The organism is Cupriavidus sp. GW822-FHT02D05 (assembly GCF_058802485.1).
The window spans coordinates 1-111,431 of sequence record NZ_JBXAOE010000032.1 but is presented as its reverse complement, the minus strand read 5'-3'; the positions used below and the strand labels follow the sequence as shown (position 1 = coordinate 111,431).

The window sequence follows — 111,431 nt, the reverse complement described above, 5'->3', positions numbered from 1 at the left end:
GCCTTCTTTGCCTACTTTCTTGGCAAGACAAGAAAGTAGGTCGCCGCCCCGCAGGGGTGGTGAAACTGCCTTTGACTCTAAGTCTTTGACTCAAAGCCTTTGACCTTAGGCCTTTGAAGTTGACTCCAACCCACCCCATTCAAGGAGACCCCCATGACCCTGCAACAAACCCTCGTCATCCACGAAGCCCTGGACAGCCCCAACGCCAACGGCGCAGTTGTCCGCGAACTGTTCGATGCCTACACCCCCGCCGGCGTAACGGTAGACGTCGTCACCATCAACAACGCCCCGCCGGAACCCACCACAAACACCACCGACTTCATCACCATCGTCATCCCCGGCACTCAAGGCAAGCGCGGCGGCGGCAAAGCCCCCACGCTAGGCGTGATCGGCCGCAATGGCGCCATCGGCGCGCGCCCGGCGCTGGTAGGCCTGGTGTCCGACGCGGACGGCCCGATCGGCAGCCTGGCCGTGGCGCTCAAGCTGGCGCAGATGAAGCACAAGGGCGACCACCTGGCCGGCGACGTCATCGTGACCACGCACTTGTCCACCAACGTGTCGATGCAGCCGCACGATCCGGTGCCCTTCATGGGCATGCCGGTGTCGTCCGACACCATGAACGAGTACCAGGTGCTGCCCGAAATGGATGCGATCCTGTCGCTCGATGCCTCCAAGGGCAACAGCATCATCAAGCACCGCGGCTTTGCGATCTCGCCCACCGCCATGCAAGGCTATATCCTGCGCGTGAGCCCGGACCTGGTGGCGGCGATGGAATCCACCACCGGTTGCCCGGCAGTGACCTTCCCGATCTCGCAGCAGGACATCACGCCCTATCACAACGGCCTGTACCACTTCAACAGCATCATGCAGCCGCATGTGGCCACCGCCGCTCCGGTGGTAGGCGTGGCGCTGACGGCGCAGTCGGTGGTCTCGGGCAGCGCCACCAGCGCCAACCACGAGATCGACATTGCCGAAGCCGTGCGCTTCTGCGTGGAAGTGGCCAAGCGCTTCGGCGCGGGCAAGTGCCAGTTCTTCAACGTGGTGGAATGGGGCAAGATCCGCGCGATCTATCCCGACATGACAGGTTTCCAGCGCGCCGGCACGGCGCACTGAAACGAGGCGCCGCGGTGCCCGGACGTGCGGCAAGCCACACGCGGGCATTTTCAGCGGGCGCGCTTCGGTGTATGGTTGCGCTCCTGACGCAGTCGCCGCTTGAGCGGCTATTCTTGCAACATGCTCCGCCTGAACGACACCGACGGCCCCACGCTGTCCCGCTGCCTGTCCACCCTCGCCGCCTGCGCCGCGCTTGCAGCGCTGCCTGGCTGCGAACGCAATGAACCGGCTCCGGCCACCTCCGCCACATCCGCATCCGGCGCTGCCGCATCGGATGCGCAGGCGGCGCGCGCCGACGACGCCGCCCCGCCGGACGACGCGCCCAGCTTTGCGCCCGCGCCGCTGGCCCGCCCACTGGTCGCGCTGCGCGGGCTGACCAGCATGGCGGACGTGCAGGCGGCGTGGGGCAAGCCGCCGGACATCACGCCCAACCAGGATGAATGCGGCACGGCGCTCGACGAAGAGCACCTGATGCACTACCACTACCCCGATGCGCTGATCGAAGTGGGCCGCAGCGGCGACGCCGTGATCCGCGCGCTGCACGGCATCCCGGCCGGGCTGACGCTCAAGCTGGAAAGCCAGGACATTACCGCGGCCTCCACGCTGACGCAGCTCAACACGGCCCTGCGCAAGAACCCGCGCTGGAAGATGGCGGAGGGGCCAGGCAAGGTACGCAGCCCGTCCGACCGCGACGAGGGCGACCCGCTTGAGCAGCTCGCCTACACCACGCTCTACACGCTGGACGGCGACGGCGACCAGTACCGCCTGTATTTCCTCGGCGACCGGCTGGTGGGCTACGCCTACTGGGTCGGCTGCTGACCCCCGCGGCGCTAGCGCAGCGCGCCGGGACCACCCGTGTGTGGCGCAAGCGCCGCTGCGGCATCGCCCTCGGTGGCAGCGGCCTGCGATGCCTCGCCATGCAGGCGCTTCCATTCGTCAAAGCCGCCGGCCAGCGCCCAGGTATTGGCGTAGCCGGCCGCCTTCAGGCGTTCCGCCAGCACCGCTGCCGACACCTCATGCGGGCAGGCGCAGTAGACCACGATGTCGATGCTGGTCGGATGCTCGGAGAGTAATTCCAGCGGCGCATTCAGGTCGATGATCATCGCGCCGGGGATCCGCTCCACCGCGTCGCTGCGCACGTCAAGCACCAGCGGGAAGCGATCGCCCAGCCGGCGCGCTTCGAGCTCCCCCACCGACATGCGGGGCACGCGCCGGGTGCGGCGCAACAGGCGCACGCGCCGCCAGAACTTCCACGCGACGAAGGCGGCGAAGGCGCCCAACACCACCATGACGGCCACCGGGCCATAGGTGCTGAAGGCGTCCAGGATGACTTCGACAAAATCGGTAAACACCACGCCAACCAGCAGCGCGCCGCCGGCCCACACCAGCGCCCCGATGGCGTCGTAGAACAGGAACACCGCGAACGGCGTGGAGGTCATGCCGGCCATGGCGGTGGACAATGCGCCGGCGCCCGGCAGCAGCTTGGCGAACACCAGCGAGCGCGGGCCCACGCGCAGGTATAGCGACTGGGTCTGGCGGATGCAGCTGTCGGGCGAGATGGAAACGCGGCAGATGGTGCGCAGCATGGGTTGCCCGAGCCGCTTGCCGGCGAAGTACCAGGCCGTGTCGGCAATCAGGCAGGCCAGGATAACGGCCGCCAGCACGGCTCCCAGCGCGGGGCCGCCCTCGCGCATGCCGAGCGCGCCGGCAACGAACAGCATGGGAACGGCCGGCACCGGCAGCCCGGCCTGCTCGGCCAGCACATTGAGAAACACGAGCATCACGCCGTGGCTCTCCAGCAAGGACTGCAATTCACCCACACCGATCTCCCGCGCTATGGCCGTTTTCGCCCCTTCAGGGTAATCGGCGCGAGCGAGGATGCTCGCGCCGACGGGCATAGGCAGTAGTGTGCCACCAAGGTGGCGCGGTGCAGTGCATTGACTTGCATGCGAACTTCAAAAACCCTGAACGAGGCGCCTGCAAAGCCGCGGGCCAGCGCTTCGGCTATCGCCCCGATGATCAGGCATGCGCGCCATCCTGATAGGTGTCGAACTTACGCGCGGGATCCGCGGAAGGGCCGCTGCGGTCCATGCCGGCCAGCTTCTGCGCGCCGTCCTGGAACGGATCGACCGTGCGCGCCGGGTCCGCGGAAACACCGCCGCGGTCCATGCCAGCCAGCTTCTGCGCGCCGTCCGAGAACGGATCCGGCTTGCGCAGGCGGCTGGCATCCGCGCCCGTCGCCGGCGCGGCGGCCGGGTCCAGGCGAGCGCCATCGCTAAAGACATCGAAACGCGACGCATGGAAGACGTAGCCGTAGCGGTCCCCGGACACGGCACTGTCCTGGGGGCCAGCGGCTTGCGCCGGAACCGCCGTGGCGGCAATGCCGGCAAGTGCGGCCGAAGTCATCAACAACTTGAAGAAATGGCGGGGCATGGCAATCTCCTTCTGGGCGATCGGCGGATCGCGGCTGGCTTGCAGGGGAGCAGCGCCTTGCGCTGGTCCGGCCACACGTGAATCGCGCGGTTAAACCAGATACGCTGCAAAGCGCGGCGTGGATGCACAAGGACGCTGGATGCGTGCGAGCCACGCGCAAAGACCGCACTGGGCTCAGGGCTGCAGGGCAGCGGCCTCGCAGGTCATTCGCCGCATCGCCGTGGCGACTGCGGCATCCACCTGCACCTCGGCCTGCGCAATCGAGGTAGCCAGCCGCTCGCCACCGAACTCGTCATACTCGATAGCGACCTCCAGCGTGTCATCGATGCCGATGTAGTCGAACGCTGCACGCAGCGCCGGGGTGACATGGTCGAGCCGGGCCAGGCGGCCACCGTAGCCGTAGTCGCCGCGCGCGGTCAGCAGCACCAGTTGCTTGCCGCGTCCCGCCAACATCGGCCAGTAAGGCTCTCCCACGCGTTCTCGATCAAAACCGAAGGTCTTGCCCACGCGCACGATATTGTCGATATATGCCTTGAGTTGTGCAGGCACGCCAAAGTTGTACATCGGCACGCCGATCACCAGCACATCGGCGCGCTCGACTTCCGCGACCAGGCGATCGCTTTCGGCCAGCAACGCATCCATCCACCGCTCGCGCCGCGCGGGTGGCGTGAAGGCGCTGCGAATCCAGTCAGCGTTGACGGGCGCGGGCGGTTGCTGTCCCACGTCGCGATAGGTCAGCGTGTCCGCGGGACGCGCCGCTTGCCAGAGGCTGACGAAGCGGTGCGAGAGACGGCGCGTGTGCGAGCCGTGGGCGTCGGTGCCGGAACGTCCCGGGCGGGCGCTGGCGTCGATATGCAGGAGGTGAGCCATGTTGTTCTCATTGCGGTTGGTCATGCCTGAGCCGTTCTCATGGCTCAGCACATGCGATTAGGGGTGATGGCAATGTAGACTCGCCACAATCCCCTCACAACCGATCCTTTCTCTGCCTCATGGCTGAAGATTTCTCATCTGAAACCACGCCCCGCCGCCTGCCGCCGCTCGCCGCGCTGCGCGCTTTCGAAGCCACCGCGCGGCACCTGAGCGTCAAGCACGCCGCACAAGAGCTGTCGGTCACGCCGACGGCGGTGAGCCATCAGCTGCGGCTGCTGGAGCAGGTGCTTGGCGTGACACTGTTCGAGCGCCTGCCGCGCCGGCTAGTGCTGAGCGCGCACGGCGCCGCACTGTACCCGGGCACGCGGGAGGGCTTTGATGCGCTGGAGCGGGCCGTGGGCAGGCTGCGCGCGCCGCCATCGCGCAAGACGCTCACGGTGTCGGCAACGCCGGCCTTCGCCGCACGCTGGCTGCTGCCGCGCGCACCGAGGCTGCGGGCCGTGGCGCCGGAGTTCGACCTGCATGTGCATGCCTCGCTGGATGCCGTGGACCTGCATGCGGGCCACGCCGACGCCGCCATCCGCTACGGCAGCGGCAAATGGCGCCGGCTGGACGCCGAGCTGCTATGGCGTGAGCGCTTTGCCCCGGTCTGCAGCCCGCTGCTAGGCGTGAAGAGCGCCGCAGGGCTGCGCCGCCAGACCTTGCTGCACCACCAATGGCGCAGCCACGCGCGCCGCCCCATAACTTGGGCCCTGTGGCAGCAGGAGGCCGGGCTGGACCGGCTGGATGCGGCCAGCGGCCCCGTTTTCTCCGACGAGACCCACGCCATCCTCGCGGCGCTTGGCGGCCAGGGCGTCGCCTTGCTGAGCCTGACACTGGTGGAGGAGGAATTGCGCAGCGGCGCGCTGGTGCAGCCCTGCGGCCCGGCCATCGAGGGCGACGGCTATTACCTGGTCTACCCGGCACACCGGCGCGACGACGACGCGGTGCGCGCCGTGCGCGCATGGATCGGCCCGCAGGCGGATAACGCGATGCGCTGAGGCTGCGGAGTCGCTCATCCTGCGGAGTTGTTTTCGCGTGGTTGCTGGTTGCTTACCGCGCCGGCAAGCGGGCATGATGGCGGCTACCGATCCCGGAGCCCCGCGCATGCCTGCCCAACCTGACTCGCAACACCAAGACAAAGACCAGCTGATCCAGCGCTTCGGCCTGCAGCCGCATCCGGAAGGCGGCTACTACCGCGAGACCCATCGCGACGCCGTGCGTGTTTCGCGTGTTTCGCGTGTTTCGCGTGTTTCGCGTGTGTCGCATCTGTCGCGTGAAGGGGCAGGCAATCCCGCCACACATGCCGCCTCCACTGCGATCTACTACCTGCTGTGCGACAGCGCATACTCCGCCTGGCATCGCATCCGCTCCGACGAGGTGTGGCACTTCTACGCGGGTTGCCCGCTCAACGTGCATGTGCTGGAGCAAGACGGCAGCCTCACCACGCACCGGCTGGGCAATGCGCTCAGCGATGACAACGCGGTGTTCCAGGCCGTGGTCCGGGCTGGCTGCTGGTTCGCCGCCGAGCGCAGCGATCCGGATGGCTTCTCGCTGGTAGGCTGCACCGTGGCGCCGGGCTTTGAGTTCAGCGAGTTCGAGCTGGCCGATGCCGACAGCCTGCTGGCATCGCACCCGCGCCATGCCGCACTGATCGCGCGGCTCGCCCCTGCGCCACAACGCTGATGCGCTGATGCGCTGATGCGCTAAAACGGCAGACCGCCCAAACCCCTTCCCGTTTTTTCTCTTTTCGAGATCCCCGCCATGAAATGGTTTTCTCTTGCAGCTGTGGCGCTGGTAGCGCTGGAACATGTCTACATCATGGTGCTGGAGATGTTCCTGTGGGATAAGCCCAAGGGCATGCGGGCCTTCGGGCTGACGCACGAGTTCGCCGTTGCCACCAAGGCGCTGGCGGCCAACCAGGGGCTGTACAACGGCTTTCTCGCGGCTGGCCTGCTGTGGGGCCTGGCCACCGCCGCGGTGCCGGTGCAGTTGTTCTTCCTGTGCTGCGTGCTGGTGGCCGGCATCTTCGGCGCCTGCACGGCCAGCCGCAAGATCCTGTGGGTGCAGGGCTTGCCGGCGGCGATCGCCATCGCACTGGTGCTGCTGGCCTGAGGCGGCCGGCAGGCTTGGCGTCGTACTAGCTGCGCAGGGCCTCGGCCATGGCGCGCAGCGCCAGCGTGTAGCCGGCAACGCCAAGCCCGCAGATCACGCCGGTGGCCGCGCGCGAGATCAGCGAATGGCGATGGGTCTCCTCGCGCGCATGGATATTGGTGATGTGCAGCTCAATCACCGGACGCTGGATCAGCTTGACGGCATCCAGCACGGGGATGGAGGCGAAGGAGAATCCGGCCGGATTGATGATCACGCCCGCGTTCTTCTCAAACGCTTCCTGCAACCAGTCCACCATCGTGGCTTCGCTGTTGGTCTGGCGAAAATCGCACGCGATCCGCAGTTCATCCGCCAGCGCCGCAACCCGCTGCTGGACCTCGGCAAGCGTGGTCGTGCCATACAGGTGCGGCTCGCGCTTGCCCAGCATGTTGAGGTTGGAGCCATTCAGGACATAGACGAGTTCGGTCATGATTTGTGGCGCGCGGCAATGCGCCGCGCGCTGAATGAGTTAGTGGGATTTGCAGGGTTAGTGAGATTTGCGCGTGCCGATCGGCATGAACCGAGCGCCTTCGGCGATGACGCCGGGTGCATCGGAACGGTTCATGTCGATGCCACGCGTCTCGGGCGCCGTCAGGATCATGGCCAGCGAGATCAGGTTGAACACGACGCAGACGGCGACCACGCCCCACGGCGAGCCGTTGCAAACCTGCAGCAGCCACACCGCGACCACCGGCATCGGCCCGCCGGCAATCAGGTTTGCGCCGGTGTATGCAAGCGCCGATCCCGAATAGCGGACATTGGTCGGAAACGCTTCGGCGAAGGCGACCGGCTGGATGCCGCTCTGGAACTGGGTGAAGCCCAGGAACAGGCCCATGATGGCGAGCATCGGCAGGAAGCTCTTGGTGTCGAGGATCTGGAAGTAGACGAACAGGATCAGCAGCGTTGCGACGGAACCAATGGCCAGCGCCTTCTTGCGGCCGATCTTGTCGCTGAGCATGCCACCCGCCAGCGCGCCGACGATGGCGCAGACATTGGCGCCCATCAACAGCAGGAAGCCGGTCTGCTTCGGCACTTCAAGCGTCTTGGTGATGTAGCTCAGCGAGAATACGACAATGAGGTAGAAGATCGCCGCCGGGCCGCAAAAGAACAGCATCCAGCGCAACACCGTTTTGCCGTGCAGGCGCAATGCATCGCGCAGCGGGTTGCCCACCTCGGCCACCTGGCTCTTGCGCAGCTCGACGAATGCCGGCGTTTCACTGACCTTCAGGCGGATATACACGCCGACGATCACCAGGATGAAGCTCAGCAGGAACGGCACGCGCCATCCGTAGGCGTCGAACGATTCCGCCGACATCGTGGAGGCAAGCAGCAACAGCACGCCATTGGCAAGTATCTGGCTCAGCGGAGAGCAAAGGCCCAGCAGGCCGGAGTACTTGCCGCGCCGGTCCGGGCTGGCGTGCTCGATAGCCATGAGTTGCGCGCCGGTCGATTCGCCCCCGAGCGCGAAGCCCTGCAGGATGCGCAACAGCACCAGCAACACCGGCGCCCAGACGCCGATCTGCGAGTAAGTGGGAAGCAAGCCCATCAGCACGGAGGACAGCCCCATGATCGTGACCGTGCCCAGCAGCAGGTTGCGGCGCCCGAGCTTGTCGCCAAGGTGGCCGCAAATGATGGCACCGAGGGGCCGTGCCGCCAGGCCAACGCCGAAGGTGGCCAGCGATGCCAGCAGCGCGGATGTTGGCTCCATGGCCGGGAAAAACAGCCTGGGCAGGATGGTGGCCGCCAATGCCCCGTAAAGCGTAAAGTCGAACCACTCCAGTGCGGTGCCGATGGTGGCGGCCGCCACGGCGCGCGTGCGCATCGCTGCATTGGCCGGGCGTAGTGTCTCTGCAGTCATTTTGTCTCCTGGCATTCTCTTCCTGGGAAGGGTAGGCGTCGCTGCCCTTCCGATGTCGTTGAAGCCGTCCAACGCTCTCGCGCTTCTGCCTTCGTGCCGGTTGGATCGGTAAAAGCATGCTAGCAAGGGTTTGTGAATATCATTCCAATCTTGACGAATTGAAATTCGTATTAGATAGTCACGAACTATATTGACGTCAGCAGGGAGTTCGCCATGTCAGGCGTACTACGCACACTAGGCATCCTCGAATATCTTTGTACCCAGGTCGAGGCCGTGCCGCTCGCCGCCATCGCCGACGATCTCGACATCCCGCGCAGCGCGTGCCACCGCCTGCTGGTCGACCTCAAGAATGCAGGCTATGTACGCCAGTTGCGGGACCACGGCGACTACATCCTGACAACCAAACTGGTGGGAATGGGGCTGGGCTTTCTAGCAACGTCCGGCATCGTGGACATCGCGCAGGCCAGGCTGGACCGGCTGGCGGATACGTCGGGCGAGCTGGTGCGCCTGGCCATTGTCGACGGGGATCGCCTGACCTGGGTGGCCAAGGCGCAAGGCGCGCTGCGGGGACTGCGCTATGACCCCGACATGGGCATGGACACGATTCTTTCGTGCAGCGCGACGGGACACGCCTGGATGCAGACCATGACGGACGAACGCGCCCTGGAGCTGGTGTCGCGGCAAGGGTTCGGGCAACCGAATCAGTACGGCCCTAATGCGCCCGCCACCATCAAGGCCCTGCTGGGCTTCATCCACCGGGCGCGCGAGCGCGGCTATGCCACGATCAATGAAGTCTTTGCGCCGGCTATGACGGCCATGGCGGCCCCCGTGCAGCGCCGTGGGGGCTATCCGGCAATCGGCGTGATCAGCATTGCGGGCCCGCTGAGCCGGCTGACCGAGCAGCGCATGAAGGCGCTGGGCCCGGCGCTGCTTGCCGCCGCCGCGGAACTGGCGCTGGCAAGCTCGGCCTCGGCGCTGTTCAACCGCGCTGTGTGAGCATTCTCCTGGCCGCTCAGGGCCGCTCAGCGCGGCTTGCGGTATTCGTTCTCGATCCAGTCCGCGGCGCTGGCCTTGCTCAGCTTGAAGCCCGGCGACACGCGCACCTGGGCCAGTTCGTCGCCGAGCTCGTCGGTGGCGCGCAGCACCGCGAAGGGATTGTCTTCGTCGGGCACGATGTCGAGCGTCACGCTGATGCGCGCCGTGTCCGTGTCGACGATCACGCTCTTGTGCAGCATGGCGTGCAGTTGCTGCTCGTGCCGGCGCAGCACTTCGGAGGCCGTCTTGACCAGCGTCGAGAAGGCGTTGGTGTCCAGCGGCTTGGGGTTCTTCTTGTCGCGGCCCATGGTCCAGGGGCCAACCAGGGCGGGCTCGGGCTCGCCGTCCTTGATCATGGCAACGGCCCAGCCGTCGTCGTCCTCGTTCTTGATCACGCGGGCGGTCCAGCCGTCGGCACGCCACAGGCGCGGCTCCTGGATCTTTTCTGCGTTGTCCCCTGCGGCGTCCTGGTCGTCGGCTTCGGTGGAGAGTTCGGGCTGATGGGTCATGGCTGGCTTCAATTCGGGGCTGCGCGGTGGGCTGCGGGCGCTGGCCGGGGCGCCACGCAATACTTGGCGGGGGCGGACCGGGACGGCGGCGGCATCAAGGGCGCGATTTTACCCCCCTCGCCACGGCGGGGGCGCCAGGCGTCACGCGCGCCCGGCGGCTGAGACATCGCGAGGCATGAATCCCCTCGGAAGTTGTATTTAATGTCTAACCGCCGCGTCCTATGCTGGACATGTCGCTGAGACCCCCGTCTTGATGACACACCCTTCCAGTCGCCGTGCCCTTGAGACGGCGACGTTTTTTTACCAGCCAACCCGATCCCCGCACCAAAACGGGGATCGGCCGCAACAAAAGCGCTGGCCCGAGGCGCCCAGCCGGTTTAAGATGCGCGATTATCGAACAACCCGCGCGCACTCGCCCACATGGACGCCCCCATTCCCAGCAGCCCTGGCCAGGCAACGGCCGCCACTGTCCGCGTCGCCCGCCCCCAGGCCGACCTTCTCAACAGTTTTGCCGGCGACCCGAATTTCATGCTGTCGCTGGCGCGCGGATTGAGCGTGCTCGAAGCTTTCTCGGAGCGTAAGCGCCCGCTCACCATTTCCCAGGTGGCGCAGCGCACCCAGCTCTCGCGCGCATCGGTACGGCGCTGCCTGTACACGCTGGAGCAGCTTGGCTACGTCAGCCAGCAAGGCGGCCAGTTCGCGCTGCGCCCGCGCGTGCTGCACCTGGGCCATGCCTATTTCTCGTCGACGTCGCTGGTGTCGCTGGCCCAGCCGATCCTCGACGCGCTGAGCACGCGCATCCAGCAGACCTCGGCACTGGCCATCCTGGACGACACCGACATCCTTTACCTGGTGCGCTCGGAGGTGCAGCGGGTGCTCACTTATTCGCTCGGCATGGGCAGCCGGCTACCGGCGTACTGCACATCGATCGGCCGCATGCTGCTGGCCCACCTGGCCGAGCCGGCGCTGGAAGACTTCTTCGATCATGTCGACCTGCGCCCGCGCACGCTGCAGACCAAGATCTCGCGGCCCGAGCTGGAGGCCAGCTTTGCGCATGCGCGCGAACTGGACTATGTGCTGATCGACGAAGAGCTGGAGCCGGGCCTGCGCGCCATCGCGGTGCCGGTGCGCGGCATCTCGGGCAGCGTCATGGCGGGCATCAGCGTCAGCGTGCGCGCGGCGCAGGTATCGGAAGCAGAGATGATCTCGCGCCTGCTGCCGCCGATGCGCGAAGCGGCAGTGGCGATCGGCAAGCTGATCGCCGCCTGAGCTACCTGAGCCGCCTGAAACCAAAACCGACAAGGAACCGCAGACTCATGGCGCAAAGCACCCTTAATCCGCTGGCAGGCAAGGGCATGCGTTTTGTCCGGCGGGTCTACGCCATGCGCGCCATCGGGCTGGCGATCGGGTTCTTTGCGGTGGCGGCGGCCATGCTGGAAGCGGGCGCGCCGCACTGGCTGCTGGCGCTGGTCTTCCTGCACGGCTTTGTCTGGCCGCACGTCGCTGCCTGGCGCTCAAGGCGCAGCGAGGTGCCGTTCCGGGCGGAAATCCACAACATGATGATCGATGCCGTGCTCGGTGGCATCTGGGCCGCGGCCATGAAATTCAACCTGCTGCCGAGCGTGCTGATCCTGTCGATGATGAGCATGAACAATGTGGCGGCAGGCGGCACGCGCCTGCTGCTGCATGGCCTGGGGTGGCACCTGGCGGGGGTGCTAGCGGGCATCGTGGCCTTCGGCGCAGCCTGGCATCCGGAGGCCAACCTCACCACCATCGTCGCCAGCCTGCCGATGCTGGTGCTCTACCCGCTGGCGCTGGGGCGCACCACCTACAGCATCTCCCGCCGGCTGGCCGCGCACGGCAAGGAGATCGAGGCCAACAGCCGCCTGGACGGCCTCACCGGCGTGCTCAACCGGGGCTATTGGGAGGCCATGCTGGCCGCGGAGTTCCAGGCCTGCAAGACCGGGCGGCGCAGCACCGCCAGCCTGGTGCTGCTCGACATCGACCATTTCAAGCAGCTCAACGACACCCACGGCCACCTGGCCGGAGACGAAGCGCTCAAGGCCTTTGCCGCGCTGGTGGTACAGCACGCCGCGCAGCACGGCCCGGCTGGCCGCGGTGAAGCGCGGCAATGCCTGGTGGGACGATACGGCGGCGAGGAGTTTGGCGTGCTGCTCAGTGGCGCGAGCCTGACGCAGGCGGTGGAAATGGCCGAGCGTCTGTCGCGCTCGCTGCAGCCGGGCGCCGCTTGCGGGGCGGGCATTGCCGCGCTGCGCGGCCACACCGCCAGCCTTGGCGTGGCCGCCTTTGATGCCGGCATGGCGGGCCACCACGAATGGTTGGCGCACACGGACCGCGCGCTTTACGAAGCCAAGCGGGCCGGCCGCAACCGGATTCGCATCAGCGCGGGTTGAGCGCAAGCAGCGGAAACCGCAGCCAGACGCGCTTAGCCGCGGCTGGCAAGCTCCAGTGCAAACACCAGGCGCTGCAGGAAATTCTCCATGCGGCCGTCAAGGTTGGAGAACGCACAGCCGAAATGGTGGATGGCGCTGTCATCGCGCCCGGCCAGCCAGTGGCCCACCACTTGCAGGCTCAGGTCCAGCTTGCCCAGCGCACCAAAATCCAGATGCACGCCGGAGATGGTGGTGCCCACCGGCAGCTGCGTGGCGTCCACGGTCTTGGAGCGCAACCCGACACCCGAGAGCGAGAGATCTGCAATATCGAGCTTGAGCACGGTGCCGTCGCTCATCTTGATGGTGCAGACGTAGCCCTTGGTGACCAGCGTGCGTGCGCGGAAATGACGGCGGCGCTGGAAGTGATAGAGCTTCTCCGGGAACGGCGCGGAAAATGCCGGGCCACCCTTGTACTGGGTGATCTCGGGCGTGCCGATCATGAAGTTCACGGGCACCCCGCGCAGCGATGCCGAGAAGGCATTCTCGTTGGAAGCCAGCAGCGCCTGCCGCTCGGGCTCGGTGGAGCACCAGTCGAAGACAAAGGTGCGGCTGGCCGGATCCACATGCAGCACGGACGTGACCATCTCGTGGGCGGTACGCGCGCGCACGTTCAGGATGCACTTCTGCCAGGCGAGGTCGCGCAGCACGGTGCCGATCTGCGAGGAATGGGTAAGGCGATAGCGGTCGTCTGGCAACGCGCCGGCGTCAAGCTCGGATTGCTCCGGGGAATCTTGGAGACTCATGAAAATCACGCAAACGTCTGAGAGAGGCCTGCGTCGCGCCAGACTGGCTTGCGACGGGGGAATTCGGGCTACCCGCATACCCGGATGCAAGCGGGGGCGAGCGGCTAGCGCCGCATGTTAAGCGCGACGCCTGCTGCTGCGCAAGCTCTTGTTTGAACAACGGCGAGGTGTGGCAAAACTTGAGCCAGACTTCCGTGGGGTATCGCCCGCCGGGGCGGGCTCGCGCCTCATTTGCCGTCTTTGCGCCCACCTCGTTTTGCCGCGCCCTTGGCTCCGCGCGCCGGATGTGGCGATGCGGCCACCTGGGCCGGATCCGCGCCGAGCGATGCTTGCGCCTCCTGGCACAGCCAGTCCCTGACCGCGCGACGCCGCGCATCGTGCTCGAACGCCACTGGCGAGAGCAACTGATAGCAAGATCCGTCGCGCACGAAGCCTCGCGGCGCGGCGATGCGGCCGTCGGCGAGCTCGTCGGCCACCATCAGGCGCGACGCGATCGCGCAGCCAAGCCCGGCCGCGGCAGCCTGGATGGTCAGGTAGAAATGCTCGTACCAGGCATCCGCGCCAAAGCGCTGCGCGCCGCCGGCGGCCTTGGCCCAGCGCTGCCAGGCATCCGGGCGCGAGCGTGTGTGCAGCCGGTGGGACAACGCCCCGGCGCTGGCCCCGGCGCGGCAGACCACGCCCACCCATTCCTCGGCGACCTCATGGGCATGCAGCTCCGGCCCCACATGAAAATCGTTGCGGCGCAGCGCCAGGTCCACGCCGCTGCGCGCGAAGTCCACCGGACCACCGGCGGCCATCAGGTGCAGCGTCACCTCCGGATGCGCCGCGGTAAAGCGCGGCAGGCGAGGAATCAGCCAGCGCATGGCAATGGTGGGCTCGCACGACAAGACCAGCGCCCTGGGCTGCCCATGCGCGCGGATGCGCTGCGCGGCCGCGCCCAGCACTTCCAGCGACTGCGTGGCGGCGGCATGCAGGATGTGCCCCGCCTCGGTCAGGAACACGGCGCGGTTGCGGCGCTCGAACAGCGCCACGCCAAGCGCTTCCTCCAGCTGGCGAATCTGGCGGCTGACCGCGCCGTGGGTCAGGTGCAGTTCGTCCGCAGCCCGCATGAAGCTCTGGTGCCGCGCCGCGGCCTCGAAGAAACGGATCCCGCCCAGCCAGTGCATGCTCGCCTTGATGTGTCAGTTTTTCTCACGGATTTGCACGAGTATAAATCGGTTGTGGCGCCACACATCAACGCAGAGAATGCCTGGAACCCGATTTCTATCCGGTCAAGGATCCTCATACAAAATGCACCCTCTCACCGAACTGCTGGCCGTCGCCACTATCACCGTGCTGGCCGTGATCAGCCCGGGCCCCGACTTCGCCATGGTGATGCGCAACAGCTTCGTGCATGGCCGCAAGGCCGGGCTGCTGTGCGCGCTCGGCATCGCCCTTGGCGTCCAGGTGCACGTTTTCTACACGATGTTTGGCGTGGCGTTGTTGATGGAGCACGCGCACAAGCTGTTGACGGTGGTGAAGCTGCTCGGCGCCGCCTACCTGATCTGGATCGGCATCCAGACTCTGCGCAAGCGCGCGCCGGACCCGAATGCGCCGCCGCTCGGTGCGGATGCGGGCACACCTGCGCTGACAGCGCTCGGCGCGCTCAAGATGGGCTTTCTCACCAATGCGCTCAATCCCAAGACCACGTTGTTCGTGGTCAGCACCTATACGCAGGTGGTGAATGCGCAAACGCCGCTGGCCGTGCAGTTCGGCTATGGCCTGTTCATGTCGCTGGCGCACCTGGCCTGGTTCGGCCTGATTGCGTGCTGCTTTTCCACGCCCGCGTTGCGCGCCGCCATGCTGCGGCGCCAGCGCTGGCTGGATCGGGTGATTGGTTCGGTGTTGCTGGCGCTGGGCGTGGCGCTTGGCCTGGGCAACCTCGCATGACGCGGGCCGTTGCCGGCGGCATCAGCCTGGCGCCGGATCCAGCCCATACGCACGCCGGCATACATGCTGCGCGCCGCCCGCGCGCAGGTGGCTTTGATACAGGATGAAGCGCGCCACAGGGAACGGCTCGCACACCAGCCCGGCCTGCGCGTCGCGCCATGCCTGCAGCGCGGTATCCGCCACGGCAGGCCCGCAGCGCGCCAGCGTGATGTGGGGATGGAAGCCCGCACGCTGCTGCAAGCCAGCATCGGGTAACGTTGTGCCCTCGCATCCGGCAAGCGCCTGCGCCATCTGCGCATGCAGGCTGTCCAGCGCCGCATGGGGCGCCACGCCCGCCCACAGCACACTCGCCCGCCGCCCGCGAAAATAGCCAGCCTCTTTCACCGTGAGCGCAAAGGCCGCGCCGCAGACGCCCCCAAGCACCTGCTCGATGCATGCCGCGGTGGCGTCGTCCTGCTCGCCGAGGAAGTGCAGCGTGAGATGGACCTGATGCAGCGCCGCCGCCCGGATGCCCGCCACGCGCGGCACGCGAGCCAGCAACGCGGACGCCAGCGCTGGCGGAACCTCAATCGCCACGAACAAACGTGCCATCAGTCTCACCTCCCGTGACGGCCTGGCGCGGGTGGTCAAGCGCAGCGGCGCGATGCCGCTCGCTCAAAACGCCAACGCCGACTGACGCAGGATGGGCAGTGCCATGGCCGCGGCCGTGCCTTCGAGCCGGAGCAGCGCGCGCTTGCGGTCGGTGCCACCGGCATAGCCGGTGAGGTCGCCGCTGGCACCCAGCACGCGATGGCAAGGCACGATCACCGACAAAGGGTTGCGCCCCACCGCCCCGCCGATCGCGCGCGCATGGGTGGGGGCGAGGCCCAGCCCAGCGCCCAGTTCGCCATATGACGTGGTCTCGCCGAACGGGATCTCGCACAGTGCCTGCCAGACCGCGTGCTGGAACGGGCTGCCGCCCAGCACCATGGGGACCGTGAAGACCTGCAAGCGCTCGGCGAAGTAATCGGCCAGTTCATCGGCGGCCTGCTCGAAGACGGGCTTCGCGGCGGCGGGCACGTTGGTGTCCGGCGTGGCCGCCGCCGGGTAGTACTTCTGCCCGGAGAAGAACAGCCCGCTCAAGCGCGCGCCGTCGACGCGCAGCAGCACTTCGCCCAACGGGCTGGCGACGATGCGGTAGGCAATCATGGTGTGTTCCTTGTTGTGTCTCTTGTCTTGTCGTTTCGTTCCGACTTGTCCGACTTGCCTTCTTCGTAGCGCCGCCACAGGTGGATGGCGGCGTAAGCGCGCCAAGGCGCCCACTGCGCGACGTGCTGGTTCATGCCTCGCACGGTAGCGATGCCGAGCACCTTGCGCAAGACATAGTCGGTGCCCGGAAAAGCATCCGGCCAGCCGAGCGCGCGCATCGCCACGTACTGCGCGGTCCAGTCGCCCACGCCTTCCACCTCGCGCAGGCGCGCCATGGTGTCTTCCGGCGCGGCGTTAGGCTCCAGCTTGAGCGCGCCCGCCGCCACGCGGGCAGCGATGGCATGAATGGCCCGGCCCTTGCCCAGCGGGATGCCGATCTCACGCAAGGCCTCGGGCGACATGCCAGCCAGCGCAGCCGCGCCGGGAAACGTCACGCGCAGTGCCGGCGTGGGCTGCGCCAGCGGCAAACCGTAGCGCTCGGCCAGCCGCGCCAGCAGCGTGCGCGCGTGCTTCACCGAGATCACCTGGCCCACCACCGCACGCACGGCGATCTCAAAGCCATCCACCGCGCCCGGCAAGCGCATGCCAGGCGCTTCGGCAGCCAGCGGGCCCAGATGCTGATCCACCACATCGGGCCGGCAGCCCAGGTCGCACAAGCGCCGCACGCGGCCCAGCGCTTGCGGAATCACATGCGCCAGCGAACCAGACAACGTCACCTTGATCACATGGCGGCGCGCGACATGCTCCAGCCGCAGCCAGCCCACATGCATGCGGCCGCCGCTGTCGATCGCCAGCGTGCGCGCGTAGCTGCCATCGCCAAGCTGCTCGATGCCATCCACCGCGCGCACGCCCAGGAATTGCAGGAACGCCGCCCACGCCATCGGCGGGCGGTAGCCCAGCTCGAACACCAGCTCGTCGGCCACGTTGTCGGCGGCGCGCTTGCGCATGGCCATGGGCGTCAGCCCGTAGCGCGTCTTGAGCACATCGTTGAAGCGCCGCACGCTGCCAAAGCCAGCAGCGTGCGCCACGTCGGTCACGGTCAGCCCCGTATCGGTCAGCAAACGCTTGGCCAGCAGCAACCTCTGCGTCTGCGCATACTCCAGCACCGAGACGCCGAACTGCGCATCGAACAGCCGGCGCAAGTGACGCTCGGTAATGCCGATGCGCGCGGCCAGCCCGGCCACGCCGGCATCCACCATGAAACCCTCGTCAATCAGCGTGGCCGCGGCCTGGGCCAGGCGCCCCGACAGGTCGGCCAGCCCGTGTCCCGGCGCCAGCTCGGGCCGGCAGCGCAGGCAGGGCCGGAAGCCCTGCTTCTCGGCCGCGGCGGCACTGTCGTAGAAGGTGCAGTTCTCGCGCTTGGGCGTGCGCACCGCGCAGATCGGCCGGCAGTAGACGCCGGTGGACGACACGCCCACAAAGAAGCGCCCGTCGAAGCGGCGGTCGTGCGAAGCCACGGCCTTGTAGCAGGTATCCGGATCGAGTTTCATAGCCAGCATGCTACTCCGTTGCGAAGGCGGAACTAGCTGGATTCGGACATTTGCCTCGGCGGCGTGTATTGATCGGCCGCGCCCCAAGCGATGTGGATTGGACGCGGCCAGATTGCCATCGAGTTGGCGGCGGAACGCGAACCATCCATCAGCCGATGGATGGTTTTGTTCACGAGGGGAAACGCGCGGCGATCCGCTGCGAGACGAAGTCCACGCCCCGCCGAATAGCGCGAGCCCGATGCAGTAGGCTCTGAGCATGCGCGAGCGGACAAGGGACCACCGGCACAGCGGCGCCAGCTCGATCGGCGTGTTGGCGGGCGACACATTTGCCGCCACCGTGGCGCCGGTCTGCGTTGTGCTGCCGGTGCCGGCAATTGGGTCGCCCTTACCAGCATCCTCGCTTACGGCTGCCTTGACCGGCCCAGGTCAACAGACCGGCAGCGCGCTGGTTTCACAACTCGCTTGACGCCGCGCCCGTGACCGAGAACTGCTGGTACTGGTTATCAGACCGCTTTGTGCGCAACATGGAGCATGCGGCGGCAGCCAGCCGTAATGCGCTTTCGGATTCAGGGCACGCGTTGTCAGGGCACTAGTTCGCGGCCACGATGCCTGTCGTTTCAGCCGTTACGGTGGCCACGCCCACCAGCGGCGCGCCGGAGAGCTTGACGATGCCGGCGCCCGGAGCCAGCCAGGCAGTCCCTTCCAGCACGGGCAGCGGGAACAGGGTGCCGGGATACTTGCGGTCGTAATGCAGCGCCAGCTTGCAAGCGCCCTTGTACGTCACACCCTTGGCCGTCACGTCTTCGCGGCCGATGTATTGCACGGCAACGCTGACGACCCGGCCGATCGGCTTGAGGGCGGGTTGCGGCTCGGTCGCCAGAGCCTCGGCGTTCGCTTCCGACATGGTGAAGCTGCGTGTCTCGTTTGGCTTCATGCCAACCAGGTTTGGTGTGCCTGTCTGTCCCGACACGTTGTCCTTGAAGGTGAAACGGCGATACTTGGTGTACTTGGTGTACTTGCTGTACGGGCCCTGATCGAGGTCGCCGTAATCGGTTGCGCCGATTGGAAAAATCGCGGAGGCCGGATCGATATAGAGCCGCGCGTTCGTCCCGTGGCCATTGAAGAGGCCATTGACCAGCTTGACCTCGAGCGTGTCGTAGCTGCCACCGTCGAAGACCGTGGTGCCAATGGCTGTGGCATCAAAGGTTGCCACCTCGCTCACAGGTCCGAAGTTCAGCGTCGCGGTGACCTTTTGTCCGGCGGCAGGCGCCGCCAGGCAGGCCGCATCGAGCGGGGCTGTGCTCACCGGCGCCGGTGTTGTTGCGCTATCGGTGGCGGCCGGCGCTTCATTGGGCTTGGCTCCGCTGCTGCCATCCGACCCGCCACCGCAGGCGACGAGCAGGAAGGTCGTCACGGCCATCGCGGCCATCGCGGGTTTCATCTTTTTTTGCATCCTTGTTCTCCTGGTATTGGAAAGACACCGAAAACCCACCTGTCGGCGAGCGTGTAGGGAAATTGGCGGGCTTGACGAGACCCCAGGCGAGGAAGGCGTCGTAGTACAGGCCTTTCACAGGGCTGCCGCGCAGGCGCGGCGCAGAAACGGAGCAAGACATAGACCCATGCAATCGGCTCAATCGTTGTCTTGGTTGGACGGAAATGCCGGCGAAGCCGGAATGCGCCCACCCTGCGCTGGGCATCAACGCGGAAGTCGCGGCGTATCACGATCCGTTGTGAGCGCGCCAATGCGAAAAGACGTTGCAAGGGATGGCGGCTTCGAGCAGCGATGCCGGATCTGGCCGTTTGCGATTTCGCCGTGGAGCGTTACGCTGCCGGCAACGGATATCAAGTTGCGCAGCGTAGCAACGGAGGGCGACGATTGAAATCGGACAAGTACGAATTTCGGCTAGGACCGGCGTTAAAAATTGTTACCGTCGAGTTGGCCTTTCGCGCAAATTCGCCTCATTTGCGCGTAATTCCTCGTCGGAATCAATGAGACAAATCCCAATCTGCGATGAGTATTTTTTGACTGGTGTAGCGGGTGTGACTTTTTGTTGCGGCTGGGTTAGGCTGCATTGCACGACGCCATACTTCGCTCGTCGCTGCAACCACAGCGGCCGGGTTTAGCAGCCCGGATGACAGAGGCGGACAGCCGCCACCAGGCGGCGTTTTTGCGTCCGTCGTGCCTCTGCACGTCCTTATGGGCGGGCCTAGGCGGGGGAGCCTTCGGGCTCGCCGGTTCTCTGTCCCGGTCTGCTAACCCCGCCTTGCGCCCGCCCACCCCGATTAGCAGCGGGGAGCGGTGTCAAAGTACGCCGACAGGGGAGGCACCGGCATGCCCCGGTCTTCATTCGCCCATTCCGGGCAAATCGCATCTTCCAAGCTCCCCGCCATCTGCCAACGCCTGCGCGCCTTCCAGTGGAGGCTGCTCGACGTATAACTACCCGCGCTACAACAGCACCGCCCAACGCACAGGCCGCGATACCTGCATGACCGCGCATGCCCCATCCGAAATCCCGCTAAGCCTTGCTGCCGAAAAAACGCGCAGCTCAATGCGTTGTTGTCGGTTGCCATCGAGAACGCGGCGGGCGGCGCCTTCTGCAACGTTTGTCCTCCTGCAGCTCCTTCAGGATGGGCCTTGTGCGCAAATTCGCCCCCATTTGCGCGTAATTCCTCATCGGAATCAATGAGACAAATCTCGATCTGCGATGAATATTTCTTGAGTGGTGTAGCGAATGTGACTTTTTGTTGCGGCTGGGTTAGGCTGCATTGCGCGACGCTATACTTCGCTCGTCGCTGCCACCACAGCGGCCGGGTTTAGCAGCCCGTTTAGGAGGGCGGACAACCGCCAGAAGGAGGCACCTCCATGCCCCAGTCTTCATTCGCCCATTCCGGGCAAATCGCATCCCCCAAGCTCCCCGTCATCCACCAGCGCCTGCGCGCCCCCCAATGGAGGGCGCTCGATGTATAACTACCCGCGCTACAACATCACCGCCCAACGCACAGGCCGCGATACCTTCCTGACCGCGCATGCTCCATCCGAAAGCCCGCTAAGCCTCGCTGCCGAAAAGACCGCGCAACTCAACGCGTTGTTGTCTGTCGCCGTCGAGAACGCGGCGGGCGGCACCTTCTGCAACCTTGGTGAAGAGACCCAGGCCCATCTGCTTTCGCTGGTGGCCGTGCTTGCGCACGAGACGCTGGTGTTGAGCGAACTGGCTGCCGCGATGGATGAGCCGAAAGGCGAGAGTGACGATGGATGATGCCAGCGCGCTGCCACAGCTTGAGGGGTGCGGAACATTCCCAAGTTCACTGCACACCGGTTGAGAAACGCAGCAACATGCCGCTGTGGGCGCGGCAACAGCTAGAATCGGCCATCGGGCCAGCCTTACCGCTGCCTTGCCGCGCCCCGCGGAATCGCACAGATCTCCGCAACAAGGGAGCCAATCCAGACTTCGAATTCCGCATGCGTCTCGTCATCAAGCGCCTTTCCTTGCTGCTAGCCCTGGCTTTCAGCGTATCCGCAAACGCCGCGCCGGGCGTGGCCCACGCGCCGGCGCCAGCTGCCGCGAAGCTGCCCAGCGCGGCGCCGGCGGAAGTCGTCAGCGTGGAAGGCATTACCGAGTACCGGCTGCCCAACGGCCTGCGCGTGCTGCTTGCGCCCGATGCTGCGCAGCCCGTCACCACGGTCAACATGACCTACCTGGTCGGCAGCCGCCATGAGAACTATGGCGAGACTGGCATGGCGCACTTGCTCGAACACCTGTTGTTCAAGGGCACGCCGGCGCTGCCGGGCAACACCATTGCGCAGGAGCTCACGCGCCGTGGCATGCAGTTCAACGGCACCACCGCGTTCGACCGCACCAACTACTACGAGAGCTTCACCGCCAGCGAGGAAAACCTCGACTGGGCGTTGAAGATGGAAGCGGACCGCATGGTCAACAGCTTTATCGCGCGCGAGGCGCTCGACAGCGAGATGACGGTGGTGCGCAACGAGATGGAGCGCGCCGAGAACAATCCCGGTGGCATGCTGATGCAGCAGATGCGCTCGGCCGCCTACCGCTGGCACAACTACGGCAAGGCGCCGATCGGCGCGCGCAGCGACGTGGAGCACGTCGCCATCGGCAACCTGCAGGACTTCTACCACCGCTATTACCAGCCTGACAACGCGGTGCTGGTGGTGGCGGGCAAGTTCGACGTGGCCGCCACGCTCGCGCGCATCGGCAAGTACTTCGGCGCGATCCCCCGGCCCACGCGCGCGCTGCCGGTCCAGTACACCGTGGAGCCGCCGCAGGAGGGCGCGCGCGAGGTCACGCTGCGCCGCGTGGGCGACTCGCAACTGGTCGCGGTGCAATATCACATCGCACCGGGCGCGCATCCGGATACGGTGGCCCTGCAGCTGCTCGCCGATATCCTGACCGATGGCTCGGGCGGCCGCCTGTACAAGGCGCTGGTCGAGAGCGGCAAGGCCAGCTGGCAGTCTGGCTCGGTATCGGGCATGAAGGATCCCGGCTCGGTGCTGTTCGCCGCCGGGCTGAGCAAGACGCAGGATCTCGAAGCCGCGCGGCAGGTGCTGGTGGCGCAGGTGGAGGGCTTTGCCGCCCGGCCGGTGACGCAGGTGGAGCTGGACCGCGCCCGCACCCGCCTGCTCAACAGCTACGAGCGCCTGCTGGAGAATCCTTCCGGCTACGCCGTCGCCTTGTCCGAGGCCATCGCCAAGGGTGACTGGCGCCTGCTGCTGGTGGCACGCCAGCAGGCCGAGCGCGTCACGCTGGCGGATTTGCAGCGGGTCGCGCAGAACTATCTGCGCGCCAGCAACCGCACGCTCGGCCGCTTCATCCCCATCGACATGCCCGGCGATGCGCCGGCCGAGACGCTGGCCCGGGCCACCATGCCCGCCGCGCCGGACGTCGCCGCGCTGGTGGCGGCCTACCAGGGCAAGCCGCCCAAGGCCGCGGTGGCCGCCTTTGATCCCAGCCCGGACAATATCGAGACGCACACGCTGCGCGGCAAGCTGGCCAACGGCATGCAGTTCGCGCTGCTGCCCAAGCCCAGCCGCGGCCAGACTGTTAACGGCACGCTGATCCTGCGCATGGGCGACGTCGCCAGCCTGCAAGGCCAGGATGCGGTCGGCAGCCTCACCGCCGCCATGCTGATGCGCGGCACCGTCCGCCTGGAGCGGCAGCAGATTGCCGACCGACTGTCCGCGCTCAAGGCGGTGGTGTCGGTCCAGGGCGATGCCGAGGCGGTCACTGTGCGTTTTGAAGCGCGCCGCGAAACGCTGGCCGACACGCTCGCGCTGCTGCGCGACATCCTGCGCGAGCCGAGCCTGCCCGCCGCGGAGTTCGAGACCCTGCGCGCCAACGCCATCGCCGGCATCGAGAGCGGCCTGGGCCAGCCCGAGGCGATCGCGTCGAACGTGCTTGGCCGTCACGGCAATCCCTACCCATTGGGGGATCCGCGCTATGTCGGCACCCCGCAGGAGGACATCGCGGCGCTGCGGCAAGTGCAACTGGCCGACCTGCGCGCCTTCCACACGCGCTTCTACGGCGCGAGCCACGGCCAGGTGGCGCTGGTCGGTGACTTCGACCGCGAGGCGGCGCAGGCGCAACTGGCCACGCTGTTCGGCGACTGGCAGGCCCAGGCGCCGTATGCGCGCATCGAACGCCCCTTTGTGCCGCTGGCACCGGCGCACCTGACCCGCGAGACGCCGGACAAGGCCAATGCCATCTACCTGGCCGCGCTGCCGGTCGCGCTGACCAGCGATGCACCGGAATATCCGGCCCTGGTGATCGCCAATCGTGTGTTCGGCGGGAGCGCGCTCAAGAGCCGGCTGGCGGATCGCCTGCGCCAACACGACGGCATCAGTTACAGTGTCGGCAGTTTCGTTCAGGTGGGTGCGCTCGACAACAACGGGCGCTTCGGCATGCAAGCGCTCTATGCGCCGCAGAACCTGGGCAAGCTCAAGCGTGGCGTGGAAGAAGAACTGTCGCGGCTGGCAGCCGCCGGCATCACGCCGCAGGAGCTGGCACAAGCCAGGAGTGGCCTGCTGCAGCAAGGCACGCTGGCCCGCACCAGCGATTCCGCGTTGGCCGGCACGCTCGCCAGCCAGCTATTTCTGGGGCGCACGATGCGCTTTGTCACGGAATACGAGCAAGGTATCGCCACGGCGACCGTCGAACAGGTCAACGCGGCCATCCGCAAGCACCTGGACCCGGCGCGGGCGGTGCATGTGTATGCGGGAGATTTTTCTGTCACGGCAGTGCAAGATGCCGGGGCGACGATAAAGACAATAAAGGCGATAGAGGCGAATGAGCCGGCAAACGAAGCCGTGGCCGTCCCCTAAAAGGCAATACTGGAGGAAAATAGTGGCAACGCAGGGCGGTGTGGGACACCGCTGGCGCAGTAGTCCAAACGGCTTGGGGGCAACCCCTTGCCGCAATGACGCGTTGACTGTATATTCGTACAGTATAAGACGATATAAGAGGTGTGGATGTCAATAGTGCGAGCTAGCAGCAAAGCAGAAGCGCTTCGGCTTCTCGCATCGAAAGATGTGCTGGCGCTTGAGCTGGACTATGAAACCGGATGGCAGGACGCCGTCGAACTTGGCCGGCTCGGAGAGAAACGCGGCATCAAAGTGCAATACCGCGGACAGGAAAGCATTGCCGTCCATTCGCGCGAGGCCCTGATCGAAGGGCTGGCTAAGACCAAGACCACCTTCAGGCAGCGCAATCTGTATTGCCAGTTCGATCTCGGCACGCTTGCCGACCATGAACTGCTCGATCTCGAAGCCAAGGCGACCCGACTGGGCGACTACATCCTGGCAGGCCATCTGCTAAGGGATGTGGACGGAGTCTGGCCGCAAGAAGCGCAGTAACGCAGACAAAGCGCGGCAAGACCAAGCAAGACACAGCAAGACCCACTAATAGGCGTCATTCACGTCAAACGCAGCGGACCTGGCCCATCGCCTCGCCCCGCTGCCGCGACCCACGGCGCCAGCCCTGCCGCGTGATGCGGCCAGTCGCGTTTTTCGGCCGGCACCCCGCCGGTGCGGGCATCGCGCCGCCTCGCCAGCCATTCCCTTCCGCCCCCCAAGTAGTGCAAGGCAGGTCACTCTGCGCCGCCATCGCGGCGCAATCGCACTACACTGGAATTCTGCGTGCCGATCTCGCACCACGGCCTTTTAGCGTGGGCGACATGCCGAAAGGAAGAGACAAACCATGACAGACCTGTCCGCCCCCCTGCTCGATGCACCACCGAGCGCCGAGGAAAAGCGCAAGCGCATCTACGCGATTGTGGCCGCGTCTTCCGGCAATCTGGTCGAGTGGTTCGACTTTTACGTCTACGCGTTCTGCGCCATTTACTTCGCGGGGTCCTTCTTCCCCAAATCCGATCCCACGGCGCAATTGCTGAACACCGCCGGCGTATTTGCCGCGGGCTTCCTGATGCGGCCGATTGGCGGGTGGCTGTTCGGGCGGATTGCCGACCGGCATGGCCGCAAGAACTCGCTGCTGATCTCGGTGACGATGATGTGCTGCGGCTCGCTGCTGATCGCCAGCCTGCCTACCTACAACAGCATTGGCGCCTGGGCGCCGGCGCTGCTGCTGGTCGCGCGGCTGCTGCAGGGACTGTCCGTCGGCGGCGAATACGGCACCACCGCCACCTATATGAGCGAGGTGGCGCTCAAGGGCCAGCGGGGATTTTTCTCCTCGTTCCAATATGTCACGCTGATCGGCGGGCAGTTGCTGGCGGTGCTTGTGGTGGTGGTGCTGCAGCAGTTCCTCGACGAGGCTGAGCTCAAGGCATGGGGCTGGCGCATCCCGTTCGTGATCGGCGCCGCCACGGCGGTGGTAGCACTGTTCCTGCGCCGCACCCTGCATGAAACGACCTCCGCCGCCACCCGGGCGAGCAAGGAGGCCGGCACGTTGACGGAGCTGTTCCGCAACCACAAGGCAGCCTTCTTCACCGTGCTTGGCTACACCGCGGGCGGCTCGCTGATCTTTTATACCTTCACCACGTATATGCAGAAGTACCTGGTCAACTCGGCCGGCATGTCGATCAAGACAGCCAGCTACGTGATGACCGGCTGCCTGTTCTTCTACATGTGCATGCAGCCGTTCTTCGGCGCGCTGTCGGACCGCATCGGGCGGCGCACCAATATGCTGCTGTTCGGCGCGCTCGGCACGCTGGCCACGGTTCCGATCCTGACGACGCTCGGGAGCGTGAAGAGTCCCTTTGTCGCCTTCGTGCTGATCTCGCTGGCGCTGGCCATTGTGAGCCTCTACACCTCCATCAGCGGCATTGTGAAGGCCGAGATGTTCCCGACCGAGATCCGGGCGCTGGGGGTGGGACTGGCCTATGCCGTGGCCAACGCGATCTTCGGCGGCTCGGCCGAGTATGTCGCGCTGGACCTGAAATCGCTAGGCCACGAATCCAGCTTCTACTGGTACGTGACGGCGATGATGGTGATCGTGTTCCTGGTCAGCTTCCGGCTGCCGCGACAGGCCAGGTACCTGCACCACGAGCACTGACGCGCCAGTGCGTCAGATGGGAAAGGCAGCGCGCTGGCGCGCGCCTGCCCGGCTTGCCACGTGCCTGGGGCCCACGGCCAGCTCGATGCCCACGCCATCGCCAAGCAACAATGCCTGCGACGCCGTGCGCACGCCCATGCCGCCACCGAGGTCATCGGCCCGCAGCCCGAAGGCCGTCTCGCTCGCCCACATGCCCAGCGCAGCGCCATCGCGCTTGAGCGTCAGCACGGCCTTGTGCGAGGTATAGGACAGCCAGCGCCGCGCCACGTGATGCACCGGCAGGCACAGGCGCTCGGCCAGCGCGTCCAGCACGTCGAGGTCCACCGCGCCGGGCAAGGCCAAGCGGCAGGCATTGAGCGGCATCAGCAGCCGGCTGGCAAAGGCATAGGCGAGCCCGCCGGCCGAGTCATCGTCCGGCATGGCCATCAGCTCGGCGTTGGTGCACTCCACGTAATCCAGCTCGCTGCCACCCAGAAGCTGCCGGCCTAGCAGGTACGCAATCATGAAGCGCACATCCGGCGCTGCCAGGCTATCGCTGTAGAGAATGGTCCAGGCGCCCGTGCCCGTGCGATACAGCGCGCCGTCGAAGCTTTGCAGGCGGGTTGGCTGGACCGAGGAAACCGGATCGTCGCGGCCCAGCGCGCCGGCGGCATCGAGCGCCAGGCGGATGCAGTCCAGCGGCGTGTAGGCGGGCCGCGCGGCGCGGGCCATCAGCGCTGCGATGATCGGGTAGCAAGGTGCGGTGCTATCCGGGCCCGCGTGGTAATTGCCGGGCGCCGTTTGCGAGGGCGGCGCATCGAGTTGGCAAGGGGCACGCATGGACGGAAAACCGGCGTAGCTGGCGGGAACCTTGAGAGCGGCAATAGCCATCGGGGCAGCCTCCGTTGAGACAACAGGACATTGCGTTGCGCGTGTCCATTGGCCGGGCCGATGCACGCTGCCCACAAGTGGCACTAGTGCGGCACGGGCCCTCTCGCGGAGCCCGCCGGTCATGCCGGCAGGCATCCGCGCCCTCCGATCAGTCGCGCAGCAGCTGCTTGGCGATGATCAGTTGCTGGATCTGCGTGGTGCCTTCATACAGGCGCAGCAGGCGCACATCGCGATAGAAACGCTCTGCCTTGTACTCGGCGATATAACCGGCGCCGCCATGGATCTGCACAGCGCGGTCGGCCACGCGGCCCACCATCTCGGTGCAGAACATCTTGGTGCAGGAGGCCAGCATGCTGACTTCCGGATCGCTCTTGCCCGGGGTCTTGGCGTCGTAGCGCTGGGCGCAATCGCGCACCATCGACAAGCCGGCGTACAGCTCGGCCTGGCTATCGGCCAGCATGGCCTGGATCAGCTGGAAATCGCCGATCGGCTGGCCGAACTGCTTGCGCTCCTTGGCATAGGCCACGGCATCGGTAATCAGGCGGTGCGCCATGCCGCAGGCCAGCGCCGAGATATGCAGGCGGCCGCGGTCGAGCACCTTCATGGCCGTCTTGAAGCCAACGCCGGGCACGCCGCCGATGATGTTGGCCGCCGGCACGCGCACGTTTTCCAGCACCACGTCGCAGGTCTTGGTGCCGCGCTGGCCCATCTTCTTGTCCGGCTTGCCAAGCGAAATGCCCGGGGTGTTGGCCGGCACGATGAACGAGGAGATGCCCGAAGCGCCGGCACCGCCGGTGCGCGCCATCAGGGTGAAAGCGCCCGCGCGCGGTGCGTTGGTGATGAAGCGCTTGGTGCCGTTGATGATGTAGTGGTCGCCGTCGAGCTCGGCCTTGGTCTGCAGCGAAGCCGCATCGGAGCCGGCATTGGGCTCGGTCAGCGCGAACGAGATCACCAGTTCGCCGCTGGCGATCTTCGGCAGGTATTCCTGCTTTTGCGCCTCGGTGCCGTCCATCAGGATGCCCTGCGAGCCGATGCCGACATTGGTGCCGAAGACCGAGCGGAAGGCAAAGGCTGTGTGGCCAAGGTCGTACACCACGTCGCATTCCTGCGACATCGACAGGCCGATGCCACCATAGTTCTCAGGGATGGAGATCCCGAACAGGCCCATCTCCTTCATGTCGGCAACGATGTCCGCCGGCACATCGTCGGTTTCCTCGAGCGTGTCTTCCGCCGGCTTCAGGCGTTCGTCGATGAAACGCTGCACCGACGCGCGCAGCAGCGAAAAGGATTCTGCATCCAGGCTCATGGGGATCTCCGGTCAAAGCAAGCAACGATGTGCCCAACATGGTACGCCGTCACCCGGTTTTGACAATCCCACAGGTCTTGAACAGAATGGATAATCCCTTTTGACAATAAGGATAAGAGCATAAAGAGGCATATTCTTGGTGCCGCTGGCCTCCTGCCGGCTAGCGCCCTGCCGCTTCGGCGGCGAAATCGCTAAGCTCCCGCGCCCGGTCCGCCGTCATCTGCATAAAACAGGCGGACGCGTTGACACCGGCGATCGTGCCGCCATCGGGATCGGCCTGGAAGCTGCAATTGGCGTCCCGGAACTTCAGCCAAGCGCGCTGGGCGTCGAGCAATGTTGCTTTCCTGGCAGGAGGCAGTGCCTGTTGAAGGCTTTTATAGGCGGCATTCAACGATTTATCCTGCCGCGCCGTCTCCGCCGCGATGCAGTCGTGCATGCCAGCGGTAGTGACATCCGGACGATCCATGCAGGCCCCGTATTGCTTTGACAACAATTTTTCATCCGCCTGCGCGGCAAAAGACGCGCAAAGCAGCAACGCGGAAAGCAGCGCTTTTTTCATATCGGGTCTGGGGTCTGGCAGGGGGGGAATTTGATGAGGAGCGCCATTGGCGTTGCGCAAGGCTTGCGCCAATGGCTTGCCGCAGTGCCCACAAAGGGGAAGCTAGCGCCGGCGGGGCCGGCGCCACTGCGTCATTGAGACAGCAATGCGATCAGGCTTCGGCGATCAGGAAGCGGGCACGGTTCTTACCCAGCCAACCCGGTGCGCGGCCACGGCCGGTCCAGGTGGCGCCAGTCTTGGGATCGCGATACTTCGCGGGCAGGGTGGACTTGGGCTTAGCCGCGGCGCCATTCGCGCTGGCTGCCGGGCGGCCCCGGCGGCGCTTCGGGGCGATGTCGTCTGCCGTCAGCTCATATTCCGCCATCAGGCCCTGGATCTGCGCAATAACGCCCGCCACTTCGCTGGCACGCATCTCGGCCAGCTTTGCTTCGAGCGCTTCCTTCTCTGCAATCAGCTGCTTGTAAGTTGCCATTTTGATTCTCCTGGAGCGGTGTTAATTCAATGATAGGGGAAAATTTGCTGGCATAGCCTACCACGTTTGATTAAAGAAAATCCAATCGCGTAAGAAGTTGATACAACCGACCAGATTTGCACAAGAATAGAAAACGCCGTGGACACGCCGAATGCGGGTGCGATTGGACGCCGGATCGCACGTGCGAAGCCTCCGCATTGCGGATCGCAATGCGGGTTCAGGTAATACCCTATATGCGGGATTTCTCTGCCATGCCATCGGCGCCATTGGATCCCCCCATTGCCCCCCCCCATTGGATCCCCCCATTGGCATGCGCCCTGACGGTGCATTCACCCGACAGCGCGATGACACAATATGACAACATTCCGAAAGGTTCCTGAAAGGCCATTGCCCCGCAGGCATGGAAGCCGCAATTCCCGTTCTGCCACAAAAAATGTACAGACAATGTGATAGAAAAGCCTGTCGGAGCGCGCCCGGCTTTGCCGTAATTGCCCCCAAACCGGATAATCGCATGGGCCTGAAGCTAAGCAATATCCACTTTTTAGCGCAAGCTCGCATGCATCCACGCCTGGACTCGATCCTGACTTGGATGCCTGGCATTCAAGCCCCATCCATCATTCAAAAACAGGAAATGGCAATCCGCTAGCGCGATGCAAGCCCCGGCGGACCGGCTCTCGCACGGCGTTTGATACGCTGCATTCGCGCTTGCGGAATCCAGTGTTCAATGTCATTCCAATAGGCGCTGGACCGCGCCGGACCGCATTGCACGCAAAGGCCGTGCGGATTTCTCCTTTCCTTACCGACCGGGCCGGTGATACCGTGCAAATCGCGCCATTCCAAAGTGAGCCGGCAACGCCAATTTTGGGGGAAACGCCGTGTCGCATAGTCCGGAGCAAATCCCTGAGACGCCGATAGCACCGCGCGAGTTCCGCCGCCGCGGTGCGCTGGCGCCGGGCCAGGCGCAACACCCCGGCGAATCCGTGTTCTACCCGCTCCTATCCGGCCTGGACGCTGTCGTGGCGCGCCTGGCGCTGGCTGGAATTCGCCACCAATTTCCGGCGCCTGGACCGGCGCATGCACAATCAATCGATGATCGCCGATCACCAGCGCACGGTGGTGAGCGAACGCAATATCGGCAACGGATATTTCTCCGCTGTAGTGGCAATCCGCTCCCCCGCACTGGAAGAAACCGTTGCTTGCGAAGATCATCGCTTCGACATCAGGGGACATCAGGGGGCATAAGGGAACATAAAGGGAATGCCTCGGCGCAATCCTTTGCGCATCGGCCTTTGACGCAATTGCGTTGTCTTGGCTTGCCCGTCTTTAGATGGCGTGCCGCCACCAGGAGCGGCCAGCATGGCTGGCTCACGCATTAGACGCGCGGCGGCTTGATAAACTGTTTGCCATGCCCGTCAACGCCAGCACGCTTTCACCCGAACAAGAGCAAGCCACCAAATGGACCTGAACGCCTTACGCCTTTTCGTGGACATCGTCGACGCCGGCAACCTCTCGGCTGCCGCGCGCAAGCTCAAGATGACCCGCGCCAACGTGAGCTACCACCTCAAGGCGCTGGAAGAAGCGCTGGGCGTGCAGCTGCTGCGCCGGACCACCCGGCACGTCGAGCCCACGCCCGTGGGCGCCGGCCTGTACGAGCACGGGCGCAACATCCTCGGTGAAGTGGCGGCGGCTAACGCGCTGATCAACAGCATGGGCAAGAGCCTGCATGGCCATGTGCGCTTGTCGGTGCCTACCGGGCTGGGGCACTCGATGCTTTCGCCGCTGCTGGTGAAGTTCAAGCACCGTTACCCCGACATCACCCTCGATGTGGTGTTCGACAACCGCATCCACAACCTGGTGTCCGAAGACGTGGAGGTGGCGCTGCGCATCATCTCCACGCCGCCGGACTCGGTGGTGGCGACCGAGATCGGCGCGGTCGAGTGGGTGGTATGCGGGTCTCCCGGCTACCTGGCCACGCAGCCGCCCCTGCGCGACCTGGCCGATCTCAAGGACCACGCCATCGTCTGCGCCTCGCCCATCGGCCAGAAGCTCAAGGCCTTTGGCACGCGCGGCACCGGCGGCGACGCCGTGCGCGAGCAAGTGGCGCTGGAGCCCACGTTGAGCTCGGAGAATTTCGCCTTCCTGAAGGACGGCGTGCTGGGCGACTTGGGCCTGGGCATCTTCCCGCTCTATGCCATCGGCGCGGAACTCGACGCGGGCACCCTGCTGCCCGTGCTGGCGGATTACCACATCAGCGTGTTCGGCAGCCGCCTCTACATGCTGACCATGCCCAACCGCTACCAGACCATGGCCACGCGCTACCTGCTGAACTTCCTCAAGACCGAACTGCAGGCCCTGTGGCCACAACCGCGCCGCTTGCCGCCCATGGATGCGCACGACGAAGCATGACACGCCGCGCATGGCACCCCGGCGCCAAAGGCACCGTCTATAGTAGGAAGCGCTAGGGTCCGTCGCGGCCCTGAGCGCAACGTACAGCGAAGGAGACGCATCATGGCCTTGGCTACCACCCTGGCAAATTGCCTCAACAGCAGGAACAGCCGTTTCGACACCATCCGCCATCCCTACACCCTCAGCAGCATGGCCACTGCGGAGGCAGCGCACGTTCCCGGAGATCGCCTGGCCAAGACCCTGTTGCTGGAGGATGACATCGGCTACGTAGCCGCGGTGATCCCGTCCAGCCATCACCTGAACCTGGCGGCCATCTGCGCGCAATCCGGGCGCACGCTGGTACTGGCCCACGAAGAGGAGATCCGCGAAGTCTTCAAGGATTGCGACCTGGGCGCCATCCCGCCGGTAGCCATGGCCTACGGCATGCACACCTACCTCGACGAAGCCCTGCTGGCCCAGCCCGAAGTGTTCTTCGAGGCCGGCGATCACCAACAACTCGTGCACATGAGCAGCGAACAGTTCGCCGACCTGATGGTCGGTGCCGAGCACGGGCGCTTCTCGCGCCACATGATGTAGCGGGCCGAAGCCGCCGAACGAGCCAAAACCGCGCGCCATGACGACGGCTGTCTCTCCCTCTCCCCTCATGGGGAGAGGGCCGGGGAGAGGGGTGGCTTAGCTAGGAGCCACTTGAAGCGAAGCCCGTGTTTTTGCCTCGCGCCGGCGGCCTTACTGCAGGCTGATCCCCGACTGCTTGACCAGCTTCTCCGTGCGCGGGATTTCCGCGCCTACCATGGCGTTGAAATCCGCCACCGAACCGCCGCGCGGCTCCGCGCCGGTTGCAGCGAGCCTCTCGCGAAAACCTTGATCCTTGAGCAGCTTGTTGATCGAGACATTCAACTTGGCAACCACCTCTGCTGGTGTGCCTTTCGGCGCGACAATCCCGTACCAGGGCGCGATATCGAAGCCCGGATAGCCCTGCTCGGCAATGGTGGGAATATCCGGCGCCATCGGCGAGCGCCTGGCATTGGAAACACCCAGCGCACGCAGCTTGCCCGCCTTCACATACGGCAACCCCGTCATGATGGTGTCGAAGTACATCGACACCTGTCCGGAAAGCAAGGCGGGAATCGCCTCGCCCGCGCCTTTGTACGGCACGTGGACGATATCGATGCCGGCCAGCGCCTTGAGCATCTCGCCTGCCATATGCGACGTGGTGCCCGCGCCAAACGACGCATAGGTCAGCTTGCCTGGATTGGCCTTGGCGTAAGCGATCATTTCCGGCAGCGTCTTGAAGGGCAGGCCGGGGCTGGCCAGCAGGATGTTCGGCGTGATGGCCACCACCGCGACCTTCTCGAAGGCGTCTGGATCGTAGCTGAGCTTCTTGTAGAGGAAGCGGTTGGTCACCATGGAAGCAGGCCCCGACATCAGCAAGGTGTAGCCGTCTCCAGGCGCGCGCGCGGCTGCCTCGCTTCCGATCATGGCCGCCGCGCCCGGCCGGTTTTCCACGACGAAGGTCTGGCCGTACTCGCGGCCCAGGCCGATGCCGAGCTGGCGCGTGATGAGATCGGTAGCGGAGCCGGCCTGGAACGGCACGACGATGCGCACGGGTTGGGTGGGCCAGTCGTGCGTGGATTGCGCCGATACAGGGGACGTGGCAAGTAAGCCGGTGGCCAGCATGGCCGCCAGCACGATGGCGCCGGTGCGGTGTTGGAGCAAACGGATGGACATGGGATTCCTTGCTTTTGCGGAAGTGAAGACGTGAACCGTCGTGGTGGCAGCGACGGGCGATGCGCTTGAATTGCAAGTGCTGTGCCATCCGGTTTGAGCCGGAAAGCCGGTCCGCGCGGACGCGGCTGGGCCACCCCCGCCGTTACCGTGGTGTTGGGTTGGCTAGCGCACCGCGATGGTCAGCGGGGCTTCGCGCCGCGGTGCATCCTGCTTGTGTGGCGCACTGGTTTGGACCGATCCGTGACGGCTCCGGGAACGTCGCGGATCAGCCGCTCACGCCACCAGCCTGTGCCACCATCGCGCCCAGCAGCACATTGGCGCCGGCTTCCAGGTGCTCGGGCTTGGCGTCTTCCACTTCGTTATGGCTGATGCCGTCCTTGCACGGGACAAAGATCATGGCGGTAGGCGCCACCGTGGCGATATACACCGCGTCGTGGCCAGCGCCGGTGACGATGTCCTGATGCGTGTAGCCCAGCGCCGCCGCCTGCTGGCGCACGTGGCCCACCAGTTCCGGCGCGAACGGCGTGGGCGGGAAATACTGCACGTCTTCGATCTGCACGCCGAGCGGGTTGCCCGTGGTCTTGCCTTGCGCGAGCGCGTCGCAGGCCGCGCGCAGGCGGGCGTCCATCTCGGCTAGCTTGCCGGCGTCCTGGTGGCGCAGGTCCACCGTGAACTTCACCGTGCCGGGAATCACATTGCGCGAGGCCGGATGGACATCGAGCACACCGACCGTGCCGCGCCCGTGCGGCGCGAAATCGTGCGCGATGCGCACCACCTCCTGCAGGATGAATGACGCGCCATACAGCGCATCCCGGCGCAGCGGCATCGGCGTGGGGCCGGCATGGGCTTCCATGCCGGTGACGGTCACGTCGTACCAGCGCAGGCCTAGCGAGCCGGTCACCACGCCGATCACGTTTTCGGCGTCCTCCAGCACCGGGCCCTGCTCGATATGCGCCTCAAAATACGCGCCAATCTCGCGGCCGCCCACTTCGGCGCTGCCGGCGTAGCCGATGGCATGCAGTTCATCGTCCACGCGCTTGCCGTCGTTGTCTGTCGCATCCAGCGCGGTCTGCAGCGGGAAGATGCCGGCGAACACGCCCGAGCCCATCATCACCGGCACAAAGCGCGTGCCTTCCTCGTTGGTCCAGATTGCCAGTTCCAGCGGCGCCTCGGTCTGCACGCCCTGGTCATTCAGGGTACGCATGACTTCCAGCCCGGCCAGCACACCAAAGCAGCCGTCGAACTTGCCGCCCGTGGGCTGCGTATCGATATGGCTGCCGGTCATCACGGGCGGCAGGCTGTCGTCGCGCCCGGCACGGCGGCCGAAGATATTGCCGACCTTGTCAACCGTGACGGTAAGCCCGACATCGCGCATCCAGCCAGTGACCAGGTCGCGCCCCTGGCCGTCGAGCGCGGTGAGCGCCAGGCGCGCATTGCCGCCGCGCGGCGTGGCGCCGATGCGCGCCAATGCCATCAAGGACTGCCAGAGGCGGTCGCCATCGATCTTCAGTGTCGTCATGTCGGCTCTCTTTGTTCAAGCGGAATCGGGTAGCGCATCGGGTAGCGCGAGGGTTGCGGCACGTGGCTCAGGCCGTGGCAGGCACGAGGCCCGACAGGAAGGAATCGAGCGCCGGACCGATGGCCTCGACCTCGTAGCCGCCTTCCTGCACCACCACCGTGGGCACGCCCAGCGCATTGATGCGCTCGCCGATGCCGCGATAGGCGTCCAGCCCCACGCGCAGCACGCTGATGGGATCGTGGATGTAGGTGTCGAAGCCCAGTGCCAGCACCAGTGCCTGCGGACGGTAGTCGCGCAGGGCATCGAGCGCGTTGTCGAGCGCGCCGAGAAAGCCGGCGTCCTCGGTGCCGTGCGGCAGCGGGAAGTTCAGGTTGTAGCCGTAGCCCGCGCCGTAGCCACGCTCGTTAGCGTAGCCGGTATAGAAGGGGTAGTACGCGCTCGGATCGGCGTGCAGGGAGATCGTCATCACGTCGGAGCGCTGGTAGAAGATCTGCTGCGTGCCATCGCCGTGGTGCGCGTCCACGTCGAGCACCGCCACCTTGTTGAAGCGCTTGAGCAAGGTCTCGGCGGCGATGGCTGCGTTGTTGACGTAGCAAAAGCCCACCGCGCGGTCGCTGTGCGCATGGTGGCCGGACGGGCGCGACAGCGAGTAGGCGATGCCTTGCCGGTCCTGCTGCTCGCACACGTACTCGGCGGCGGCCACGGCGCTGTGCGCGGAACGCAGGATGGAGCGCCAGCTCTGCGGCCCGAGCGGCGCGCTCAGGTCGCCGAGGTAATAGCCGGCCTGGGCAATGATGGAATCCGTCGGGCACGGCACGCGGCGCGGCTGGTCCACACGGCCGTTGTAGTAGGGCGAAAGATTGGGCAGCACTTCGATGCCCGGCTCGAACCCGGGCCGCGCCAGCGCCATCCAGCGCTCGTACGCATAACCAAGAAAATCGAGATACGCCGGGCTGTGCACGGCCTCCAGCGGCGCGCGGCCAAAGTCGGCCGGCTCAGCCAACGTGATGCCGCGCCCGGCCAGCGCGCGTTGCAGCGCGTGGGCCCGGGCGGGCACGTCGGTGGGTTCGCACAGGCGGCCCGCACGCATGAACTGGCGGGGCTGGTGCAGCAGTTGGTCATCCGAGAAGAAGGCGCGCATGATTGTTTTTTTGGTGAGACTCACGGTTTCCCGGCTGCGGGAGGCGGCGCAACTGGCTTGATCTCGATTTCCACGAACACGCATTCGCCTTCGTGCGCGTTGATCACGTTGTGCTCGACGCCCGCGCCACGGTAGTAGGCGTGGCCCGCCACGAGCTGGCTGACGACTTCGCCGGCCGGCGTCTCCAGCCGCAGCGCGCCGGTGGTCATCGGCACCACCACGTAGTCGTAGCCGTGGCGGTGATGCCCGGTCTGCGCGCCCGGCGCAAAGCGCCACTCGGTAACGACCACGCGATCATTGTCCACCTGCACGGTGGGTACGGCCTGGGGTCTGCTCATGGTGGGTTCTCCTGAAAACGCGTTGTGTTGTGCCGAGGGCTTAGCGGTCCACGCCGCCCATGCAGAGGTACTTGACCTCCAGGTATTCCTCGATGCCGTACGAGGAGCCTTCGCGGCCCACGCCGGATTGCTTGACGCCACCGAAAGGCGCCACCTCGTTGGAGATCAGGCCGGTGTTGATGCCCACCATGCCGTACTCCAGCGCCTCGGCCACGCGCCAGACGCGGCCAATGTCCCGGCTGAAGAAGTACGAGGCCAGGCCGAACTCGGTATCGTTGGCCATGTTGACCACTTCCTCGTCGCTGGTGAAGCGGAACAGCGGCGCGAGCGGGCCGAAGGTTTCCTGCTTCGCCACCACCATGTCCGGCGTGACGCCGGCCAGCACGGTGGGCTCGAAGAAGGTGCCGCCCAGGCTGTGGCGCTTGCCGCCCGTGAGTACGCGCGCGCCTTTGCCCAGGGCATCGGCAATGTGCTGCTCCACCTTGGCGACCGCGTCTTCATTGATCAGCGGGCCTTGCTGCACGCCGGACTCCAGGCCGTGGCCGACCTTGAGCGTCTTCACCGCGGCAACCAGCTTCTCGGCAAAGGCGTCGTACACCTTGTCATGCACGTAGAGGCGGTTGGCGCAGACGCAGGTCTGGCCGGCGTTGCGGTACTTGGACGCCATGGCGCCTTCCACGGCAGCGTCCAGGTCCGCGTCGTCGAACACGATGAAGGGTGCGTTGCCGCCGAGTTCCAGCGACAGCTTCTTGATGGTGGGCGCCGACTGGCGCATCAGGATGCGGCCGACTTCCGTGGAGCCGGTAAAGCTGAGCTTGCGCACCACCGGGCTGCCGGTCAGCTCGCCGCCGATCTCGATCGAGCTGGCGGCGTCGCCCGTCACCACGCTCAGCAGGCCGGCGGGCAGGCCAGCGCGTTCTGCCAGCAGCGCCAGCGCGAGCGCCGACAGCGGTGTGTCTTCCGCCGGCTTGAGCACCATGGCGCAACCCGCCGCCAGCGCCGGGCCGGCCTTGCGGGTGATCATGGCCAGCGGGAAATTCCACGGCGTGATGGCCGCGCACACGCCAACCGGTTCCTTGACCACCAGCAGGCGCTTGTCGGACGCGGGCGTGGCCAGCACGTCGCCGTGGACGCGCTTGGCTTGCTCGGCGAACCATTCCAGGAAGGAGGCGGCGTAGACGGCTTCCCCGCGCGCCTCGGCCAGTGGCTTGCCTTGCTCGGTGGTCATCAGCACGGCCAGGTCGTCGGCATTGGCCAGCATCAGGTCGTACCAGGCACGCAGCACCTGGGCACGCTCGCGGGCCGTCTTGCGGCGCCATGCGGCCTGCGCCACGCGGGCCGCCTCGATGGCGCGGGTGGTTTCCGCCGCGCCCATCAGCGGCACGGTGCCGATCAGCGAACCGTCGGCGGGGTTGGTCACGGGGAAGGTGGCGCCGCTGTCGGCGTTCTGCCACTGGCCGCCGATAAAGGCTTGCGAGCGCAGCAGGGTGGGGTCTTTGAGTTGCATGATCATTCTGACTCTCTATGTCTGTTCGTGGATGGCTTCGTGGATGGCTTCTTGGATGAATTTGCGGCTCAGCGCGTGAGCACATCGGCCAGGATATCCAGCCCTTCGTTCATCACCGCGTCGGAAATCGTCAGCGGGAACAGGAAGCGGATCACATTGCCGTACACGCCGCAGGACAGCAGCAGCAAGCCTTGCTCCAGCGCGCGGTTCTGCACCTCGCGCGTGAACTCCGCATCCGGCGCGCCGTCGGCGCGGCGGAATTCCACCGCCACCATCGCGCCCAGGCCACGGATCTCGGCGATCTGCGGCACGCGCGCCTTCAGGGTTTCCAGCCGCTCTACCAGGCGCTGGCCAAGTGCCGCGCCACGCGGGATCAACTGCTCGCCTTCCAGCACGTCCAGCACCGCCAGCGCCGAGGCCACGGCCAGCGGATTACCGGCATAGGTGCCGCCCAGGCCACCGGGCGCGGGGGCGTCCATCACCTCCGCGCGGCCACACACCGCCGACAGCGGCATGCCGCCGGCCAGGCTCTTGGCCATGGTGGTGAGATCAGGCGCCACGTCGTAGTGCTCCATGGCAAAGAGCTTGCCGGTACGGCCGAAGCCGGTCTGCACTTCATCGGCGACCAGCAGGATGCCGTGCTCGTCGCAGATCGCGCGCAGCGCCTTGACGAAGGCCGGCGGCGCCACGTTGAAGCCACCCTCGCCCTGCACCGGCTCGAAGATAATGGCGGCCACGCGCTTGGGATCCACGTCGGCCTTGAACAGGTGCTCCATCGCCTTGAGCGCGTCCTCCACCGACACGCCATGCAGCGCGCACGGGTACGGCGCGTGGAAGACCTCGCCGGGGAACGGGCCAAAGCCCACCTTGTACGGCACCACCTTGCCGGTCAGCGCCATGCCCATCATGGTGCGGCCGTGGAAGCCGCCGGAGAAGGCGATCACGCCCGGGCGGCCGGTCGCGGCGCGGGCGATCTTGATGGCGTTCTCCACCGCCTCGGCGCCGGTAGTGAAGAACGCCGTCTTCTTGGCGCTGCGGCCTGGCGCGCGCTGGTTGATCCGCTCGGCCAGCTCGATATAGCTGGCATACGGCACGATCTGGTAGGCGGTGTGCGTGAAGCGCTCAAGCTGGCGTTGTATGGCTTCGACCAGGCGCGGGTGGCGGTGGCCGGTGTTGAGCACGGCGATGCCGGCGGCGAAGTCGATATAGCGCTTGCCTTCCACATCCCAGATCTCCGAATTCTCGGCACGCTCGGCGTAGAAGTTGCACATCACGCCAACGCCACGGGGTGTGGCGGCATCCTTGCGGCGAACCAGTTCGGCATTCTTCATCTGTTGCTCCATCTTTGATATCGGTTGTGCTGTCGGGGTTGTGCTGTCGGGGTTGTGCGGTTGAGTTCAGGCCGCGGCGCGGATCAGGGCCGGGTCCCACTCCTTGCCGGGAATCGCGGCAATCAGCCGCTGCGTGTAGGCATGCTGCGGCGCGTCGAAGATCTGGTCGGGCGGGCCGGACTCCACCACGCGGCCTTTGTGCATCACGATCACGTGGTGGCAGATCTGCGCGGCCACGCGCAGGTCGTGGGTGATAAAGATCAGGCCGATGTTCAGGCGCTTCTGCAGGTCGGCCAGCAGTTGCAATACCTGCGCCTGCACCGAGACATCCAGCGCGGAGACGGACTCGTCCGCCACCAGCAACTTGGGATCCAGCGCTAGCGCGCGCGCAATGCCGATGCGCTGGCGCTGCCCCCCGGAGAACTGGTTGGGATAGCGGTCGAACGCGGAAGGCTCCAGGCCCACCAGCTGCAGCAGCTCGCGAGCGCGCGCCTGCGCCTGCGCCAGCGGCACGCCATTGGCGACAGGCCCATCGGTGATGATGCGGCCCACCGTATGGCGCGGGTTCAGCGAGGCGAACGGATCCTGGAAGATCATCTGCACATCGCTGCGCAGCGGGCGGAACTGGCGCTCCGTCAGCCGGGCGATGTCCTGGCCATCGAACAGCAGCTCGCCGCCGTCGATGTCGGTCAGCTTCAGCAGGCATTTGCCGATGGTGGACTTGCCCGAGCCGGATTCGCCAACGATGCCGAGCGTCTGCCCGCGCCGCACGCTGAAGCTCACGCCGTCCACGGCGTTGACCACACGCTTCTTGCTGAACAGGCCACCACCGGAGGAATACGTCTTGCGCAGGTCGCGCACTTCCAGCACCGTCTCGGCCGCCTGCTGGTCGCGCGCCTTGGCGCGGCCATGCGGCACGGCGCTGATCAGCCGCCGCGTATAGGGATGCTGCGGATGGTTGAGCACCTGCTGCACCGGGCCTACCTCCACCAGCACGCCCCGCTCCATCACCGCCACGCGGTCGGCGATTTCCGCCACCACGCCAAAATCGTGCGTGACGAACATCACGCCCATGCCCTTGTCCGCCTGGATGCGCTTGATCAGCGCCAGGATCTGGGCCTGCGTGGTCACGTCCAGGGCAGTGGTCGGCTCGTCGGCGATCAGCAGCGCCGGCTCCAGCGCGAGCGCCATGGCGATCACCACGCGCTGGCGCTGCCCGCCCGACAGGCGGAACGGATAGCTGTGGATCAGCGTGGCCGGATCGGGCAGGCCGACGAACTCCAGCAGTTCCAGCACGCGCTTTGTCCTCGCCTCGCCGGGGTAGGCGTCGTGCACGCGCATGACCTCGGCAATCTGGTCGCCCACCGTCATCACGGGGTTAAGCGCCGACAGCGGCTCCTGGAACACCATGGCCATGGCCTTGCCGCGCATGGACAGCAAGGTCTGCTCATCCTGCGTGAGCAAGTCCTTGCCCTGGAACAGGATCTGGCCGCCCTGCGGCTTCAGGTACGGCGGCAGCAGGCCCATGATGGCGTTGGCGCTCATCGACTTTCCCGAGCCGGATTCTCCGACGATGCAGAGAATCTCGCCGGCGTGCAGGTCATAGCTGACGTCCTTCACCGCGTGCGCACGGTCACCGCCCGTAGGCAGCGCAATGGTGAGGTCGCGCACGGATAGCAGCGGTAGCTTGTCTTGTGCTTGCATGGTGGCGTCTTCCTTGTCGTTACTCGCCACGGCGGCGCAGTTGCGGGTTCATGGCGTCGTTCAGGCCTTCGCCGATCAGATTGATGGACAGCACCGTCAGCAGGATGGCCACGCCGGGCCACACGCTCATCCACCAGGCCTCGCGGATCATGGTGCGGGCCGCGCCGATCATGAAGCCCCAGCTCATCATGTTGCGGTCGCCCAGGCCCAGGAAGGACAACGCGGACTCCGTCAGGATTGCCGTGGCCACCATGAAGGAGGCCGACACGATGATGGGCGACATGGCGTTGGGCAGGATCTGCGTGAGGATGATACGCAGCGGCTTCTGCCCGATCACCACCGCAGCCTGCACGAACTCGCGCTGCTTGAGCGTGAGGAACTCGCCGCGCACCAGGCGCGCCACCGGCGGCCAGGACACCACCGAGATGGCGGCGACGATGGAGTAGATGGTGGGATTGAAGATCGCCACGATCACCACCGCCATCGCCAGCTGCGGGATGGTCTGGAAGAACTCGGTAAAGCGCATCAGCGCGTCGTCGATGCGTCCGCCGCAATAGCCGGCCACCGACCCGATCAGGATGCCGAACACCAGCGCCACGCCGGTGGAGATCACGCCCACCAGCAGCGAGACGCGCGCGCCGTACAGCATGCCAGCGGTGATGTCGCGCCCGAGCATGTCGGTGCCAAAGGGAAACGCCGCGTCGGCAAACGGACGCACCAGCGGATCGCCCACCATCAGCCACGGCGACTCCTCGTACAGCACCGGCGCCAGCAGCGCCACGGCGACCACCAGCAGCAGCACGATCAGGCCGATCACGGCGCCGTAGTTGCGGCAATAACGTTGTGCGAAGGCTTTCATGCCGTGGCTCCCTTGCCGCCCACCGAGATGCGGGGGTCGATGAAGCGGTAGACGATGTCGGTCACCAGGTTGAAGAACACAACCAGCGCCGAGGTGACGAAGAAGATGCCAAGCAGCAGCTGGTAGTCACGTTGCAGCAGGGCGTCGAACATCAGCCGGCCAATGCCCGGCCAGGAGAACACGGTTTCGGTCAGCACCGCGCCGCCTGCCATCTGGCCGAGCTGGATGCCGGCAAAGGTAATGACCGGCAGCAGCGCGTTGCGCAGCACGTGCACGCGGATCACGCGTCCAGCAGGCACGCCCTTGGCGCGCGCGGTCTTGACGAAGTCCATGCCCATGACTTCCAGCATCGAGGCGCGGGTCAGGCGCACGTACACCGCCATGAAGAAGCAGCCGAGCGAGATGGTGGGCAAGATCATGTGCAGCGCCACATCCTGGATGCGCGCCAGGCCGGTATAGCCTGCGCCGATGGTTTCCATGCCAAACGCCGGCAGCCAGCCCAGCACCACCGAGAACAGGATGATGGCCATCAGCGAGAGCCAGAACAGCGGCGTGGCGTACAACAGCAGCGCCGCGGACATCACCGCGCTGTCGATCCAGCGCCGCTTGTTCTCATAGCGCGTGCGCGCCGAGATCACGCCGAGAAACACGCCAAGCACGAGGGAAAAGACAAAGGCACCGCTCATCAGCACGATGGTGGCGGGCAGCCGGTCCAGGATCAGGTCGAGCACCGGCAGGTGATTGCGATACGAGTAGCCAAGATCGAGCTTGGCCACGCCCTTGAGATAGATGCCAAGCTGCGTGAGCACCGGCTGGTCCAGCCCGAACTGCTGACGCAACTGGCCAACGAACGCGGCATCGCCCGCGCCGGCCTCGCCCGCCAGCACGGTGGCGGGGTCGCCAGGCGCCATGCGGATCAGGAAGAAATTGATGACGACCACGCCGAGGACGACCACGAGGGCCTTCCACAGTCGGGATAGCAGGAAAGAGAGGAAATTCACGGCATGCTCCACGCACGCGCCGGGCGGATGGCCCGGCGCGTGAACTGACTGGCGACTTGCTACCTGGGTAGCGGCGTACTCTGGCGTACTCTGGCGTACTCAGTTCTTCTCGATGGAAACGTTGTCGAACGACTCGTTCAGGCCGATGGCAGTGGTCACGAGGTTCTTGACGTTCTTGCGGTACAGCGTGGGGAACTCCAGCTCGAACAGGTTGCCCGCGGCCACTTCCGTCATCAGGATCTTCTGCACCTGGCTGTAGAGCTTCTGACGCTCGGCCGGGTCCATGGTGACGCTGGCCTTGGCCCAGAGTTCATCGGCCTGCGGATTGCTGTATCCCTGCACATTGGCGAACGGCGTGCCCTTGACGATGTTCTTGGTCACGTAGAGCCGCTCCACGCCCAGCGCCGGATCCCCGTACTGGTAGGTGTAGGTGGCGGTCAGGTCGAAGTCCCAGTTGCTGACGCGGGCGGACCAGGTACCGGCATCGGCGGACTCGATGCTGACCTTGAAGCCAAGCTGTTCCAGCATCTGCTTCATGTACTCGTCAAGCCGGTCCCAGTTGGCGCCATAGGATGACGACAGGATCTTGACCGGGTACTGGCCCACGTTGACGCCGGATTCCTTGATCAGCTCGCGCGCCTTCTTCAGGTTGAAGTCATAGACGGGTGTGGTCTTGTCGAAGAACAGCGTGGCGGAGGCGAACGGGCTGACCGCCGGCTTGCCCATGCCGAAGAAGATGTTGTCCACGATCATCTTGCGGTTGAGCGCGTGCATCACCGCCTCGCGTACCTTGACGTTGTTGAACGGCGGCTTGCGCATGTTCATCAACAGGTTCGACATCGGCGAGAACAGCTCCCAGCCCTTGGTGGTGTATTCCACATTGGGCAACGCGCGCAGGCGCTTCACGTCCACGTTGTCCACGTCGCCGCCGCGCAGCACCTGCACGTCGCCCTTCTCGAAGGCCACCGCGCGCGAGGCCGAGTCCGGGATCACGTAGAACACCAGTTCATCCAGGTAGGGCTTGCCCTTCTTCCAGTAGTTGGGGTTCTTGGCCAGCTTGATATAGGCGCCCTTCTTCCATTCCTTGAACATGAAGGGGCCGGTGCCGACAGGCTTCTGGTTGGCCGGGTTGTTGCGGTAGTCCGTGCCGTCGTAGATGTGCTTGGGCATCATCGGCATGGTGCCGGTCTCGAACATCGAGATAAACGGCGGGAACGCTTCCTTGAGTTTGATCTCGACCGTGCCGTCGTTCACGGCGCGGATCGATTCCATGTACTTGTTCAGCACGGCGCGCGTACGAACATGCACTTCGCGCAGCATCTTGTCGATCGAGAACACCACGTCGGCGGAAGTGAAGGGCTTGCCGTCATGCCACTTCACGCCACTCTGCAGCTCGAACGTGTAGGTCAGGCCATCAGGCGAGATCTTCCACGACTTGGCCAGCTCCGGGCGCGGCTTGAGGTCGGGGCCGTAGGTGAGCAGGCCCTGGTAGATCTTGCCGGCGACATATTGCGTGGGCGCCTGCGAGTTCATCGCGCTGATCAGGATCGGCGGCTCGGGTTGCACGATGCCGGACAAGGTGCCGCCAACGGTCTGCGCAACCGCGTTGCCCGCGGGCAACAGTGCCGGTGCCAGGGCCAGGCCGGCGGTTGCCAGCGCCATCGACACCAGGCTTTTACCAAAGCTCTTTTTCAGGTGTTGGGTGAGGTGTTTCATCGGTCAGTTTCCTGTGGTGGTGATCGTGATCTGCGAATACGCGAAGACGATTTGCTGCGTGGACTTCAAGCGCTGACCGGCTCTACGCCGCACCAGTCGTGCATGAACTGTGCAAGCGTGGTGGCAACGCGCACCATGCTCTGGATGGAAACCGACTCGTCGATGCCATGGATGTTGCGGGCCTGCGGGCCGTAGCAGGTCACCGGCGTTTCCAGCATCAGGCGGAAATGCCGCGCGTCGGTGGTAGCGGTGGTGGCTTCGCGCCGCACCTCTTCGCCATTGACCTTGCGGTGGGCTTCGCCAAGCGCCTGCATGCTGGGCACATCGAGATCGAACTCGCAGCCCGGGGCGTGGAAACCTTCGTAGCGCAGATCGAGCGTGAGGTTGCTGGCCAGGCGCTCCAGCGTGCCGCGCACGCAGGCTTCGACGCGCGCCTTGGCATCGGTCACGCTCATGGTCGGGTAGAAGCCGATGCGAATGCCGAGCGTGCAGGTGCAGGGCACCGACGAGTTCCATTCGCCGCCCTGGATCTGGCCGAGGTTGAAGTTGATCGGGTGCGCGTGGTCGCGGTACACGGCGGGGCGGTTTTCCGGCAGGTTCCATTCGGCCTCGAGCTTGCGCAGGTCGGCCATCACCTCGATGCCGGCCTCCACCGGGTTCACGCCGGTGGTCATGTAGGCGGCATGCGCCGGGCGGCCGGTGAGTTCGACGAACATCCAGAACACGCCCATCTGCGCGCTCATCAGGCTCTCGCCCAGCGGTTCGGGAATCACCACGGTGTCGAACGAGGCCAGCTTGCCGGCGCCCACCGCGCTGGCGAGCGCGGCCACGGTCGCCAGCGCGCCGTTGCCGGTGTTCTCTTCTTCGAGCACGGCATTGAAGCCGACCGCGCCGGCGGGCTGCACGCCGAGATCTTTCAGCGCCTTATAGGCGGCGAGCGTGCAGATGATGCCGGCCTTCATGTCGCCCGCGCCGCGGCCGAACAGCCAGCCGTCCTCGACAAACGGCGCATACGGCGACTGGCGCCACATCGACTCCGGGCCGGTGGGGACCACGTCCAGGTGGCCGTTGAACAGCACGGAGCGGCCGCCCTTCGTCGCCGGGCGATGCGTAGCCAGCAGGTTATAGCGTCCGCCGTCCGGACAGCATGGCGGTGAGAACAGCGGCAGATCCTTCAACGTCTCGCTGCGCAGGTAGATGCGCTCCGGCTCCAGGCCCAGCTCGCGCAGCGCGCCCTCCATGAACGCCACGGCCGGCTGTTCCTGCCCGGAGGGGCTGGGTGCCGCCACGAATTCCGACAACGTACGCACCATGTACGGCTCGAGCGCGCGCACGGCGGCGGCGATGGCATCGGTGGAAAGCGCGGGGGTGGCGGGGATAGAGGGCGTAGAGGACGTAGAGGACGTAGAGGGCATAGCGGTGGGACGTTGCATAAGTGGCTCCACTGGCTGTCCGGTGCGCGCGCTTGGAACGTGCCCGGAGAGGATCGAATCGGCCTGATTGGCAAAACGTCGTTGAGAAAAACGACGATCGAAACAAGATGTGTCGAAACTTAGCCGATCATTGGTACCATACATAGATCCATATTTTTCTTTTCGCGCGGGGCCACTTTGAAAGAGACGATTTTGTCGGAGCTGCTGCTGCAGCGTCTGGAGCGGCCCGCGGATGGTGCGGCGGACAAAAACGGCGCGCATATGAACCGCCAGCTCTACGAGATCATTCGGCAGGAAATCCTTGCTGGGTCTTTGGTTGCGGGTAGCAAGCTGCCTGCGTCGCGCCTGCTTGCGAAGGAGATAGGGGTTTCCCGCAATACCGTGCTTTACGCATTTGAGCAGCTGCTGGCAGAGGGCTATGTCACCGCGGCCAGCGGAAGTGGCACCTTCGTGTCGCAGAGTTTTCCCGACCATAGTGCATTGCACAACGTTAGGGCGCAAAGTGGCACCATGCCGGTGCTCGCGGCGCAGCAAAATCCGAATCGCTTCACGCTTTCGCGGCGGGGGCAACATCTGGTGTCGCATTCCGGTGCGTCGGATCGCCAATGGGGTGCGTTCGTCTCCGGCGTACCCGACGTTTCGTTGTTTCCGCACGCGGTCTGGGCACGGTTGCTGAACAAGCACTGGCGCGCCCCCAAGCCCGAGCTACTGACGTATGCGCACAACGGTGGCTACCTGCCGCTGCGCCGCGTGCTGGCCGAGCACCTGCGGCTGGTGCGCTCGGTGCGCTGCGAGCCGGAGCAGATCATCCTGACCACCGGCATCCACCAGGCCATCGACCTCATCGCGCGGCTGCTGGGCGATGTCGGCGACAAGGCCTGGATGGAAGACCCCGGCTACTGGGGCACGCGCAGCCTGCTCAACAGCGCCGGCATCGAAACCATCCCCGTGCCGGTGGATAGCGAAGGCCTTGCCCCGGATGCGGCCACGCTGCAGAACCCGCCGCGTTTTATCTTTGCCACGCCGTCACACCAATACCCGCTGGGCATGGTGATGAGCTTGTCGCGCCGGCGCATGCTGCTGGAATACGCGCGCCAGCGCGGCGCGTGGATCGTGGAGGACGACTACGACAGCGAATTCCGCTTCGAGGGCCGCCCGCTTGCCTCGCTGCAGGGGCTGGATGACCATGACCGCGTGATCTACATGGGCACGTTTTCCAAGACGCTGTTCCCCGGTCTGCGCATGGGCTTCATGGTGCTGCCCAAGCCGCTGGCGCCGCATTTCGCAACCGGGCTGTCGGAGCTGTTCCGCGAGGGGCAGCTGGTGCAGCAGGCGGTGCTGGCCGACTTTATCGAGGAGGGGCATTACGCCACGCATATCCGCCGCATGCGCCAGCGCTACGCGCAACGCCAGGGGCTGCTGCGCGAGGCCATTGCCACGCGCCTGGGCGCGGACTGGCCCACCTCCACGCATGAAGCCGGGCTGCATATGGTGATCCACCTGCCGCCGGGCGCCGACGACCTCGGCATCAGCATGGCGGCGCGTACCCAGGGCTTGTCGACGCGGCCGCTGTCGCGCTATTTCGCGGACCCCGCGCGGGCGACCAACCAGGGCTTGCTGCTGGGGTATGCCTGCGTGCCGGACGACGAGATCGCGCCGGCCTTCCACAAGCTCGCGGAAGTGATCGAACCCGCGCTGGAGCATCTGGCACGCACGCAGGCGCCGCGCCGCGCGCCGGTGGCGGGGATCAACCGGGAAGCCTGGAGCGGTGCTTGAGTGTGATGACGCGAGTGCGGGCACAATAGCCGCCATCCCTACCTGGAGCTGCTGACATGACCGTCGACAAAGACTACGCGCTGTTCGATGCCGGCACCGTGACGCTGCAATCCGGCCAGGCCTTCCCCGGCATGCAGCTGGCCTACAAGACCTTCGGCACGCTCAACGCCCGCAAGGACAACGTGATCGTCTACCCGACCTCGTTCAGCGCGCAGCACTACGACACCGAATGGCTGGTCGCACCTAGCGGGGTGCTGGATCCGGAACGCTACTTCGTCATCATCCCGAACCTGTTTGGCAACGGCCTGTCGGCGTCGCCGTCGAATGCCGCGGCACGGTTCGCCCCGGGCGCCTACCCCTGCGTGACCTACCACGACGCCGTGGCGGTGCAGCGCAGGCTGCTGCAGGAGGTGTTCGGCATCGAGAAGATCGCCCTGGTGTACGGCTGGTCGATGGGCGGCATGCAGGCCTACCACTGGGGCGCCTGCCATGCGGACATGGTCGAGCGGATCGCCGTGGTCTGCGGCAGCGCGCGATGCTCCCCGTTCAACCAGGTCTTCCTCGAAGGCGTCAGGGCCGCGCTCACTGCCGATCCGGCATTCAAGGACGGCCGCTTCACCGAGGCGCCGCGCGCGGGGTACCGCGCCATGGGCCGGGTGTACGCCGGCTGGGCGCTGTCGCATGCGTTCTACCGCGACGAATTGTGGCGGCAATCGGGCTTTGCCTCGCTGGAGGATTTCCTGGCGAAGACCTGGGACGTCAACTTTTCGCGCCGTGACGCCAACGATCTGCTGGCGCAACTGTGGACGTGGCAAAACGGCGATATCAGCCGCTGCGATGCCTTCGGCGGCGACCTTGACCGCGCGCTGGCGGCGATCCGGGCGCACGTGCTGCTGATGCCCGGCCAGACCGATGCTTACTTCCAGGCCCAGGACAACGCCGCGGAAATCGGCAAGCTCACCGGAGCCCGCACTGCCACGCTGCGGCCGATTCCCTCGGACTACGGGCACCGAGCCGGGAACCCGCACAGCATCCCGGCCGATCGCGCCTTCCTGGCCCAGGCGATCTCGGCGTTCATGGCGCAATGAGCCCCATTGCGGCGATGGTGCCATCGTCACCGGCCCGATTGGCCCTTAACGCTGTGCCCATCCTCCCATAGCATTAACACCCTTCTCCTTCACACACACCGCACATGGCAAGCCCCGCTCCCCAATCCGCTCCGTCCTCCGCCCTGCTCAGGGAACTCGCCACGCTGCTGGACGCGCCCGGGCTGCAAACCGGCGACGCCATCGAGACCCGCTTTCGCAAGGACTGGTACGCGCCGCTCGGCGCGGTGCCGCCGCTGGCGGTGGTGCGCCCGCGCAATACGGAAGACGTGGCCGCCGTGCTGGCGCTATGCCATCGGCTGCGCCAGCCCGTGGTGCCGCAAGGCGGGCTGACCGGCCTGGCCGGCGCCGCCACGCCCGAAGGCGGCGAGGTGGTGCTTTCGCTGGAGCGCATGCGCGGCGTGGAAGAGATCGATGCGCAGGCCGGCACCATGACCGTGATGGCCGGCACCACGCTGCAGGCGGCGCAGGAAGCGGCGCGCGCGGCCGGCTGGCTGCTGGCGGTGGACCTGGGCGCGCGCGGCAGCTGCCAGATTGGCGGCAATATCGCCACCAACGCGGGCGGCAACCGCGTGATCCGCTACGGCATGATGCGCGACCAGGTGCTGGGGCTGGAAGCCGTGCTGGCCGATGGCACGGTGGTGTCGTCGCTCAACAAGATGCAAAAGAACAATGCCGGCTACGACGTGCGCCAGCTGTTTATCGGCAGCGAAGGCACCCTGGGCGTGATCACCCGCGCCGTGCTGCGTCTGGCACCGCTGCCCAGCGCCACGCAAACGGCGCTGTGCGCGCTCGAAACCTACGATGACGTGGTGCGCCTGCTGCGCCATGCGCAGCGCAAGCTCTCGGGGCGGCTGTCAGCCTTTGAAGTCATGTGGGCGGATTTCTACGGGCTGGTGACCACGCGCGTGCCCGGCGTGCGCGCGCCGCTGCCCGCCGGCCATCCCTTCTACGTGCTGCTCGACCTGCAAGGCAACGACGCCGCGCAGGATGCGCCGGTCTTTGAAGGCATGCTGGAATCCGCGATGGAAGCCGGCCTGATCCAGGACGCGGCGGTCGCCTCCAGCCACAAGGAAGCGCAGAGCTTCTGGCAACTGCGCGATGCGGTGGCCGAATTCCCGGTGATGTGGTCGCCCAATGCCGCCTATGACATCAGCCTGCCGATCGGCCGCATCGGTGAATTCGCCGAGACGCTGCGCGCCCGCTTGCTGGCGGTGTGGCCGCATGCCGAGCCGGTCAATTTCGGCCACGTGGGCGACAGCAACCTGCACGTCAGCGTGTACCTGCCCGGCGCCACCGACCACGACTTCCCCGAGCATGAGATTTCCGATGTGATGTACGGCGTGGTGCAGGAGTTCAAGGGCAGCGTCTCCGCCGAGCACGGCATCGGCTTTCACAAGAAGCCCTACCTGCACTGCTCGCGCACGCCGGAGGAGCTGGGATTGATGCGCTTGCTCAAGCGCTCGCTGGACCCGCACAACATCCTCAGCCCAGGGCGGGTGTTTGATCTTGCGTGAGCGCAGCAAGAAGCCCGCCTGAAAGGCGGGAAAATGTCATCAAGCCGCTTCCAGGTCGCGTGGCGCGATCTGGGCCGCGATCTCCTTGCCGTGTTCGCGCTGAGCCACTTTCAGGTCATAAGACTGCTGCAGGTTGAGCCAGGACTCGGCGTCGCCGCCAAAGTAGCGAGCCAGCCGCATGGCGGTGTCCGGCGTAATGCCCCGGCGCTCGCGCACGATGTCGTTGATGCGAGCCGCGGTGACATGCAGCGCCACGGCGAGCGCATTGGCGCTCATGCCAAGCGGGACGAGAAACTCCTCGCGGAGGATTTCGCCGGGATGGACCGGTCGCATACCGTTATGGAAGCGGGCCATGGTGATCTCCTTTCAGTGATAGTCCACGATCTCGACGGCCTCCGGGCCATCGGGTGTCCAAACGAAGCACACTCGCCACCGATCGTTGATGCGAATGCTGTGCTGCCCTTTGCGGTCGCCTCCCAGCACTTCGAGCCTGTTGCCAGGTGGGGACCGCAGGAAGTCGAGCGAGGCAGCAACCGCAAGCATCTCCAGCTTGCGTTCAGCCGTTGCCCTGATGTTGGCGAATCGCCGAACGCGGAATGCGCCGGCCAGAGAACAACGCTGCAGTGTCCTCGCATTTGAACGACTGGATCATGGCGGAATTGTATATCGTTTACCGATAAACGAGTAGGACATCCGCGATGGCCAGTCAGTTCCCCAACGGTCCTTGCCGCGCCGATGGCTCCGGCAACACCCCATGCTCGCTGTCGTCCTTCAAATCCACCCCGCTGTGCCCGAGCGCCAGCGCGCCACGCAGCAGGAAGGCCAGCTTGGCCGCCGCCTGCGGATAGGGCAGCCCTTCGGGGCGCACGTTGGAGATGCAGTTGCGCTCGGCGTCGGTGCGGCCCGGGCGCGGGTCGTGCGTCAGGTAGACGCCGAGGCTATCGGGCGAGCTCAGCCCGGGGCGCTCGCCGATCAGCATCACCACCTGGCGCGCGCCGAGAAGCAGCGCGGCTTCATCACCGAGCGCCACGCGGGCTTGCTCGGCCACTACCACGGGGCCGATGCGCCAGCCCGGCAGGCGCTCGCGCACGGCCAGCAGCAATGGCACGCCGTGGCGCTGCGCCGCCAGCGCGGACAGGCCGTCGGCCATCACGAAGACGACGTCGGGCGGCTCGGCAGGGCGCGCCCGCGCCAGCAGCGCGCGGCTGGCGTCGTCAAGCTGGCGGCCAAGGTCCGGGCGGCGCAGGTAGTGCTGCCGATCCGGTGCGGCGCTGTGCGCGGCCACGGTGTCGAAGCCGGCATTGCGCAATGCCTGTTCAATGGCTGCGCGCGCCAGCGGCGCATGCACCGCGTCGCGCGCCTGCGCATGCGCCAGGCCGAACGCGAGCACGGTCTGCGTCGTCTGGCTGTTGCCGCAGCGGCCCAGTGCAATCCGTGCCACGGTGAACTGCCGCAGGCGCTGCCAGGGGTTGTCGTGGATCAGCTTCTGGCTCATGACGCGGGCCTCGTGCGGGCGGGAAAACGTTGGCTGGCCATGACGCGTTACAGGCCGTGCGCGAGTTGCAGCAGCGGCTGGCGCTCGGCCAGCTCCAGCAAGCGGCCATCCGCGCCGAGGATGCCCATGCGCTGCAGCCAGTCCTCGAACTCGGGCGCGGGGCGCAAGCCCAGCGTGTCGCGCAGGTAGAGCGCGTCGTGGAACGAGGTGCTCTGGTAGTTCAGCATGATGTCGTCGGCGCCGGGCACGCCCATGATGAAGTTGATGCCGGCCACGCCGAACAGCGTCAGCAGCGTGTCCATATCGTCCTGGTCGGCCTCGGCATGGTTGGTGTAGCAGACATCGCAGCCCATCGGCACGCCGAGCAGCTTGCCGCAAAAATGGTCTTCCAGCCCGGCGCGGATGATCTGCTTGCCATCGTACAGGTACTCGGGGCCGATAAAGCCCACCACGGTATTGACCAGCAGCGGCGAGAACGCGCGCGCCACCGCATAGGCGCGCGCCTCCATGGTCTGCTGGTCCACGCCGTGGTGCGCGTTGGCCGACAGCGCGCTGCCCTGCCCGGTCTCGAAATACATCACGTTGTTGCCCACCGTGCCGCGCGCCAGGCCTTGCGCGGCGTCATGCGCCTCGCGCAGCAGCGCCAGGCTGATGCCGAAGCCGGCGTTGGCGCGCTCGCTGCCGGCCACCGACTGGAACACCAGGTCCACCGGCGCGCCCTGCTCGATCGCGCGCAGCGTGTTGGTGACGTGGGTCAGCACGCAGGACTGGGTGGGCACATCGAAGCGGCAGCGCAGGTCGTCGACCAGCCGCAGCAGCGTGACGATGGCGCCGAGGCTGTCGGTGGCGGGGTTGATGCCGATGGTGGCATCGCCGCAGCCGTAGAGCAGGCCATCGATCATCGAGGCGGCAATGCCGCGGGCATCGTCGGTGGGATGGTTGGGTTGCAGCCGTACCGAGAGCCGGCCGGGCAGGCCGATGGTGTTGCGAAAGCGCGTGACGACGCGGCACTTGCGGGCCACCGCGATCAGGTCCTGGTTGCGCATCAGCTTGCTCACCGCCGCCGCCATCTCCGGCGTGATGCCCGGCGCCACGCGCGCCAGCGTCGCGGAGTCGGTCTCGTGCAGCAGCAGCCAGTTGCGCAAGTCGCCCACGGTGAAGGACGCGATCTCGTGAAAGGCCTGGGCGTCATGGCTGTCAATGATCAGGCGCGTGACCTCGTCGTCCTCGTAGGGCACCAGCGCCTCGGCCAGGAAGTGCGCCAGCGGCACCTCGGCCAGCGCCATGCGCGCGGCCATGCGCTCCTCCTCGCTGGCAGCCGCCAGCCCGGCCAGGTAGTCGCCCGAGCGCGCCGGGCTGGCCTTGGCCAGCAGGGTCTTGAGATCGGCGAAGAGATGCCGCCGCGAGGCTACGGTGTGGGCAAAGGTCATGGGATCTGTCTCGGTCAGCTGGCGGGCCCGCGAACAGCCCGATCATAGCAACCACGGGCGCACATTGTCGCCGCCCGGGCGCTTGCCTTCGCCGTCCGCCCATCGGACAATCGAGCGCCGTACAATGCACAGACGCCCGGCCGTCCACCAGACGGCGCGGCCCCTCAATGCAGGAGACTTGATGAATCAACCCGATCCGCCACGCATACCCCGCTTGCCGGATGCAAAGTGGTTCAATGTCACGACTGCCGCCTATATCCTGACCGCCCTGGCGCTCTGGATGGTGATGCAGGCCAACCTGGTGGCGGCGCTCATGGCGGGCCTGCTGCTGTACTCGCTGGTGGACGTGCTGGCGCCCAAGCTGGTGGGCCTGCACCAGCGCCACGACGCCCTGGCGGTGGCGATTCTCTCCGCTGTCACCTTGCTGGGGCTCACGCTTGGGGGCTGGGCGCTGGTGCGCTTTGTCAGCGGCGACGGCAATACGCTCGACACCCTGCTGATCCGCACCGCCGACATCATCGACAAGTCCCGCGCCCAGTTGCCGGTCTGGGTCAGCGACGCGCTGCCGCGCGGCGTGGATGAACTGGCCAACGCCCTCATTGCCTGGCTGCGCGAGCACGCGCAGATGGCGCAGAAGTTCGGCACCGAGGTGCTGCGCAGCCTCGCGCATATCCTGATCGGCCTGGTGATCGGCGCGATGGTCGCGCTGTACCGCGCCATCTCCAAGCCCAACCGCCGGCCGCTGGCCTCGGCGCTGGTGGAACGTGCCCGCAACCTGCAGCTGGCGTTCTCGCAGTTCATCTTCGCCCAGGTGCAGATCTCGCTGATCAACACCGCGCTCACCGCGGTCTACCTGCTGGTGGTGCTGCCGCTGTTTGGCGTGCACCTGCCGCTGGCCAAGACGCTGGTCGCCTTCACGTTCCTGGTCGGGCTGCTGCCGGTACTGGGCAACCTGGTGTCGAACACGGGCATCGTGGTGGCCTCGCTGTCGATCTCGCTGCCCATGGCGATCGCCTCGCTGTTCTACCTGGTGCTGATCCACAAGTTCGAGTACTTCCTCAACGCACGCATCATCGGCGCGCGTATCAATGCCGCCGCCTGGGAACTGCTCACGGTCATGCTGCTGATGGAGTCGCTGTATGGCGTCGCCGGTGTGATTGCCGGGCCGATCTACTACGCCTATCTCAAGCGCGAGCTGTCGAACAAGGGCCTGATCTGACGCCTGGCGTCACCGGTAGGACCAATTTCCGCCAATACAGCGCCCGCCGATCCGGTGCCCGGCTTCAGGGGCTTGCCCCGTCTCCTTGCTGCTCAACCCGGCTGCGCACAAAGTCGATGTGTGTCTGCATGGCGGTGCGCGCCTCCTCCGGGCGGCGCGCGCAGATCGCCTCGCACAGCGTGCGGTGCTGCAGCAGCAAGAGCGCGGAGGCATCCTCGTCCTGCACCCGCAGGCCCGTGCCGTTGATGGTGATGTGTTCGCGCAGCATGCCGATCACGCTGGTATGCAGGTGCAGGAACATGGTGTTGTGCGAGGCCTGGGCAATGGCCTCATGCAGCTTGGCGTCCGCCTCGGCCTCGGCGGCCTTGTCGTCTTGCTGGCGGGCGGCTTCCAGCGCGCGGAGCAGGCCGCGGATGCGCTTGAGATCCGCGGCATCCGCGCGCATTGCGGCAAAGTAAGCGGTAGCGCCCTCCAGCACCCGGCGAAACTCCAGGATATCGTCACGCAGCACCGGGTGGTCCGCCACCAGCTGGCGCCATGGCGAGGCAAAGCCGGTGCGCAGCTGCTCGGTGACGAACACCCCTGCGCCCTGCCGGCTTTGCAGCAAGCCTCGCGCCGCCAGCCGCTGGGTAGCCTCGCGGATGGTGTTGCGCGCCACGCCATATTGCTCGGCCAGGAGCCGCTCCGCGGGCAGGCGGGCACCAGCCGGCCAGGTGCCGTCCAGCATCGCCGTTTCCAGTTTCCGCATCACCTCTTCCACGCGCCCGCGCGCCTGCCTGCCCGCCGCCATCCTCTCGCTCCGAAATCCGTTCGCCACGCCCAACTGGTCCAACCAATTTGAACTGGCGCGCGTCTCGCGGAATTATGCGCTCAAACAACGGCCAGCCCTGAGCCCCACAGCCAGGCGGCCGCCCCCACGGAGCGAGACATGAAGCAAAGGCGCTATCCCCCTGCCCCGGCACAGGTCTACCTGTTCGCCACCTGCCTGGTCGACATGTTCGTGCCGCAAGCCGGCCTGGACGCCGTGCGGCTGCTGGAGCGAGAGGGCCTGACCGTGCACTTCCCGCGTGGGCAGAGCTGCTGCGGGCAGCCCGCCTATAGCAGCGGCAACCCGGCACAGGCCCGGGCCGTGGCGTTGGCCCAACTGGATCTGTTCGCCGAACCGTGGCCGGTGATCGTGCCCTCTGGCTCTTGCGCCGGGATGATGCGGCACCACTGGCCGCAGCTGTTCGCGCAAGATCCCGTGGCCGGCCCCAAGGCCGCCTTGCTGGCCGAGCGCGTGTACGAGCTGAGCGAATTCCTGCTGCACGTGCTGAACGTCCGCTTCGATGTCAGCGGCGTCGCCGGCCAGCCACCCGAAACCGTGGTGCTGCACACCTCCTGCGCCGCCCGTCGAGAAATGGGTACGCGCGACCATGGCGTGGCCCTGGTCGACACCCTGCCCGGCGTCACGCGTACCGAGCATCAGCGCGAATCCGAATGCTGCGGCTTTGGCGGCACCTTCTCGCTCAAGCATCCCGACATCTCCGGTGCGATGGTGCAGGACAAGATCGCCTCGGCCTGCGCCACCGGCTGCGACCGGCTGGTCTCCGCCGACTGCGGCTGCCTGCTCAATATCGGGCACGCGGCCAGGCACCAGGGGGCGCCGCTGCCTGTCGAGCACCTCGCCACCTTCCTGTGGCGGCGTACCGGCGGTGCCGCCAAGGAGCAAGCATGAGCACACTGAGCGCCCGCGAGCGCATGCTCGGCCGGCTACGCGCGGCCGCACCCGCACCCGCACCCGCTGCCACTGCCGATGCCAGCCAGCTGGATGCGCGCATCGACGCGCACTACGACGCCCGCCGCGAGGCGGCCACCCCCGCCGAGCTGGCGCAGGCCATGCAGGCGGCACTGGGCGCCTCGCACGCGCTGGCCTGGTGCGCCAGCGCCGAGGCCTGGCCCGCGCAACTCGCAGGCAGGCTCGCTGCCGCCGGCGTGCGCCGCCTGTTGCTGGACCCCGCCTCCGCGCAAGGCGCCGCGCTGATGCGCGCCCTGCCCGCCAGCGTGGCGCCGTTGTCTTACGCGCGCCCCATCGAAGCGTGGAAGGCGGAACTCTTCGACACCGTGGACGCGGGCTTTACCGTGGCGCGCTCCGGCATTGCCGCCACCGGCACGCTGGTGCTGGCGCCCGACGCGCAAACGCCACGCACGGTCTCGCTGGTGCCGCCGCTGCATATCGCGCTGGTATACGCCGAAACGCTGCATCCGGACCTGCATTGCGCCGCGCGCGCCGAGCGCTGGAGCGCGGGTATGCCGACCAACCTGGTGCTGGTCTCCGGCCCATCCAAGACCTCGGACATCCAGCAAACGCTGGCCTACGGCGCGCACGGCCCGCGCGAATTGTGGGTCATCATCGTGACCGGCAGCGCCGGAACAGGAGCCGCGCAATGAGTACGCCCACGACTACTCAGGCTGGTGCCAAACCCCTGCACTTCGTGCCCGCCGCGGACTTCAAGGCGCGCTCGCGCGCGGCGCTGGACGACCCCAAGTTGCGCAGCAGCTTCCGCGGCGCCATGGACTTCCTGCAGGCCAAGCGCGCCGTGCAGTTCCCCGACGGCGATGAGCTGGAGCAGTTGCGCGACCTGGGCGAAGCGATCCGCCAGCACGCACTGTCGCAACTGCCGGACCTGCTGGTGCAACTGGAGGACAAGCTCACCGCGGCCGGCGTGCAGGTGCACTGGGCCGAGACCGCGGACGAGGCCAATGCGATCGTGCACGGCATCGCACAGGCCCGCCAGGCAAGCCGCGTGATCAAGGGCAAGTCGATGGCCAGCGAGGAAATCGAGCTGAACCATTACCTGGCCGAGCGTGGCATCGACTGCATCGAGTCCGACATGGGCGAGTACATCGTGCAGCTCGCGGGCGAGAAGCCGTCGCACATCGTGATGCCGGCCATCCACAAGACGCGCGGCGACATTGCCGCGCTGTTCGAGCAGCATATCCCCGGCACGCCCTATACCGAGGACGTGGACGAACTGATCCAGACCGGCCGGCGCGCGCTGCGCCAGGAATTCGTCAACGCGGACATCGGCCTGTCCGGCGTGAACTTTGCCGCCGCGGACACCGGCACGTTGTGGCTCGTAGAGAACGAAGGCAATGGCCGCCTGTCCACCACCGTGCCCGATGTGCATATCGCCATCATGGGCATGGAGAAGGTGGTGGCCCGGCTAGAGCACATCGTGCCGCTGGCCAGCCTGTTGACGCGCTCGGCCACCGGGCAGGCCATCACCACCTACTTCAACCTGATCTCCGGCCCGCGCCGCGCGGGCGAGCGCGACGGCCCGCGCGAGGTGCACCTGGTGCTGCTGGATAACGGCCGCAGCCAGGCCTATGCCGATGCGCAGCTGCGCGCCACGCTGCAGTGCATCCGCTGCGGCGCGTGCATGAACCATTGCCCGGTGTACACCCGCATCGGCGGCCATGCCTACGGCACCACCTACCCCGGCCCGATCGGCAAGATCATCTCGCCACACCTGCTCGGGCTCGATGCCACGGCGGACCTCGCCACCGCCTCCAGCCTGTGCGGCGCCTGCGGCGAAGTCTGCCCCGTGCGCATCCCGATTCCGCAATTGCTGATCCGCCTGCGCACCGAAGCCAACCGCGATCCCGACGAACAGGTTGCGCATCCGCTGCGCGGCCAGGGCGCCAAGTTCAGCCGCGGCGAGCACCTGGTCTGGCGCTTCTGGAGCGGCGCGTTCGCGCATCCGCTCGCCTACCGGCTGTTCCGCTGGGCCGCCACGCGGCTGCGGGTGCTGACGCCAAAACAGCAGCTCGGGTGGACCCGGCACCGCGCACCGCTTACCCCAGCGCCGCGCAGTCTGTCGGACTTGCTGCGCGAGCGTGGACAGGCGGAGTAGGCCCGCCAGCGGGCAACACAGCGCAATGCGAAGCGAGCCCCCCAAGCGATGCGAAGCGAGCCGTCAAGGTTTACCAGGCCGTATGGGGCGCCTTCTTTGCCTACTTTCTTGGCAAGACAAGAAAGTAGGTCGCCGCCCCGCAGGGGTGGTGAAACCGCCTTTGACTTTAAGCCTTTGACCTTAAGCCTTTGACTTCGCCGTCAGGCAACAAGGCAACAAAAACCAGACAAAAAAAACAAGCAACAAAACGCCCCACCCCAGTTCACTCAAACACAATCCCCGGAGGAGACCCACCGTGCAACCCTGGACCCAGACCTACACACCGCTAGGCAGCCTGTGGCTGTCCGCGCTCGCGGCAGCGCTGCCCATCCTGTTCTTCTTCCTCGCCCTGGCGGTGCTACGCATGAAAGGCCATGTGGCAGCAGCCATCACGCTGCTCCTCGCCATCGGCGTGGCGATCTTCGCCTACGGCATGCCCGTGCCGCAGGCGCTCGCCGCCGCGGGCTTCGGCTTTGCCTACGGCCTGTGGCCGATCGCGTGGATCATCGTGACCGCAGTGTTCCTCTACAAGATCGTGGTGAAGACCGGGCAGTTCGACATCATCCGCGCATCCGTGCTCGCCATCACCGATGACCAGCGCCTGCAGATGCTGCTGATCGGCTTTGCCTTCGGCGCCTTCCTGGAAGGCGCGGCGGGCTTTGGCGCGCCGGTGGCCATCACCGCGGCCCTGCTGGTGGGCCTGGGCTTCAACCCGCTCTATGCGGCGGGCCTGTGCCTGATCGCCAACACCGCGCCGGTGGCCTTCGGTGCCATGGGCATTCCCATCATCGTGGCGGGCCAGGTGACCGGCATCGATGCCATGCACATCGGCGCGATGGCGGGCCGGCAATTGCCGCTAATGTCGCTGGCGGTGCCGTTCTGGCTGGTGTTCATCATGGACGGCAAGCGCGGCGTGAAAGAGACATGGCCGGCGGCGCTGGTGACCGGCGCGAGCTTCTCGGTGACGCAGTATTTCACCTCGAACCATATCGGGCCGGAGTTGCCTGACATCACGTCGGCGCTGGTGAGCCTGGTGTCGCTGACGCTGTTCCTCAAGGTGTGGCAGCCCAAGAGCGCAAGCCAGCGGGCTGGCGGCGCGGTGAAGGCGAGCGGCGGGGCGGCAGCACTGGCGCGCATGGGTGGCGGGTTGGCAAGCGATGCGGGCAGCTTCGGCAACGGGGCGGGCGACGGGGCGGGCAACAACCGCCGCGCCTCGCCCTACACCGTGGCACAGACCGTGCGCGCGTGGGCGCCCTTCGGCATCCTTACCGCCATCGTGACGGTCTGGAGCCTGCCGTCGTTCAAGGCGCTGTTCGCCGGCAACGGCGCGCTGGCTGGGTGGGTGCTGAAGTTCCATGTGCCGGCGCTGGACCAGCTGGTGATCAAGGCCGCGCCGATCGTGGCACAGCCTAAGGCCTACGAAGCTGTGTTCAAGCTCGACCTGGTATCGGCTGTGGGCACCGCCATCCTGCTGACCGCGCTGATCTCCGCCGTGCTGCTGCGCATGAAGCCGCGCGATGCGCTGGCGACCTTCGGCGAAACGCTGATGGAGCTGCGCCGCCCGATCCTGTCGATCGGGCTGGTGCTGGGCTTCGCCTTTGTCGCCAACTACTCGGGCATGTCGTCGACGCTGGCGCTGCTGCTGGCCGGCACGGGCGCGGCGTTTCCGTTCTTCTCGCCCTTCCTGGGCTGGCTGGGCGTGTTCCTGACTGGCTCGGACACGTCGTCCAATGCGCTGTTCTGCTCGTTGCAGAGCACCACCGCGCACCAGATCGGCGTGTCCGACACGCTGCTGGTGGCGGCCAACACCACCGGCGGCGTGACCGGCAAGATGATCTCGCCGCAATCCATCGCGGTAGCCTGCGCGGCCACCGGGCTGGTCGGCAAGGAATCCGAGCTGTTCCGCTTTACCGTGAAGCACAGCCTGCTGTTCGCGGTGATCGTGGGCATCATCACCATGCTGCAGGCTTACGTGTTCACGGGGATGATTCCCCACTAAGCGTGGCATGGCCGCCAAGCTCAGGCGCTGTCGTTGGCGGCGTCGCGCGGCAGGAACTGGTCACCCTCGGCCAGGGGCGCGTAACGGTAGGTGGCGGGCGTGCGGCTGAGCTTGACGGGCGACCCAAGGCCCTTGTAGCCATCCGCCATCTCCACCACCATCTCGCGGTGGACGGTATGCGGATGCTGCAAGGCGTCCGCCACCGACAGCACCGGCGCGCACGGCACGCCGGCGGCCACCAGCGTATCGGCCAGCACCTTGCCATCCAGCTTGCCCATGCGCGCTTCCAGTTCCACCTTGAGCGCGGCACGGTTGACCGAGCGCGCGCCGGCGGTGGCATAGCGCACATCGTCGGCAAACCCCGGCATCTCCAGGTGCTCGCACAGGATGCGGAACTGGCGATCGTTGCCGACCGCGAGAAAGATCGGGTCGGTGGCGGTGGCGACGGTGTCGTACGGGTAGATGTTCGGGTGCGCGTTGCCGGTGCGGGTCGGCTCCTTGCCGCTCATGAACCAGTTGGCCGCGTGCGGATGCAGCAACGACAGGCCCGAGTCGTACAGCGCCGCCTCGACAAACTGGCCGCGCCCGCTGCGCTCGCGCTCCTGCAGGGCCAGCAACACGCCCAGCGCGGCGTTCAGCCCCGTGACCATGTCCACCACCGGCAAGCCCACGCGCAGCGCGTCGCCGCCGGCTTCGCCGTTGATGCTCATGATGCCCGCCATGGCCTGGATGGCCGCGTCGTAGCCGGGCAGGCCACCCAGCGGGCCATCCGCGCCAAAGCCGGAAACCCGGCAGTGCACCAGGCGCGGGAAGCGCGCCGACAGCGCGTCAAACCCCAGCCCCCATTTTTCCAGCGTGCCGGTCTTGAAGTTCTCGACCAGTACGTCGGCGTCCGCCAGCAGGGCAAGCAGCACCTCGCGGTCGGCATCGGTGGTCAGGTCCAGCCGCATCACGCGCTTGTTGCGGTTCAGGCCGAAGTAATAAGAGGCCACGCCGTCCTTGAACGGAGGGCCCCAGGTGCGGGTATCGTCGCCTTGGGGCGGCTCGATCTTCAGCACGTCGGCGCCATGGTCGCCAAGGATCTGGCCGCAGAACGGCCCGCCCAGGATGCGGGAGAGATCGACCACGCGGATACCGGCAAGCGCGCCGGGCGAGACAGGCAGTTTGCTCATGAGAGGGGTTCCGTAACTGCGGCGATGAACGTGCGACACAAAACGCGGATTGGCTCAGGCGGCCGGCGCGGGCGTGCGATCCAGCAACTTGAAGGTGCCGGTGGCCAGCGCCAGCAGCTCGCCCTGCGCATCGCGGATCTCGCCGCGCGCGAAGCACAGGGAACGGCCGCGCCGCTCGCACCAGGCGGTGGCGGTCAACTCGCCGCGCCCGGGGGCGGTGAAATGCACCGACAAGTCGATCGTGGCCACGCCAAAGCGGCGCGGATCGTGGCCGCGCGCGGCGCAGGACAGCGCGCAATCGAGCAGCGTGGCCAGCGCGCCGCCGTGCACGTCGCCGCGGCTGTTGGTGTGGTCCGGGTGGTAGGCCATGCTCACGCGCGCCTCATTGGCGTTGATGTGCACGCCGGTCAGGCCGAACACGCGGGCCATGGGCATCGGCAGGGCAAACAGCAGGCCCGGCGCTTCGCCGGCAAATTCGTTGACGGGCGCGGGCGAGGAAAGATCGGTCATGGCGGGCACAGAGTAGGTTGGGGCCGCATGAAGGCAAAGCGGGCACCGCTATGCCGCGATGCCCACGAATTCGCCCACATGCCGCCAGGTGCATTGGACTGCACGCAGGTTGGCAAACGTCGATACTACCGCCGAACCGGCCATGATTCATAGCCTGGCTTGGCGGAGCGTGCCCCTGGCTCAGTCCAGCTGAGCACCCGATTTCTGCACCACGCCGCGCCATTTGGCCACCTCTGCCTTGACGAAGCTGCCAAGCTGCTCGGGCGAGGTCGATGGCGGCAGTTCCAGCCCTTGCGCCTGCAGGGTCTTGCGCACTTCGGGCTGTTGCAGCGCATCGGCAAAGGCGTGGTTGAGCTTGGCGATGACCGCTGGCGGCGTGCCGGCCGGGGCGACCACGCCGAAGAACACCGAGACGTCGAAGCCGGGCACGCCCTGCTCGGCCACGGTGGGCACATCGGGCAGCGCCTGCGAGCGGGCCTTGGTGGTCACGCCCAGCACGCGGAACTTGCCGCTCTTGATGAAGGGCAGCGCGGTCAGCACGTCGGTGAAGCTCATGCTCACCTGGCCGCCAAGCAGGTCGTTCAGCGCCGGGCCGGTGCCCTTGTAGGGAACGTGCTGGAAGTCCGTGCCGGCCAGGTTGTTGAACAGCACGCCAGCCAGGTGCGAGGACGCGCCATTGCCCGACGAGGCGTAGCTCAGCTTGCCGGGGTGCGCCTTGCCGTAGGCGATCAGCTCACCGACGGTCTTGACGGGCACCGAGGGGTTCACCACCAGCACATTGGGCAACTGGCCGATCTGGATCACCGGCGCAAAGCTCTTGATCGGGTCATATTTGATCTTGCGGTACAGGCTGACGTTGATCGCCAGCGGCGCCGAGGTGCCGAACATCAGCGTGTAGCCATCCGGCTCGGCGCGCGCCACGGCTTCGGCGCCGATGTTGCCGCCGGCGCCGGCGCGGTTTTCCACCACCACGGTCTGGCCAAGGCTGCCCTTGAGCGCGGACGCCAGGGTGCGCGCCATCACGTCGGTGGGGCCGCCGGGCGGGTAAGTCACGATCATCATGATGGGCTTGGACGGGTAGTCCTTCTGCGCCAGCGCGGGGGCAATGCCCACGCAGAGGGTGCAGGCGGCGACAGCGGCGAGGCGTTGCCAGAGGGTCATGGTTGTCTCCTGATATTGGTCTATTAGGTCGATGTCCACCCGGCGGGGCGCCATGGTGAAGTGTGCTGCGCCGGCTTCTGGCGGCGCAGCGGGGGCTGTGTCCTGCCCTTGCGGGATCAGAACAGGTTGACCTGCGCCACGGCCGTGGCGGCGTCCACTGCGCCATCCTCTGGCGGCGCAATGGTGTCGGCCAGCCAGTCGGGCTCGGCCTCGCCTGCCAGCGGATCCTGCGGCAGCACGCGATGCAGCAGCACCAACTGGGCCAGGCGCATGCGGCGCACGGAACCGATGCGGCCCGCTTCCCAAGCCATGGCGACCGCGCTGGTCACGTGGTACAGCCCGGATGCGGCCTGGCGCGCCAGCACGTCGCCATCGGCGCCGGCTTCGGCGGCGCGGGCGGCCAGCGTGGTGGCACGCGCGATCGCGGTGGTAAAGACGCCGCGTGCGCCGGCATGCATCGGCGTGGCTTGCAGCAGGCCGGCCAGGTGAGCCTCGAGCACGGGCAGCGCGCCTTCGCGGCGGATCGCGCGCAGCACATCCAGGGCGACGATATTGCTGGTGCCTTCCCAGATCGAGCCAAGATGCGCGTCGCGCACCAGGCGCGGATCGCTCCATTCCTCGATATAGCCGCAGCCGCCACGCATTTCCATGGCGTCGCCGGTGACCTTGCGCGCATCGCGGCAGGCGCGGAACTTGATCAGCGGCGTCAGCACGCGCATCAGCGGATAGGCATCGGCCTCGCCGGCATCGGCGCGGCGCAGCGCCTCGGCGGTCTGGAACACCATGGTGCGGGCCTGCTCGGTGGGCAGCGCGAGCTTGAGCAGCTGGCGGCGCATCAGCGGCATGTCCAGCAGGCGCTTGCCAAAGGCCCGGCGTTCGCGCGCGATGAACTGGCCCTCCGACAAGGCGCGGCGCATCAGGCCGGCCGCGCGTACGCCGTTGGACAGGCGCGAGTTGTTGATCATGTCGGCCATCTGCACGAAGCCCCGGCCCAGCTCGCCCACCAGGTAGGCATGCGCGCCTTCCAGGCGGATCTCGCCACTGGCCATGGAGCGCGTGCCAAGCTTGTCTTTCAGGCGGATGATGCGATAGTGGTTGGCGCTGCCATCGGCCAGCGTGCGCGGCAGCAGGAACAGCGACACGCCTTTGATGCCGGGCGCGGCCTCGCCGTTTTCGTCCTCGACGCGAGCCAGCACCATCGCCAGCGCGGCGTCCGGGTTGGAGCAGAACCACTTGTCGCCCGACAGGCGCCAGCCGCCCTCGGCCTGCGCATCGCGCGCGGCGCGGGTGGTGGTGGCAGCCACGTCGGAGCCTGCGCCCTGCTCGGTCATGAACATGGCACCCTGGTACAGGTCCTCGAAGACCTGGGTGGTGAGGTTCGGCAAGAAGCGCTCGACCACCGCCGGATCGCCGAACTTGCGCAAGGTGCGGGTCAGCGAATCCGTCATCGACAGCGGGCAGCACAGGCCGAACTCGGCCTGCACGAACAAGTAGGTCAGCGCGTACTTGGCCACGGCCGGCATCGGCTTGTCCCAGCCCAGCACGCCGCCACGGTGCGACGCCGCCGCCAGACCGAACTCGGAGAAGGCAACCCGCTCAAGCTCCACATAGGCCGGATGCTTCTCGATGTGCTGCGCGTCGATGCCCGTGCGGGTGCGGTGCGACAGCGTGGGCTTGTTCTGGTCGGCGGTATGCGCCAGCGTGTCCAGCACGCCGCCGGCCAGCGCGCCCATGCGATCGAGGTGGGGCAGCAGGTGGGCGAACAGGTCGGGCGGGAGGTAGAGCGGCAGCAGCGCGCGCAGGTCCGGATCGCTGGCAAACAGGTTGACGCCTTGCTGGTCGGGCACCGGATGGGCGGGCGTGGCCGAGGTTGCGGGAATGGCCGAGGCGGCCGGGGTGGCCGAAGAGGCAGTATGGCGCGCTGCGCTGGTCCGCATGAAGTGTCTCCTGTGTTTGCCGGCACGTGGCGCCGGATACTTTGTCTGCATTATTCAAAGTCCGGCGATTCGTGTCTAATTCTAAAATTGGCTTGGTCCATATATTTTTTATATCGCCATGGAATTCCGTCACCTGCGCTACTTCCTCGTCCTCGCCGAAGAACTCCACTTCGGCCGGGCCGCCCGCCGCCTGTCGATCTCGCAGCCGCCGCTCTCGCTCAATATCCAGCAGCTGGAAGCCTCGGTAGGCGCCCGCCTGTTCGAGCGCGACAGCCGCGGCGTGCGCCTGACGGCCGCTGGCCGGGCTTTTCGCGAATCGGCCAGCGCGCTGCTGGCCCAGGCCGAGGAGGCCCGCTTGCTGGCGCGCGAGATCGAGGCCGGCGCCGTCGGGCGGCTGCGCATCGGCTTCGTGGGCTCCATGCTGTACCGCGGCCTGCCCCAGCGCCTGCGGGAGTTCCAGGCCAGCTACCCCGGCATCCAGGTGGCGTTGACGGAACTCAACTCACAGGAGCAGATCGACGCGCTGCTGCATGACGGGCTGGATGCTGGCTTCATCCACACCGACCGCGTGCCCGACGAACTGGCCACCGCACTGGTCCATAGCGAACCTTTCCTGTGCTGCGTGCCGCACGATCATCCCCTGGCGCGCCAGGCCACCGTGGCGCTGAGCGAGCTGCGCGGCGAGCCCTTTGTGCTGTTCTCCCGCAAGGCCTCGCCCGACTACTACAACCGCATCTTCGAGATGTGCGCGGCGCAGGGCTTCTATCCGCAGATCCGGCATGAGGTGCGGCACTGGCTGTCGGTGGTGTCCCTGGTGTCGCAAGGAACCGGCGTGGCGCTAGTGCCGGCGGCGCTGCAGAGGTCGGCAATGGCGGGGGCGGTGTTTTTGCCGCTGGCGCAGGCGACGGTGCCGTCGGAGGTGTATTGCGTCTGGAAGGCAGGAACGGACGAGCCCGCGCGCGACCGCTTCCTGGAGAAGATGCGGGATGAGAAATAAGGAGGTGGGACGGGAAGAAAGCCGGGCCTTTCCTGCTCACCCCGAAATGCGGCGAGCACTTGCGATGGCGAACACACTCAGGGTAAACACTAGGACTACCAAGAAAATGCCACCTGCTTTACCGGCAGGTGGCATGTCAAATACGCGTGGAACGGGGTGTTCAGCGTGCAAGCAGCATACCCGCTGCACTTTCCCCCACCAATAACGCAATTGCGTTATTCGGGACCCTACTCAAGCGGGGGGAGGATTGCCCCCCGGTCCGGATTCAGAACCCCTCGACCGCCACGCTGACATGGCCCACGTTGGGCGCAGCGGCAAAGTAGTCGCCAACCAGCTTGCGCCATTCGGCGAAGTCCGCGGATTCGCGGAAATCCACCATGTGGTTCTCGACCGTATCCCACTTGACCTCCAGCGTGAAGTGCGAGGGGTTTTCGATCGACCTGAGCAGCCGCATGGCGTGGCAGCCGCGGGCGCGCTTGAAGAGCGGCGCCGCCTTGGCAACCGCTGCCTCGAAGTCCGACTCCGTGCCCGGTTTGATCTGGAACTGCGCTATTTCGAGAATCATGTCTTGTGCTCCGTCTGTGCGTGTCAGGAAGGCCGGGGCCTGGCCCGGTCGTGCGTCGACAAGCATTTTATGACAGGCCGGGACATCGCGCGTCGCCGCGAAATTATTCTTAGATGTCGAACATTACTTGACAAGGCCACGGCAACTGCTAGGATTGCCATACGTACTTCGATATCTAAGTATTTTTTGCATTCACATCAAGACCGCGACACCAACCCACCGGACCCCCGGAACCCTGGAGCCAAGCATGTACGACCCATTTGCAACCGACAAGCTGATTGACCTGTGGCTGACCGAAGACATCGGCGCCTGCGACCTGACGGTCCACACCATGATCGAGAAGGGCGAGACGGGTTCGTTCTATATGAATGCGCGTGAGCCGATGCTGATCGCCGGTGTGGATGTGGCCGCCCGGGTGTTCTCCCGCTACGATCCGTCGCTGCATGTGGATGTGCGCGTGAGCGATGGCGACAAGGTCGCCAAGGGCGCCATCCTGATCGCCGTGAGCGGTTCGGCGCGCAGCGTGCTGACCGCCGAGCGCACGGCGCTGAACATCATGCAAAGGCTGTGCGGGATCGCCAACCATACCGCCCGCTACGTGGAGGCAATTGCCGGCACCAAGGCGCGCCTGATCGACAGCCGCAAGACCACGCCGGGGCTGCGCGTGCTGGAGAAGCACGCGGTGACCTGCGGTGGCGGCCTGAACCACCGGCTGGGGCTCGATAACGGCGTGATGATCAAGGACAACCATATCGCCGTGTGCGGCAGCATCGCCGCCGCCGTGGAGCGCGCGCGCCGGCAACTGCCCGTGCTGACCAAGCTGGAAGTGGAGTGCGACCGGCTGGACCAGGTGCATGAAGCCCTGAAGGCGGGCGTCGACGTGATCATGCTGGACAACATGTCCGTGCCCGACATGCGCGAAGCCGTTGCCATCGTCAACGGGCGCACCAAGGTGGAGGCGTCCGGCGGCATCAACCTGGAGACCATCCGCCCCATCGCCGAGACTGGCGTTGACTACATCTCCACCAGCAAGATCACCCAGTCCGCGCCGGCCGTGGATATCGGGCTGGACGATGCGGTGTGAACAAGCGCCGTGAACAGGCGGTGTAAAGATACCGTGTGAGCGGGAGTCACTCCTTCCCGCCACTTTGACGCGCGCCTGGCTGCTGCCTTGCGCGCTTTTTTTATGCCGCGCTCGCCGCCAGCGCCGTCACTGGCTCAAAGATCCGCCAGCAGCCGCCCCAGCTCGCGCGTCGATGGCACACGCCGTGCCGTGCCCTGGGCCTCTTCCTCATCCTTGGCCAGGTTGCGGTTGATGGCAATCAGCACCTTGCGCGCAATCGCGACGTCCTCGGCCGAGACCCCCTCCACGCTGATCTCGTTGACCTCCTCGGCCAGCGGCACCAGCTTGCGCTTGAGGGCGCGTCCCGTCTTGGTCAGGAACACATGGACATTCTTCTTGTTGCCGGGCAGGTGCGTGCGCTCGATATAGCCCAGCGCTTCCAGCGCCTTGACCGCCGCGAACGTGGTCGGCTCAGTGACGCCCGCCAGGTCGCTCAGCTCCCGCTGCGACAAACCGTCGTGATCCCAGAGGATCCGCAGGATGGTCCAGTGCCCATAGGAGACCGTGTGTTCGGCCAGGCGCATCTGCAGGGCGCGGATATAGGCCCGGGCGGCGTCCTTCACCATATGCGCCAGGCGCTCGTTGGCGATGTCGCCCGGCTGGGCGGGCACCTGCGTTTCAGTCAGTTTTGAAGTGGCCATAAGACGGTGTGGGAGTTCTTGTCGGCGCCGGCCATGCCCGCGCCCGAAGATGGAAAACATGATAACGCGTTAGCAAAGCGGCCGTATGTTCCGCCACGCCGCTCTCCCGGCGGATATTCGCCAGCTAACCATTTTTCTTCGACCGAATGTAGTGCTCACTACATCAGTGCGGGCTTGCGCCACGACGATGCAGCAACGCACCTGCAGAGGGATTTCCCTGCTAGACATTGCTGGAATCCCCGCCACAGGCCGTGGATACGGCCCTTCCCGGCGATGGCCCGACTCTTGCATATTCTTAGATGTCGAACTTATCTTGACAAGGTTTCATCTGGTGCTAGCATTGCCTTTGTACTTCGATATCTAAGCATATTGTCTGAGGACATACGCGGCACAGTCGACGAAATGGGACCAGGAATGGGACCAAGAGAAAGAAGAGGATGACCATGAAGAACCCCGAGACCTGGAACGACACATGCACAAGCAGCCTGGAAGCCTCCCCCCATCCGAACCGCGTCGGGCCATCGGCTTTGGCGGCGGTCTCCACCACGCGGGATAAGCCCGTGCAAGCTGTCGGCACCTTCTTCCTCGTGGTTGGCCCCAGCGGCGCGGGCAAGGACTCGCTGATGGACGGTGCCAGGGCGGCGCTGCTGGCCGATCCGCGCTATGTGTTTGCCAGGCGCGTCATCACCCGGCCAACGGGTTCGCCGGGCGAGGACCACGAGGGCGTGACGGAGGCCGAATTCTCGGCGCGCGAGGCGGCCAACGCCTTCCTGATCACGTGGGCAGCGCATGGCTTGCGCTATGGGCTGCCGGCCGGCTTGCTGGATGAACTGGAGCGCGGCCGGCACGTCATCGCCAACGGCTCGCGCGGCATTGCTGCCGCGCTGGCTGGCCAGTTGCGCAACTTCGTCGTCATCCATGTCACGGCGCCGCTGCAGGTGCTGGCGCAGCGCATTGCCGCGCGCGGACGCGAATCCGGCGACGCGGTGCTGCGCAGGCTCGAGCGCATGCCCAATCCGATTCCCGCAGGCGTGGCGAGCGTCTGCGTATCGAACGACGCGGCCATGGAGGTGGGCATCGCGCGCTTCCTGGAAGCGCTGCACACGGCGTCGACGCCGCTCAAGGCAAGACGCATGCCGATCGCCACCGGCGACGCGCACATTGCCTATGTGTCGCCCGCCAATGCCGCGGGCCAAGCCCGCATGGCGGTGCGCTCGGAAAAGACGGAGATCCCCACGGCCTTGCATGTGGTCGAGAGCCCGGGCTTGCTGCAGGACGAAGAAATCGGCCTGTCCGATGCCCTCTTCGAGCGCCTGGGCGTTGCGCCCGGCAGCACCGTGCGCCTGCGCCGGATTCCCGGTCCCGTCAGCCGCGACGTGCTGCGCAAGAAGCTGCGCGGCGATGCCTTGAGCGAGGCCGAGTACGAAGCCGTGCTGCGCGATGCGGTGGAGGGCCGTTATACGGAGATCGAGCTGACCGCGTTCCTGGTGGCTGCCTCGCAGCACCTCACCGATGCGGAAGTGGTCAGCGTCGCTCGTGCCCGCACGCGCTTTGCCCCCAGGATCGGCTGGGACGAACCCATCGTGGTGGACAAGCACTCCATGGGTGGCGTGCCGGGCAGCCGCATCACGCTGATCGTGGTGCCGATCGTCGCGGCGTTCGGGCTGGCGATGCCCAAGACCTCGTCGCGCGCGATCACCTCCGCGGCCGGCACCGCCGAGGCCATGGAGACGGTGGCGCGGGTGGACCTGGACATCGACGACGTGCGCCGCTGCGTGGAGCAAGCGCGGGCCTGCATTGCCTGGAACGGCCGCCTTAATCACTCGGCTATCGACGATGTGATGAATGCCATTACGCGCCCGCTCGGCCTGGACGCCAACCGGTGGTCGGTGGCATCCATCCTCTCCAAGAAATACACAGCGGGTTCGACCCACGTCATCGTCGACCTGCCCTTCGGCCCGCAGGCGAAGCTCAAGTCGCAAGCCGAAGCACAAGCCCTGGGCGTCTTGTTCGAAGCGGTGGGCGCGGGGCTGGGCATGCAGGTGCGCGCGTTCGCGACGCACGGCAGCAAACCCATCGGGCGCGGCGTAGGCCCGGCACTGGAAGTGCGGGATGTGCTGCAGGTACTCAACGGCAGCCCCGACGCGCCCGCGGACCTGCGCGAGAAGGCCCTGTTCTTTGCCGGACAGATTCTTGCGTTCGACCCGGCCGTGGGATCTCCCGCCGAGGGGCGGCGGATTGCGGGCGAATTGCTTGCCTGCGGGGCCGCAAGCGCCGCATTCGACCGGATCGTGGCCGCGCAGGGCGCAAGGGCGGCACCGGATGCACCGGGCCACCATGTCCACACCGTACCGGCCAGCACGGCGGGCGTCGTCGCGGACATCAACGGCTTTGCCATCGCTGGCATTGCGCGCGGCGCCGGCGCGCCACGCCGGCCTGGCGCTGGCGTGGACCTGCTGTGCACGGTGGGAGACCGGCTCGTTGCCGGGCAACCGCTATTCAGGATCCACGCCGAGACCGCCAGCGATCTGGAGGCGGGCGTACGGGCCCACGCTTCGGCGGAGCTCGCCGGGCCACCGATTCGTATCCGGCGGGACTAGCAGCGCGTCCGAGCGCGCCGCCTGCACTGGCGCACTGATCTATCATTTCCTTCAACCGATGAGGCAACAAATGACATCCTTATCCGTGGTACGCAGTCTCGCATCGATCTCCTTGCTGGGGGCCACGCTGTTCGGCCTGCCCGCGCAGGCGAGCGCCAATATCGGCGGCGACTTTCCACAAAAGCCGATCCGGCTGGTGGTGACGTTCCCGGCGGGCGGGGGAACCGACACGCTGGCGCGGGTGATCGGCACGGAGGTGGGCCGCAGCCTGGGCCAGCCCGTGGTGGTCGACAACCGGCCGGGCGCCAGCGGCAATATCGGCGCCGAGTACGTCGCCAAGAGCCCGTCGGACGGCTATACCTTGCTGGTTGTCAACAGCAGCTTTGCCATCAACCCCGGTGTGTTCCGCAACCTGCAGTTCGATCCGGGCAAGGACTTCAGCGCGGTGATCTCCGTGGCATCCGTGCCATCCGTCATCGCCGTACCCGTTTCTTCCAAGATCCAGACGTTCAATGACCTGCTGGCAGCGGGGCGCTCGGGCAAGCCGCCGACGTACGCCTCCTGCGGCAACGGCACGCCCCAGCACCTTGCCGGCGAGCTACTCAAGATCTCGGCCAGGATCGACCTGCTGCACGTGCCTTATAAGGGTTGCGCTCCGGCGCTCGCCGATGTGCTGGGCGGCCAGGCCGACGTCAGCATCAACACGCTCAGCAACACGGTGCCTTACCTCAAGGCCAACAAGCTGCGCGCGCTGGCCGTCACCTCCAAAGGCCGGTCGCCGCTGCTGCCCGACGTGGCCTCGGTGAGCGAGCTTGGAGTCAGTGGCTATGACGTCGACCAGTGGTTTGGCATCCTGGCCCCGGCGCACACACCGCCGGACATCGTGCTAAAGCTCAACGCGGCCATCGCCAAGGCCGTCGCCAAGCCGGAGGTCAAAGCCAATCTCGCCCAACTGGGATTTGCCACCGCCAGCAGCACCCCGGCGGAATTCCAGAAAGTGGTGAACACCGACATCGAGCGCTGGAAGAAGCTCGCCGCGCAGATCGGCCTGCGGGTCGACTAAGACCCGCAAAAAGCTAACAAAAACTCACAGAAGCCGACAGAAGCCTGCTAGAGGTCGCCAAGGCCAACTGAGACCCACGGGGCAACGCGCGCCGCCCGCCCCACCCATTCCCATTGCAGCACCGCTACGCCACGGCCATCACGGATCCCGTGCGACCGCTTGCGCCTTGCGTTTGCACTTGCCGTAAGGAAAAGACATGAAGGAAATGAAGGAAATCAAGGCAATGAAAGACGTCCCCCGCCTGACGCCCGTATTCGCATTCGCCATCGCAGCACTCACCCTGTCCGCCTCCGCCTGGGCGCAGTCCGGCCTGGTGCTCTATGGCGTCGCCGACGTCGGCGTCGAATACCTCACCCACGCCGACGCCAGCGGCAACGCCCTCGCCCGGATGGCTTCGGGCAATCTGTCCGGCTCGCGCTGGGGCCTGCGCGGCACGGAAGACCTCGGCGGCGGCACCAGCGCGCTGTTCGTGCTCGAAAGCGGCTTCGATATCGATGCGGGCACGCTGGGCCAGGCCGGCCGGCTGTTCGGGCGGCAGGCCTATGCCGGGTTGAACACGCCCTATGGGCGGATCACCGCGGGCCACCAGAACAACCTGCTCTACGACATCCTGATCAACTACGACGCCATGGCCATCGCGCCGCGCTACTCCGCGTTCCTGATGGATAGCTCACTCGCGGGACGCTATGACAACGCCGCCAAGTACGTAGGGAAGTTCGGCGGGCTGACGGCAAGCGCGATGTACGCGTTCGCGCGCGGGACCTCCGTAACCATAGGCACCACCAGCACCATCACGGGCGAGACCGCCGGCAACGCACGGAACGACCGCGCCTGGAGCACCGCGCTGGAATACGCCACGGGCAACGCCGGGGCCACAATCATCTACGACCAGCAGCAGGGCACCACCGGCCTGTCCGGCCAAAACCCGGCGCAGCGCGACCGGCGCATTGCCGTAGCCGGCAGCTACGCGTTCGCTCGCGCCAAGGTGTTCGCGGGCTATCGCTGGCTGAGCGGCGACATTGGCAGCACCCCCACCGTGGCCGCGCGCCGCAACGATCTGTTCTGGCTCGGCGCGAGCTATGCGTTTACGCCAGCGCTGACGTTGAGTGCGTCGGCCTACGTGATGAACGACAAGCGCAGCGCGCAAGATCCCTGGAGCCTTGTCGGCACGCTGGACTACGCGCTGTCCAAGCGCACCGATGGCTACCTGACGCTCGGATACGTCAAGAACAAGGACGGTTCGCGTGTCGGCCTGAACGGCATCCAGGCCAGCATCGGCCCCGGCCTGAACCAGCTTGGCGCGGTGGCGGGCATCCGGCACAAGTTCTAGGCCGGGCGGGCTGCGGCACGGTGAGCAGGGCGCGGCACCCGCACAGGGTGCCGCATGGTCGGGCGTAACCGATTGTTGCCCGACGTGCGCTATGGGGCGATTGCAGACCGCCGGCATTGTCGTGCGCCATGCATGCATGGCGCACTGATAGCACAACGGCGCGAAATCGAAACGCCCGCATGCAAATCGGCTACAATAGGAACGATTTTCATTTACCAACCCTGGTGTGAGTTTGCCGACTGCGTGCCGTGCCTCGCGCCAACGGACTGGAAGCCACATGCGGTTGTCTGAACTTCCGCGGCGCACCGCCGCTGTCATCGTGTCAATCGATGACAATTCTCCTAACGATCCAATAGCACGCCGCCTGCGCGAACTCGGCTTTGTGCCGGGCGAAGCCGTACAGGTCATTGCGCTGGGACCGTTCGGCATGGATCCCCTTGTCGCCCAGGTGGGCTTTACCCGGTTTGCCTTGCGCCGCGCCGAAGCGGCCCGCATCACCGTGGAAGCGGTGAGCGCTTCCGTCTCCAGCATCACGCCGGCAGCGCAGCCCGACGCGCCCGCCGCCAAACGCTCCGCTGCCTGACCGGGCACCTGCCAAGAATATGTCTGTCGCCAACCCGACTTCCGCTTCCCAGCGTCCCGCATTGCGCGTTGCGCTGGTGGGCAATCCCAATTGCGGCAAGACCGCGCTGTTCAACCGCCTGACCGGCAGCCGCCAGAAGGTGGCCAACTACGCTGGCGTCACCGTCGAGCGCAAGGAAGGCCATTTTGTTTCGCCAGCCGGCCGCCAGGTGCGTGTGCTGGACCTGCCGGGTGCCTATAGCCTGCACGCGGCCAGCCTGGACGAAGCCATCACGCGCGACGTTTGCCTGGGCAAGCGCCCGGGCGAGCCGCGCCCCGAACTACTGGTGTCAGTGGTGGATGCCACCAACCTGCGCCTGCACCTGCGCTTCGTGCTGGAGTTGCGCCGTCTCGGGCTGCCGATGGTGCTGGTGCTCAATATGAGCGATGCCGCGGCCAAGCGCGGCATCCACATCGACCGCGACAAGCTGGCCGCCGCGCTCGGCGTGCCGGTGGTCCAGACGATTGCCGTCAAGCGCGATGGCGCCGCCAGCCTGCTGGCCGCACTGGACGCGGCCTTGCCTGAAGTGCCGGCTGCAGCCCCCGAGCCGGCATCCGACCTGGACGTGCACCAGGAGGTCAAGCGCCTGCTGGATGCCGCCGTGACCATGCCGGCACGCACCGCGGCCATGGACGACCGCCTGGACCGCATCCTGCTGCATCCGGTGTTCGGCCTGGCGATCCTGGCCGTGCTGCTGTTCCTGATGTTCCAGGCGGTGTTCTCCTGGGCCGCCCCGCTGATGGACGGCATAGAGGGCGGCGTGCACTGGTTCGGCGAGATCGTCGGCAGCCATCTGCCCGAGGGCATGCTGCGCAGCCTGCTGGTGGATGGCCTGATCGCCGGCCTGGGTGCCGTCGTCGTGTTCCTGCCGCAGATCCTGATCCTGTTCCTGTTCATCCTGACGCTGGAGGAATCCGGCTACCTGCCGCGCGCCGCCTTCCTGCTCGACCGCCTGATGATGGGCGCCGGCTTGTCCGGCCGCTCCTTTATCCCGCTGCTCTCCAGCTTTGCCTGCGCGATTCCCGGCATCATGGCCACGCGCACCATCCAGGACCCGCGCGACCGCCTCGCGACCATCCTGGTGGCCCCGCTGATGACGTGCTCCGCGCGCCTGCCCGTGTACGCCCTGCTGATCGGCGCCTTCATCCCGGCGCGCACGGTGATGGGAATGTTCAATCTGCAGGGCCTGGTGCTGTTCGTCCTCTATGTGGCGGGCATCGTGAGCGCGCTGGTGGTGGCGTACGTGCTGAAGTATTTCCGCCGCGACCGCACCGACCACCCGCTGATGATGGAGCTGCCCTCGTACCGCATCCCCAATGCGCGCGACGTGGCAATCGGCCTGTGGGAGCGTGCCCGCATCTTCCTGTCCCGCGTGGGCAAGGTGATCCTGACGCTGACGGTGCTGCTGTGGTTCCTGGCCACGTTTCCGTCGCCGCCGGACGGCGCCACCGCCCCGGCCATCGACTACAGCTTCGCCGGCATGATCGGCCGGGCGCTGGAGCATGTTTTTGCCCCGATCGGCTTCAACTGGCAGATCTGCATCGCGCTGGTGCCGGGCCTGGCCGCGCGCGAAGTCGCCGTGGGCGCGCTGGCCACCGTCTATGCGCTGTCCGGCAGCGAGGACGCCATGGCCAGCCAACTGGTGCCGATGATCGCCGCGCAATGGTCGCTCGCCACGGCGCTGTCGCTGCTGGCCTGGTACGTGTTCGCGCCGCAATGCATCTCCACGATGGCGGTGATCCGGCGCGAAACCGGCTCCTGGAAGGTGATGGCCGCCTCGACGGCCTACCTGGCGGGCCTGGGCTACCTGGCTGCCTTTGCCACGTACCGCATCACCCTGATGCTGAGCTAAAGCGAGGACATTGCAGCCATGAGCCTTTACCATGCCTTTGAAACCCTGCTGGTGCCGCTGATCGTGCTGGGCTGCACGCTCTCCGTGCTGGCTCGCTATGCACCGCGCACCCGTGAACGGATCAAGAGCGGGCTGGCGGCGCGCCTGGGCGGCACCGCGGCCACCGGCTGGCGCCAGCGCGCGGTGGCCTGGCTGGCACCGCAGGCAGCGGCCGGCTGCGCCAGCGGCTGCGACAGCGGCGGCTGCAATACCTGCGGCTCCAGCACCACCGACAGCGCGCAGCAAGTGCCCGCCCAACAGGCCGGCGAGCAGATCATCCGCTTCGTGGCCAAGCGCTGATACGCCCCCAAACCCATCGCTAGCCACGTTTTTGATCCACGCAGAAACGGGTACGCTTTGGGTTCGCCGCGCTGGTTCACAGCGTCTTCGGCACCTCCTCCCTCCCGCTTTCCCCCCCTCGTCCGCACCTGCGCGGCACGATCTCCATCAGGCGGCCGTCTGGCGACGGATCATTGAAACCACAGAGAAACAAGCGCGGGCAGTTGCAACGACGCGCGGCAGGAACACATGCCGGGCGCCGCATCAGCTCACCGTTCCCGGAATCGTGATGGAAATCGGCTGCAGTTCAGGGCCGGCCGTGCAGGTCGCTGTCACCGTGAAATCGCCAAGCGCCAAGGGCGTCACCACGATCTGCGCAGCATTGACGCCACCCGCGAACGCTACGTTGGCACTGCTGGCCCAGCTCCAGCCCGTGCAGCCAAGATAGGGAACATCCGCGCCGAAGTTCTTGAGCGTGGCGGTGACGGGAATCGGCACGGGCAGCGACAGCAGCAGCTTGAGCGGTTGTGGCCCGTTATAGACCAGCGCCCACTTCGGCTGCTCCGTCACCGTCAGGCTGGCCTTGGGCGTGCCCGCTATCTTGCTGCTGGCCGCGCTCACCTGCAGCAGGCTCTGCACGGTGGGCGTGCCGATCACGATGCTGGTGCTCAACGTGGCCTGCCGCGTGGCCGGATCCGGCGCGACGGAGAGCGTTGGCGAGGTGGCGGCGTAGCTCCAGGTGCCGTCGAAATCCGCGGTGGAATCATGCGAATCGCTGCGGATCACGCGCGCGTTGAAGACCTGCGGATAGCCGTTGAGCACCGACAGCGCGTTGATGGGCACGCCCCCTTGTGAAAGCTCGAGCCGGTAGGTGTAGCCAGTGTTCTTCTGCACCGTCACCAGCATCTGCCCGCTGACAGCAATGCCGTTGGGCGCGGTGACCGAGACCGTGACGGTGCCGACCGCGGCGGCGGTATCCGAGCTGTTGACGCCCGTCAGCGATGCGGCATTCTGCGCGGCGCTGACCTGCACGTTGCTAGTCGAGCTGGCCCAGGCCCAGTCGTGCACGGCTGCGCTGACGTCGCTGCCGTTGCCATCGACCAGCGTCGCCGTGACCGGCTGCACCTGCCCGTCAACCAGCGACAGGACCGGATTCGACAGTGCCAGGTTGTAGCTGACGGCGGTGGGCTGCACGGCCACCGTGGCGGTTTGCGCGGGCAGTTGCGTGGTGCTGTTGTCCGCCGTCTTGATGGTGGCCACCACCTGGATGGTGGCCGTGCCCACCGCCACACCCGTGATGGTGGCGCTGGCGTTTGCGGCCGGCACCACGGTGGCAATGGCGTTGCTGGACGAAGTCCAGGCAAAGGTGCTGGACGACGTTACGTCCGCTCCCTTGCTGTCCACCACCGAGGCTGACATCGAGATGCTGCGGCCCACCCCGACCTGTCCCGAGGTCATCGTGAGCGTCACCGAGTATTTCACCGGGGTGGTATCCGCCGCGGTGCTCGCGGTGCTGGGCGATGCAGCGCCCGAGCCGCCACCGCCCCCGCCACAGCCCGCCATCAGCAATGCCATGGCGGCGCAGGCCAGCCATGCTGGCCACATCTTGGTGTTGCTCATGATGTCTCCCCGTATGGCGTTAAATCCCGGGCCCCCTGCCGACAAAAGCGGAAGCAGGGCGCCGCTGGCCAGACTCGTTTGGTTGGCGCGACCGGACAGGTAAATGGCGGAATTGGACAGTCACGCGCTTTCTAGGCTAGTCACGATGTGCAAGCTGCTGTACCAGCCAAACGGCTGAGAGTTCGGCGCTTATGTACGCTGACGCACGCCTGGGCTCAGTCACAAGTCCGTGCCGATGGCCAGGCGGAGGTGGCTGGCCAACTGGTTATCCGCAGGGGACCCGCGCACTCGTCCTTGACGCCCGTTCGCGTTCTCGACTATTCTTGCCGGATGCCGACCGCTGAAAAGCGGGCTCGGCATGCATGACAAGTACAAGTGATCGACGCACCTTGGTAATTGGCGTCATCCGCGTCATCCGCACCGCTTCCCACACACCACGCAATGCACCAAGCCACCTGCTTCCACCGCCGCGCCGCCGATGCCTCCCGCATCGCTGCAGCCGTGCGCGTGCCGGCAGCAGGTCGCGCGCTGGGTACCGCCATTGCTCTAGTTGCACCGGCCCTGTCGGCGCCGCGTCTTTCCTCCTCGCTACTGCTAGACCTACTGATCGGTTGCCGGGCCTAGTGCCTAGTGGCAGTTCGGCAGCCTCGCGCCACCCTTTTTCCGCATCGGCTTTCTGACGCCTTCGCTATTGAGCGTTTCAACGCTCTGGCGATCTTGCGTCCTGCTTTTTGCCTTTTACTTTTTGCTTTTTGTCTCTTGCATCTTCCCGCGAGGAAGGAGAACCGTCATGATGTTGCGCAACCCCGCCACCAAATACCGCCCTGCCACTACCGTAGATATCGCCGACCGAACCTGGCCCGCCAAGCGCATCACGCGCGCGCCGGTCTGGATGAGCACGGACCTGCGCGATGGCAACCAGGCCCTGATCGAGCCGATGAACCCGCAGCGCAAGCTCCGCTTCTTCGAGCAACTGGTCAAGATCGGGTTGAAGCAGATCGAAGTGGCGTTCCCCTCGGCCTCGCAGACCGATTTCGATTTCGTACGGATGCTGATCGAGGAAGACCGCATCCCGGACGACGTGACCATCGTGGTGCTGACCCAGGCGCGCGAAGACCTGATACAACGCACCATCGAATCCGTGCGCGGCGCCGCGCGCGCCGTGGTGCACCTCTACAACCCGATCGCCCCCGCGTTTCGCCGCATCGTGTTTGGTGCGAGCCGCGAGGAGGTCAAGGAGATCGCGCTGGCGGGCACCCGCCTGATCAAGGCGCTGACCGACGGCATGCCCGAGACGGCATGGACCTACGAATACTCGCCCGAGACCTTCAGCATGACCGAGCTGGATTTCTCGCTCGAGGTTTGCGATGCGGTATCCGCGATCTGGCAGCCTAGCGCCACGCGCCCGCTCATTCTCAACCTGCCGACCACGGTGGAATGCAGCACACCCAATATCTTCGCCGACCAGGTCGAATGGATGCACCGGCATCTTGCACGGCGCGCAGGCATCGTACTGTCGGTGCACCCGCACAATGACCGTGGCACCGCAGTGGCAGCCGCCGAGCTTGCCGTGATGGCGGGCGCCGATCGCGTGGAAGGCTGCTTGTTTGGCAATGGCGAGCGCACCGGCAATGTCGACCTGGTGACGCTGGCGTTGAATCTCTACACGCAGGGCGTGGACCCCGAGCTCGATTTTTCCGACATCGATGAAGTGCGCCAATGCGTGGAGGATTGCAACCAGCTCCCCGTGCATCCGCGCCACCCGTATGTGGGCGACCTCGTCTTCACGGCCTTCTCCGGCTCGCACCAGGATGCGATTCGCAAGGGCTTCGCGCAGCAGAAGACGGATGCGATCTGGGAGGTGCCATACCTGCCGATCGACCCGGCCGACCTTGGCCGCAGCTACGATGCGGTGATTCGCGTAAACAGCCAGTCCGGCAAGGGCGGCATGGCCTACCTGCTGGAACAGGTGCACGGCATCTATATGCCGCGCCGCCTGCAGATCGAGTTCAGCCGCGCGGTGCAGTCGATGACAGACGAGAGCGGGCTCGAAGCCAGCGCCGATGACTTGTATGGCTTGTTCAAGCGCGAATATCTCGAACATGAGGCGCCGCTGCGCTATATGGGCCATCAGATGGTGTCCGGCAACGACGGCCAGGTGGAGATCGAAGTGGCGTTGCTGCGCGATGGCGAAGCGCTGCGCGCGCGCGGCCGGGGCAACGGCCCGATCGATGCATTCGTCAGCGGCCTCAAAGGCGCGCTGGACATGCCGGTGCGCGTGATGGATTACCACGAGCACGCGCTGTCGTCCGGCGCCAATGCTGCCGCGGCCTGCTATGTGGAAGTGCGGGTAGGAGACTCCGCCACGGGCTTTGGCGCTGGCATCGACGCCAGTATCGTCACGGCATCGCTCAAGGCCGTGGTGTCGGGCGTAAACCGCCACCTGCTTGCGGCCAGCCAAGTGCGGCGCGAGCAAGCCCTGGCCGATTGATGCCGCCCGCGCCCGGACTCAAGGCCTCGGCGCAGAAAAACCGGTGTGCCCCGCCCCCACGGGGCACACCCGGAAAGACGCCCTTGCGGGACGCCCACGACATGCTCGTTGCTTGACTGTGTGCACAGCGTAAGGCGGGTGCAAACTTGCCGCCACGAATATTTGCGCATGTCCTTAGAAGCCCGGCCCGGGATTGGAAATGCGAAAGCGCGCTGCGCGGCTCGTGCGCAAGCAGCCCAGCGCGGGCCGGGACTGTAGCAACGCGGCGACGCATGCGCATGCGCGCGCCACCGATGCCCATCTTCTTGCTTTCGGTCAAGGCTCAACCGGAAACGCTGCGCCAAACTGTGCGTGAAGTTTCCTAAAACACGAGCCAACCATCATGAAGAAGCACCTGCATATCCGTCTGTGCACCACTGCCATTGCCACCCTTGCCGTGCTCGGCGCCGTTGCCGCAACGCCTGCCGCTGCCGCCGATGAAGCGCAGGGCAACTGGATGGTGCGCTTGCGCGGCACCTATCTCGACATGGCCGGCAAGTCCGACCCGATCGGCGGCGTTGGCGCCTCGGACCGCATCACGGTCAACAACAAGTGGATTCCGGAACTCGATGTCACCTACTTCTTCACGCCGCACATCGCCGCCGAGCTGGTGCTGACCGTGCCGCAGAAGCAGAACGTCTACCTGGATGGCAACAAGATCGGCTCCTTCACCCATCTGCCGCCGACGCTGCTGGTGCAGTATCACTTCATTCCCAACGGCACCTTCCGCCCGTATATCGGCGCTGGCCTGAACTTCACGCGCATCTGGGGTGCCGACATTGCCAACAATTCGCTGTCGCTCGACAGCTGGAGCGTGGCGCCGGCCCTGCAGATCGGCATGGACTACAAGCTCACCAAGAACTGGTTCCTCAATGCCGACGTCAAGAAGGTGTGGCTGTCGAGCGATGTGAAGGCGGCCGGTGTGAAGGTCTCGAACGTGAGCCTGGATCCGTGGCTGTTCAGCATGGGTGTGGGCTACCGCTTCTGACGAATCGCGGTACGTCGCTCCACGGCACAACGAACGCGCGGCGGATCCCGCGTCAGGTTCTGGCTTGGCGCGGGATCTGCCGCAATGCGTTGCGACTCAAGCCATAGAAGCGCGCGACCACGGCCATCTCCGAGCCAGCATCCAGCAGCGCTTGCGCTGATTTCCGGCTCCGCAGTATCTGCGGGATGCTGGCGAGGAAAACGCTCGCCACGTCCGGGTCGAAATGCGTGCCGGAACCTGCCGAGACAATCGACAGCGCATCGTCGTCGCTCATGCCGGGACGATAGCAACGCGACTCCGTCATGGCATCGAACGCATCGGCGAGCGCCACGATACGCGCGGCCAGCGGGATCTCCTTGCCGGCCAGGCCGCGTGGATAGCCCGTGCCGTCGAAACGCTCGTGGTGATGGTGCGCGACCTGCGATGCCAGACGCATCAGCACGTCCGCACTGCCCGCGAGGATGTTCGCGCCGATCTCTGCATGCCGCTCGATCACCTGCCGCTCTTCGGGGAGCAGCTTGCCAGGCTTGAGCAGTACGGCATCGGGGATGGCAAGCTTGCCCACGTCGTGCGCCGGCGTAACGAGCCGTATGCGCTCGCAGTGCGCCGCATCCAGCCCCAGCAGATCGGCAAGGCAGGCGGCGATCGTCGCGGTGCGAACGAGATGGCCCGATGCATGCGGGTAACGCAAGCAGCCAGCGAGCGTCAGGCTGGCCAGCGTCATAACCGCATGGGGATTCGTAATCATGGTGCTGAAGCTGGGCGAAGCGCGAGATTCTATGCCTGTCGAGGCATATCGCCAATAGCTGATGGCGAACCGCCTTCGTGGCCACGCACTTCGCCTGCCTCAATCCATGCTGAGACTGGCCTATGCGGTGTTTCCGGAACGGCACAATATGTCAGCCAAGGTCAGGGTGTTCCTTGACTTCCTGGTGGCGCATTTCGAGGGGAAGCCGGCCAAGGCGCGTGGCGGCCCGACCGCGTGGTGAGTGAGGGATGCAAGGCACCGGCGTCCCCGCTCGCACGGGAACGCCGGCAGGAGCCAGCCTACCGAAACGCCGGCTCGTCGAAACTACGCAGCTTTCGCGAGTGCAGTTGCTCGGCACCGCCCTCGCGCAAGATGCGAATCGCCTCCAGCCCGATCGACATATGCTGGCTCACCCGCTGCCGATAAAACGCATTGGCCATGCCGCGCAGCTTGAGTTCGCCATGCAGCGGCTTGTCGGACACGCATAGCAAGGTGCCATACGGCACCCGCAGGCGGAAGCCGTTGGCCGCGACCGTGGCGCTTTCCATGTCGATGGCAATCGCGCGCGACTGGTTGAAGCGGGCGTACAACGCCTTGGACTTGAGCTCCCAGTTGCGGTCGTCCGTGGAGACAACGGTGCCGGTGCGCATGCGGGTCTTCATCTCGTTGCCGGACAAGCCCGTCACACGCACCACGGCCTCTTGCAGCGCGACCTGGATCTCGGCGATAGGCGGCACCGGCACCCAGGGCGGCAGGTCGTGATCGAGCACGTGGTCATCGCGCACATACGCGTGCGCCAGGACGTAGTCGCCGAGTTGTTGCGAGCGGCGCAGGCCGCCGCAGTGGCCAACCATCAGCCAGCAGTGCGGGCGCAGCACGGCAAGGTGGTCGGTCATGGTCTTGGCGTTGGACGGGCCCACGCCGATATTGACCAGCGTGACACCGAGATTGTCCTCGCGCACCAGGTGATAGGCGGGCATCTGCGGCAGCGCGCGCGGGCGCAGCGCGTCGTCGGGCTCGGCCTCGCCGCGCTCTTGCATCACATCGCCGGGTTCGACGAAGCGCACGTAGCCGTCCGCGCCTTGCGCGTCTTCGGCGGCCATCAGCGAGCGGCCGAGCGCAATGAATTCGTCGACGTAGCGCTGATAGTTGGTAAACAGCACAAAGCGCTGGAAATGCTGGGGCGCGGTGCCGGTGTAGTGATAGAGCCGCTGCAGCGCCAGGTCCACGCGCTCGCCGGGAAACATCGAGAGCGGCCAGGCTTCGCCGGGCACCGGCTCATAGGTGCCGTTGGCAATGGCGTCGTCGATGCGGCTCAGCTCGGGCAGCACGAACGAGGCTTCGAGCTCGCGCGCCTGCGTGTAGCTGATGTCCGTGGTGGAGGCTTCGATGACGAACGGCAACGGGATCGGGCGGCGGCTGACGCCGACCACCACGGGCACGCGGTGGTAGCGTATCAGGCGCTCGATCTGGTCGCGGTAGTAATCGGCCAGCAGTTCGGGGCGGGTGACCGTGGTGCCGTAGACCCCGGGGTAGGCAACCGTGCCCCAGGATGGCCGGCTGTCGGTGACCATGGTTTCGAGATTGACCGAGATGCCAAGGTAGGGATAGCAGGCATGTGCCGCGGACGGCAGCGGCTGGCCCTGGGCGAAGGCATCGAAGCGCGCGCGGATCGCGCCGACCGAGGCATCGTAGATTTCACGGATGCGAGCCAGCGCCGCGTCGGCGTCGGAGAACTCGGCCAGCTGATCGGCCGGATGGGCGGAAGAGAAGATCGAGGCATTCATGGGAAACATGATACCCCGCTACAGAGCGGAAGCAACATGGCCTGCCGCAAATTGACGGGCCTTCGCGCGCTCGCTACACTGCCTGCAGTCTTTTTTTGCGGCCCCGCGCCGCACTCGCCTCGTGACGCCCCCCCATTAGAAGGGCAGCGCCGAGTTGCCGTATCTGCTTGCATTGGGAGCCCCGATGGAAATCCGCAATCTGCTGCCAGAAGAGATCGAGGCGGCCAGACAACTCCTTGCGGCCAACGGATGGGCGCACCGCGTTGCCAACACGGAACGCTTCGCCCGGCTGATCGCCAACTCGCAACGGGTGGTGGTGGCGGTCGATAACGGAGAGATCGTGGGTTTCGCGCGGGCGCTGTGCGACGATATCTCCAACGGTTACCTGTCGATGGTCGCGGTGACGCCGAGCCATCGCCGCCGCGGCATCGGCCGCGCGCTGGTGCGCCACATCGTCGGCAACGATCCCGATATCACGTGGGTGCTGCGCGCCGGGCGCTCGTCCGAGGCGGCCTTCTTCGGGCAGCTCGGCTTTGTGCCCTCGCTGGTGGCCATGGAGCGCCGGCGCACCTGAGCCGGGCCCGGCGGGCTGGCCTGCCGCTCAATCCTTCATCGCGCACAACAACACATGGCCTCTTCCACCGGTTGGTTTCATTGGGCGTTGCTGTCGGCCGTATTTGCCGCGCTGACGGCGATCTTCGCCAAGATCGGGCTGGAAGGCATCAACTCGGACCTTGCCACGCTGGTGCGCACGGCGGTGATCATCGTGGTGCTGAGTTTTTTCGTGGTGCTCACGGGCAAGTGGAGCAACCCGCTCGCGCTGTCGCCGCGGACCTGGATCTTCCTCGTGCTCTCCGGACTTGCCACGGGCGCCTCATGGGTGTGTTACTTCCGGGCGCTGAAGATTGGCGATGCCTCGAAGGTGGCGCCGGTGGACAAGCTGAGCCTGCTGCTGGTGGCGGTGTTCGCCGTGATCTTTCTCGGCGAACGCCCGAACCTGCGCGAGTGGGCCGGCATCGCGCTCGTCGGCGCCGGCGTGCTGGTACTAGGGTTCAAGCGCTAAGAGGCAACTCCGGCACATGGGGTCGCATCGACATTACCGGTCCGTGCGCACCGGCCCGTATTCCACCGGCACCCAGGCGTAGCCCTTGCTCTCCACGCGCACATGGCCGATTCCCGGGAACGGCAGGTGGGCGCCCGCCACCCACAGCTTGCCGCGCGCGGCGTCGGCGAACATCTTCTTGCGCGTGCGCACCGCCTGCGTGCTGTCCGAGTCGAATTCCAGCGCCACCTCTGGGCGGCGGAACTGCACCGCGTGGCTGTGCACGATATCGCCCCACACCAGCAGGCTTTGATCGCCTGACTTGAACAGGTAGCCACTGTGGCCCGGGGTGTGCCCGCGCGCCGGCACCGCGCTCACGCCCGCCACCAGCTTGTCGCCCGCGCCAAAGGTACGCAGCCGGCCGGCGGCCTGGTAAGGGGCGACGGCGGCGCGCGCCATGGCGAACGAGGACTGCGCGTCCTGTGGCGCGCGCGCGGCGGTGGCTTCGTCCAGCCAGTAGCCCGCCTCGGCCTTGTCGACATACACGTTGGCGTTGGCGAAGACGGCCTTGCCGTCGGCCGTCAGGCCGCACGCGTGATCGCCGTGCATATGAGTCAGCAGCACCGTATCGACCTGGGCGGGGTTGTAGCCCGCCGCGCGCAGGTTCTCGACAACGCGGCCCAGCGTGGGGCCGAAGCAAGCCGCCGTGCCGGTGTCAACCAGGATCAGGTTGGTGCCAGTGTTGATCAGGTATGCGTTGACGGCGGTCTGCATGCCGGGCGTGGAGGCCACGAACATGCGCGCGAGCAGGCCTTGTACCTCGCCCGGGCTGGTGAACTTGAGCACCTTGGTGTCCAGGTCGACATAGCCGTCGTAGAGCGCGGTGACCTCGAACTGGCCCAGCATCATGCGGTAGTAGCCGGGCACCTGGGTCTTCTGCTGGGCCGGCGGGGCCGCTGGCGGCCGGACCTGCGCCAGCGCGGGCAGGCCGGCAAGGGCGAGGGCGCAGACCATCGAAAGCGAAGTCAGGCGGGCAGCAAGGCAGGGCAGGGTCATGGGTCGATCCTTTAGGAGGGCAAGCCAGGCAAGGCCACGTGCCGCTGCCTGATCAACGGCTGTTTTGCGCAGCGCCGGAACGCAGATACGCCAGCGCCGGTGCCAACTGTGCCAGTGCCGGAGCCTGCGCGCAAACGTGCGAAGCAGTGCTCCAGGGATAGGGCAGGCGGGCCAGCCAGCCGTCGAGCACCTGTTGTGCGGTGTCGGCGGGCAACACGTCCATGGCCTCGATCACGATGGTGAGTGCCTGCACGCGCCGGGCGCCATCTTGCCCGGAGAACTCCCACGCGTAGCTGCCGCAGCCCACGCGCACACCGCCGCTGGCCTTGTCGGTCATGCCTACCAGCCAGTCACAGCCATAGCGTTGCGCGTCGGCTGCGGGCGGGGCCTCCGCCAGGCAGAACGTGTAGACGTTGTCGTAGCTCTGGCCAAAGCGCCGCACCAGCACGTCGCTGATCGTGGCCAGGCCTTCACTGCGGGCCGGGAACACGATGGCCTCGGACTTGACCGTCATCTCCAGCGTGGCATCGGCAGCGAAGGCGTGCGCCATCAGATGGGGGCGGTTCTCATCCTTGGCGCGGATATAGGTGCGGATCAGGGCCTGGGGATCGAGGGCCCCGGAAAACGTCGATACGGGTGCGTTCATGCGTGCCTTTTGCGTAGTTGGCGGCATGGTAGCCCGTCTCCCGCGCCAGCGGTGGCGCGGCCCTCCCGCCAGCAAGGTTGCTTCGGAATGCGCCGATTCCCGCAATCGCACCGGCCTGGTTGCCTTTGCTTCAAGACCTTTCGTCACGAGCACGTCATCAAGCCGGCATAGATTGTGGCCCTGCCGCCGCCCGCCCCCACAGGCGGGCGGCAAACGAGAACACACGAGAACAAACGAAAACAACGAACGAGTGAAAGATCGATGATCAAGCGAAAGCAATGGGCTGCAGTGGCCTGTACCCTGGCAACGGCAGCGCTGGCCGCCTGCGGCGGCGACGGCGACCAGACGCAGGCTGCGCAAGCGGGCAGCGGCGGCAGCACCGGAGGCAATGGCGGCAATGGCGGCGCGGTGACGCAGCCGGCCGCGCTCACGCCGCTGGCGGGCGGCTCGCTCTATGTCGGCGCGGTGAGCTTCGGCGATACCGTGTCCGTTGCGCTCGACCAGCCGGCCACCGGCCAAGTCACGCTACGCTTTCTCGATTCCCGCTTTGGCCTGGGCGGCACGCTGGTGGGCAGCTACACGCGTAGCGGCGACACCTACAAAGTCACCAAGCTGGCGGCAGCCGGTGCCGACGTACCCGCGGCACTGGCCACCGCCGCGAGCGCCATCAGCTTTGAGTTCGTGGTCGATGCCGGCGTGCTGTCCGGTGCGCTGGGCCAGGTGCCCAACCTCCTCGCGGGCGGCGGCGCGCTGCTCCAGGGCCACGTGAGCGCGGCCAACAAGGGCGCGCAGCTAAGCGATGTCGCTGGCGTCTACAACTATCTGCGCCAAGCAGGCACCACGGCCGCCGTAGGACAGGTCAAGATCTCCGCGAACGGGACGGTGCGCGCCTGCGCCGGCGCCGCCTATGCCGACAATTGCGCCGGCGGCGAAAGCGGCACGCTCGCCGCGGACGCCGACCAGCAGCGCTTCCCCGGCGCCTTTGCCGTGACGCTGGGCGGCAGCAAGATCGGCCGCCTCTTCGTGGCACGCCAGGATGGTCAGGCAACGCTGTTCGTCGACGAAGCCGCCAGCAATGCCGACGGCAGCCCACGCAACGGCAGCTGGGTGCTCAAGAGCACGCAGGCCATTGCCGCTGGCGCCGCCGACGGCGACTGGCTATGCGCCGAGCCCGAGCTGGACGACGGCAACGCGGCCACTGGCCGCACCCGCCGCAACATCGTGTCGATCGCGGGCAACCGGCTCGCCGCCGACAATATCGCCACGGACGTCGCGCTGAACTACAACGCGGCCATCGGGGCCAGTGGCGCCATCGCCACCGGCGCCAATGGGCTGATCTCCGGGGCCTGGCAGGACACCGTCGCCGCCCAGCCGCAAGCCGCCTCGCTGGCGTTTCTGCCGGTCACCGCCAAGCTGGCCTACCAGCTGCGCGACGTACCCGGCGCCAAGCGCCGCCTCCAGAGCGTTTGCACGCCGCTGGCCGCGCAAACCCCGACCACCACTTACCTGCAAGCCAAGGCCGGCGATATCGTGCAGGTCACGCTGGCCGACCTGCGCCCGACCCAGCCAGCCATCGGCTTCGACCAGATCTACTACAAGCTGGGCCGCTACGCGGCCGACCCGGCCAAGAAGTTCGACGATGCCTGCGAGGCCAACGGCCAGAACAAGGCCAGCACGACGACCGCTGCCTCGCGCCTGGACAACCTCGCCTCCTTCACCTGCACCAAGGCGGTCGGCAACAAGCCTGCGGATATGAAGACCATGGTGATCGGCCCGGCGGGCAAGCCGTACCTGACTGACGGCCATCACACCTTCACCAGCGTGTGGGAGGCTACCGACGGCGGCCCGCAGGCGAAGATGTGGATCAAGGTGCAGGACAACCTGGCCACGCAGGACCGCGCCACGTTCTTCCGCACGCTACGCGAGCGCAAGCTGATGTGGCTGAGGGACACCGCCAACCGCCCGACCACACCGGCCGATCTGCCGCCGGCGCTCGGCCTGCGCAACGGCCTGGGCAACGACCGCTATCGCTCGCTGGTGTATTTCACGCGCGACATCGGCTACCAGCAACTGGCGGACGCCACGGAGTTCACGGAGTTTTACTGGGGTGACTGGCTGCGTCAGCGCGTCAACCTGGACAACTACCGCCTGGACGACACCACGAGCTACCTGAGTGCCGTGCGCGCAGCGGCCACCGCCATGGTGGCGCTGGCCCCCGCCGATCCGGTGAGCAGCGGCAAGACCGCCGTGGCGCTGGGCGGGCTGACGGTGCTCAACGAGACGGAGTTCACGGCGTTGTCGCAGCCGGTGGGCAGCGCCAAGCCCGGCAAGCTGCCGTATGCGGTGGGCTACAAGGCGACGCTGGCCCAGTAAGCTGGCCTGGCCGCCTCGCCGTGCAGGTGGATCGCACGGCGAGGCGGCGCAACGACGCCAGAATCTTTTTGAAATGGCCTCTTATTCAGGCTGGATGTTGGCGGCCTTGATGATGCGGCCCCACTTGGCCGATTCCTGGGCCTGGAACTTGGCCAGCTCTGCGGGCGTGCTGGTAAACACATCGGTGCCGGTGGACTGGTAGAAGTTTGCCGCCGTCTCGCTCCTGGCGGCCTTCACCATCAGGGCGTTGAGCTTGTCCACCACCGGCTGCGGCGTCTTGGCCGGCGCGTAGGCGGCGAACCAGTAGCTCATCTCATAGCCCTTGACGCCGGCTTCGTCGATGGTCGGCACATTGGGCGCCAGCGGCGAGCGCGTCTTGCCCGACACACCGAGCGCCTTGAGCTTGCCGCTCTTGACCTGGGGCAGGCCGGTGGCGGTATCCGTGATCATCATCTGGATCTGGTTGCCCAGCAGGTCGGTGATGGCCAGCGGGTTGCTCTTGTAGGGCACGTGCAGCAACTGCACATGCGCCATCTGCTGGAACAGCTCCCCGGCAATGCGCGAAGACGAACTGCCGCTGCCAAAGCTGAGCTTGCCCGGCTCCTTCTTGGCCAGCGCGATGAATTCCCCCACGTTGTTGACCGGCAACTGCGGGTTGACCACCATGATCTGGCCGCCACGGCCCAGCGCGGTCACCGGCACGTAGTCCTTGACCGGATCGTAGGGCAGCTTCTTGAACAGATGCTCGTTGGCCGCATGCGTGGTGTTGGTGCTGATCAGCACGGTATAGCCGTCCGGGCTGGCCTTGGCCACGTCGCTGGCAGCGATAAAGCCGTTGGCGCCGGGCTTGTTGTCGACCACCACCGTCACCTTGGCATCGACCGTAATGGCCTGGCCGATCGCGCGGGCGAGCTGGTCCGTGGCGCTGCCGGCGGCGAACGGCACCACGAAGCGAATCGGCTTGTCCGGAAACTCCGCCTGCGCCGGGCCGGCCAGCAGCGCGAGCGCCGCGGCGGCGGCGATGCCGGTGACCACTTTCAGGCGGGAAGCGGGCTTGGTGTATGCGGACATCTTTGGTCTCCTGTTCGAATCTGGAATCGTTCTGGTTTGTCGTTTTGGTTTGTCGCTTTACTTCGGTGTTCTGCTTCGGTGTTCTGCTTCAACCAGCGCCGGCCAGCCGCGGGGGCAAAGGGATTTCCAGTTGCAGCAGCAGGAAAGACAGTGCCTTGCCGTGCGTATCCAGGTTGAGGGCATCGTTCACGCCGCCATCGAGCACGCCGTCGATGACGAAGTTCATCGCCTGCAGCGAGGACACCAGGTAGCGCTTGACCGCCTCTGGCTGGCGGTAGCGGAACAGCGCCGCCACCGCGTCCTCGGTGACATGCGCGACAAGGTGGTCGAAGTCGCGCGCGTCGTAGGCGATCACGCTGATGTTGGAGCGATCCCCCTTGTCGCCCGTGCGTCCGTGCGCGAGCTGGTAGAGCGCGATGGTGGTACGGGTAGCGGTAGCGGCGGTTGCGTTCATGGCAGCAGGGAGTGGCTTGCGGTGACGGCGCTGCGCGGCACCAGGCAGGACATGGCGTTCAGCCGCGCGCGCAACGCGGTGCGCACACCGCCGCCGCCGGCGGGGCCGCAGGTGTACAGCGCATTGACTTCACGCAGCAGCGCTTCGGCCACGGGCTTGTCCTCATGGGCCAGCGCAGCGCGCAGGCGTACGTCCTGCGCCTGTGCCTCGCCGGGTTGTGTTTGTTGCAGCAGGCGGCCGCCATCGTCGGCAAAGACGCTCAGCACACCGATCAGGTCGAAGCGGATCGGCACCGCATGGCCGAGCAGGTCCATGCGCTTGCGCACGATCTGCGCAGCCAGGCGTGCGCGCGCCGCCGCGTTCGGGCCGGCGTAGGAGATCTCGCCTTCCGCGATCCAGCCGCCTTCGTAGAACAGGTTGGCCTTGAGCTGCTCGGGCCGCTCGCGGCCACGCACATTGCGCACCGCCACGCGGTCCGGGCCAATCTGCTCGACCGTGGCCGCGCTGATGTCGGCGACGACGTCGGGCGTCAGATAGGCGGCGGGGTCGTGCACCTCGTAGAGGAGCTGCTCCTTGACCGTGCGCAGGTCCACGCAGCCGCCCGTATCCGCCGCCTTGCCCACTTCGATATTGCCGTCTTCGTCCAGGCGCACGATGGGATAGCCGACGGCGTGCACATCCGGCACGTCCTTCATGCCGGGATCGGCGAAATAGCCGCCGGTGACCTGCGCCCCGCATTCCAGCAAATGCCCGGCCATGGTGGCGCGCGCCAGGCGGTCCCAGTCCTGCCACGACCAGCCAAAATGCGCCATGGCCGGGCCCACTGCCAGCGCGGGATCCGCCACGCGGCCGCACACCACTACCTGCGCGCCGGCGCGCAGCGCATCGGCAATGCCCTGCGCGCCAATGTAGGCGTTGGCGCAAACGAAGCGCGCCTCCGGAAAGCCCGCGCCGACAATCTTGCGCAGTACCGCGCGGCCCGCATCGTGCGAGAGATCGTCGCCCTCCACCACCGCCACCCGCGGCGGTGCCAGGCCCAGCTCCGCCGCCAGCGCGCGCACGCGCTGCGCCGCAGCATGGGGATTGGCCGCGCCGAAATTGCCGACGATGGGAATGCCGTTGGCCAGGCACAGCCCCAGCACCGGCGCGAGCAAGGCGTCGAGCAGCGGCTCGTAGCCGTGGGCGGGATTGTTGCGGCGCGCCAGCTGGGCCAGCGCCAGCGTGCGCTCGGCCAGCGTCTCGAACATCAGCACGGCCGGCCCGCCCGCTGCGATCAGCGTGCGCACCACGGGCAGGGCGGCGTCGGTGCGGTCGCCGGAGAAGCCGGCGCCGGAGCCGATCAGCAAAGGGGCGGTCATAGGATGAAAGCCTGGTGAGAACCGGGTGAACAAAGGCTGGCCGCGCGCGGGGTTGCGGGCCGATGCGGCTATTCTAGACGCGCCGCCGTCAACCAAAAAGCGGATAATTTGGATTAATCTATCGACTTTCCAGATTAAATAGAAGCCGCTCGCGCTTGCCAATGAACCTCTCCGTCAAACACCTGCGCGCCTTTGTGGCCCTGGTCACGCACCGCAACTTCACCCGCGCGGCGCAGGCCTGCCATTTGTCGCAATCCGCCTTCAGCGCGCTGATCCAGACGCTGGAGGAGCAAGCCGGCACGCGGCTGTTCGAGCGCACCACGCGCCATGTGGAACTCAGCGTGGAAGGACGGCGCTTCGAAGACGTGGCGGCGCGGCTGCTGGCCGATTTCGAGACCGCCTTCGCGGAGCTGCGCGACCACGCCGAACGCCGCAAAGGACGCGTCTCGATCGCCGCGCTGCCCTCGCTGGCGGCAGGCGACCTGCCGCCGATCCTGGCCGCCTTCCACCAGCGCTACCCCGGCATCACCATCGAACTGTTCGACCTGCTGGCTGACGGCTGCATCGACCTGGTCAGGCGCGGCCGCGCGGATTTTGCGCTGGCGCCCGCCCCCGCGCAGGATAGCGACCTGCGCATCGAGCCCCTGGTAACGGACACCTTCCACCTGGTCTGCCCCGCAGGCCATCCCCTGGCCAGCCGGCGGCGCGTGACACCCCAGGCGCTGGCAGGCCTGCCCTTTATCCAGCTCTCCCGGACCAGCAGCGTACGCCAGCACCTGGATGCCGCGCTGCATCCGCTCAAGCTCAACGGGGTCATGGAAGTGGAACACCTGGCCACCGTGGCCGCGCTGGTAGCCGCCGGACTTGGCGTGACCGTGGTGCCAGCCCTGGCGCTATTCCAGTTCCAGCAAGAAAGCCTGGCCATCCGGCCCATGCAGCTGCCATCGCTGGTGCGGGATATTTGCCTGGTGCGCTTGAGGGAGAGGGGAGATTCGACAGCGGCGGCAGCGATGATCGAAGCGCTGCAAGCGCATTTCAAGAAGGGCAAAGCAGGATAATCGACAAAGATGGTCCTGCACACCGACGAGCACCAGCACAAGCATGGCGCCAGACCCGCGATCCGGTGTAGCCGTGATCCCCGAACGAAGGGCGGGAATCACCCCAGCGCGATGCGAAGCGAGCCGTCAGGGTTTTCATCTCCCGTTATGGGGCGCCTCGTCGGAAGGCAAAAAGAGCGGAAACGAGGGGGCCATGTTTGAGCATCGCCTTAAGGCGATGTGAGTTTGGCCCCCGGCCGCTCTTTTTGTCTTCCGACGAGGAGTCTTTCGCCCCATCCGGGTCGCTTCTTTGCCTACTTTCTTGGCGAGACAAGAAAGTAGGTCGCCGCCCCGCAGGGGAGGTGAAACCGCAGTTGCTTTTGACTTTGAAGTTAATAAGTTGCAGTTGCAGTTTCAACCCAAAATCAAAAATCAAAAATGCGCCAGATACCCCCCATCCACCGCCAAAACATGCCCAGTAACATATGAAGCCGCCCCCGAAGCCAGAAAAACCACCGCCCCCGCAATCTCCTCCGGCTGCCCCCACCTCCCAAGCGCAGTCCTCTGCCGCAACCACTCGGCAACGCCAGCGTCATCCACCATCGGCTGATTAGGCTCGGTAGCAAAATACCCGGGCGCAACCGCATTCACAGTCACCCCGTCGCGCCCGAGATCCGCTGCCATGGCGCGCGTCAGCGCATCGAGCCCACCCTTGGTAGCGGGATACAGCACATCGTTGGCACGCGCCACCTGCCCGGCAATCGAGCTGACATTGACGATGCGACCGTAGCGCCCGCGCCGCATCAGCTGCGCCGCGTGGCGGCACAAGGCGTAAGGCGCCACTAGGTTGGTCTCCAGCATCTCGCGCAGGTCCGCCGCGTCCAGGTGCGCCATATTGCTGCGGTTGCGCGCGCCGGCGTTGTTGACGAGGATATCCAGGCGGCCATGCGTGGCATCGATGTGGGCGAAGGCGGCGTCAACCGCGGCCGCATCGGTGACGTCGAGCACCAGCGGCTCGGCGCGGCCGCCGTCAGCGGCCAGCGCGGCAACGGCGGCATGCACGCGCTCGGCGTTGCGCGCGGCGACGATGACGTGTGCACCGGCTTGCGCCAGCCCGGCGGCAATCGCCTGGCCCAGGCCTTGCGCGCCGCCGGTGACCAGCGCCACGCGGCCTTCGAGGGAAAAAGGTAAGGTAGCCATGCGGCGACTATACCGCAGCGGGCCTAGCGGATCAGCTTGCCGGTGGACGACACGATCGACATTTCGACAAACGACGAACCCGTATGCCGCGTCGGGCTGTAGCTGATCAGGATGCCGCCGAGGTCATAGTCGCGCAGGCTCTCCAGCGCGCCGACCAGCCGCTCGCGCGTCAGGTCCGGCCCGGCACGGCGCAAGCCCTCTACCAGCACCTTGGCCGACATGAAACCCTCCATCCCGGCATTGCTCGGGTCCACGCCTTGCTGCCGCGCCAGGCTGCGGTATTCGCTGGCAATGCTCATCTGGCTTGAATTGGTGCCTGGCACCACCTGCGTGATGATCAGGCCGCGCGCATCCTCGCCGAGCTCCTTGATAAAGGAGTCGGCTGCGTTGTTGGACAGCGTGACGAACTGCGCCTGGCTGCCGCCGCGGCGCAGTTCCTTGATCAGCCGCGCCGCCTCGGAGCCGGAGCCGATGACCAGCACCGCTTGCGGGCCGGCCTTGTTGATGGCGGTGACACCGGCCTGGATATCGCCCATCGGGCGCGCAAACGAGGCACTGGCCGCCGGCTGCACGCCACGCGCCTGCAGCGCGGTGCTGAAGCCTTCGAACACGTCCTGGCCAAAGCCGTCGTTGGCGTAGAAGATGGCGATGCGGGTCATGCCCGAGGTGGCAAGATGGTTGATTGCGCGGGCCACCTCGTCCTGGTACTTGGCGCGTACGTTGAACACGTAGCGGTTGACCGGGCGGTGCAAGGTGATGGCGCCGGTCAGCGGCGCCACCAGCGGCACCTTCTCGGTGTTGACGATGGGCAGGATGCTTTCGTTCTGCGGCGTGCCGCGCACCATGAAGAGCGCGAACACCTTGTCTTCCTGGACCAGCTTGCGCACATTGTCGGGCGTGCGCTTGGCGTCGAAGCCGTCGTCGTACGTCACCAGCTCGATGCGCCGCCCTCCTACACCGCCGTTGGCGTTGACCGTTTTCAGGTAGACCTGCGCCCCGGCGATCTGCTCCTTGACCGAGCCCGCCACCGGCCCGGTCACCCCGGCCGATTGCCCGATCTTGATGGTGGTCCTGGTGACCCCTTGCTCGGCCTGTGCCAGCGGCGCAAGCCCACCCAGCGTGGCGGCCAGCAGGCCGCACGCCATCCATGTTGTCTTCATCTCCGACCCCTCGTTCGTTTGCGAATCTTTTGCTTTGTCATGCGCGCCACGGATGGGCGCGGCGACAAGCAAATTACCTCAAAGCAAGGCGATTCGGCAAATCGCTGTTGCAAAAGCGGCGAGGGAGGGCTCGGCTGGGGAAATATCGGGCGCTGGCCCGCCGGGGCAGGCGGCCCTCAGGCCGCCGAGCCTCGGCGTGACAACGGGACCGTCCTGCCCATCAGGATGAGGGCAAGCGCAAGGGAGAACTCAGGGAAAAGCGGGTACGGCGGGATCCAGCCCGGCGAAGCGAGCTTCCGGGTGGGCCGATTGCAGCAGCGCTTCGATTTCCTCGACGCGGCCACGCGGCACGTCCACCATCAGCAGGATCTTGCCTTCCTCGATGTCCTTTTCGAAGGCCTTGTGCCGGCTGTTGGGCGCGGAGCAGCCGATCATGCTGGACGCCCAGGCGCCGAACACCGCGCCCAGCACCGCCAGCACGCCAACCAGGCCCCATTGCGGGGTATCGCTGACGATCGGGAACATCGCCACCAGCGCACCCGCCACGATGCCGATGCCACCGCCCACCATCAGCCCCATCTCGGCGGCATGGACGATATCGGAAGTCTGGAACAGGTTGGCTTCATGCAAGCCGCTCATATCGGCGCCATCGCGCGCGACGAAGTGGATGTGGCTGTTCTCGATGCGAGCCAGCAGCAAGTCGTCCATGGTGCGGCGAGCACTCGCCAGATCGGGCAACAACCAGAAGATACGTTTGCGCATGACTCTCTCCTCGCTTCAGGCCACGTCAGGCCGTTTCGGACTATCCCGGCAGCGGTGTGCATGCGGAGTCGCCTTCACGCAACCATGCCAGCCAAGCCAGATGGTGGAGGTGCATCCGTATCCGCCCTGGGGACGGGTTTTTTCATTTGTACGCCAGTCGCGGGGGGAGCGCAAGGCAACATCGCAGCGATGCCGCCCACGCGTCACCTCGCGCCGTTTTCTGCCCATTCGTGTGCGCGGCTTACATCAGAATGTGATCGGCAAGCGCACGGTTACCGTCAGGTTTGGCGTGTCGGTGGTCAGCCCGGCGCCGACCGATACGTTCAGCGTGTACCGGCTGTTGAACCGATAGGAATAGCCCACCAGCAAGGTGCCTTGCGTCACCCGCACCGAGCCCGGCACCGTCGAGCCGTTCTGCTTGGTCGGCCAGATGATGCTCTGGTCGTAGCCGATACTGAACGAGGCATGCTCGTTGAGCGAGAGGCCGATACCGAAATTGAAGCCGAAGATATCGCCCGGCGCGATCTTGCCAAGCGACTCCTGTTGCCCGTTCAGTACCGTGCGGCTGACATTGTCCCGAGCGAAATTGTGCAGATAGCTGAAGGTGCCGAAAAACACCGCTGGGTCGGTCGGCAACAACCACGTAATGCCTGGCTGGATCGCCTGGAAGCCGGTACCCGTGGGCAGCCCCAGCGGCAGGCCGGTGCCGGTGGTATTGCCCACGCAGCGCGTCACGCAATCGGTCACCACATCGAAGGGGCTCTTGCCGGTGGCGGATTTGTAGCGCAGCCAGCCGATGAAGTACGGCATTTTCTCGTTGCCGTAGTTGATCTGGTAGCGCAGGGTCGCCTCCACGTCGCCCAGCCCCTTGCCGCTGGCATTGAAGACGTTATCGACCGCGGTGCCGGTAAAGACTTCACGGCTGATCGTCGAGCCGGAACTCTGCACGTAGGGCACCTTGGCCTCGATCTCCAGGCGCTTGGTGAGGCCGTAGCGAAGCGCGACAGCTTCGATGTAGGTCGAGGTCTTGACCTCGCGCACATCGATCAGGCCGATCAGGATCGCGGGGATGATGGTGTAGCCAACCAGCGCCACCCGGTTGCTGGACGAATATCCGTACTGGAAGCTTGGCTCGACCACCAGCTTGCCAGCGGGTGTCAGCACGCCTGGCTGATCGAAGATCGGCGCGATCGCAGGAGGGGCCGTGTTGGCTTCGGGTGGTTTTCCCACCGGCTGCTCGTCGCCGGCGAGAGCCATCTGGGTGCTGTCCTGCGCACTGCTCTGGTTGTTGTTAGGGGGACTGTCGCTGGCTTGCGGCAGGTTGTTGGTATTGGGCAAGCCTTGCGTGCCCGCCGAGCCGGCAGCGGCGGCAGCGGCATTGGTGGCGGTATCGCCAGGGGTCACGCCGCCGGTGCCAGGCGCGCGCTGGCCGCCGCGCTTTCTCGCCAGCACGTCGGTGCCCAGCACGCTGCGCAACTCGCGGATGGTGGCCTCCTGCTCCGCCATCGAGCGCTTCATCTGCTCCAGGGTGGCGGCCTGCTCGGTCACCTCCCGCTTTAGCGCCTCCAGCTTTGCCGCGGCCGGTCCTTCGTCGGGTGGGGTCTGGCCCTGTGCCATCCCGCCCAGCAACAGCAATGTCGAACACCCGGCCTGACGGATGCCTCGCAGCGACCTGTTTTTCATTTCGCCTTCCTCCCCCGGACGGCGGACTACTTCGCACAGGAGTCCGCAACCTGCTTAACCCATACTGCCTCTCTCTCTTTGCGCAACTTGCTGCCAGTCGTCCGTCTTCAATGCCTGCCGGCTGCACTGAGCAATGCACTGTTCAACGTCGCGTTGGCCACCTGGGCGCGGAATGCCTGCAAGGTGTTAACCCCTGCGTTGATGGTCACCAAGTTCTGGATCGACTGATTGTTCAACGTGTTCTGAATCACCGTCACCGGCGCACCGGCCAGCATGCTCGCCGCGGCGCTATTGCCCGGCCCGTTCTGGATCAGGCTCAGGACGCCGTTGGTAGTTACCGCGGCACCGGCCGCCGCGATCGCTGTCGCCGGCAGGCTGGTCACCACGGTGCCCGCGCTGGCGCTGGCACTGGTGCCGGTACTGCTACTGCTGCCTCCTGCTGCGCTGCTGCCGTTGGCCCCGCTGGTGCCGGCGGTCACGGGATTGGAGGCCAGCGCGTTGCCCACGGCCGTGGCCGCCGCCGCCCCGGCGCCGGTCGCCACACCGAGTGCCGCGGCCAACCGTGTCGCCTGATCGGCGGTGATGCGGCTCACATCGGGAATAGTAAGACTGGTTGACACCACCAATGCACCGTTGATCAGCACTGAGCGTTCGATACCGAACGAAACCTGCAGCCCGCCGCCAACGTCGAAGCCGCCACGCAGGTCATCCAGGCGCTCCTGCGCCACGGGTTTCCAGCTCGCCATGGTGGTGCGAGCCGCGTGCACCTGCGGTGCCGGTGCTTGCGCGCGCACGGCTTCAGGCCTCGCGATGGCGGGGTCGCCGGACGCATCGGCGGCCGGCCTCGCGGCTGCGGCAAAGCCGCCGCGCAGGTCTTGCAGGTGTTTGTCCGCCACCGGCTTCCAGGCAACCGTGTCGGCCTGCGCCGCCGGCGGTGGTGCCGCGGCCTGGAGATCCTTGGTATCCGATGGAGCGGATGGCCCGGATGGCTCGGATGCGGCCTCGAGCGCGCCGCTGCTATCTGTCGTGGGATCCAGCGCGACTTCGGCGGGGTGGTCCGCCAGGGGCGCCGCAATGGGTTCTTGCTGGGCCGGCGTCCGGCCGGCCATGCTGCCGAGCGCGGCAGCCAGGTAAGGGTTATCGGTCCGGTTATCGGTTTGCTCCGGCACGGCCGGCGCTGCGGCAAGGCCGGCGGCGCCGGACGCGCTATGCGAGTCGAGCGCCTCGATCCCGGTGCCTTCGTCGGCCCGCGCTTGCCCGGCGCAGGCCAGGCCAGCGCCCAGCAACACCACTGCGGTGGCCGAACCGGCCCCGCCGCGGCGGCGCTGCGCTGGCTTTGAGGATGTCTGGAACATGGTACGTTCCTTAGAAATCGCTACCGCCATGCGAAGGCATGACGGTGAAGAACAGACTATCCCGGTTGATGCCCATCGAATAAGGGCCGCTTGGCGCGATGCGCCAATCGGCTGCGAGATTGAACCGCGCCGATTCCTCGCGGTTGTGAATCACGAACAGCAAATGGCTGTCCCAGATCTGCTCGAAGTGCTCGCGCGACAGCGCGCGCGTGCCCAGCGCCGGATCTCCGACCAGCACGCGGTTGCCATGCACGCCCTTGACCACGACGAAATGGTGGTAGCCATTCTCGATCACCAGCACGATGGCCGGGATCTGGGTTTCCTCCAGCTTGGAAAGCGGCAATTCATAGCCGTCGGCCAGGAAGCCGCGCGACTCCAGGAAGCGTTTCATATCCAGCAGCGAGAAGCCCTCCTGCCGGATCTTGGCTTGGTCGCCGTTGACGTACATGTTCTGGAACACCGTCTGTTCATTGACCGGATAGCCATACTGGTAGGTGAGCAGCGTCGCCACGGCGGCGGAGCCGCAACTGAAGTCGTATTGCTGGCGAATGGTGGTCTTGTACCGCGCCTCCTTGAGGCTGGTCACCCGTACGTTGTAGTAGTTGCCGCCATCGCCCGTGACGACGGCGTAGTCGGCCCAGGCCAGCGGTGCGCTGACCGAAACCAGCAGCAGCGTAGCCTGCAAAAGCAGCTTGCGCAGCGTCATGGCTTGAACTGGACGTTAATGATGGTCGCGTTCTGGATCAGCACATTGGAACCCGTGTTCTGGATCACGGTAGGCAAACCCGCGGCACTGGCGAAAGACCCTTCGGCAATGCTGTTGGAGCCGCTGATCACACGGTTGGCGCTGTTGTCCGCCACCGTGCCGGCCAGACGCATGTCATTGACCACGAGCTCGGAGCCGCCACGGATATCCTGCAGTTTGTCGCTGCCGACAGGCTTGCCAAGACCGGCGAGAACGCCGCGCTCACGCGCGGTCGCGGGAGGTGTTTGGTCCGGTGCCGCCGCACTGTGTTCCGTGGCGGTGCCGGTGTTGACCGCAGGCACTGCGGCAGATGGCCCCGCGGGCTGCGGCTCGGCGTAGGCCTGCAGGCCAGGCCAAACCAGGATTGCTGCCGTCATCGCGATGACAGCGGAGCGGACCGATCGCATTGGTGTCTCCTTCAGCCTTCTGCTTGGCGCCCCCATCCTGACGCTCACACAAGAGACGAGTGGACTCTTCGTCGAATGGGCATCCCGGACACGAACAACGCGCCGGAATGCCCTAAGTTGCCGGAGTCAAGCCGTGCCGGCGGGACGTGCGCGCGGGCCATCCACCCGCTGCGCACGCCACCACCGCGCACTTGCCTTACTTGCCGACCGCCAGGTTGGCCTGGACGTTGACGCTTTGTTGCACCAGCGAAGCGAAGCCGCTGTTTTGGTTGGCGATCATGATGCCCGCCGCCGACTGACCAACGCTGGTCATGGTGTTGGACATATTGAAGGTGCCAGCATTGACAGAGTTGCTACCGCCGGCTCCGCCGGCTCCGCCCACTGCGCCATTGCCGGTACCACCGGTGCCGCCCATGCCCACGCCGCCAGCGCCACCGGCGCCGGATGCCGCACCAACCGCGCCGTTGCCGGCCGTTGCGCTACCGTTGCTGGCCATGGTCGATGCGCCGCCATTGGTCGCGCTACCGCCTGCACCGCCGTTGCCGGCCACGCTGGTTTGGGCACCGCCCGCGCCGCCCGTGCCAGTGGCTGCGCCGGCAGTAGAGGTCGCCGCGCCGCCGCTACCCGAGCCGCCTGCGCCGCCCGTGCCGCCGGCTGCACCGCCGGTAGCCACAGCCGTGCCAGCGCCACTGGAGCCACCGGCGCCACCCGATGCCGATGCGGCGCCACCGGTCGCAGTAGCCGTACCGGCACTGCCGTTGCCACCACTTCCATTGTTGCCCTTGGCTTTGCTGTCTCCGCCGACGCCAACGCTTGCCGCAAGCGCGCCGCCGCCGTCACTACCGGCGCTGCCGCCCTTGCCGCCGCTGCCCGTCTTTGCCGCGCCGAGCGCGCCGCCGCCGTCACTGTAGACACTGCCGCCCTTGCCACCCAGGCCAGCACTGCCAGCGAGCGAATCGCCACCAGACGCCTTGGCGTTGCCGCCGTCGCCGCCCCAGCCAACGGCCTTGCCGCCATTGCCGCCGTCGCCCGCATTGGCGCTGCCGTTGGAGGCATAGCCTGCAGTGGCGCTGCCATTGGTAGCCGAACCGCCGCTGCCGCCGTTGCCGCCATTGCCGCTGTTGCCGCCGTTGCCACCAGTGCCGCCCTTGCCGGTGCCGCCATATCCAGCGCCGCCCTTGCCACCGGCGCCGCCATTGGCGTTGCCGTTGTTGGTGGCAACGTTGCCGATATTGCCGATCGAGATGCCGCTCACCGAGCCAGATAGCTTGCTGATTGCGATGGCCTTGCTACTGTTGAAGGAGTTGCTGAAGTTGGCGGTGGCCGTGCTGCCGTTGTTGGCGCCAGCGTTGCCATAGCCAGCGTCGAAGGTGACCTTGCCCTTGTTATCGGCGTTGGTCTTGGTAACGGTGGTGTTCTTGGTCGAGGTCTTGGTGTCTACCTTGGTGTGAGTGCTGGAATCCTGCCACGCCGTGGAGTTCTCGTTTGCCGCAGCGCCACTACCGGACTGAGTTGAAGTTGCAGTGGCCGTTTGTGTGTTGCTGCCATCTGATTTCGCGCTATTGTTGTTCGTCGGATTGGCCCAGGCCTGACCGCCAGCCCCAAGGGCTAAAGCAATCGCCGACGCAAGTAAGGTCTTTTTCATACAAAGCTCCCAGGAGGATGTCACAGCGGCTCAGCCTCGCTCCGGCACTCGGGGAGAACGCCGGCTAAAGGCTCAGGTCCGGCATTCCGCCAAACCAGCCTCTCATTGCGCATAATCAGTGCCAGGGAGCGGTTCAAATCCCGTAATCCCTTGAAACACAAGGGCTACAAAGCCATCCAATCAGCCTTTTTCTAGCTTCCTGAGGACAGTCGCGGACGCCGCCGCTGTGAACCGCACACGACATGTCACACGGCTGTGACACGGCCGGACGCATCGCATGGCCAGGCTTTCCCCGGGACAGGCGAAAATCCCCTGCTATCAGGCCTTTAGCGGGGTTCCTAAGGAAAACCCTTGGCCGCAGGCGCTGTATCGCGAATGAAACACGCCTCGCTGCCGGTGCACTGGTCGTCGCTCGCGACGGGTCTCCACCCTTCGGATGACACCCGGCCGCTGCAGTCCGGCACGGCATGTGTTGCCTGCCGGGCAGTGGCCTTAATGTATGGAGATTGCGCTGCATGCTGCCTATGCGGTGCGCGCGCGCAACGCCTTCGCAACGTTTAAGTAACTAATAAGCAACATATGGCAACATGACTAGGCTCTATGTCTGATTTAAAGTACATTAAGGCTAATTCAAACCTGTCGCCCAATCACAAGGGAAACCATGAGTGAAGCCGTCGTTCCCCTGTATCACCAGATTTACGTGGTACTACGCCAACAGATCGTGGAAGGCCGCTTTGGTCAAGGCCCCTTGCCCGGTGAAATCGACCTCGCCAAGCAGTTTCACGCCTCGCGCGTGACCATGCGGCGCGTGTTCGACCGCCTGGTGCAGGAGGGTCTGGTACGCCGTCACCGTGGCCTTGGCACCTTCGTCAACCCGCATCCGATCAAGCCGGTCACGCTCGGCGACCGGCCCGGCAGCCTGCTCGACAACATCATCGACATGGGCCAGAAGACCTCGGTCAAGGTGATCTCGATCGACGATGTGCATGCCACCCCGGAAGTCGCCGAAGCGCTTGGCCTGCAGCCGGGCGACCCGGTGGTCAAGGTGGTGCGCGTGCGTCATTACGGCAGCCGCCCTCTGTCGCACATCACAGCCTATCTGCCGGCCGACCTGGGCCGCGGCCTGAACCGCAAGGATCTCGAGATCACGCCAATGCTGCGCCTGCTCGAGGCTGCGGGCGTGCAGCTTGGGCGCGCCAGCCAGACGCTCTCGGCCCGGCTGGCCGACGTGGTGGTAGCGCCGTTGCTGGACGTGCCGGTAGGCGGTGCGCTGCTGGCGGTGCGCCGCGTGGTGCTGGACAAGGCTGGCCGCCCGGTGCAATTCCTGCTAGGCCAATACCGTCCGGACCGCTACGAGTACCGCATGGAGCTCTCTCCCGCAGGTGGCGACAGCGCCAACGTGTGGGTGGAGCGCGAAGCACGGACGGGGCTGCGCGAGTAAGAAAAGCAAGCGATACTGCACGCTCACGATCTTCCTGGAAGGAAACCGCGATGCCTGCTCCCCGCATGGGCCGACCACGCTCCCAAGCGCTCACACACCCCTCGCGCCGCAAGGCAATGCGCGGGCTGCTCGGCGCCGCCGCCAGCCTTGCTTTGCTTGCGCAGGCGCCGTCGACGCGCGCCCAGGTGGCCGGACGCAAACCCATCCGCATCCTGGTGGGCGCGCCCGCCGGAGGCACCACGGACACGCTGGCGCGCACCATCGCCCAGGAAATGTCCCGGGAGCTGGACCAGCCCGTGCTGGTGGAAAACCGCCCGGGTGCCGGCGGCAATATCGCCGCCGACCTGGTCGCCAAGAGCGCACCCGACGGCACCACCTTGCTGATGAGCTTCACCAGCCACACCATCAACGCCACGCTGTACAAGAAGCTGCCCTTCGACCCGGTCCAGGATTTCACGCCGATCACGCTGGTGGCGACCGTCCCCAGCGTGCTGGTTGCCACGCCGAGCCTGCCCGCGAATAACATCCCGGAATTGATCCAGTTGGCCAAGAGCAAGCCCGGCAAGCTGAATTTTGCGATCGGCTCGGTGGGTTCGTCCGTGCACCTGGCCGGCGACATGTTCAAGATGATGACGAACACCTACATCGTCAACATCCCCTACAAGGGCACTGCGCCGGCCATTACCGACCTGCTCTCGGGCCAGGTCGACCTGATGTTCGCCAGTACCTTCAATGTGCTCCCGCACGTCAGGAGCGGGAAACTCAAGGTGCTTGGCGTCACCAGCCCGGCGCCGCTGCCGCAGTTCCCCGGCGTCGCGCCGATCGGCGCCACCGTCAAGGGGTTCGAGTCCAGCGCCTGGTTCGGCCTGTTCGGCCCCGCCGGCCTGCCGCCGGACGTCTTGCAGGCGCTATACCAGGCTGCCCGCAAGGGCCTTGAAGCGCCCGCGGTGCACAAGCGCCTGGAGCTCGACGGCGCGCAGCCGGTCGGCAATTCGCCGGAGGCCTTTGCCGCCTTCGTGCGCAATGACATCAAGCGCTGGGCCAAGGTGGTCAAGTATTCGGGAGCCACGCCGGAATGAGACCGCTTGCCGGGCCCGCCCACACCCCGGCCACGTTGGCGCAGAAGCTGGTTGCCCGGGCTGCCGGCCTGGAGACGGTCACGCCGGGCACCATCGTGACGTGCCGGGTGGACCTGGCCATGTCGCACGATTCCAGCGGCCCGCGCCGGGTAGCGCCGCTGCTGCGCGAACTGGGCGCCAAAGTGTGGGACCCGGAGCGCTATGTGGTGGTGACCGATCACTACCTGCCCGCGGCCGATCCCGAGGCAGAGGCCATCGTGCGATTCACCCGCGACTGGGTCCGCGAGGCGCGCCTGCCCCACTTCATCGACGGCGAAGGCATCTGCCACCTGGTATTGCCCGAACACGGCCACGTGCTGCCGGGACGCTTCATCGTGGGCGGCGATAGCCACAGCCCCACCGGCGGCGCGTTCGGGGCCTATATGTTCGGCATCGGCGCGACGGAGATGGCTGGCGTGCTGGCCACCGGCGAGATCTGGTTGCGCGTGCCGCATACCATCCGCCTGCAATGGGACGGCAGGCTCTCGGCCGGGGTTTGCGCCAAGGACATCATGCTGTTCCTGTGCGGCCGGCTGGGACTGGACGGCGGCCGCTATGAAGCCATCGAATATACCGGCGAGGCCGTGATGGCCCTGCCCATGCAGGAACGCATGACGCTGACCAACATGAGTGCCGAGCTTGGCGCACAGACCGGCCTGATCGCGCCCGACGCCACCACACGGGCCTGGCTGGCGCAGGCCGGCGTGCCCGCCGCGACGCTCGACGCCATCGCGCTCTCGCACTGGCGCACCGAGCCCGGCGCGCCAGTGCTGGCGAACCACCGCTTCGACGCGGCCGCGCTGGCGCCGCAGGTGGCCGCGCCGCATTCACCGGCCAACACCGGCCCGGTCGACCAGGCCGCCGGCCAACGCGTGGACATCGCCTACCTGGGTGCCTGCACCGGCGCCAAGCTGGAGGACCTGCGCATGGCTGCCAGCGTGCTGCGCGGCCGGCGCGTGGCGCCGGGGGTCACGCTGCAGGTGGCGCCCGCCTCGCTGCGCGACCAGCGCCAGGCCGAGAGCGAGGGCACGCTGGCCATCTTGCTGGATGCCGGGGCGCAATTGCTGCCCAATGCGTGCAACGCGTGCGCGGGCTATGGCCCTTCCCGCTTTCCTGCCAACAGCCGCGCCATCGCCTCGACCGCGCGCAATTTTGCCGGCCGCATGGGCGAGAGCGGCAGCGCGGTCTGGCTGGCTTCGCCGCTGACCGTGGCGGCGTCCGCCGTCACCGGAAGCATCACCGACCCGCGCGGGTTGCTGCCATGAGCCCAGCCCCCATCCCCCCCCTTCCGGGCGGCCGGATCTGGCGCTTTGGCGACAACGTGGATACCGACCAGATGGCACCCGGCGCCCATATGAAGGGGGGTGTCGAAGAGATTGCCCGCCACTGCCTGGCCGGGCTGCGTCCCGAGTTTCCAGCCACGGTGCGCCCCGGCGACCTGCTGGTGGCCGGGCGTAATTTTGGCGTGGGATCCTCGCGCGAGCAGGCGCCGCAGGCACTGCGCCATCTCGGCCTGGCCGCGGTGATTGCGCCGTCTTTCGCTGGCCTTTTCTACCGCAATGCGATCAATCTGGGCCTGCCGGCGCTGATCTGCCCCGATGTCACGCGCCTGGTGGATGGCGGCACGGCGCGGCTCGAGCTCGAGCAGGCTTGCCTGATGCTGCCCGATGGCAAGCGCGTGGCTTGCGAGCCGATCCCCGAATTCCTGCGTGCCTTGCTGCAGGCCGGCGGGCTGGTGCCGCATTTGCGGGCCAGGCTGGCGGCGCAGCGCTAAAGGCGCCCGCACAGGCAGCAGCGCAACCTCAAGCAGGGCGCCAGCAGGCGAACTGGCGCAGCAAGGCCATCACTTCCTCATCGGTGGTCTGCCTGAAATCCAGGTAGAACGCGCCGACGGCGCCAAAGCTGGCTGGCACGTTCAGGCAGATCACCTCGTCCGCCGAGGCGCGCAGGCCGGCTTCGCCCTCGATGGAGGCAACTGGCACGGCCGCCACCACCCGCTTTGCCTGCGCCCGGCGCACGCCCTCCAGCGCGGCGCGCATGGTGGCGCCGGTTGCCACGCCATCGTCCACCACGATCACGGTGCGCCCAGCCATGGCCGGCACGGACGCACCACCGCGATAGCGCTGCTGCCGCCGCCCGATCTCGTCGAGCTGGCGGCCGCGCTCGGCATCGAACGCACCGCTGTCGCGTGCGCGGCGCGTCCAGGGATCGTCGTTTGCCACCGTCAGCGGCGCACTGCCAGCGGCGTCGCCCTCCACCACCGCGCCCAGCGCCAGCTCGGGATAGCCGGGAGCGCCGATCTTGCGGACCAGCAGGATATCGAGCCGTCCCTCGAGGATCCGCGCCACCTCGAAGGCAACCGGCACACCGCCGCGCGGCAGCGCCAGCACCAACGGCGCCTCGCCAGCCGCAGCGGCGCCAAAGCCGCGTTCCGCCAGGTGCCGTCCAAGAAAGATCCCGGCTTCGCGGCGATCGGCAAAGCACGGCGGCAATGGCGGGAAGCGTGACATGGCTGGCTCCTGCAGAGGGTCGGTCGGGCCGGGGCAGGCCAGTGCTGCAGCGGTGCCGGCACGCGCTCACGGCAGCGAGGCAACGCGGCGTGCGCGTGCACTAGCCAAATATAGACCGATAAGGCCGGCGAATCGAGATGGGGAAAGGAATCCGGAAAGGAAAGCAGGATGGGACGGCTAAGGCACCGTGCATGTCCGATCACCGCGCCACGTGCTGGCGGCGCCTCGGCCAGCGCGCCATTGGATGGGATTGCGCAACAGTGTATTTTGCCAGGGCCGGATTATCTTTCTGGCACGTTTAGCTAAGATGGCCGGTACCGATGGCAGCCGCAGGAATCGCCATTTCACCAGCGCCAGCTACGAGGCATCACCGCGTGGCACGCCCGTCAGACTCAGCGAGAACGCACATGAGCACACATCACAAATCCACGCACGACACCCAGCGCAAGGAACAGGCAGTCACTGACGCCAGCGGCCTCGGCCTCGATATCCCATACGGCTCGCTCGACGCGGCGGCACTTGCCGAGCTGCCGTATACGTTTCGACCGGTGGGCGCCGCCACTCGCTTCTACAACGAGTGCTTCAGCTGAGCCGCTCTGAACCGCTGAATGCGGCAACGCCGCGGATGCCCGGAGTCGCGTGACCCCGGCCATCCGCGGCGTTTTCCATTGCGCCATTGCGCTCACGCGTTAGCGGGTACGCTTGGCGTCTTGCTTGGCATCACCATAAGCGGCCTGCGTCTTGCCGGCGATCTGCTCCGCCTTGCCTTTGATCTCGGTGCTGGCGCTGCCGGTCACCTTCCCGGCAACTTCCTTCACCTTGCCCTTGGCTTCCTCGATACGGCCCTTCACTTGATCCTTGTTCATGGTCAGCTCCAGTTTTAGCGACGGTACAGGAATGAATCGCCCTCCAGCGGCGAGCCGGCAATCTCGCCGTGCCCGCGCCGTGCCCACATGCATGGACAGGAGGGCGCTGAAATCAGCTTAGGCAGTCGCGGCGGCCTTGCGTGTCAGGCGGCGGCTGTAAGCCCTGTAGGACGAATGCCCAGGCGAATGCGCACGCGTCCGGGATTGACGCGCGAATGAGGCACGGCCGTCCGGGGAGACAGGGAAATCAACAGGGAAATCAAAAGAGCGCCTCGCGTGGGAACACGAGGCGCTGGCCGGCAAGGAGATTCCAGCAGGGAGGCGCATAGCCCGACGGGGAAAGTAAGGCTACACGCGGATTCTATATCATTTTTATCAATTAAAAACAGGGGTGATGTTTCATATTTGCGCAAAAAACCGATCCGACGAAACAGGATCAGACGCACTCCGGCACACCCAGGCTGCCGCCAGGCAACGCTGCCGGCGCGCCGCGCTCGAGATGCGCGGGCAGCCACTCGCATAGCCCGGCCCGCGTCAGCGGGCGCGCGAAGTGATAGCCCTGCCCCAGGCGCACGCCCTTGCCCGCCAGCCACGCGCGCTGCGCCTCGCATTCGATGCCTTCAGCCACCACCGCCAGATCCAGGGCGTGCGCAAAGTTGATGGTAACGTCGACGATCTGGCCGCTCACCTTGTCGCCAGGATCGGCCTGCACAAAGATGCGATCGAGCTTGAGGAAGTCCACCTCGAACTGCTTGAAGTAGGCCAGCCCGCAGTAGCCGGTGCCGAAGTCGTCCACCGCCAGCTTGATGCCGCGCGCCTTGGCGCGCTGGATCGCGCTGCGCTGGTGCTCCACCAGCGAGACGGCATCGCGCTCCGTGATTTCCAGCACCGGGGTCACGTTGGCCCGCAGCAGCGCGAACAGCGGCGAGTCTTCGGCCCAGAAGCCCGCGTCGTCGAAGTGCTCGCTGGAGACGTTGAAGGCGAGATGGAACGCGGGCGGCAACGCCAGCGACTCCAGATCGCGCAGCACGCGGGGGATCAGGTTCAGCGTCAGCGCGACCGCCAGATGCTGTTGCTCGATGGCCTGGATGAAATGCTCCGGCTCGAGCAAGCCGCGCCGCGGGTGCGCCCAGCGTGCCAGCACTTCCAGCCCCGTGCATAGCCCGCTCTCCAGATCGACCACCGGTTGGTAGTAAGGCACGAACTCGCCGTTGCGCAGCCCGCGCTGCAGCTCCGCGGCAAAGGAGCGGCGCGCCGCCCGGCGCGAATGCAGCCCCAGCACCACCAGCGCGGCGATGCCTGCGGCCAGCGGTGGCAGCACCATGTACTTGAGGCTCTCATGCAGCATCAGGCTGTGCGGCGCGCTCGCGATGACGGTGATCGGGTGTCCCGTCAGTGGCCGGATATCGACAATGCCATGCGCGCCCTGCCCGGCGTCATCACGCCGCACCAGGGCTGGGGCACCGGCGTGCTCGCCCGCGCCGCCCAACTCGCCACCAACGCCGCCGTTGAGCATGAAACGCCTGCCCGCCACCTCGATCTCGATACCGGGAAATCCCAGCTTGCCCGCCGACTGCACCATGTCGGCCAGGTAACGCCCCTCCACCCAGACAAGCACGCCGCCGCCCGGGGCAGTGCCTAAGAACACGGCAAGCGCCATGCTGCCACCGCGAGGGGGCTTGGCAAGGAGGTACTGCAACCCGGGCTGCCAGTTCAGCAGCTCGCCCAGGGGGGTCGCGATCTCGCCGCGCACCGCCGAGCAATAGCGCATGCCGCGCGCCACCAGCACCACATCGCGGATATAGGCGGTATAGGCACCCTGCTCCTGCAACTGGCGCGCCACGCGGCGGCAGGGTGCGCCCACCAACGCACGGTCCTGGTAGGCAATGTCAAGCGTATCGGCCAGCGCGAGTTCCAGGTTGTCACGCACCGCCGACGCCATGCGCTCCACGCGCTCGCGCGCATCGTGCGCGGCCAGCATCGCGACCAGCCATAGTGCCAGGCCGGTGGCAAGCAACGCCGCCAGCAAGGCGGGCCGCCGCGCCCCGGCGCGGCCGGCTTCTCCCCGCAGACAGCGCTTCATATTGCCGCCGGCAGGCTGAGGGTGACGACGGTGCCCTTGCCGATCTCGCTGGCAAGCGTGATCTGCCCCTGATGCACCGCCACGATCTCGCGCACGATCGCCAGGCCCAGGCCGTTCCCCGTTGCATTGCCCTGCCGGTTGGCCCGGTAAAAATTGTCGAACGCCATGCCCGCTTCTTCCTTCGTCATGCCGATACCCCGATCCTCGACCCTGACCGAGACCTTTTCCTGCTCTAGCGGCAGCGGCTCGACCGTGACGGTAACTTCGTCTTTCCCGTCTGAATACTTCAGCGCATTTTCTATCAGGTTGCGTACCGCCTGTGTCAATTGCGCGCGGTCCGCCAAAACGTGCAGCGGCATGCCGGCATCGATCACGCGCACCCTGCCCGCTTCGGTGAACTCGCCCGCCACCGTCTCGCGCACGAGCGTGGCTACCTCCACGCGTTCACGCTCGAGCATGCCGCTGCTGCGCGCTTCGATGCGGGCCAGGTCGAGCAGGTCGGACAACAGCGCATTGAGCTGGCCGGCACGGGCGTGGATGGCATGATAAATACCGCTGCGCCGCTCCACCGGCACCACATCGGCACTCAGCAGTTCGGCATAGCCGGCAATGCCCGCCACGGGCGCCTTGAGCTCGTGCGCGGCCGCGGAGACAAAATGGGATTTCATGCGGTCATGGCGCAGTTGCGTCGTCACGTCGCGCAGCACCAGCACCAGGCCGCCGCCGCTGGCCGCATGCACGATGCGCACCTCGTAGGCGGGCGACACCGCCATGTCGAACTCGACGATGCCGGCGAACTCCCCGGCCGGCTCAGCCCGGTCCAGCTCCGCCAGGAGCTGCTCGGCGCGGCAGGCCTGCCGCGCCGCACGCCGGCCGCGGTAGAGCCAGTGGACAAACTCGCGCTGCGTGGCGCCGCGCAGCCGCGACAACGACACGCCCAGCAGTTCGCACAGCGCGGTATTGGTCTCGTCGATCACACGATCGCGGCCAAACACCGCCACACCGTCGGGCATGGCCAGAAACAGCCCGCGCAAATGCTGCTTCTTCTCGGCCAGGATATCGCGCACCACGGTCTCGGGGGGGGGGGGGGGGGGGGGGGGGGGGGGGGGGGGGGGGGGGGGGGGGGGGGGGGGGGGGGGGGGGGGGGGGGGG

The 111,431-nt window shown here is 66.3% G+C and carries 102 protein-coding genes and 1 pseudogene; 45 read left to right on the top strand and 58 right to left on the bottom strand.

The genetic code is table 11. The annotated features are described in order from the left end of the window. Positions 1-153: 153 nt before the first annotated feature. Positions 154-1,113 carry a DUF1177 domain-containing protein gene (locus tag AC1RQK_RS32600; protein WP_492813518.1) on the top strand — a complete coding sequence of 320 codons (960 nt, stop codon included), beginning with the start codon at positions 154-156 and terminating at the stop codon, positions 1,111-1,113. A gap of 120 nt (positions 1,114-1,233) precedes the next feature. Further along, a complete protein-coding gene (locus AC1RQK_RS32595; RefSeq protein WP_492813516.1) occupies positions 1,234-1,932 on the top strand; it encodes a hypothetical protein in 699 nt (232 codons plus the stop codon). A gap of 11 nt (positions 1,933-1,943) precedes the next feature. Here AC1RQK_RS32595 and AC1RQK_RS32590 read toward each other — a convergent pair whose 3' ends face one another. From AC1RQK_RS32590 to AC1RQK_RS32580, 3 genes are all read right to left on the bottom strand, one after another. Beyond that, positions 1,944-2,933 (bottom strand): VTT domain-containing protein, encoded by a 990-nt coding sequence (locus AC1RQK_RS32590; RefSeq protein WP_492376333.1) that lies wholly within the window; start codon positions 2,931-2,933, stop codon positions 1,944-1,946. Between the two features lie 199 nt (positions 2,934-3,132). After that, positions 3,133-3,546, bottom strand: coding sequence for a copper resistance protein CopQ (locus AC1RQK_RS32585; protein ID WP_492376334.1), 414 nt, complete (start codon positions 3,544-3,546; stop codon positions 3,133-3,135). A gap of 174 nt (positions 3,547-3,720) precedes the next feature. Next, positions 3,721-4,440 carry an FMN-dependent NADH-azoreductase gene (locus AC1RQK_RS32580; protein ID WP_492376335.1) on the bottom strand — a complete coding sequence of 240 codons (720 nt, stop codon included), beginning with the start codon at positions 4,438-4,440 and terminating at the stop codon, positions 3,721-3,723. Between the two features lie 95 nt (positions 4,441-4,535). Between AC1RQK_RS32580 and AC1RQK_RS32575 the strand changes: the two genes are divergently transcribed. From AC1RQK_RS32575 to AC1RQK_RS32565, 3 genes are all read left to right on the top strand, one after another. After that, the gene (locus AC1RQK_RS32575) at positions 4,536-5,456 is read left to right on the top strand and encodes a LysR substrate-binding domain-containing protein (RefSeq protein WP_492813513.1); all 921 of its coding nucleotides are present in this window, start codon (positions 4,536-4,538) and stop codon (positions 5,454-5,456) included. 106 nt (positions 5,457-5,562) lie between these two features. Beyond that, positions 5,563-6,141, top strand: coding sequence for a cupin domain-containing protein (locus AC1RQK_RS32570; RefSeq protein ID WP_492813511.1), 579 nt, complete (start codon positions 5,563-5,565; stop codon positions 6,139-6,141). A gap of 78 nt (positions 6,142-6,219) precedes the next feature. Then, positions 6,220-6,570 (top strand): DUF1304 domain-containing protein, encoded by a 351-nt coding sequence (locus tag AC1RQK_RS32565; RefSeq protein WP_492376338.1) that lies wholly within the window; start codon positions 6,220-6,222, stop codon positions 6,568-6,570. A gap of 25 nt (positions 6,571-6,595) precedes the next feature. Here the strand turns inward: AC1RQK_RS32565 and AC1RQK_RS32560 are convergent, their stop codons facing one another. Together AC1RQK_RS32560 and AC1RQK_RS32555 are read right to left on the bottom strand one after the other, a co-directional pair. Continuing rightward, positions 6,596-7,036 carry a type II 3-dehydroquinate dehydratase gene (locus AC1RQK_RS32560; RefSeq protein ID WP_492376339.1) on the bottom strand — a complete coding sequence of 147 codons (441 nt, stop codon included), beginning with the start codon at positions 7,034-7,036 and terminating at the stop codon, positions 6,596-6,598. A 57-nt stretch (positions 7,037-7,093) separates the two neighbouring features. Then, entirely contained in the window at positions 7,094-8,464 is a 1,371-nt protein-coding gene (locus tag AC1RQK_RS32555) for an MFS transporter (RefSeq protein ID WP_492376340.1), read from the bottom strand. Positions 8,465-8,677: 213 nt separating this feature from the next. On the opposite strand from AC1RQK_RS32555, the gene AC1RQK_RS32550 reads away from it, so the two are divergent. After that, entirely contained in the window at positions 8,678-9,460 is a 783-nt protein-coding gene (locus AC1RQK_RS32550) for an IclR family transcriptional regulator (protein ID WP_492813508.1), read from the top strand. A 26-nt stretch (positions 9,461-9,486) separates the two neighbouring features. Here the strand turns inward: AC1RQK_RS32550 and AC1RQK_RS32545 are convergent, their stop codons facing one another. Continuing rightward, complete coding sequence (locus tag AC1RQK_RS32545; RefSeq protein ID WP_492376341.1) at positions 9,487-10,008, bottom strand: hypothetical protein; 522 nt, start codon at positions 10,006-10,008, stop codon at positions 9,487-9,489. Between the two features lie 420 nt (positions 10,009-10,428). Here AC1RQK_RS32545 and AC1RQK_RS32540 point away from each other — a divergent pair, with 420 nt between their 5' ends. After that, positions 10,429-11,277 (top strand): IclR family transcriptional regulator domain-containing protein, encoded by an 849-nt coding sequence (locus AC1RQK_RS32540; protein WP_174423415.1) that lies wholly within the window; start codon positions 10,429-10,431, stop codon positions 11,275-11,277. Positions 11,278-11,324: 47 nt separating this feature from the next. Continuing rightward, positions 11,325-12,422, top strand: a complete 1,098-nt coding sequence (locus tag AC1RQK_RS32535) for a diguanylate cyclase (RefSeq protein ID WP_492813506.1) — start codon at positions 11,325-11,327, stop codon at positions 12,420-12,422. 32 nt (positions 12,423-12,454) lie between these two features. Here the strand turns inward: AC1RQK_RS32535 and AC1RQK_RS32530 are convergent, their stop codons facing one another. Both AC1RQK_RS32530 and AC1RQK_RS32525 read right to left on the bottom strand, forming a co-directional pair. Beyond that, on the bottom strand, positions 12,455-13,204 hold the full coding sequence (locus tag AC1RQK_RS32530) for a flagellar brake protein (RefSeq protein ID WP_492376343.1): 750 nt from the start codon (positions 13,202-13,204) through the stop codon (positions 12,455-12,457). Between the two features lie 227 nt (positions 13,205-13,431). Next, a complete protein-coding gene (locus AC1RQK_RS32525) occupies positions 13,432-14,370 on the bottom strand; it encodes a LysR substrate-binding domain-containing protein (protein ID WP_492813503.1) in 939 nt (312 codons plus the stop codon). A gap of 124 nt (positions 14,371-14,494) precedes the next feature. Here AC1RQK_RS32525 and AC1RQK_RS32520 point away from each other — a divergent pair, with 124 nt between their 5' ends. Then, positions 14,495-15,133, top strand: a complete 639-nt coding sequence (locus AC1RQK_RS32520; RefSeq protein ID WP_253933311.1) for a LysE family translocator — start codon at positions 14,495-14,497, stop codon at positions 15,131-15,133. A gap of 21 nt (positions 15,134-15,154) precedes the next feature. Here the strand turns inward: AC1RQK_RS32520 and thpR are convergent, their stop codons facing one another. From thpR to AC1RQK_RS32500, 4 genes are all read right to left on the bottom strand, one after another. Continuing rightward, positions 15,155-15,724 (bottom strand): RNA 2',3'-cyclic phosphodiesterase, encoded by a 570-nt coding sequence (gene thpR, locus AC1RQK_RS32515; RefSeq protein WP_492813501.1) that lies wholly within the window; start codon positions 15,722-15,724, stop codon positions 15,155-15,157. A gap of 63 nt (positions 15,725-15,787) precedes the next feature. Next, a complete protein-coding gene (locus AC1RQK_RS32510) occupies positions 15,788-16,321 on the bottom strand; it encodes a methylated-DNA--[protein]-cysteine S-methyltransferase (RefSeq protein WP_441632802.1) in 534 nt (177 codons plus the stop codon). Beyond that, positions 16,318-17,811 (bottom strand): AlkA N-terminal domain-containing protein, encoded by a 1,494-nt coding sequence (locus AC1RQK_RS32505; protein WP_492376348.1) that lies wholly within the window; start codon positions 17,809-17,811, stop codon positions 16,318-16,320. The genes AC1RQK_RS32510 and AC1RQK_RS32505 overlap by 4 nt, the downstream gene beginning before the upstream one ends. Positions 17,812-18,400: 589 nt before the next feature. Next, complete coding sequence (locus AC1RQK_RS32500) at positions 18,401-19,264, bottom strand: hypothetical protein (protein WP_492813498.1); 864 nt, start codon at positions 19,262-19,264, stop codon at positions 18,401-18,403. A 1,507-nt stretch (positions 19,265-20,771) separates the two neighbouring features. On the opposite strand from AC1RQK_RS32500, the gene AC1RQK_RS32495 reads away from it, so the two are divergent. From AC1RQK_RS32495 to AC1RQK_RS32480, 4 genes are all read left to right on the top strand, one after another. Beyond that, positions 20,772-21,068, top strand: a complete 297-nt coding sequence (locus AC1RQK_RS32495; RefSeq protein ID WP_253928491.1) for a hypothetical protein — start codon at positions 20,772-20,774, stop codon at positions 21,066-21,068. A gap of 203 nt (positions 21,069-21,271) precedes the next feature. Then, positions 21,272-24,151: a M16 family metallopeptidase gene (locus AC1RQK_RS32490; RefSeq protein WP_492813496.1), complete on the top strand. Its 2,880-nt coding sequence runs from the start codon at positions 21,272-21,274 to the stop codon at positions 24,149-24,151. Positions 24,152-24,298: 147 nt separating this feature from the next. Further along, positions 24,299-24,682: a hypothetical protein gene (locus AC1RQK_RS32485; protein ID WP_006159736.1), complete on the top strand. Its 384-nt coding sequence runs from the start codon at positions 24,299-24,301 to the stop codon at positions 24,680-24,682. 343 nt (positions 24,683-25,025) lie between these two features. After that, the gene (locus AC1RQK_RS32480) at positions 25,026-26,336 is read left to right on the top strand and encodes an MFS family transporter (RefSeq protein ID WP_492375356.1); all 1,311 of its coding nucleotides are present in this window, start codon (positions 25,026-25,028) and stop codon (positions 26,334-26,336) included. A 12-nt stretch (positions 26,337-26,348) separates the two neighbouring features. Here the strand turns inward: AC1RQK_RS32480 and AC1RQK_RS32475 are convergent, their stop codons facing one another. The 4 genes from AC1RQK_RS32475 to AC1RQK_RS32460 form a co-directional block, all read right to left on the bottom strand. Continuing rightward, positions 26,349-27,206: a M78 family metallopeptidase domain-containing protein gene (locus AC1RQK_RS32475; RefSeq protein WP_492813493.1), complete on the bottom strand. Its 858-nt coding sequence runs from the start codon at positions 27,204-27,206 to the stop codon at positions 26,349-26,351. Positions 27,207-27,354: 148 nt separating this feature from the next. After that, complete coding sequence (locus AC1RQK_RS32470) at positions 27,355-28,512, bottom strand: acyl-CoA dehydrogenase family protein (RefSeq protein ID WP_150986502.1); 1,158 nt, start codon at positions 28,510-28,512, stop codon at positions 27,355-27,357. 160 nt (positions 28,513-28,672) lie between these two features. After that, positions 28,673-29,071, bottom strand: coding sequence for a lysozyme inhibitor LprI family protein (locus AC1RQK_RS32465; RefSeq protein ID WP_492375354.1), 399 nt, complete (start codon positions 29,069-29,071; stop codon positions 28,673-28,675). Between the two features lie 151 nt (positions 29,072-29,222). Next, positions 29,223-29,543: an H-NS histone family protein gene (locus AC1RQK_RS32460; protein WP_174426112.1), complete on the bottom strand. Its 321-nt coding sequence runs from the start codon at positions 29,541-29,543 to the stop codon at positions 29,223-29,225. A gap of 511 nt (positions 29,544-30,054) precedes the next feature. On the opposite strand from AC1RQK_RS32460, the gene AC1RQK_RS32455 reads away from it, so the two are divergent. The 4 genes from AC1RQK_RS32455 to AC1RQK_RS32440 all read left to right on the top strand — a co-directional run bounded on the left by AC1RQK_RS32455 (position 30,055) and on the right by AC1RQK_RS32440 (position 32,525). Then, entirely contained in the window at positions 30,055-30,189 is a 135-nt protein-coding gene (locus AC1RQK_RS32455) for a hypothetical protein (protein ID WP_492813490.1), read from the top strand. A gap of 428 nt (positions 30,190-30,617) precedes the next feature. Continuing rightward, on the top strand, positions 30,618-30,785 hold the full coding sequence (locus tag AC1RQK_RS32450) for a hypothetical protein (protein WP_492375353.1): 168 nt from the start codon (positions 30,618-30,620) through the stop codon (positions 30,783-30,785). A 213-nt stretch (positions 30,786-30,998) separates the two neighbouring features. Next, positions 30,999-31,949: a LysR family transcriptional regulator gene (locus AC1RQK_RS32445; protein WP_492375352.1), complete on the top strand. Its 951-nt coding sequence runs from the start codon at positions 30,999-31,001 to the stop codon at positions 31,947-31,949. 102 nt (positions 31,950-32,051) lie between these two features. Beyond that, positions 32,052-32,525 carry an aminoacyl-tRNA deacylase gene (locus AC1RQK_RS32440; protein WP_492813487.1) on the top strand — a complete coding sequence of 158 codons (474 nt, stop codon included), beginning with the start codon at positions 32,052-32,054 and terminating at the stop codon, positions 32,523-32,525. A gap of 150 nt (positions 32,526-32,675) precedes the next feature. On the opposite strand, the gene AC1RQK_RS32435 is transcribed toward AC1RQK_RS32440, so the two are convergent. The 11 genes from AC1RQK_RS32435 to AC1RQK_RS32385 form a co-directional block, all read right to left on the bottom strand. Next, entirely contained in the window at positions 32,676-33,677 is a 1,002-nt protein-coding gene (locus AC1RQK_RS32435; protein WP_492375351.1) for a Bug family tripartite tricarboxylate transporter substrate binding protein, read from the bottom strand. Positions 33,678-33,942: 265 nt separating this feature from the next. Further along, a complete protein-coding gene (locus tag AC1RQK_RS32430; RefSeq protein ID WP_492813485.1) occupies positions 33,943-35,196 on the bottom strand; it encodes a Zn-dependent hydrolase in 1,254 nt (417 codons plus the stop codon). 67 nt (positions 35,197-35,263) lie between these two features. Further along, the gene (locus AC1RQK_RS32425) at positions 35,264-36,337 is read right to left on the bottom strand and encodes a histone deacetylase family protein (protein WP_492813483.1); all 1,074 of its coding nucleotides are present in this window, start codon (positions 36,335-36,337) and stop codon (positions 35,264-35,266) included. 20 nt (positions 36,338-36,357) lie between these two features. Further along, positions 36,358-36,675: a cupin domain-containing protein gene (locus AC1RQK_RS32420; RefSeq protein ID WP_253928501.1), complete on the bottom strand. Its 318-nt coding sequence runs from the start codon at positions 36,673-36,675 to the stop codon at positions 36,358-36,360. 40 nt (positions 36,676-36,715) lie between these two features. Continuing rightward, positions 36,716-38,182 carry an NAD-dependent succinate-semialdehyde dehydrogenase gene (locus tag AC1RQK_RS32415; RefSeq protein WP_492813481.1) on the bottom strand — a complete coding sequence of 489 codons (1,467 nt, stop codon included), beginning with the start codon at positions 38,180-38,182 and terminating at the stop codon, positions 36,716-36,718. Positions 38,183-38,250: 68 nt separating this feature from the next. Continuing rightward, positions 38,251-39,513 (bottom strand): 4-aminobutyrate--2-oxoglutarate transaminase, encoded by a 1,263-nt coding sequence (locus tag AC1RQK_RS32410; protein ID WP_492375348.1) that lies wholly within the window; start codon positions 39,511-39,513, stop codon positions 38,251-38,253. 66 nt (positions 39,514-39,579) lie between these two features. After that, entirely contained in the window at positions 39,580-41,217 is a 1,638-nt protein-coding gene (locus AC1RQK_RS32405; protein WP_416051234.1) for an ABC transporter ATP-binding protein, read from the bottom strand. A 19-nt stretch (positions 41,218-41,236) separates the two neighbouring features. Then, a complete protein-coding gene (locus AC1RQK_RS32400) occupies positions 41,237-42,076 on the bottom strand; it encodes an ABC transporter permease (RefSeq protein ID WP_492813479.1) in 840 nt (279 codons plus the stop codon). After that, positions 42,073-43,077 (bottom strand): ABC transporter permease, encoded by a 1,005-nt coding sequence (locus AC1RQK_RS32395; RefSeq protein WP_492375345.1) that lies wholly within the window; start codon positions 43,075-43,077, stop codon positions 42,073-42,075. Before AC1RQK_RS32395 ends, AC1RQK_RS32400 begins: the two co-directional genes overlap by 4 nt. Before the next feature lie 99 nt (positions 43,078-43,176). Further along, positions 43,177-44,739, bottom strand: coding sequence for an ABC transporter substrate-binding protein (locus AC1RQK_RS32390; RefSeq protein ID WP_492375359.1), 1,563 nt, complete (start codon positions 44,737-44,739; stop codon positions 43,177-43,179). Between the two features lie 119 nt (positions 44,740-44,858). Beyond that, the gene (locus tag AC1RQK_RS32385) at positions 44,859-46,208 is read right to left on the bottom strand and encodes an ArgE/DapE family deacylase (RefSeq protein WP_492813522.1); all 1,350 of its coding nucleotides are present in this window, start codon (positions 46,206-46,208) and stop codon (positions 44,859-44,861) included. 195 nt (positions 46,209-46,403) lie between these two features. Between AC1RQK_RS32385 and pdxR the strand changes: the two genes are divergently transcribed. From pdxR to AC1RQK_RS32370, 3 genes are all read left to right on the top strand, one after another. Next, positions 46,404-48,002, top strand: coding sequence for a MocR-like pyridoxine biosynthesis transcription factor PdxR (gene pdxR, locus AC1RQK_RS32380; RefSeq protein ID WP_492375343.1), 1,599 nt, complete (start codon positions 46,404-46,406; stop codon positions 48,000-48,002). 56 nt (positions 48,003-48,058) lie between these two features. Then, a complete protein-coding gene (locus AC1RQK_RS32375) occupies positions 48,059-49,090 on the top strand; it encodes an alpha/beta fold hydrolase (protein WP_492813476.1) in 1,032 nt (343 codons plus the stop codon). A gap of 104 nt (positions 49,091-49,194) precedes the next feature. Beyond that, a complete protein-coding gene (locus AC1RQK_RS32370) occupies positions 49,195-50,625 on the top strand; it encodes an FAD-binding oxidoreductase (protein WP_492813474.1) in 1,431 nt (476 codons plus the stop codon). A gap of 39 nt (positions 50,626-50,664) precedes the next feature. Here AC1RQK_RS32370 and AC1RQK_RS32365 read toward each other — a convergent pair whose 3' ends face one another. The 4 genes and pseudogenes from AC1RQK_RS32365 to AC1RQK_RS32350 form a co-directional block, all read right to left on the bottom strand. Next, complete coding sequence (locus tag AC1RQK_RS32365) at positions 50,665-50,979, bottom strand: HigA family addiction module antitoxin (RefSeq protein WP_150986486.1); 315 nt, start codon at positions 50,977-50,979, stop codon at positions 50,665-50,667. A gap of 12 nt (positions 50,980-50,991) precedes the next feature. Continuing rightward, a pseudogene (locus tag AC1RQK_RS32360) lies at positions 50,992-51,277 on the bottom strand (type II toxin-antitoxin system RelE/ParE family toxin). A gap of 54 nt (positions 51,278-51,331) precedes the next feature. Then, positions 51,332-52,120, bottom strand: a complete 789-nt coding sequence (gene eutC, locus AC1RQK_RS32355) for an ethanolamine ammonia-lyase subunit EutC (RefSeq protein ID WP_492813472.1) — start codon at positions 52,118-52,120, stop codon at positions 51,332-51,334. 47 nt (positions 52,121-52,167) lie between these two features. Next, on the bottom strand, positions 52,168-53,550 hold the full coding sequence (locus tag AC1RQK_RS32350; protein WP_492375338.1) for an ethanolamine ammonia-lyase subunit EutB: 1,383 nt from the start codon (positions 53,548-53,550) through the stop codon (positions 52,168-52,170). A gap of 181 nt (positions 53,551-53,731) precedes the next feature. On the opposite strand from AC1RQK_RS32350, the gene AC1RQK_RS32345 reads away from it, so the two are divergent. Continuing rightward, positions 53,732-54,769 (top strand): AI-2E family transporter, encoded by a 1,038-nt coding sequence (locus AC1RQK_RS32345; protein WP_492375337.1) that lies wholly within the window; start codon positions 53,732-53,734, stop codon positions 54,767-54,769. Positions 54,770-54,833: 64 nt separating this feature from the next. Here the strand turns inward: AC1RQK_RS32345 and AC1RQK_RS32340 are convergent, their stop codons facing one another. Beyond that, entirely contained in the window at positions 54,834-55,559 is a 726-nt protein-coding gene (locus AC1RQK_RS32340; RefSeq protein ID WP_492813470.1) for a FadR/GntR family transcriptional regulator, read from the bottom strand. Between the two features lie 138 nt (positions 55,560-55,697). Here AC1RQK_RS32340 and AC1RQK_RS32335 point away from each other — a divergent pair, with 138 nt between their 5' ends. The 4 genes from AC1RQK_RS32335 (at position 55,698) to AC1RQK_RS32320 (ending at position 60,703) form a co-directional block, all read left to right on the top strand. Then, positions 55,698-56,486 (top strand): (Fe-S)-binding protein, encoded by a 789-nt coding sequence (locus AC1RQK_RS32335; protein WP_492375335.1) that lies wholly within the window; start codon positions 55,698-55,700, stop codon positions 56,484-56,486. Next, positions 56,483-57,199 (top strand): LutC/YkgG family protein, encoded by a 717-nt coding sequence (locus AC1RQK_RS32330; protein WP_492813468.1) that lies wholly within the window; start codon positions 56,483-56,485, stop codon positions 57,197-57,199. The genes AC1RQK_RS32335 and AC1RQK_RS32330 overlap by 4 nt, the downstream gene beginning before the upstream one ends. Continuing rightward, a complete protein-coding gene (locus tag AC1RQK_RS32325; RefSeq protein ID WP_492813466.1) occupies positions 57,196-58,665 on the top strand; it encodes a LutB/LldF family L-lactate oxidation iron-sulfur protein in 1,470 nt (489 codons plus the stop codon). The genes AC1RQK_RS32330 and AC1RQK_RS32325 overlap by 4 nt, the downstream gene beginning before the upstream one ends. Positions 58,666-58,960: 295 nt before the next feature. Continuing rightward, positions 58,961-60,703, top strand: a complete 1,743-nt coding sequence (locus AC1RQK_RS32320; RefSeq protein WP_492813464.1) for a lactate permease LctP family transporter — start codon at positions 58,961-58,963, stop codon at positions 60,701-60,703. 20 nt (positions 60,704-60,723) lie between these two features. Here AC1RQK_RS32320 and AC1RQK_RS32315 read toward each other — a convergent pair whose 3' ends face one another. From AC1RQK_RS32315 to AC1RQK_RS32300, 4 genes are all read right to left on the bottom strand, one after another. Next, entirely contained in the window at positions 60,724-61,875 is a 1,152-nt protein-coding gene (locus AC1RQK_RS32315; protein WP_492813462.1) for a CaiB/BaiF CoA transferase family protein, read from the bottom strand. A 54-nt stretch (positions 61,876-61,929) separates the two neighbouring features. Continuing rightward, positions 61,930-62,385, bottom strand: coding sequence for a PaaI family thioesterase (locus AC1RQK_RS32310; protein WP_492375562.1), 456 nt, complete (start codon positions 62,383-62,385; stop codon positions 61,930-61,932). Between the two features lie 180 nt (positions 62,386-62,565). Then, positions 62,566-63,546, bottom strand: a complete 981-nt coding sequence (locus AC1RQK_RS32305; protein ID WP_492375561.1) for a Bug family tripartite tricarboxylate transporter substrate binding protein — start codon at positions 63,544-63,546, stop codon at positions 62,566-62,568. 116 nt (positions 63,547-63,662) lie between these two features. After that, the gene (locus tag AC1RQK_RS32300; protein ID WP_492813459.1) at positions 63,663-65,483 is read right to left on the bottom strand and encodes an acyl-CoA dehydrogenase family protein; all 1,821 of its coding nucleotides are present in this window, start codon (positions 65,481-65,483) and stop codon (positions 63,663-63,665) included. Between the two features lie 118 nt (positions 65,484-65,601). On the opposite strand from AC1RQK_RS32300, the gene AC1RQK_RS32295 reads away from it, so the two are divergent. Continuing rightward, positions 65,602-66,480, top strand: coding sequence for a LysR family transcriptional regulator (locus tag AC1RQK_RS32295; RefSeq protein ID WP_492375559.1), 879 nt, complete (start codon positions 65,602-65,604; stop codon positions 66,478-66,480). A gap of 265 nt (positions 66,481-66,745) precedes the next feature. On the opposite strand, the gene AC1RQK_RS32290 is transcribed toward AC1RQK_RS32295, so the two are convergent. Further along, positions 66,746-67,045, bottom strand: coding sequence for an antibiotic biosynthesis monooxygenase family protein (locus tag AC1RQK_RS32290; protein ID WP_492375558.1), 300 nt, complete (start codon positions 67,043-67,045; stop codon positions 66,746-66,748). Between the two features lie 247 nt (positions 67,046-67,292). Between AC1RQK_RS32290 and nadC the strand changes: the two genes are divergently transcribed. Continuing rightward, a complete protein-coding gene (gene nadC / locus AC1RQK_RS32285) occupies positions 67,293-68,129 on the top strand; it encodes a carboxylating nicotinate-nucleotide diphosphorylase (RefSeq protein ID WP_416051251.1) in 837 nt (278 codons plus the stop codon). Positions 68,130-68,263: 134 nt separating this feature from the next. Here the strand turns inward: nadC and AC1RQK_RS32280 are convergent, their stop codons facing one another. After that, positions 68,264-68,809, bottom strand: coding sequence for a MarR family winged helix-turn-helix transcriptional regulator (locus AC1RQK_RS32280; protein WP_174426145.1), 546 nt, complete (start codon positions 68,807-68,809; stop codon positions 68,264-68,266). Between the two features lie 560 nt (positions 68,810-69,369). On the opposite strand from AC1RQK_RS32280, the gene phnN reads away from it, so the two are divergent. The 6 genes from phnN to AC1RQK_RS32250 all read left to right on the top strand — a co-directional run bounded on the left by phnN (position 69,370) and on the right by AC1RQK_RS32250 (position 76,615). After that, positions 69,370-71,409, top strand: coding sequence for a phosphonate metabolism protein/1,5-bisphosphokinase (PRPP-forming) PhnN (gene phnN / locus AC1RQK_RS32275; RefSeq protein WP_492813520.1), 2,040 nt, complete (start codon positions 69,370-69,372; stop codon positions 71,407-71,409). Positions 71,410-71,479: 70 nt separating this feature from the next. After that, entirely contained in the window at positions 71,480-72,472 is a 993-nt protein-coding gene (locus AC1RQK_RS32270) for a tripartite tricarboxylate transporter substrate binding protein (protein WP_492375555.1), read from the top strand. Positions 72,473-72,695: 223 nt separating this feature from the next. After that, entirely contained in the window at positions 72,696-73,802 is a 1,107-nt protein-coding gene (locus AC1RQK_RS32265) for a porin (protein ID WP_492813456.1), read from the top strand. A 277-nt stretch (positions 73,803-74,079) separates the two neighbouring features. After that, on the top strand, positions 74,080-74,385 hold the full coding sequence (locus AC1RQK_RS32260; RefSeq protein ID WP_492375553.1) for a FeoA family protein: 306 nt from the start codon (positions 74,080-74,082) through the stop codon (positions 74,383-74,385). A gap of 19 nt (positions 74,386-74,404) precedes the next feature. Then, the gene (gene feoB, locus AC1RQK_RS32255; RefSeq protein WP_492375552.1) at positions 74,405-76,276 is read left to right on the top strand and encodes a ferrous iron transport protein B; all 1,872 of its coding nucleotides are present in this window, start codon (positions 74,405-74,407) and stop codon (positions 76,274-76,276) included. 18 nt (positions 76,277-76,294) lie between these two features. Beyond that, positions 76,295-76,615: a DUF6587 family protein gene (locus tag AC1RQK_RS32250; RefSeq protein WP_492375551.1), complete on the top strand. Its 321-nt coding sequence runs from the start codon at positions 76,295-76,297 to the stop codon at positions 76,613-76,615. 243 nt (positions 76,616-76,858) lie between these two features. Here the strand turns inward: AC1RQK_RS32250 and AC1RQK_RS32245 are convergent, their stop codons facing one another. Then, the gene (locus AC1RQK_RS32245) at positions 76,859-78,214 is read right to left on the bottom strand and encodes a hypothetical protein (protein WP_492813453.1); all 1,356 of its coding nucleotides are present in this window, start codon (positions 78,212-78,214) and stop codon (positions 76,859-76,861) included. 793 nt (positions 78,215-79,007) lie between these two features. On the opposite strand from AC1RQK_RS32245, the gene leuA reads away from it, so the two are divergent. Continuing rightward, positions 79,008-80,705: a 2-isopropylmalate synthase gene (leuA, locus tag AC1RQK_RS32240; RefSeq protein ID WP_492375565.1), complete on the top strand. Its 1,698-nt coding sequence runs from the start codon at positions 79,008-79,010 to the stop codon at positions 80,703-80,705. A gap of 382 nt (positions 80,706-81,087) precedes the next feature. After that, positions 81,088-81,732 (top strand): OmpW/AlkL family protein, encoded by a 645-nt coding sequence (locus AC1RQK_RS32235; protein WP_492375549.1) that lies wholly within the window; start codon positions 81,088-81,090, stop codon positions 81,730-81,732. A 52-nt stretch (positions 81,733-81,784) separates the two neighbouring features. Here the strand turns inward: AC1RQK_RS32235 and AC1RQK_RS32230 are convergent, their stop codons facing one another. After that, positions 81,785-82,480, bottom strand: coding sequence for an HD-GYP domain-containing protein (locus tag AC1RQK_RS32230; protein WP_492813451.1), 696 nt, complete (start codon positions 82,478-82,480; stop codon positions 81,785-81,787). A gap of 106 nt (positions 82,481-82,586) precedes the next feature. Between AC1RQK_RS32230 and AC1RQK_RS32225 the strand changes: the two genes are divergently transcribed. Next, positions 82,587-82,721, top strand: coding sequence for a hypothetical protein (locus tag AC1RQK_RS32225; protein WP_492375547.1), 135 nt, complete (start codon positions 82,587-82,589; stop codon positions 82,719-82,721). Between the two features lie 58 nt (positions 82,722-82,779). On the opposite strand, the gene AC1RQK_RS32220 is transcribed toward AC1RQK_RS32225, so the two are convergent. After that, positions 82,780-84,276, bottom strand: a complete 1,497-nt coding sequence (locus tag AC1RQK_RS32220) for an AMP nucleosidase (RefSeq protein WP_441632696.1) — start codon at positions 84,274-84,276, stop codon at positions 82,780-82,782. A gap of 175 nt (positions 84,277-84,451) precedes the next feature. Here AC1RQK_RS32220 and AC1RQK_RS32215 point away from each other — a divergent pair, with 175 nt between their 5' ends. Both AC1RQK_RS32215 and AC1RQK_RS32210 read left to right on the top strand, forming a co-directional pair. Further along, the gene (locus tag AC1RQK_RS32215; protein WP_174426156.1) at positions 84,452-84,841 is read left to right on the top strand and encodes a GNAT family N-acetyltransferase; all 390 of its coding nucleotides are present in this window, start codon (positions 84,452-84,454) and stop codon (positions 84,839-84,841) included. Positions 84,842-84,895: 54 nt separating this feature from the next. Next, positions 84,896-85,330: an EamA family transporter gene (locus AC1RQK_RS32210; protein WP_492375546.1), complete on the top strand. Its 435-nt coding sequence runs from the start codon at positions 84,896-84,898 to the stop codon at positions 85,328-85,330. A gap of 33 nt (positions 85,331-85,363) precedes the next feature. Here the strand turns inward: AC1RQK_RS32210 and AC1RQK_RS32205 are convergent, their stop codons facing one another. Continuing rightward, entirely contained in the window at positions 85,364-86,365 is a 1,002-nt protein-coding gene (locus AC1RQK_RS32205; protein ID WP_492813448.1) for an MBL fold metallo-hydrolase, read from the bottom strand. Between the two features lie 52 nt (positions 86,366-86,417). Next, positions 86,418-87,011 carry a hypothetical protein gene (locus AC1RQK_RS32200; RefSeq protein WP_492375544.1) on the bottom strand — a complete coding sequence of 198 codons (594 nt, stop codon included), beginning with the start codon at positions 87,009-87,011 and terminating at the stop codon, positions 86,418-86,420. A gap of 261 nt (positions 87,012-87,272) precedes the next feature. Here AC1RQK_RS32200 and AC1RQK_RS32195 point away from each other — a divergent pair, with 261 nt between their 5' ends. Next, positions 87,273-89,384: a ParB/Srx family N-terminal domain-containing protein gene (locus tag AC1RQK_RS32195; protein WP_492375543.1), complete on the top strand. Its 2,112-nt coding sequence runs from the start codon at positions 87,273-87,275 to the stop codon at positions 89,382-89,384. An 81-nt stretch (positions 89,385-89,465) separates the two neighbouring features. Here the strand turns inward: AC1RQK_RS32195 and AC1RQK_RS32190 are convergent, their stop codons facing one another. The 3 genes from AC1RQK_RS32190 to AC1RQK_RS32180 form a co-directional block, all read right to left on the bottom strand. Further along, the gene (locus AC1RQK_RS32190) at positions 89,466-90,455 is read right to left on the bottom strand and encodes a Bug family tripartite tricarboxylate transporter substrate binding protein (protein ID WP_492375542.1); all 990 of its coding nucleotides are present in this window, start codon (positions 90,453-90,455) and stop codon (positions 89,466-89,468) included. Between the two features lie 88 nt (positions 90,456-90,543). Then, a complete protein-coding gene (locus tag AC1RQK_RS32185) occupies positions 90,544-90,909 on the bottom strand; it encodes an AtuA-related protein (RefSeq protein WP_492813445.1) in 366 nt (121 codons plus the stop codon). After that, entirely contained in the window at positions 90,906-92,267 is a 1,362-nt protein-coding gene (locus tag AC1RQK_RS32180; protein ID WP_492813443.1) for an acyclic terpene utilization AtuA family protein, read from the bottom strand. The genes AC1RQK_RS32185 and AC1RQK_RS32180 overlap by 4 nt, the downstream gene beginning before the upstream one ends. Before the next feature lie 161 nt (positions 92,268-92,428). On the opposite strand from AC1RQK_RS32180, the gene AC1RQK_RS32175 reads away from it, so the two are divergent. After that, positions 92,429-93,325: a LysR family transcriptional regulator gene (locus AC1RQK_RS32175; protein ID WP_492375540.1), complete on the top strand. Its 897-nt coding sequence runs from the start codon at positions 92,429-92,431 to the stop codon at positions 93,323-93,325. A 411-nt stretch (positions 93,326-93,736) separates the two neighbouring features. Here AC1RQK_RS32175 and AC1RQK_RS32170 read toward each other — a convergent pair whose 3' ends face one another. The 8 genes from AC1RQK_RS32170 to AC1RQK_RS32135 form a co-directional block, all read right to left on the bottom strand. Then, positions 93,737-94,504 carry an SDR family oxidoreductase gene (locus AC1RQK_RS32170; protein ID WP_183034760.1) on the bottom strand — a complete coding sequence of 256 codons (768 nt, stop codon included), beginning with the start codon at positions 94,502-94,504 and terminating at the stop codon, positions 93,737-93,739. Positions 94,505-94,527: 23 nt separating this feature from the next. Then, entirely contained in the window at positions 94,528-95,664 is a 1,137-nt protein-coding gene (locus tag AC1RQK_RS32165; protein ID WP_492813440.1) for an ABC transporter substrate-binding protein, read from the bottom strand. Positions 95,665-95,913: 249 nt separating this feature from the next. Next, positions 95,914-96,426, bottom strand: a complete 513-nt coding sequence (locus tag AC1RQK_RS32160) for a DUF1269 domain-containing protein (protein ID WP_492371855.1) — start codon at positions 96,424-96,426, stop codon at positions 95,914-95,916. A 246-nt stretch (positions 96,427-96,672) separates the two neighbouring features. Continuing rightward, the gene (locus tag AC1RQK_RS32155) at positions 96,673-98,109 is read right to left on the bottom strand and encodes an acetate kinase (RefSeq protein ID WP_492813438.1); all 1,437 of its coding nucleotides are present in this window, start codon (positions 98,107-98,109) and stop codon (positions 96,673-96,675) included. Between the two features lie 107 nt (positions 98,110-98,216). Further along, a complete protein-coding gene (locus AC1RQK_RS32150) occupies positions 98,217-99,464 on the bottom strand; it encodes a hypothetical protein (protein ID WP_492813436.1) in 1,248 nt (415 codons plus the stop codon). A 10-nt stretch (positions 99,465-99,474) separates the two neighbouring features. Next, complete coding sequence (locus AC1RQK_RS32145; protein ID WP_492813434.1) at positions 99,475-100,170, bottom strand: C39 family peptidase; 696 nt, start codon at positions 100,168-100,170, stop codon at positions 99,475-99,477. Then, entirely contained in the window at positions 100,167-100,616 is a 450-nt protein-coding gene (locus tag AC1RQK_RS32140) for a hypothetical protein (RefSeq protein WP_492371859.1), read from the bottom strand. The genes AC1RQK_RS32145 and AC1RQK_RS32140 overlap by 4 nt, the downstream gene beginning before the upstream one ends. Before the next feature lie 196 nt (positions 100,617-100,812). After that, the gene (locus tag AC1RQK_RS32135; RefSeq protein ID WP_492371860.1) at positions 100,813-102,261 is read right to left on the bottom strand and encodes a hypothetical protein; all 1,449 of its coding nucleotides are present in this window, start codon (positions 102,259-102,261) and stop codon (positions 100,813-100,815) included. A 661-nt stretch (positions 102,262-102,922) separates the two neighbouring features. Here AC1RQK_RS32135 and AC1RQK_RS32130 point away from each other — a divergent pair. Genes AC1RQK_RS32130 through AC1RQK_RS32115 form a run of 4 tightly spaced genes read left to right on the top strand, consistent with a single transcriptional unit; the run spans position 102,923 to position 106,594 of the window. Beyond that, complete coding sequence (locus AC1RQK_RS32130; protein WP_253928545.1) at positions 102,923-103,702, top strand: GntR family transcriptional regulator; 780 nt, start codon at positions 102,923-102,925, stop codon at positions 103,700-103,702. 50 nt (positions 103,703-103,752) lie between these two features. Further along, on the top strand, positions 103,753-104,781 hold the full coding sequence (locus AC1RQK_RS32125) for a tripartite tricarboxylate transporter substrate binding protein (RefSeq protein WP_492371861.1): 1,029 nt from the start codon (positions 103,753-103,755) through the stop codon (positions 104,779-104,781). Further along, on the top strand, positions 104,778-106,085 hold the full coding sequence (locus AC1RQK_RS32120) for a 3-isopropylmalate dehydratase large subunit (RefSeq protein ID WP_492371862.1): 1,308 nt from the start codon (positions 104,778-104,780) through the stop codon (positions 106,083-106,085). The genes AC1RQK_RS32125 and AC1RQK_RS32120 overlap by 4 nt, the downstream gene beginning before the upstream one ends. Then, complete coding sequence (locus AC1RQK_RS32115; protein WP_492371863.1) at positions 106,082-106,594, top strand: LeuD/DmdB family oxidoreductase small subunit; 513 nt, start codon at positions 106,082-106,084, stop codon at positions 106,592-106,594. The genes AC1RQK_RS32120 and AC1RQK_RS32115 overlap by 4 nt, the downstream gene beginning before the upstream one ends. Positions 106,595-106,622: 28 nt before the next feature. Here the strand turns inward: AC1RQK_RS32115 and AC1RQK_RS32110 are convergent, their stop codons facing one another. Beyond that, on the bottom strand, positions 106,623-107,330 hold the full coding sequence (locus AC1RQK_RS32110; RefSeq protein WP_492371864.1) for a phosphoribosyltransferase: 708 nt from the start codon (positions 107,328-107,330) through the stop codon (positions 106,623-106,625). A gap of 407 nt (positions 107,331-107,737) precedes the next feature. Between AC1RQK_RS32110 and AC1RQK_RS32105 the strand changes: the two genes are divergently transcribed. Continuing rightward, the gene (locus tag AC1RQK_RS32105) at positions 107,738-107,920 is read left to right on the top strand and encodes a hypothetical protein (RefSeq protein ID WP_492371865.1); all 183 of its coding nucleotides are present in this window, start codon (positions 107,738-107,740) and stop codon (positions 107,918-107,920) included. A 99-nt stretch (positions 107,921-108,019) separates the two neighbouring features. On the opposite strand, the gene AC1RQK_RS32100 is transcribed toward AC1RQK_RS32105, so the two are convergent. From AC1RQK_RS32100 to AC1RQK_RS32090, 3 genes are all read right to left on the bottom strand, one after another. Further along, positions 108,020-108,196, bottom strand: coding sequence for a CsbD family protein (locus AC1RQK_RS32100; protein WP_492371866.1), 177 nt, complete (start codon positions 108,194-108,196; stop codon positions 108,020-108,022). Between the two features lie 436 nt (positions 108,197-108,632). Further along, positions 108,633-110,279 carry an EAL domain-containing protein gene (locus AC1RQK_RS32095; protein ID WP_492371867.1) on the bottom strand — a complete coding sequence of 549 codons (1,647 nt, stop codon included), beginning with the start codon at positions 110,277-110,279 and terminating at the stop codon, positions 108,633-108,635. Next, a complete protein-coding gene (locus tag AC1RQK_RS32090) occupies positions 110,276-111,346 on the bottom strand; it encodes a PAS domain-containing sensor histidine kinase (protein ID WP_492813429.1) in 1,071 nt (356 codons plus the stop codon). The genes AC1RQK_RS32095 and AC1RQK_RS32090 overlap by 4 nt, the downstream gene beginning before the upstream one ends. Positions 111,347-111,431: the final 85 nt, after the last annotated feature.

Excerpts from the sequence above, each read along its gene's own strand:
- AC1RQK_RS32135 (WP_492371860.1), bottom strand. The coding sequence starts at position 102,261 with ATGAAAAAGACCTTACTTGCGTCGGCGATTGCTTTAGCCCTTGGGGCT.
- AC1RQK_RS32295 (WP_492375559.1), top strand. The coding sequence starts at position 65,602 with ATGGAATTCCGTCACCTGCGCTACTTCCTCGTCCTCGCCGAAGAACTC.
- AC1RQK_RS32230 (WP_492813451.1), bottom strand. The coding sequence starts at position 82,480 with ATGATTACGAATCCCCATGCGGTTATGACGCTGGCCAGCCTGACGCTC.
- AC1RQK_RS32370 (WP_492813474.1), top strand. The coding sequence starts at position 49,195 with ATGGCAAGCCCCGCTCCCCAATCCGCTCCGTCCTCCGCCCTGCTCAGG.
- AC1RQK_RS32485 (WP_006159736.1), top strand. The coding sequence starts at position 24,299 with ATGTCAATAGTGCGAGCTAGCAGCAAAGCAGAAGCGCTTCGGCTTCTC.
- AC1RQK_RS32250 (WP_492375551.1), top strand. The coding sequence starts at position 76,295 with ATGAGCCTTTACCATGCCTTTGAAACCCTGCTGGTGCCGCTGATCGTG.
- AC1RQK_RS32540 (WP_174423415.1), top strand. The coding sequence starts at position 10,429 with ATGGACGCCCCCATTCCCAGCAGCCCTGGCCAGGCAACGGCCGCCACT.
- AC1RQK_RS32305 (WP_492375561.1), bottom strand. The coding sequence starts at position 63,546 with ATGACCCTCTGGCAACGCCTCGCCGCTGTCGCCGCCTGCACCCTCTGC.
- AC1RQK_RS32160 (WP_492371855.1), bottom strand. The coding sequence starts at position 96,426 with ATGCGCAAACGTATCTTCTGGTTGTTGCCCGATCTGGCGAGTGCTCGC.
- AC1RQK_RS32210 (WP_492375546.1), top strand. The coding sequence starts at position 84,896 with ATGGCCTCTTCCACCGGTTGGTTTCATTGGGCGTTGCTGTCGGCCGTA.
- AC1RQK_RS32340 (WP_492813470.1), bottom strand. The coding sequence starts at position 55,559 with ATGGCGGCGGGCAGGCAGGCGCGCGGGCGCGTGGAAGAGGTGATGCGG.
- AC1RQK_RS32290 (WP_492375558.1), bottom strand. The coding sequence starts at position 67,045 with ATGATTCTCGAAATAGCGCAGTTCCAGATCAAACCGGGCACGGAGTCG.
- AC1RQK_RS32415 (WP_492813481.1), bottom strand. The coding sequence starts at position 38,182 with ATGCAACTCAAAGACCCCACCCTGCTGCGCTCGCAAGCCTTTATCGGC.
- AC1RQK_RS32115 (WP_492371863.1), top strand. The coding sequence starts at position 106,082 with ATGAGCCCAGCCCCCATCCCCCCCCTTCCGGGCGGCCGGATCTGGCGC.
- AC1RQK_RS32565 (WP_492376338.1), top strand. The coding sequence starts at position 6,220 with ATGAAATGGTTTTCTCTTGCAGCTGTGGCGCTGGTAGCGCTGGAACAT.
- thpR (WP_492813501.1), bottom strand. The coding sequence starts at position 15,724 with ATGGCACGTTTGTTCGTGGCGATTGAGGTTCCGCCAGCGCTGGCGTCC.
- AC1RQK_RS32550 (WP_492813508.1), top strand. The coding sequence starts at position 8,678 with ATGTCAGGCGTACTACGCACACTAGGCATCCTCGAATATCTTTGTACC.
- AC1RQK_RS32585 (WP_492376334.1), bottom strand. The coding sequence starts at position 3,546 with ATGCCCCGCCATTTCTTCAAGTTGTTGATGACTTCGGCCGCACTTGCC.
- AC1RQK_RS32400 (WP_492813479.1), bottom strand. The coding sequence starts at position 42,076 with ATGAAAGCCTTCGCACAACGTTATTGCCGCAACTACGGCGCCGTGATC.
- AC1RQK_RS32520 (WP_253933311.1), top strand. The coding sequence starts at position 14,495 with ATGCACCCTCTCACCGAACTGCTGGCCGTCGCCACTATCACCGTGCTG.
- AC1RQK_RS32390 (WP_492375359.1), bottom strand. The coding sequence starts at position 44,739 with ATGGCGCTGGCAACCGCCGGCCTGGCCCTGGCACCGGCACTGTTGCCC.
- AC1RQK_RS32110 (WP_492371864.1), bottom strand. The coding sequence starts at position 107,330 with ATGTCACGCTTCCCGCCATTGCCGCCGTGCTTTGCCGATCGCCGCGAA.
- AC1RQK_RS32145 (WP_492813434.1), bottom strand. The coding sequence starts at position 100,170 with ATGACGCTGCGCAAGCTGCTTTTGCAGGCTACGCTGCTGCTGGTTTCG.
- AC1RQK_RS32575 (WP_492813513.1), top strand. The coding sequence starts at position 4,536 with ATGGCTGAAGATTTCTCATCTGAAACCACGCCCCGCCGCCTGCCGCCG.
- AC1RQK_RS32580 (WP_492376335.1), bottom strand. The coding sequence starts at position 4,440 with ATGACCAACCGCAATGAGAACAACATGGCTCACCTCCTGCATATCGAC.
- AC1RQK_RS32410 (WP_492375348.1), bottom strand. The coding sequence starts at position 39,513 with ATGAAGAATGCCGAACTGGTTCGCCGCAAGGATGCCGCCACACCCCGT.
- AC1RQK_RS32120 (WP_492371862.1), top strand. The coding sequence starts at position 104,778 with ATGAGACCGCTTGCCGGGCCCGCCCACACCCCGGCCACGTTGGCGCAG.
- AC1RQK_RS32125 (WP_492371861.1), top strand. The coding sequence starts at position 103,753 with ATGCCTGCTCCCCGCATGGGCCGACCACGCTCCCAAGCGCTCACACAC.
- AC1RQK_RS32205 (WP_492813448.1), bottom strand. The coding sequence starts at position 86,365 with ATGACCCTGCCCTGCCTTGCTGCCCGCCTGACTTCGCTTTCGATGGTC.
- eutC (WP_492813472.1), bottom strand. The coding sequence starts at position 52,120 with ATGAGCCAGAAGCTGATCCACGACAACCCCTGGCAGCGCCTGCGGCAG.
- AC1RQK_RS32195 (WP_492375543.1), top strand. The coding sequence starts at position 87,273 with ATGATCAAGCGAAAGCAATGGGCTGCAGTGGCCTGTACCCTGGCAACG.
- AC1RQK_RS32175 (WP_492375540.1), top strand. The coding sequence starts at position 92,429 with ATGAACCTCTCCGTCAAACACCTGCGCGCCTTTGTGGCCCTGGTCACG.
- AC1RQK_RS32260 (WP_492375553.1), top strand. The coding sequence starts at position 74,080 with ATGCGGTTGTCTGAACTTCCGCGGCGCACCGCCGCTGTCATCGTGTCA.
- AC1RQK_RS32130 (WP_253928545.1), top strand. The coding sequence starts at position 102,923 with ATGAGTGAAGCCGTCGTTCCCCTGTATCACCAGATTTACGTGGTACTA.
- AC1RQK_RS32510 (WP_441632802.1), bottom strand. The coding sequence starts at position 16,321 with ATGATTGCCTACCGCATCGTCGCCAGCCCGTTGGGCGAAGTGCTGCTG.
- AC1RQK_RS32095 (WP_492371867.1), bottom strand. The coding sequence starts at position 110,279 with ATGAAGCGCTGTCTGCGGGGAGAAGCCGGCCGCGCCGGGGCGCGGCGG.
- AC1RQK_RS32170 (WP_183034760.1), bottom strand. The coding sequence starts at position 94,504 with ATGGCTACCTTACCTTTTTCCCTCGAAGGCCGCGTGGCGCTGGTCACC.
- AC1RQK_RS32505 (WP_492376348.1), bottom strand. The coding sequence starts at position 17,811 with ATGAAACTCGATCCGGATACCTGCTACAAGGCCGTGGCTTCGCACGAC.
- AC1RQK_RS32570 (WP_492813511.1), top strand. The coding sequence starts at position 5,563 with ATGCCTGCCCAACCTGACTCGCAACACCAAGACAAAGACCAGCTGATC.
- AC1RQK_RS32140 (WP_492371859.1), bottom strand. The coding sequence starts at position 100,616 with ATGCGATCGGTCCGCTCCGCTGTCATCGCGATGACGGCAGCAATCCTG.
- AC1RQK_RS32545 (WP_492376341.1), bottom strand. The coding sequence starts at position 10,008 with ATGACCCATCAGCCCGAACTCTCCACCGAAGCCGACGACCAGGACGCC.
- AC1RQK_RS32100 (WP_492371866.1), bottom strand. The coding sequence starts at position 108,196 with ATGAACAAGGATCAAGTGAAGGGCCGTATCGAGGAAGCCAAGGGCAAG.
- AC1RQK_RS32345 (WP_492375337.1), top strand. The coding sequence starts at position 53,732 with ATGAATCAACCCGATCCGCCACGCATACCCCGCTTGCCGGATGCAAAG.
- AC1RQK_RS32600 (WP_492813518.1), top strand. The coding sequence starts at position 154 with ATGACCCTGCAACAAACCCTCGTCATCCACGAAGCCCTGGACAGCCCC.
- AC1RQK_RS32335 (WP_492375335.1), top strand. The coding sequence starts at position 55,698 with ATGAAGCAAAGGCGCTATCCCCCTGCCCCGGCACAGGTCTACCTGTTC.
- AC1RQK_RS32595 (WP_492813516.1), top strand. The coding sequence starts at position 1,234 with ATGCTCCGCCTGAACGACACCGACGGCCCCACGCTGTCCCGCTGCCTG.
- AC1RQK_RS32350 (WP_492375338.1), bottom strand. The coding sequence starts at position 53,550 with ATGACCTTTGCCCACACCGTAGCCTCGCGGCGGCATCTCTTCGCCGAT.
- AC1RQK_RS32480 (WP_492375356.1), top strand. The coding sequence starts at position 25,026 with ATGACAGACCTGTCCGCCCCCCTGCTCGATGCACCACCGAGCGCCGAG.
- AC1RQK_RS32185 (WP_492813445.1), bottom strand. The coding sequence starts at position 90,909 with ATGAACGCAACCGCCGCTACCGCTACCCGTACCACCATCGCGCTCTAC.
- AC1RQK_RS32450 (WP_492375353.1), top strand. The coding sequence starts at position 30,618 with ATGCACAATCAATCGATGATCGCCGATCACCAGCGCACGGTGGTGAGC.
- AC1RQK_RS32455 (WP_492813490.1), top strand. The coding sequence starts at position 30,055 with ATGGGCCTGAAGCTAAGCAATATCCACTTTTTAGCGCAAGCTCGCATG.
- AC1RQK_RS32425 (WP_492813483.1), bottom strand. The coding sequence starts at position 36,337 with ATGCGCGCCTTCTTCTCGGATGACCAACTGCTGCACCAGCCCCGCCAG.
- AC1RQK_RS32220 (WP_441632696.1), bottom strand. The coding sequence starts at position 84,276 with ATGTTTCCCATGAATGCCTCGATCTTCTCTTCCGCCCATCCGGCCGAT.
- AC1RQK_RS32200 (WP_492375544.1), bottom strand. The coding sequence starts at position 87,011 with ATGAACGCACCCGTATCGACGTTTTCCGGGGCCCTCGATCCCCAGGCC.
- AC1RQK_RS32265 (WP_492813456.1), top strand. The coding sequence starts at position 72,696 with ATGAAAGACGTCCCCCGCCTGACGCCCGTATTCGCATTCGCCATCGCA.
- AC1RQK_RS32180 (WP_492813443.1), bottom strand. The coding sequence starts at position 92,267 with ATGACCGCCCCTTTGCTGATCGGCTCCGGCGCCGGCTTCTCCGGCGAC.
- AC1RQK_RS32330 (WP_492813468.1), top strand. The coding sequence starts at position 56,483 with ATGAGCACACTGAGCGCCCGCGAGCGCATGCTCGGCCGGCTACGCGCG.
- AC1RQK_RS32385 (WP_492813522.1), bottom strand. The coding sequence starts at position 46,208 with ATGCCCTCTACGTCCTCTACGTCCTCTACGCCCTCTATCCCCGCCACC.
- AC1RQK_RS32375 (WP_492813476.1), top strand. The coding sequence starts at position 48,059 with ATGACCGTCGACAAAGACTACGCGCTGTTCGATGCCGGCACCGTGACG.
- nadC (WP_416051251.1), top strand. The coding sequence starts at position 67,293 with ATGTACGACCCATTTGCAACCGACAAGCTGATTGACCTGTGGCTGACC.
- leuA (WP_492375565.1), top strand. The coding sequence starts at position 79,008 with ATGTTGCGCAACCCCGCCACCAAATACCGCCCTGCCACTACCGTAGAT.
- AC1RQK_RS32445 (WP_492375352.1), top strand. The coding sequence starts at position 30,999 with ATGGACCTGAACGCCTTACGCCTTTTCGTGGACATCGTCGACGCCGGC.
- AC1RQK_RS32365 (WP_150986486.1), bottom strand. The coding sequence starts at position 50,979 with ATGGCCCGCTTCCATAACGGTATGCGACCGGTCCATCCCGGCGAAATC.
- AC1RQK_RS32420 (WP_253928501.1), bottom strand. The coding sequence starts at position 36,675 with ATGAGCAGACCCCAGGCCGTACCCACCGTGCAGGTGGACAATGATCGC.
- AC1RQK_RS32235 (WP_492375549.1), top strand. The coding sequence starts at position 81,088 with ATGAAGAAGCACCTGCATATCCGTCTGTGCACCACTGCCATTGCCACC.
- AC1RQK_RS32190 (WP_492375542.1), bottom strand. The coding sequence starts at position 90,455 with ATGTCCGCATACACCAAGCCCGCTTCCCGCCTGAAAGTGGTCACCGGC.
- feoB (WP_492375552.1), top strand. The coding sequence starts at position 74,405 with ATGTCTGTCGCCAACCCGACTTCCGCTTCCCAGCGTCCCGCATTGCGC.
- AC1RQK_RS32405 (WP_416051234.1), bottom strand. The coding sequence starts at position 41,217 with ATGCAAGCACAAGACAAGCTACCGCTGCTATCCGTGCGCGACCTCACC.
- AC1RQK_RS32470 (WP_150986502.1), bottom strand. The coding sequence starts at position 28,512 with ATGAGCCTGGATGCAGAATCCTTTTCGCTGCTGCGCGCGTCGGTGCAG.
- AC1RQK_RS32460 (WP_174426112.1), bottom strand. The coding sequence starts at position 29,543 with ATGGCAACTTACAAGCAGCTGATTGCAGAGAAGGAAGCGCTCGAAGCA.
- AC1RQK_RS32560 (WP_492376339.1), bottom strand. The coding sequence starts at position 7,036 with ATGACCGAACTCGTCTATGTCCTGAATGGCTCCAACCTCAACATGCTG.
- AC1RQK_RS32435 (WP_492375351.1), bottom strand. The coding sequence starts at position 33,677 with ATGTCCATCCGTTTGCTCCAACACCGCACCGGCGCCATCGTGCTGGCG.
- AC1RQK_RS32155 (WP_492813438.1), bottom strand. The coding sequence starts at position 98,109 with ATGAAAAACAGGTCGCTGCGAGGCATCCGTCAGGCCGGGTGTTCGACA.
- AC1RQK_RS32430 (WP_492813485.1), bottom strand. The coding sequence starts at position 35,196 with ATGACGACACTGAAGATCGATGGCGACCGCCTCTGGCAGTCCTTGATG.
- AC1RQK_RS32440 (WP_492813487.1), top strand. The coding sequence starts at position 32,052 with ATGGCCTTGGCTACCACCCTGGCAAATTGCCTCAACAGCAGGAACAGC.
- AC1RQK_RS32165 (WP_492813440.1), bottom strand. The coding sequence starts at position 95,664 with ATGAAGACAACATGGATGGCGTGCGGCCTGCTGGCCGCCACGCTGGGT.
- AC1RQK_RS32245 (WP_492813453.1), bottom strand. The coding sequence starts at position 78,214 with ATGAGCAACACCAAGATGTGGCCAGCATGGCTGGCCTGCGCCGCCATG.
- AC1RQK_RS32530 (WP_492376343.1), bottom strand. The coding sequence starts at position 13,204 with ATGAGTCTCCAAGATTCCCCGGAGCAATCCGAGCTTGACGCCGGCGCG.
- AC1RQK_RS32555 (WP_492376340.1), bottom strand. The coding sequence starts at position 8,464 with ATGACTGCAGAGACACTACGCCCGGCCAATGCAGCGATGCGCACGCGC.
- AC1RQK_RS32475 (WP_492813493.1), bottom strand. The coding sequence starts at position 27,206 with ATGGCTATTGCCGCTCTCAAGGTTCCCGCCAGCTACGCCGGTTTTCCG.
- AC1RQK_RS32270 (WP_492375555.1), top strand. The coding sequence starts at position 71,480 with ATGACATCCTTATCCGTGGTACGCAGTCTCGCATCGATCTCCTTGCTG.
- AC1RQK_RS32525 (WP_492813503.1), bottom strand. The coding sequence starts at position 14,370 with ATGCACTGGCTGGGCGGGATCCGTTTCTTCGAGGCCGCGGCGCGGCAC.
- AC1RQK_RS32225 (WP_492375547.1), top strand. The coding sequence starts at position 82,587 with ATGCTGAGACTGGCCTATGCGGTGTTTCCGGAACGGCACAATATGTCA.
- AC1RQK_RS32150 (WP_492813436.1), bottom strand. The coding sequence starts at position 99,464 with ATGTTCCAGACATCCTCAAAGCCAGCGCAGCGCCGCCGCGGCGGGGCC.
- AC1RQK_RS32325 (WP_492813466.1), top strand. The coding sequence starts at position 57,196 with ATGAGTACGCCCACGACTACTCAGGCTGGTGCCAAACCCCTGCACTTC.
- AC1RQK_RS32500 (WP_492813498.1), bottom strand. The coding sequence starts at position 19,264 with ATGCAAAAAAAGATGAAACCCGCGATGGCCGCGATGGCCGTGACGACC.
- AC1RQK_RS32465 (WP_492375354.1), bottom strand. The coding sequence starts at position 29,071 with ATGAAAAAAGCGCTGCTTTCCGCGTTGCTGCTTTGCGCGTCTTTTGCC.
- AC1RQK_RS32315 (WP_492813462.1), bottom strand. The coding sequence starts at position 61,875 with ATGAGCAAACTGCCTGTCTCGCCCGGCGCGCTTGCCGGTATCCGCGTG.
- AC1RQK_RS32300 (WP_492813459.1), bottom strand. The coding sequence starts at position 65,483 with ATGCGGACCAGCGCAGCGCGCCATACTGCCTCTTCGGCCACCCCGGCC.
- AC1RQK_RS32535 (WP_492813506.1), top strand. The coding sequence starts at position 11,325 with ATGGCGCAAAGCACCCTTAATCCGCTGGCAGGCAAGGGCATGCGTTTT.
- AC1RQK_RS32495 (WP_253928491.1), top strand. The coding sequence starts at position 20,772 with ATGTATAACTACCCGCGCTACAACATCACCGCCCAACGCACAGGCCGC.
- AC1RQK_RS32310 (WP_492375562.1), bottom strand. The coding sequence starts at position 62,385 with ATGACCGATCTTTCCTCGCCCGCGCCCGTCAACGAATTTGCCGGCGAA.
- AC1RQK_RS32280 (WP_174426145.1), bottom strand. The coding sequence starts at position 68,809 with ATGGCCACTTCAAAACTGACTGAAACGCAGGTGCCCGCCCAGCCGGGC.
- AC1RQK_RS32105 (WP_492371865.1), top strand. The coding sequence starts at position 107,738 with ATGAGCACACATCACAAATCCACGCACGACACCCAGCGCAAGGAACAG.
- AC1RQK_RS32490 (WP_492813496.1), top strand. The coding sequence starts at position 21,272 with ATGCGTCTCGTCATCAAGCGCCTTTCCTTGCTGCTAGCCCTGGCTTTC.
- AC1RQK_RS32215 (WP_174426156.1), top strand. The coding sequence starts at position 84,452 with ATGGAAATCCGCAATCTGCTGCCAGAAGAGATCGAGGCGGCCAGACAA.